The sequence below is a fragment of the Rhodococcus sp. 06-1474-1B genome (assembly GCF_002258885.1).
GTDB lineage: Bacteria > Actinomycetota > Actinomycetes > Mycobacteriales > Mycobacteriaceae > Rhodococcoides > Rhodococcoides fascians.
Window position 1 is genome coordinate 1 of sequence record NZ_NOYR01000032.1, and the last position, 115,343, is coordinate 115,343.

At 64.2% G+C, this 115,343-nt stretch carries 93 protein-coding genes, 4 tRNA genes, 1 rRNA gene and 1 riboswitch (1 of these 99 running past the window's edge); of the genes, 50 read left to right on the forward strand and 48 right to left on the reverse strand.

What is annotated here, in order from left to right; translation table 11 throughout:
* Positions 1-181: 181 nt before the first annotated feature.
* Positions 182-298 (forward strand): 5S ribosomal RNA (gene rrf / locus CH266_RS17930).
* A 519-nt stretch (positions 299-817) separates the two neighbouring features.
* Here the strand turns inward: rrf and CH266_RS17935 are convergent.
* Positions 818-2,407: an adenylate/guanylate cyclase domain-containing protein gene (locus CH266_RS17935; RefSeq protein ID WP_094716027.1), complete on the reverse strand. Its 1,590-nt coding sequence runs from the start codon at positions 2,405-2,407 to the stop codon at positions 818-820.
* A gap of 42 nt (positions 2,408-2,449) precedes the next feature.
* On the opposite strand from CH266_RS17935, the gene nucS reads away from it, so the two are divergent.
* Together nucS and CH266_RS25930 are read left to right on the forward strand one after the other, a co-directional pair.
* On the forward strand, positions 2,450-3,121 hold the full coding sequence (gene nucS, locus CH266_RS17940) for an endonuclease NucS (protein ID WP_027497682.1): 672 nt from the start codon (positions 2,450-2,452) through the stop codon (positions 3,119-3,121).
* 41 nt (positions 3,122-3,162) lie between these two features.
* Complete coding sequence (locus CH266_RS25930) at positions 3,163-3,480, forward strand: ATP/GTP-binding protein (RefSeq protein WP_080729199.1); 318 nt, start codon at positions 3,163-3,165, stop codon at positions 3,478-3,480.
* Positions 3,481-3,508: 28 nt separating this feature from the next.
* Here CH266_RS25930 and CH266_RS17950 read toward each other — a convergent pair whose 3' ends face one another.
* Positions 3,509-4,471 carry a hypothetical protein gene (locus CH266_RS17950; RefSeq protein ID WP_094715865.1) on the reverse strand — a complete coding sequence of 321 codons (963 nt, stop codon included), beginning with the start codon at positions 4,469-4,471 and terminating at the stop codon, positions 3,509-3,511.
* 59 nt (positions 4,472-4,530) lie between these two features.
* Positions 4,531-5,007: a methylmalonyl-CoA epimerase gene (mce, locus tag CH266_RS17955; RefSeq protein ID WP_094715866.1), complete on the reverse strand. Its 477-nt coding sequence runs from the start codon at positions 5,005-5,007 to the stop codon at positions 4,531-4,533.
* A gap of 112 nt (positions 5,008-5,119) precedes the next feature.
* Here mce and CH266_RS17960 point away from each other — a divergent pair, with 112 nt between their 5' ends.
* From CH266_RS17960 to CH266_RS17970, 3 genes are all read left to right on the forward strand, one after another.
* Positions 5,120-6,310: an acetyl-CoA C-acetyltransferase gene (locus CH266_RS17960; RefSeq protein ID WP_027497679.1), complete on the forward strand. Its 1,191-nt coding sequence runs from the start codon at positions 5,120-5,122 to the stop codon at positions 6,308-6,310.
* 74 nt (positions 6,311-6,384) lie between these two features.
* Entirely contained in the window at positions 6,385-6,747 is a 363-nt protein-coding gene (locus CH266_RS17965) for a DUF3817 domain-containing protein (RefSeq protein WP_094644379.1), read from the forward strand.
* 47 nt (positions 6,748-6,794) lie between these two features.
* Positions 6,795-7,742 carry a tetratricopeptide repeat protein gene (locus CH266_RS17970; protein WP_230074654.1) on the forward strand — a complete coding sequence of 316 codons (948 nt, stop codon included), beginning with the start codon at positions 6,795-6,797 and terminating at the stop codon, positions 7,740-7,742.
* Between the two features lie 5 nt (positions 7,743-7,747).
* Here CH266_RS17970 and CH266_RS17975 read toward each other — a convergent pair whose 3' ends face one another.
* The 3 genes from CH266_RS17975 to CH266_RS17985 are packed head-to-tail and all read right to left on the reverse strand — an operon-like array spanning position 7,748 to position 13,416.
* Positions 7,748-9,196: a metallopeptidase gene (locus CH266_RS17975; protein WP_032368394.1), complete on the reverse strand. Its 1,449-nt coding sequence runs from the start codon at positions 9,194-9,196 to the stop codon at positions 7,748-7,750.
* A complete protein-coding gene (gene glgB, locus CH266_RS17980) occupies positions 9,197-11,398 on the reverse strand; it encodes a 1,4-alpha-glucan branching protein GlgB (RefSeq protein ID WP_094716028.1) in 2,202 nt (733 codons plus the stop codon). It abuts the gene before it with no gap.
* A gap of 11 nt (positions 11,399-11,409) precedes the next feature.
* A complete protein-coding gene (locus tag CH266_RS17985) occupies positions 11,410-13,416 on the reverse strand; it encodes a maltotransferase domain-containing protein (protein ID WP_094715867.1) in 2,007 nt (668 codons plus the stop codon).
* 204 nt (positions 13,417-13,620) lie between these two features.
* Here CH266_RS17985 and glgP point away from each other — a divergent pair, with 204 nt between their 5' ends.
* Positions 13,621-16,158, forward strand: a complete 2,538-nt coding sequence (glgP, locus tag CH266_RS17990) for an alpha-glucan family phosphorylase (protein WP_094715868.1) — start codon at positions 13,621-13,623, stop codon at positions 16,156-16,158.
* Between the two features lie 6 nt (positions 16,159-16,164).
* On the opposite strand, the gene CH266_RS17995 is transcribed toward glgP, so the two are convergent.
* Both CH266_RS17995 and CH266_RS18000 read right to left on the reverse strand, forming a co-directional pair.
* The gene (locus CH266_RS17995) at positions 16,165-18,213 is read right to left on the reverse strand and encodes an ATP-dependent DNA helicase (protein ID WP_032370157.1); all 2,049 of its coding nucleotides are present in this window, start codon (positions 18,211-18,213) and stop codon (positions 16,165-16,167) included.
* Positions 18,214-18,263: 50 nt separating this feature from the next.
* On the reverse strand, positions 18,264-19,520 hold the full coding sequence (locus CH266_RS18000; RefSeq protein WP_255175973.1) for a nicotinate phosphoribosyltransferase: 1,257 nt from the start codon (positions 19,518-19,520) through the stop codon (positions 18,264-18,266).
* Between the two features lie 150 nt (positions 19,521-19,670).
* On the opposite strand from CH266_RS18000, the gene clpS reads away from it, so the two are divergent.
* The 8 genes from clpS (at position 19,671) to CH266_RS18040 (ending at position 25,518) form a co-directional block, all read left to right on the forward strand.
* Positions 19,671-20,030, forward strand: coding sequence for an ATP-dependent Clp protease adapter ClpS (gene clpS / locus CH266_RS18005; protein WP_228139244.1), 360 nt, complete (start codon positions 19,671-19,673; stop codon positions 20,028-20,030).
* Positions 20,031-20,074: 44 nt separating this feature from the next.
* Positions 20,075-20,644, forward strand: a complete 570-nt coding sequence (gene aosR / locus CH266_RS18010; RefSeq protein ID WP_027497669.1) for an oxidative stress transcriptional regulator AosR — start codon at positions 20,075-20,077, stop codon at positions 20,642-20,644.
* Between the two features lie 9 nt (positions 20,645-20,653).
* Positions 20,654-21,739: a P1 family peptidase gene (locus CH266_RS18015; protein ID WP_032399489.1), complete on the forward strand. Its 1,086-nt coding sequence runs from the start codon at positions 20,654-20,656 to the stop codon at positions 21,737-21,739.
* A 100-nt stretch (positions 21,740-21,839) separates the two neighbouring features.
* Positions 21,840-22,421 (forward strand): rhomboid family intramembrane serine protease, encoded by a 582-nt coding sequence (locus CH266_RS18020; RefSeq protein WP_371128990.1) that lies wholly within the window; start codon positions 21,840-21,842, stop codon positions 22,419-22,421.
* Between the two features lie 112 nt (positions 22,422-22,533).
* Positions 22,534-23,292, forward strand: a complete 759-nt coding sequence (locus CH266_RS18025) for a cyclic nucleotide-degrading phosphodiesterase (RefSeq protein WP_027497666.1) — start codon at positions 22,534-22,536, stop codon at positions 23,290-23,292.
* Between the two features lie 21 nt (positions 23,293-23,313).
* Positions 23,314-24,099, forward strand: a complete 786-nt coding sequence (gene rph / locus CH266_RS18030) for a ribonuclease PH (RefSeq protein WP_027497665.1) — start codon at positions 23,314-23,316, stop codon at positions 24,097-24,099.
* Positions 24,092-24,706, forward strand: a complete 615-nt coding sequence (gene rdgB / locus CH266_RS18035) for an RdgB/HAM1 family non-canonical purine NTP pyrophosphatase (protein ID WP_032368388.1) — start codon at positions 24,092-24,094, stop codon at positions 24,704-24,706. Before rph ends, rdgB begins: the two co-directional genes overlap by 8 nt.
* Positions 24,707-24,771: 65 nt before the next feature.
* Positions 24,772-25,518, forward strand: a complete 747-nt coding sequence (locus CH266_RS18040) for an esterase/lipase family protein (protein ID WP_255175951.1) — start codon at positions 24,772-24,774, stop codon at positions 25,516-25,518.
* 2 nt (positions 25,519-25,520) lie between these two features.
* On the opposite strand, the gene CH266_RS18045 is transcribed toward CH266_RS18040, so the two are convergent.
* From CH266_RS18045 to CH266_RS18060, 4 genes are all read right to left on the reverse strand, one after another.
* Positions 25,521-25,874: a DUF3817 domain-containing protein gene (locus tag CH266_RS18045; RefSeq protein ID WP_094715871.1), complete on the reverse strand. Its 354-nt coding sequence runs from the start codon at positions 25,872-25,874 to the stop codon at positions 25,521-25,523.
* Positions 25,871-26,272: a glucitol operon activator gene (locus tag CH266_RS18050; RefSeq protein WP_032374595.1), complete on the reverse strand. Its 402-nt coding sequence runs from the start codon at positions 26,270-26,272 to the stop codon at positions 25,871-25,873. The genes CH266_RS18045 and CH266_RS18050 overlap by 4 nt, the downstream gene beginning before the upstream one ends.
* An 89-nt stretch (positions 26,273-26,361) precedes the next feature.
* A complete protein-coding gene (locus CH266_RS18055; protein WP_094716029.1) occupies positions 26,362-27,021 on the reverse strand; it encodes a maleylpyruvate isomerase family mycothiol-dependent enzyme in 660 nt (219 codons plus the stop codon).
* A gap of 71 nt (positions 27,022-27,092) precedes the next feature.
* Positions 27,093-27,174: transfer RNA gene (locus CH266_RS18060), tRNA-Leu, on the reverse strand.
* A gap of 83 nt (positions 27,175-27,257) precedes the next feature.
* Between CH266_RS18060 and CH266_RS18065 the strand changes: the two genes are divergently transcribed.
* A complete protein-coding gene (locus CH266_RS18065; RefSeq protein WP_094715872.1) occupies positions 27,258-28,016 on the forward strand; it encodes a TetR/AcrR family transcriptional regulator in 759 nt (252 codons plus the stop codon).
* A gap of 13 nt (positions 28,017-28,029) precedes the next feature.
* Here the strand turns inward: CH266_RS18065 and CH266_RS18070 are convergent, their stop codons facing one another.
* Positions 28,030-28,713: a hypothetical protein gene (locus CH266_RS18070; RefSeq protein ID WP_052054845.1), complete on the reverse strand. Its 684-nt coding sequence runs from the start codon at positions 28,711-28,713 to the stop codon at positions 28,030-28,032.
* Positions 28,714-29,194: 481 nt separating this feature from the next.
* On the opposite strand from CH266_RS18070, the gene CH266_RS18075 reads away from it, so the two are divergent.
* Both CH266_RS18075 and acpS read left to right on the forward strand, forming a co-directional pair.
* The gene (locus CH266_RS18075) at positions 29,195-38,494 is read left to right on the forward strand and encodes a type I polyketide synthase (RefSeq protein ID WP_094715873.1); all 9,300 of its coding nucleotides are present in this window, start codon (positions 29,195-29,197) and stop codon (positions 38,492-38,494) included.
* On the forward strand, positions 38,494-38,886 hold the full coding sequence (acpS, locus tag CH266_RS18080) for a holo-ACP synthase AcpS (protein WP_008715184.1): 393 nt from the start codon (positions 38,494-38,496) through the stop codon (positions 38,884-38,886). The genes CH266_RS18075 and acpS overlap by 1 nt, the downstream gene beginning before the upstream one ends.
* A 77-nt stretch (positions 38,887-38,963) precedes the next feature.
* Here the strand turns inward: acpS and CH266_RS18085 are convergent, their stop codons facing one another.
* The gene (locus tag CH266_RS18085) at positions 38,964-39,602 is read right to left on the reverse strand and encodes a TetR/AcrR family transcriptional regulator (protein ID WP_080729227.1); all 639 of its coding nucleotides are present in this window, start codon (positions 39,600-39,602) and stop codon (positions 38,964-38,966) included.
* Positions 39,603-39,960: 358 nt separating this feature from the next.
* Between CH266_RS18085 and CH266_RS18090 the strand changes: the two genes are divergently transcribed.
* Positions 39,961-41,256: a hypothetical protein gene (locus CH266_RS18090; RefSeq protein WP_094715874.1), complete on the forward strand. Its 1,296-nt coding sequence runs from the start codon at positions 39,961-39,963 to the stop codon at positions 41,254-41,256.
* A 74-nt stretch (positions 41,257-41,330) separates the two neighbouring features.
* On the forward strand, positions 41,331-42,695 hold the full coding sequence (locus CH266_RS18095; RefSeq protein ID WP_094715875.1) for a dipeptidase: 1,365 nt from the start codon (positions 41,331-41,333) through the stop codon (positions 42,693-42,695).
* Here the strand turns inward: CH266_RS18095 and bcp are convergent.
* Complete coding sequence (gene bcp, locus CH266_RS18100; protein WP_032370166.1) at positions 42,684-43,157, reverse strand: thioredoxin-dependent thiol peroxidase; 474 nt, start codon at positions 43,155-43,157, stop codon at positions 42,684-42,686. The two genes, CH266_RS18095 and bcp, sit on opposite strands and share 12 nt — an antisense overlap.
* Positions 43,158-43,235: 78 nt before the next feature.
* Here bcp and CH266_RS18105 point away from each other — a divergent pair, with 78 nt between their 5' ends.
* Positions 43,236-43,457 carry a DUF3618 domain-containing protein gene (locus CH266_RS18105; protein WP_027497653.1) on the forward strand — a complete coding sequence of 74 codons (222 nt, stop codon included), beginning with the start codon at positions 43,236-43,238 and terminating at the stop codon, positions 43,455-43,457.
* Positions 43,458-43,549: 92 nt separating this feature from the next.
* Positions 43,550-43,623: transfer RNA gene (locus CH266_RS18110), tRNA-Lys, on the forward strand.
* 460 nt (positions 43,624-44,083) lie between these two features.
* Here CH266_RS18110 and CH266_RS18115 read toward each other — a convergent pair.
* Entirely contained in the window at positions 44,084-45,322 is a 1,239-nt protein-coding gene (locus CH266_RS18115) for a hypothetical protein (protein ID WP_141214553.1), read from the reverse strand.
* An 830-nt stretch (positions 45,323-46,152) separates the two neighbouring features.
* Between CH266_RS18115 and CH266_RS25220 the strand changes: the two genes are divergently transcribed.
* From CH266_RS25220 to CH266_RS18145, 4 genes are all read left to right on the forward strand, one after another.
* The gene (locus tag CH266_RS25220; protein ID WP_141214554.1) at positions 46,153-47,484 is read left to right on the forward strand and encodes a hypothetical protein; all 1,332 of its coding nucleotides are present in this window, start codon (positions 46,153-46,155) and stop codon (positions 47,482-47,484) included.
* Positions 47,485-48,331: 847 nt separating this feature from the next.
* Positions 48,332-49,291 carry an ABC-three component system protein gene (locus CH266_RS18135; protein ID WP_141214555.1) on the forward strand — a complete coding sequence of 320 codons (960 nt, stop codon included), beginning with the start codon at positions 48,332-48,334 and terminating at the stop codon, positions 49,289-49,291.
* 4 nt (positions 49,292-49,295) lie between these two features.
* Positions 49,296-49,529, forward strand: a complete 234-nt coding sequence (locus tag CH266_RS18140; RefSeq protein WP_094733782.1) for an ABC-three component system middle component 6 — start codon at positions 49,296-49,298, stop codon at positions 49,527-49,529.
* Positions 49,530-49,659: 130 nt separating this feature from the next.
* On the forward strand, positions 49,660-51,264 hold the full coding sequence (locus CH266_RS18145) for an ABC-three component system protein (RefSeq protein WP_217901009.1): 1,605 nt from the start codon (positions 49,660-49,662) through the stop codon (positions 51,262-51,264).
* A 190-nt stretch (positions 51,265-51,454) separates the two neighbouring features.
* Here the strand turns inward: CH266_RS18145 and CH266_RS18150 are convergent, their stop codons facing one another.
* The 3 genes from CH266_RS18150 to CH266_RS18160 are packed head-to-tail and all read right to left on the reverse strand — an operon-like array spanning position 51,455 to position 54,281.
* Positions 51,455-52,474: an ABC transporter substrate-binding protein gene (locus tag CH266_RS18150; protein WP_032370177.1), complete on the reverse strand. Its 1,020-nt coding sequence runs from the start codon at positions 52,472-52,474 to the stop codon at positions 51,455-51,457.
* The gene (locus tag CH266_RS18155) at positions 52,471-53,244 is read right to left on the reverse strand and encodes an ABC transporter ATP-binding protein (protein WP_094715883.1); all 774 of its coding nucleotides are present in this window, start codon (positions 53,242-53,244) and stop codon (positions 52,471-52,473) included. The genes CH266_RS18150 and CH266_RS18155 overlap by 4 nt, the downstream gene beginning before the upstream one ends.
* A complete protein-coding gene (locus CH266_RS18160) occupies positions 53,244-54,281 on the reverse strand; it encodes a FecCD family ABC transporter permease (protein ID WP_045841377.1) in 1,038 nt (345 codons plus the stop codon). The genes CH266_RS18155 and CH266_RS18160 overlap by 1 nt, the downstream gene beginning before the upstream one ends.
* Positions 54,282-54,407: 126 nt before the next feature.
* A riboswitch (cobalamin riboswitch) is annotated at positions 54,408-54,631 on the reverse strand.
* Positions 54,632-54,807: 176 nt separating this feature from the next.
* Between CH266_RS18160 and CH266_RS18165 the strand changes: the two genes are divergently transcribed.
* The gene (locus tag CH266_RS18165; protein WP_027497645.1) at positions 54,808-55,836 is read left to right on the forward strand and encodes an LLM class flavin-dependent oxidoreductase; all 1,029 of its coding nucleotides are present in this window, start codon (positions 54,808-54,810) and stop codon (positions 55,834-55,836) included.
* 17 nt (positions 55,837-55,853) lie between these two features.
* Here the strand turns inward: CH266_RS18165 and CH266_RS18170 are convergent, their stop codons facing one another.
* The gene (locus tag CH266_RS18170) at positions 55,854-56,561 is read right to left on the reverse strand and encodes an enoyl-CoA hydratase-related protein (RefSeq protein WP_032368246.1); all 708 of its coding nucleotides are present in this window, start codon (positions 56,559-56,561) and stop codon (positions 55,854-55,856) included.
* A gap of 116 nt (positions 56,562-56,677) precedes the next feature.
* Here CH266_RS18170 and CH266_RS18175 point away from each other — a divergent pair, with 116 nt between their 5' ends.
* A complete protein-coding gene (locus tag CH266_RS18175; RefSeq protein ID WP_027497643.1) occupies positions 56,678-56,947 on the forward strand; it encodes a DUF7218 family protein in 270 nt (89 codons plus the stop codon).
* A 2-nt stretch (positions 56,948-56,949) separates the two neighbouring features.
* Here CH266_RS18175 and CH266_RS18180 read toward each other — a convergent pair whose 3' ends face one another.
* Together CH266_RS18180 and CH266_RS18185 are read right to left on the reverse strand one after the other, a co-directional pair.
* Positions 56,950-57,438, reverse strand: coding sequence for an SRPBCC family protein (locus tag CH266_RS18180; RefSeq protein ID WP_094715884.1), 489 nt, complete (start codon positions 57,436-57,438; stop codon positions 56,950-56,952).
* A gap of 50 nt (positions 57,439-57,488) precedes the next feature.
* A complete protein-coding gene (locus CH266_RS18185) occupies positions 57,489-59,177 on the reverse strand; it encodes a nitroreductase family deazaflavin-dependent oxidoreductase (RefSeq protein ID WP_094715885.1) in 1,689 nt (562 codons plus the stop codon).
* Between the two features lie 113 nt (positions 59,178-59,290).
* Here CH266_RS18185 and CH266_RS18190 point away from each other — a divergent pair, with 113 nt between their 5' ends.
* A complete protein-coding gene (locus CH266_RS18190) occupies positions 59,291-59,887 on the forward strand; it encodes a TetR/AcrR family transcriptional regulator (RefSeq protein WP_255175952.1) in 597 nt (198 codons plus the stop codon).
* A gap of 78 nt (positions 59,888-59,965) precedes the next feature.
* Entirely contained in the window at positions 59,966-61,588 is a 1,623-nt protein-coding gene (locus CH266_RS18195) for an MFS transporter (protein ID WP_094715887.1), read from the forward strand.
* Here CH266_RS18195 and CH266_RS18200 read toward each other — a convergent pair.
* From CH266_RS18200 to CH266_RS18210, 3 genes are all read right to left on the reverse strand, one after another.
* Positions 61,581-62,477 carry a glucose 1-dehydrogenase gene (locus tag CH266_RS18200; protein ID WP_094715888.1) on the reverse strand — a complete coding sequence of 299 codons (897 nt, stop codon included), beginning with the start codon at positions 62,475-62,477 and terminating at the stop codon, positions 61,581-61,583. The genes CH266_RS18195 and CH266_RS18200 overlap by 8 nt on opposite strands.
* A 144-nt stretch (positions 62,478-62,621) precedes the next feature.
* A complete protein-coding gene (locus tag CH266_RS18205; RefSeq protein ID WP_094715889.1) occupies positions 62,622-62,975 on the reverse strand; it encodes an STAS domain-containing protein in 354 nt (117 codons plus the stop codon).
* A gap of 185 nt (positions 62,976-63,160) precedes the next feature.
* Positions 63,161-64,090: an aldo/keto reductase gene (locus CH266_RS18210; protein WP_032406783.1), complete on the reverse strand. Its 930-nt coding sequence runs from the start codon at positions 64,088-64,090 to the stop codon at positions 63,161-63,163.
* Between the two features lie 153 nt (positions 64,091-64,243).
* On the opposite strand from CH266_RS18210, the gene CH266_RS18215 reads away from it, so the two are divergent.
* The 6 genes from CH266_RS18215 to CH266_RS18240 are packed head-to-tail and all read left to right on the forward strand — an operon-like array spanning position 64,244 to position 71,501.
* Positions 64,244-65,260: a LacI family DNA-binding transcriptional regulator gene (locus CH266_RS18215; protein ID WP_032406782.1), complete on the forward strand. Its 1,017-nt coding sequence runs from the start codon at positions 64,244-64,246 to the stop codon at positions 65,258-65,260.
* Positions 65,257-66,264, forward strand: a complete 1,008-nt coding sequence (locus CH266_RS18220; protein ID WP_094715890.1) for a 2-hydroxyacid dehydrogenase — start codon at positions 65,257-65,259, stop codon at positions 66,262-66,264. Before CH266_RS18215 ends, CH266_RS18220 begins: the two co-directional genes overlap by 4 nt.
* Complete coding sequence (gene manD, locus CH266_RS18225; protein WP_094715891.1) at positions 66,261-67,478, forward strand: D-mannonate dehydratase ManD; 1,218 nt, start codon at positions 66,261-66,263, stop codon at positions 67,476-67,478. Before CH266_RS18220 ends, manD begins: the two co-directional genes overlap by 4 nt.
* A gap of 4 nt (positions 67,479-67,482) precedes the next feature.
* A complete protein-coding gene (locus CH266_RS18230) occupies positions 67,483-69,000 on the forward strand; it encodes a mannitol dehydrogenase family protein (RefSeq protein WP_032406780.1) in 1,518 nt (505 codons plus the stop codon).
* Between the two features lie 52 nt (positions 69,001-69,052).
* Positions 69,053-70,417, forward strand: coding sequence for an MFS transporter (locus CH266_RS18235; RefSeq protein ID WP_094715892.1), 1,365 nt, complete (start codon positions 69,053-69,055; stop codon positions 70,415-70,417).
* A gap of 31 nt (positions 70,418-70,448) precedes the next feature.
* Positions 70,449-71,501 (forward strand): zinc-binding dehydrogenase, encoded by a 1,053-nt coding sequence (locus CH266_RS18240; protein WP_032406778.1) that lies wholly within the window; start codon positions 70,449-70,451, stop codon positions 71,499-71,501.
* Positions 71,502-71,508: 7 nt separating this feature from the next.
* Here the strand turns inward: CH266_RS18240 and CH266_RS18245 are convergent, their stop codons facing one another.
* The 10 genes from CH266_RS18245 to CH266_RS18290 all read right to left on the reverse strand — a co-directional run bounded on the left by CH266_RS18245 (position 71,509) and on the right by CH266_RS18290 (position 83,415).
* Entirely contained in the window at positions 71,509-72,093 is a 585-nt protein-coding gene (locus tag CH266_RS18245; protein ID WP_032390917.1) for a hypothetical protein, read from the reverse strand.
* A 94-nt stretch (positions 72,094-72,187) separates the two neighbouring features.
* The gene (locus CH266_RS18250) at positions 72,188-73,273 is read right to left on the reverse strand and encodes a glycosyltransferase family 4 protein (protein WP_094715893.1); all 1,086 of its coding nucleotides are present in this window, start codon (positions 73,271-73,273) and stop codon (positions 72,188-72,190) included.
* A 39-nt stretch (positions 73,274-73,312) separates the two neighbouring features.
* On the reverse strand, positions 73,313-74,578 hold the full coding sequence (locus CH266_RS18255; RefSeq protein WP_052053186.1) for a hypothetical protein: 1,266 nt from the start codon (positions 74,576-74,578) through the stop codon (positions 73,313-73,315).
* Positions 74,565-75,674: a glycosyltransferase gene (locus tag CH266_RS18260; RefSeq protein ID WP_032406777.1), complete on the reverse strand. Its 1,110-nt coding sequence runs from the start codon at positions 75,672-75,674 to the stop codon at positions 74,565-74,567. The genes CH266_RS18255 and CH266_RS18260 overlap by 14 nt, the downstream gene beginning before the upstream one ends.
* Entirely contained in the window at positions 75,664-76,929 is a 1,266-nt protein-coding gene (locus tag CH266_RS18265; protein ID WP_230592963.1) for a hypothetical protein, read from the reverse strand. The genes CH266_RS18260 and CH266_RS18265 overlap by 11 nt, the downstream gene beginning before the upstream one ends.
* A 243-nt stretch (positions 76,930-77,172) precedes the next feature.
* Positions 77,173-78,699 carry a flippase gene (locus tag CH266_RS18270; RefSeq protein ID WP_032370192.1) on the reverse strand — a complete coding sequence of 509 codons (1,527 nt, stop codon included), beginning with the start codon at positions 78,697-78,699 and terminating at the stop codon, positions 77,173-77,175.
* Positions 78,699-79,751 (reverse strand): glycosyltransferase family 4 protein, encoded by a 1,053-nt coding sequence (locus CH266_RS18275; RefSeq protein WP_032370193.1) that lies wholly within the window; start codon positions 79,749-79,751, stop codon positions 78,699-78,701. Before CH266_RS18275 ends, CH266_RS18270 begins: the two co-directional genes overlap by 1 nt.
* Positions 79,661-81,034 (reverse strand): O-antigen ligase family protein, encoded by a 1,374-nt coding sequence (locus CH266_RS18280; RefSeq protein ID WP_032370194.1) that lies wholly within the window; start codon positions 81,032-81,034, stop codon positions 79,661-79,663. The genes CH266_RS18275 and CH266_RS18280 overlap by 91 nt, the downstream gene beginning before the upstream one ends.
* Positions 81,035-81,074: 40 nt before the next feature.
* Positions 81,075-82,553 (reverse strand): sugar transferase, encoded by a 1,479-nt coding sequence (locus CH266_RS18285; protein ID WP_230592964.1) that lies wholly within the window; start codon positions 82,551-82,553, stop codon positions 81,075-81,077.
* A 154-nt stretch (positions 82,554-82,707) separates the two neighbouring features.
* A complete protein-coding gene (locus tag CH266_RS18290; protein WP_032370195.1) occupies positions 82,708-83,415 on the reverse strand; it encodes a GAF domain-containing protein in 708 nt (235 codons plus the stop codon).
* Between the two features lie 149 nt (positions 83,416-83,564).
* Here CH266_RS18290 and CH266_RS18295 point away from each other — a divergent pair, with 149 nt between their 5' ends.
* Both CH266_RS18295 and CH266_RS18300 read left to right on the forward strand, forming a co-directional pair.
* Complete coding sequence (locus tag CH266_RS18295; RefSeq protein WP_032390920.1) at positions 83,565-84,674, forward strand: endo-1,4-beta-xylanase; 1,110 nt, start codon at positions 83,565-83,567, stop codon at positions 84,672-84,674.
* Positions 84,675-84,718: 44 nt separating this feature from the next.
* On the forward strand, positions 84,719-85,651 hold the full coding sequence (locus tag CH266_RS18300; protein WP_094715894.1) for an alpha/beta hydrolase: 933 nt from the start codon (positions 84,719-84,721) through the stop codon (positions 85,649-85,651).
* Here CH266_RS18300 and CH266_RS18305 read toward each other — a convergent pair.
* Positions 85,645-89,835, reverse strand: a complete 4,191-nt coding sequence (locus CH266_RS18305; protein ID WP_094715895.1) for a bifunctional nitrate reductase/sulfite reductase flavoprotein subunit alpha — start codon at positions 89,833-89,835, stop codon at positions 85,645-85,647. The genes CH266_RS18300 and CH266_RS18305 overlap by 7 nt on opposite strands.
* Before the next feature lie 223 nt (positions 89,836-90,058).
* Between CH266_RS18305 and CH266_RS18310 the strand changes: the two genes are divergently transcribed.
* The gene (locus CH266_RS18310; protein ID WP_032370364.1) at positions 90,059-91,252 is read left to right on the forward strand and encodes a L,D-transpeptidase; all 1,194 of its coding nucleotides are present in this window, start codon (positions 90,059-90,061) and stop codon (positions 91,250-91,252) included.
* A gap of 10 nt (positions 91,253-91,262) precedes the next feature.
* Here the strand turns inward: CH266_RS18310 and CH266_RS18315 are convergent, their stop codons facing one another.
* The 3 genes from CH266_RS18315 to orn all read right to left on the reverse strand — a co-directional run bounded on the left by CH266_RS18315 (position 91,263) and on the right by orn (position 93,099).
* Positions 91,263-92,003 (reverse strand): M23 family metallopeptidase, encoded by a 741-nt coding sequence (locus CH266_RS18315; RefSeq protein WP_205912818.1) that lies wholly within the window; start codon positions 92,001-92,003, stop codon positions 91,263-91,265.
* Positions 92,004-92,333: 330 nt separating this feature from the next.
* A tRNA-His gene (locus CH266_RS18320) sits at positions 92,334-92,409 on the reverse strand.
* 78 nt (positions 92,410-92,487) lie between these two features.
* Entirely contained in the window at positions 92,488-93,099 is a 612-nt protein-coding gene (orn, locus tag CH266_RS18325; protein WP_027497616.1) for an oligoribonuclease, read from the reverse strand.
* Between the two features lie 94 nt (positions 93,100-93,193).
* Here orn and CH266_RS18330 point away from each other — a divergent pair, with 94 nt between their 5' ends.
* Positions 93,194-94,921, forward strand: coding sequence for a helicase HerA-like domain-containing protein (locus CH266_RS18330; RefSeq protein WP_094715896.1), 1,728 nt, complete (start codon positions 93,194-93,196; stop codon positions 94,919-94,921).
* Between the two features lie 48 nt (positions 94,922-94,969).
* Here CH266_RS18330 and cmrA read toward each other — a convergent pair whose 3' ends face one another.
* From cmrA to CH266_RS18345, 3 genes are read right to left on the reverse strand one after another with little or no spacing between them, the layout of a single operon-like run.
* Complete coding sequence (cmrA, locus tag CH266_RS18335) at positions 94,970-95,773, reverse strand: mycolate reductase (protein ID WP_032374479.1); 804 nt, start codon at positions 95,771-95,773, stop codon at positions 94,970-94,972.
* A gap of 23 nt (positions 95,774-95,796) precedes the next feature.
* The gene (locus CH266_RS18340) at positions 95,797-97,842 is read right to left on the reverse strand and encodes an NADPH-dependent 2,4-dienoyl-CoA reductase (RefSeq protein ID WP_255175953.1); all 2,046 of its coding nucleotides are present in this window, start codon (positions 97,840-97,842) and stop codon (positions 95,797-95,799) included.
* The gene (locus CH266_RS18345) at positions 97,839-98,366 is read right to left on the reverse strand and encodes a PadR family transcriptional regulator (RefSeq protein ID WP_027497612.1); all 528 of its coding nucleotides are present in this window, start codon (positions 98,364-98,366) and stop codon (positions 97,839-97,841) included. Before CH266_RS18345 ends, CH266_RS18340 begins: the two co-directional genes overlap by 4 nt.
* Positions 98,367-98,449: 83 nt before the next feature.
* Here CH266_RS18345 and CH266_RS18350 point away from each other — a divergent pair, with 83 nt between their 5' ends.
* On the forward strand, positions 98,450-99,772 hold the full coding sequence (locus CH266_RS18350; RefSeq protein ID WP_094715898.1) for an MFS transporter: 1,323 nt from the start codon (positions 98,450-98,452) through the stop codon (positions 99,770-99,772).
* Here CH266_RS18350 and CH266_RS18355 read toward each other — a convergent pair.
* Positions 99,769-100,590 carry an alpha/beta fold hydrolase gene (locus tag CH266_RS18355; protein WP_094716030.1) on the reverse strand — a complete coding sequence of 274 codons (822 nt, stop codon included), beginning with the start codon at positions 100,588-100,590 and terminating at the stop codon, positions 99,769-99,771. The genes CH266_RS18350 and CH266_RS18355 overlap by 4 nt on opposite strands.
* A gap of 35 nt (positions 100,591-100,625) precedes the next feature.
* Complete coding sequence (locus tag CH266_RS18360; protein WP_027497609.1) at positions 100,626-101,252, reverse strand: TetR family transcriptional regulator; 627 nt, start codon at positions 101,250-101,252, stop codon at positions 100,626-100,628.
* A 195-nt stretch (positions 101,253-101,447) separates the two neighbouring features.
* On the opposite strand from CH266_RS18360, the gene CH266_RS18365 reads away from it, so the two are divergent.
* Genes CH266_RS18365 through CH266_RS18375 form a run of 3 tightly spaced genes read left to right on the forward strand, consistent with a single transcriptional unit; the run spans position 101,448 to position 104,050 of the window.
* Positions 101,448-102,560, forward strand: coding sequence for a ferredoxin reductase (locus CH266_RS18365; protein ID WP_032368224.1), 1,113 nt, complete (start codon positions 101,448-101,450; stop codon positions 102,558-102,560).
* A gap of 45 nt (positions 102,561-102,605) precedes the next feature.
* Positions 102,606-103,790, forward strand: coding sequence for a fatty acid desaturase family protein (locus tag CH266_RS18370; protein WP_032368223.1), 1,185 nt, complete (start codon positions 102,606-102,608; stop codon positions 103,788-103,790).
* A 23-nt stretch (positions 103,791-103,813) separates the two neighbouring features.
* Complete coding sequence (locus CH266_RS18375; RefSeq protein WP_027497606.1) at positions 103,814-104,050, forward strand: hypothetical protein; 237 nt, start codon at positions 103,814-103,816, stop codon at positions 104,048-104,050.
* Positions 104,051-104,118: 68 nt separating this feature from the next.
* Here CH266_RS18375 and CH266_RS18380 read toward each other — a convergent pair whose 3' ends face one another.
* From CH266_RS18380 to CH266_RS18390, 3 genes are all read right to left on the reverse strand, one after another.
* Positions 104,119-105,228 carry a methyltransferase gene (locus tag CH266_RS18380; protein ID WP_027497605.1) on the reverse strand — a complete coding sequence of 370 codons (1,110 nt, stop codon included), beginning with the start codon at positions 105,226-105,228 and terminating at the stop codon, positions 104,119-104,121.
* A complete protein-coding gene (locus CH266_RS18385) occupies positions 105,225-106,367 on the reverse strand; it encodes a N(5)-(carboxyethyl)ornithine synthase (RefSeq protein WP_094715899.1) in 1,143 nt (380 codons plus the stop codon). The genes CH266_RS18380 and CH266_RS18385 overlap by 4 nt, the downstream gene beginning before the upstream one ends.
* A gap of 70 nt (positions 106,368-106,437) precedes the next feature.
* A tRNA-Arg gene (locus CH266_RS18390) sits at positions 106,438-106,510 on the reverse strand.
* Positions 106,511-106,656: 146 nt separating this feature from the next.
* Here CH266_RS18390 and CH266_RS18395 point away from each other — a divergent pair.
* Both CH266_RS18395 and CH266_RS18400 read left to right on the forward strand, forming a co-directional pair.
* On the forward strand, positions 106,657-107,814 hold the full coding sequence (locus tag CH266_RS18395) for an XdhC family protein (protein ID WP_032368220.1): 1,158 nt from the start codon (positions 106,657-106,659) through the stop codon (positions 107,812-107,814).
* Positions 107,815-107,858: 44 nt separating this feature from the next.
* On the forward strand, positions 107,859-109,937 hold the full coding sequence (locus CH266_RS18400; RefSeq protein WP_027497602.1) for a cytochrome c oxidase assembly protein: 2,079 nt from the start codon (positions 107,859-107,861) through the stop codon (positions 109,935-109,937).
* A 7-nt stretch (positions 109,938-109,944) separates the two neighbouring features.
* Here the strand turns inward: CH266_RS18400 and CH266_RS18405 are convergent, their stop codons facing one another.
* The gene (locus tag CH266_RS18405; RefSeq protein ID WP_032382725.1) at positions 109,945-110,370 is read right to left on the reverse strand and encodes a MarR family winged helix-turn-helix transcriptional regulator; all 426 of its coding nucleotides are present in this window, start codon (positions 110,368-110,370) and stop codon (positions 109,945-109,947) included.
* 82 nt (positions 110,371-110,452) lie between these two features.
* On the opposite strand from CH266_RS18405, the gene CH266_RS18410 reads away from it, so the two are divergent.
* The 4 genes from CH266_RS18410 to ettA all read left to right on the forward strand — a co-directional run.
* Positions 110,453-112,249 carry an ABC transporter ATP-binding protein gene (locus CH266_RS18410; protein ID WP_094715900.1) on the forward strand — a complete coding sequence of 599 codons (1,797 nt, stop codon included), beginning with the start codon at positions 110,453-110,455 and terminating at the stop codon, positions 112,247-112,249.
* A gap of 30 nt (positions 112,250-112,279) precedes the next feature.
* Positions 112,280-112,939 carry an IMPACT family protein gene (locus CH266_RS18415; RefSeq protein WP_094715901.1) on the forward strand — a complete coding sequence of 220 codons (660 nt, stop codon included), beginning with the start codon at positions 112,280-112,282 and terminating at the stop codon, positions 112,937-112,939.
* 165 nt (positions 112,940-113,104) lie between these two features.
* Positions 113,105-113,593, forward strand: a complete 489-nt coding sequence (gene ssb / locus CH266_RS18420; RefSeq protein ID WP_027497598.1) for a single-stranded DNA-binding protein — start codon at positions 113,105-113,107, stop codon at positions 113,591-113,593.
* A gap of 125 nt (positions 113,594-113,718) precedes the next feature.
* Positions 113,719-115,343 carry the 5' portion of an energy-dependent translational throttle protein EttA gene (ettA, locus tag CH266_RS18425; protein ID WP_027497597.1) on the forward strand. Its footprint extends 55 nt past the window's final position, so only the first 1,625 of its 1,680 coding nucleotides appear in the window; its start codon is at positions 113,719-113,721; its stop codon lies off the right edge, out of view.

A 115,343-nucleotide genomic window follows, 5' to 3' on the forward strand; every position in this document is an offset into this window, starting at 1 on the left:
CAGCAATGTATGCAGGTGACTGGTACTAATAGGCCGAGGACTTACCACAAAGAAGCTACGCGTCCACTGTGCAATATCTGAAACAACACACGAGTTGTTCGATAACACAACCGAATACACGAATCCGCCACCCCACACGTGTGTGGGTGACAGGTTCGCTCGTGACACTGTTTCGCAGAGTTACGGCGGCCATAGCGGAGGGGAAACGCCCGGTCCCATTCCGAACCCGGAAGCTAAGCCCTCCAGCGCCGATGGTACTGCACTCGACAGGGTGTGGGAGAGTAGGACACCGCCGAACACAACTTGAACCAAACAACCCCCGACCATCACGGTCGGGGGTTGTTTGCATTCGAAACCAGCACCCACACAACAATATTCACCGCTCGCGCTGCTGAACGCGCAGGCATCGACACCTGCACCCCCAGCCCCATCATCGCCATACGGACCCCCTTCCCCTCGCCCCAGGGCCGCGAACGCGAGCGCACTCGCCACACGCGAGCAGAACAGCGACACCACACTGCGCGCACCCGACAAACGCGCGCGCATTCGCGGGCCGTCGAACAGAACCCAACCCCAACAAGTCGACTACTGCCATCGAAGCTTGGCGACCAAGCCTCAGTCGGCTCATTCGAAACCTGGATTCTGCAGACGCGCTCGCATTCGCGAGGCGCGCGCAGAATCGTCAGCCATGTCGTGAGCGTTCGACAAACGCGCGCGCATTCGCGAGGGGGACCGGGCACAGGACGGCCGAGTCGTCAGTGATGAAAACGGCAGGGGCACAGTGCACTACACGTACTGCGCCCAGTGATCGGGTGGATCAGGCGTGAACGGATTCCGCCTCGTCTGCGGAAACCTTCACGTCCTTGGGGTTCGCCAGAACTGTCTCTGCGGATCGTCCGCGAAGGGTTACTCGATCACCGAATTCCCAGCGGTCCGCTTCGTTTTCGGCAGCACCGTCTACCGCTGTCTTGGAAGCGAGTATCGCACCGGGAGCGCTCTTGGCCAGTTCCGATAGTCGCGCAGCCTCGTTGACCGGATCGCCGATGACGGTGTACTCGAATCTCGACTTTGCTCCTACATTGCCGGCAACGGCTCGGCCGGCTGCAACGCCGACGGCTGCGCTGCACTCGGGAACTTCGACCAGCAATCGGCGGGCAATGGCACGTGCGGCAGAGAGTGCCGATCCGCAGTGATCCGGAATGTCGTTCGGTGCTCCGAAGATGGCGAGCGCCGCGTCGCCCTCGAATTTGTTGATGAAGCCGCCGTGTTCGTCCACCTCGTCGACGACGACCGCGAAGAAGCGGTTGAGTAGATCCACCACCTCGGTGGGCGGTCGTGATGCGGCCAATTCGGTGGAGCCCACCAGATCGATGAAGAACACTGCAATATCGCGCTCCTGGCCCCCGAGTTCACTATCGGACTGCAGGGCCTTCTCGGCTACCTCGTGTCCGACGTGTCGTCCGAACAGGTCGCGGATCTTCTCTCGATCGCGCACACCGTCGGCCATCCGGTTGAAACCGCTCTGCAGTTCGCCGAGCTCGGTGCCGTCGTACACCGCGAGTCGGACATCCATGTTGCCCTTCTCGACTTCGGCCATGCCCGCCCGCACGTTGTTGATGGGGGAGGTGGTCGCGAAACCGCCCAGGACGGTCAGTGCGAATCCGAATACGATGGTGATGCCGCCGAGCGCGAGGATGGACACAGCGAGCTGGTTTGCACTGGTCTCGGGTCGAAGGAAGCGGAACACCGCGATCATCATCAGGCCGGAGACCGGAACGCCGGTTCCCAGCAACCACGACAGGATGGAACGCCCCATGACACCGGCGATCCGGATGCGCCGTGGGTCGCCCGCTTGCAGGGCACGAGCCGCGATGGGCCGCAGAGCGAACTCACTGAGCAGGTAGCTGAAGGCGCACACGACCGTGCCGCCCGCGGCGATGGTGAACGCCACCTTCGGGATTGCCTGCGGGTCGATGATGCCGTCGATCGTCGTGAGCAGAATCAGTCCACCGGTCCACAGCGCAACCTGCATGCGCGTCAGGCGCCAGGGCATGGCCAGCGTCGCGACCTGCTCGGATCGGGTGGGTTCGCGATCCTCGATGCCCCACCGCAGACTGCTCAGCGCACGTGTGGTGCCCCAGACGACACCGACCAGGAATGCGAGAAAGACGTACACCGGGACGACGATGAAGTTCACCCACCAGTAGCGGTCCATCTTCAGAACGTCCGGGCCTGGAACGACGACACTGATGAGGACACCGACGATCACCGCACCGATCAGATTGGACAGGACCAGGAACACCGTCAGCAACAGCTGGATTCGGATCCGGCGTCGGCGTGGCGATTCGGTGGTGTCTCCGAGGAGCCGGGAACCCAGCGGAGCGGCAGATCGTCTGAATTGGGGCATGGTGGTCACAGAGTAACGGCCGTGCTGCCTTATGGTGGTCGAGTGCGTTTAGTTATTGCTCGTTGCCAAGTGGACTACATCGGCCGCCTCACCGCACATCTCCCTTCCGCTCGACGCCTGCTGCTCGTCAAGTCCGACGGATCGGTCAGTGTGCACGCGGACGACAGGGCGTACAAGCCCCTCAACTGGATGTCTCCACCCTGTTGGATGGTCGAGACCACCGAGGACGAGACCATCAAATGGGTCGTCACCAACAAGGCGGGCGAAGAACTCCGCATCACGATCGACGACGTCGAACTCGATTCCAGTCATGAATTGGGTATCGATCCAGGGTTGGTCAAAGACGGTGTCGAGGCTCATCTGCAGGAGTTGCTCGCAGAACACGTCAACACCCTCGGTGAGGGGTACACCCTGGTGCGGCGTGAATACATGACGGCAATCGGACCGGTGGATCTGTTGTGCCGCAACGCAGATGGTGGCACTGTCGCCGTCGAGATCAAGCGTCGCGGTGAAATCGACGGTGTGGAGCAGTTGACTCGGTACCTCGAACTGCTCAATCGTGACCCGTTGCTGGCACCGGTCAGCGGTGTGTTCGCCGCCCAGGTCATCAAGCCGCAGGCGAAGACTCTGGCCACCGATCGCGGTATTCGTTGTCTGACACTCGACTACGACGTTCTCCGCGGCACCGACAGCACCGAGTTCCGGCTCTTCTGACGTCTGTCTGCCGAAGCGGCGCGATTCTCTACACTGGATGCGTGCCTCGTCGCAATCAGCCCCGCAAAGCGAGTCGGAGTGGTCCGAGCAGTCTCGGCCCGGCTACCGATTCCGTCCTGGGCGGCAATCGCGTCGAGGTGGGTCCTGACGGGGACACGTACACGACGCGGATGATTCCCGGTGCCAAGGCTGTCAAGACCTACCGTTGCCCGGGCTGCGATCACGAGGTGCGGCCAGGGGTCGCCCACATCGTGGCGTGGCCGTCGGACGACTTCGGGGGAGCCGACAACCGCAGACATTGGCACACCGGGTGTTGGAGAGGCAGAAACACGCGAGGCCTCACCCGTAGATGGTCCTAGCGGGGGAGGCCGAGCGTGTGCTGCGAAGTCAGGACGCCGAGTCGGCGGATTCCTTCTCTTCGTCGTTGTCCTTCTCGGCCTTCGCCGCAGCCTTCTCTTCTTCTTTCTTGAGGATGGCCGTCGGGTCGGGGTTGTCCAGCAACTCGCTTTCGCGGTTGACCGAGGCCAGCATGGCCGGTACCGAATCGAGCTGGCCCCGGATACCCAGTAGCTGAGCGAGGACGCGACTTCGCAGCACGCGCAGCTCCTCGGCCAATTCCTTCGAGTGCGCGATGCGCCGCTCGGCCTGATCGCTCGCGGACTGCAACCGACGTGCGGCCTCGGTCGTCGCCTCTTCGATACGGCGAGCAGCATCGGCCTTGCTCGACGCTTCCAGTTCTTCGAGCGCGGTGAGCACCTTGGTGCGGCGCTCGGCCATCGTGATCTCGAAGTCTTCCTGAACCTCGGCGCGCTTGGCCTCGGACTCGGCAGCCAGCTTGTCGCGCTCTGCCTGTGCGGCCTCGACGACGCGCGCAGCCTCGGTGCGTGCCTGAGCCATGGTCTGCTCGTGCTCGGTTTCGAGTGCCGTGCGGCGCTCCTCGAGTTCTGCGACCAACGACTCGTGACGGCTTCGCAGGCGAGTGCTCTCCTGCTGCGCAACCGAGATCATCTCCTCGGACTCCGCATGTGCCTTCGCGCGAACCTCGGAGGCCTCGTCCGACGCCAGTCGCAACATGCGGGAGATGCGATCGCTCATGCCTTCCGCGGTGGTCGGCGGCACCGAGAGACGGTCGATGTCCTTGCGCAGTTCGTCGATCTCGTCGCGAGCGTCGTCGAGTTGCTTGGCCAGATCACGCGCCTGTGCCGCGGCGGCATCACGGTCGGCCGTCGTCAGCCGTAATTCGGCGTCGAATCGCTCGAAGTAGTTGGTGACTTCGTCGCGATCGAACCCCTTCCGAACGATGGAAAAGGGGAGTTGCACCGTGGAAGTGCGTTCATGATCGATGGCCATGGCCGTCAATTTACCGGTGAGTCAAGTGCAGAGCCATACGGCGTAATCACCGAGTTCGGTCAGTGCGCGTTGTGGTTCGGTTCGACCAGTTCGATCAGTACTCCGCCTGCGTCCTTGGGGTGTACGAAGTTGATACGCGAATCGGCCGTACCGCGGCGGGGGGCGTCGTAGAGCAATCGAACGCCGCGGGCGCGCAACTCGGAGGAGATCTCCTCGATGTCGGTGACCCGATACGCCAACTGTTGGAGTCCGGGGCCGTTTCGGTCGATGAACTTCGCGATGGTCGAGGATTCGTCGATGGGCGCGAGCAACTGCAGTGCTGCCGACTTTTCGCCTGCCCCGGGGAACGAGAGCATCGCCTCGCGCACGCCCTGTTCCTCGTTGACTTCCTCGTGCACCGCAACCATCCCCAGGTGGTCGGTGTACCAGGCGATTGCGGCATCGAGATCGGGTACCGCGATGCCGACGTGGTCGATAGCCGTCACCAGGTCGGAGCGGAGTGGGGCGCCCGTGTAAGACTGCGTGCTGGAGGTCATGGACAAGACGTTAGCGTCAGCTGCGTCACGGTGTTCCGCCAGGCTGGTATCGGTAGGGAGCCTGGCGAGCGTTGATCTCCACAAGGCCGTCTTCACACTTTCGGAGGAAATCGTGACCACAACAGTCATCGTCGCCGGTGCTCGTACGCCCGTCGGGCGCTTCTCGGGTGCGCTCAAGGACTTCTCGGGTTCCGACCTCGGCGGAATTGCCATCAAGGGCGCACTCGAGAAGGCCGGCGTCGCTCCGGATCAGGTCGACTACGTCATCATGGGCCAGGTCCTCACTGCGGGTGCCGGGCAGATCCCGGCCCGACAGGCCGCCGTCGCTGCAGGTATCCCGATGACCGTTCCGGCCCTGACCATCAACAAGGTGTGTCTCTCCGGCGTCGACGCCATCGCGCTCGCTGACCAGCTCATTCGCGCGGGGGAGTTCGAGATCGTCGTCGCCGGCGGCCAGGAATCGATGACCCAGGCACCGCACATGCTGGAGAAGTCGCGGGCGGGATTCAAGTACGGCGATGTCACCATGCGCGACCACCTCGCATACGATGGTCTGTACGACATCTTCACCGACCAGGCCATGGGCGCGCTCACCGAGCAGCGCAATCAGAGCTCCGAAGCCATCAGCCGTGAGGAGCAGGACACCTTCGCGGCCGGATCACATCAGAAGGCTGCCGCGGCGTGGAAGAACGGGGTCTTCGACGACGAGGTAGTGCCCGTGTCGATTCCGCAGCGCAAGGGTGAGCCCATCCAGTTCACTGCCGACGAAGGAATCCGGGCCGACACCACGGTCGATTCCCTCGGCAAGCTTCGCCCCGCGTTCGACAAGGCGGGCACGGTCACTGCCGGATCCGCGTCGCAGATTTCCGACGGTGCCGCCGCCGTCGTCGTGATGAGCAAGGACAAGGCCGAGTCGCTCGGTTTGACCTGGCTCGCCGAGATCGGCGCGCACGGTGTGGTGGCCGGCCCCGACTCCACCCTGCAGTCGCAGCCCGCTCGCGCCATCGCCAAGGCCTGCGCGAAGGAAGGCATCGACCCGAAGGACCTCGACGTCGTCGAGATCAACGAGGCGTTTGCGGCGGTCGGAATCGCGTCGACGCGTGAGCTCGGCATCGATCCGGAGATCGTCAACGTCAACGGCGGTGCGATTTCGATCGGTCATCCCCTCGGAATGTCGGGCGCTCGCATCGCACTGCACCTGGCTCTGGAGCTGCAGCGGCGCGGTGGCGGAGTGGGTGCCGCAGCATTGTGCGGCGGCGGCGGACAGGGCGACGCGCTCATCGTTCGAGTCCCGAAAAGCTGAGTCGGTAGTGGCTCTGGTCCGATGAGACCAGAGCCACTACGTTCTGTCGTAGCAAACCGGGCACAATAGCGGGCATGACGAATTTCTTCGACCTGAGCAGCACGGCCAAACGCTTCCGTTTCATTGCCGTGCTCGAAGCGTTCACCTGGCTCGGACTACTGGTCGGCATGGCGTTCAAGTACCTGCCGGCCGACGGCAACGAAATCGGCGTGAAGATCTTCGGGCCCATCCACGGTGCGGTGTTCATCGTGTACCTTGCCGTTGCTGTCCTGACGGCGGTGAAACTGAAGTGGGACGTCAAGGCCACGCTGCTGGCGCTGGTCGCAGCATTCCCGCCCTTCGGAACCGTGGTCTTCGAGATCTGGGCCGTGCGTACCGGACGCCTTGCCGAGCTGAGCAGTGGCCGACCCGCAGCCGACGCGAAGGTTCCGTCCTGACCGCCCGCCAGTGGATGACGCATCGCGTTAGTGACAAACTGTAGGACGTGACTCGACCCGGTTCCCGTCCTCCTGTCCGCCCGTCGGCCGCCGTCCCCGCATCCATTGCCGGAGCCGTCGACCTGTCCGTTCTCAAGGACCGTCCGGCACCTGCTCCCGCTGCCGAAGCCAGCGGCGATGCGGGAGGGTTGGCTCCGATCGTCGACGTGACCACGGCCAATTTCGAAGCCGAGGTTCTGCAGCGATCGATGCAGGTACCGGTCATCGTCGACCTGGGATCGGCACGATCGCCGCAGTCCCAGGCGTTGACGCGTCAGCTCGGGCAACTTGCCGTCGAGGCCGGCGGCACGTGGATACATGCCCGCGTCGATGTCGACTCCAATCCGCAGATCGCGCAGGCATTCGGCGTACAGGCCATTCCCACGGTGGTTGCCGTCGCGGGTGGGCAACCGCTCGCCGATTTCCAGGGCACGCAATCCGACGAGCAGTTGCGTCAGTGGCTGCAGGCCGTCGAGCAGGCAACCGCCGGAAAGCTGTCCGGTCCACCCGGGTCGGCTCCCGCCGCCGAGCCGGAACCCGAGGTCGAGGATCCGCGCATCGTCGCTGCGGAAGAGGCGATCGACGAGGGTGACTTCGACAAGGCAGCGGCGGCGTATCAGGCAATCATCGACGCCGAGCCGAAGAACACCGACGCGGTCGCCGCGCTGCGTCAGGTCAAGTTCTTGGCTCGGGTGCAGAACGTTGCACCCGATGCCGTCGAGGTGGCCGACGCCGATCCCGCCAACGTGCAGGCCCGGATCGATGCGGCCGACGCGGAAATGGCCGGGCAGCAGCCGGAACAGGCTTTCGCACGGCTCATCGACGGAATCAAGATCAGTGCGGGCGACGACCGCACGGCCCTGCGTACCCGCCTACTGGAGCTGTTCGAGTTGTTCGACGCCGCCGATCCTCTGGTGGTCTCGGCACGTCGTAAACTCGCGTCCGCTCTGTACTGAATCCCTCAGCTGTAGCGCGAATCGCACAGGGGCTTGCCGCCGAGAACTCCCGAGCGGAACGCGTCGACTCGGGAGAATCCGGACGGCAGCGTCGTTCCGTTGACGTCGCTGGCGGCCAATCCGTCGCTGAGCAGGCCTGAGACGGCCTCGTCGAGATCGCCGGGAGAGAGCCGGATTTCGAGAGCGGCCTCGTTGGATTCGGCGCTCAACGCTGCGGTGATGACTCCGGACAGGCATGCGGATCGAAGTGCGGTCTGCGGGTCGTCGAGCGTCTGGCCCGCTTCCTTCTGTACTGCGAGGGTGTAGCGAGACGCGAACAGTACGTACGCGCTGTAGTCACCGGATACGTTGAGCGGCAGGATGTCTCCGCGCTGTGGTGTCTCCGGTTGTCCGCGCTGGGCCAGTTCTTCCACATCGACACCGATGATGTTGCTCGACGGGCAGTACGACACCGGAGTGGTGGCCTCGGCGTCCGTGCACCCGGTGTCCGATCCCGAGTAGTCGACGGTCGGCGGATCGGCGACGGGAAGCGCCGTCTCGAACGATCGCGTGAATGCGCCCAGGGAGTCCTCGGTGACCGGTAGCTCGCCGGAGTCGTCGGCGCTGTCGAACTTCTGCGGCAACGACGCTCGGCGTGAATCGATTTCGGCCTCGTCGATGCGCGTGCAGGCAGCTGCACCGTCGGTGAACCCGATCTGCACGGCAGTCACTCGTTCGAATGCGGACCCGTGTACCGATTCGGGATCGTTGGGGTCCACGTCGCGCACCGCGACGGTCGCAGCAAGAACACCGTTGAGCCCATCCGAGGTGTTGATGGTGAAGTGCGGCGAATCGCCTTCTGCGACATGGCGGATGAATGCGCCGGCGAAACAGTCGGCTTGCTGCTCGGCCACGATGGTCGGGGTGTCGTCGCCGACGAGTCCCGACTGATGCTGGATCGCGTGGCCGTATTCGTGCGCGATCACCATGACCACCGACATCGGCCCGAACGCGTCGACCAACGCCGGAAGCAGAATGGTGCGGTCCCACCCGATCGAGTCGTCGCGGGTGCAGTACGCGGCATTGGGGACGCCACCGGTTCTGTCTCCACAGAACCGGATGCCGGATCCCTCGTCCTCCGACGCATCCCACGAGGTCAATGTCGAGACCGGCGTGAACGAGCCCTTGAACAGGGCCGGATACTGCTCGGCCCAGAACTGCTGGATGTCGTCGATCGCGTTGGTTGCCAGGATGTCCGAGTCGGTGCCTTCGGCGTTCTCGACGGCGATGGTCGAATCCGGTACTCCCGGACGCGGTCCGCTCGGTCCGCTGGTGACCGGAAGGCCGGCGACCGTGAACGGATTCTCGTAGATCGACACTGCATTACCGCCGACGGTGGCGGCGCACGATGTCAACAGTAGTAACCCTGCAGTGGCGGCCGCAGCCAGAAGTCGTGGTCTGCGGCCGCCGGTCATCTACTGCTCCAATTTGATCCAGATCGCCCCGTTGGCGGGAAGTGCAACCTGGCCTGATGCCGGTCGACCGTGCCACGAGTGCGATGTTGCCGTCACTTCACCCAGGTTGCCCATTCCGGAGCCGCCGTACTCCGTTGCATCGGTGTTGAGGATCTCGATCCAACGGCCTGGTTCCGGTAGTCCCACACGATAGCTGCCGTGCTCGGAACCGGAGAAGTTGAAAATACACGCGACGACCGAACCGTCGGAGCCGTACCTCAGAAAGCTGAGCACGTTGTTCTCGGTGTCGTTGGCGTCGATCCACGAGTAGCCACTGGGCGAGGTGTCCAGCGTCCACAGTGCCGGATGCGACCGGTACGTCGAGTTCAGATCTGCGACAAGCGATTTCACACCTCGGTGCAACGGCTCCTCGTCGATCTGGTACCAGTCCAGGCCTCGCTCCTCGGACCATTCGCGAGTCTGACCGAACTCCTGGCCCATGAACAGCAACTGCTTGCCCGGATGTGCCCACATGTAGGCGAGCATTCCGCGCAGCCCTGCGGCCTTGGCGTAGTCGTCCCCGGGCATGCGGGTCCACAGCGTGCCCTTGCCGTGCACCACCTCGTCGTGGCTGATGGGCAGCAGGTAGTTCTCGCTCCACGCGTAGACGAGCGAGAACGTGATCTCGTGGTGGTGGTAGCTGCGGTGGATGGGATCGCGCCCGACGAAGCCGAGGGTGTCGTGCATCCACCCCATGTTCCACTTCATGTTGAACCCGAGCCCGCCGACGTTCGTCGGGCGAGTGACGCCCGGCCAGGCGGTCGACTCCTCGGCAACGGTGACGACTCCGCGGTGCTTCTTGTGCACCGTGGCGTTCATCTCCTGCAGGAAGGACACCGCTTCGAGGTTTTCTCGGCCACCGTAGATGTTGGGCGACCAACCACCCTCGGGACGCGAGTAGTCCAGGTACAGCATCGAGGCGACGGCGTCGACGCGCAGTCCGTCGATGTGGAATTCGTCGATCCAGTAGAGCGCGTTCGCGACCAGGAAGTTGCGGACCTCGCGTCGGCCGAAGTCGAAAACCAGTGTGCCCCAGTCGAGTTGCTCGCCTCGCTGCGGGTCTCCGTGCTCGTAGAGCGGCCCACCGTCGAAGCGGGCGAGGGCCCATTCGTCCTTGGGGAAGTGGGCGGGGACCCAGTCGACGATGACGCCGATGCCGGCGCTGTGCAGGTGGTCGACGAAGAACCGGAAGTCGTCCGGACTGCCGAACCTGGACGTCGGTGCGTAGTAGGACGTCACCTGGTAACCCCAGGATCCGCCGAAGGGGTGCTCGGCGACCGGGAGCAACTCCACGTGAGTGAAGCCGGTCTCGATGATGTACTCGGCCAGTTGCTCGGCCAGCTCCCGGTAACCCAGGCCCGGTCGCCACGACGCCAGATGGATCTCGTAGACGCTCATCGGAGCCTGCGTGGGTTCGATGCCGGCTCGGGTGTCGAGCCACTTCTCGTCGTTCCAGGTGTACGTCGACGCGGTCACGACCGACGCGGTGGACGGCGGAACCTCGGTGGCGAAGGCCATCGGGTCGGCCTTGTCCTTCACCGAACCGTCGGAGCCGTGGACGCGGAACTTGTACAGGGCACCGGGTTCGATGTTCGGGACGAACAGCTCCCAGACTCCGGTGGAGCCGAGGACGCGCATCGGCCAACTACGGCCGGTCCACCCGTCGAAGTCGCCCACCAGCGTGACGCCCTGGGCGGCAGGGGCCCACACCGCGAACGAGGTGCCGGTGACGGGACCGTCGGGAGTGGCGTACGACTGCTGGTGCGCTCCGAGGATGTCCCACAGACGCTCGTGGCGACCTTCGCCGAACAGGTGCAGGTCGAGTTCACCGAGGGTCGGTAGGAACCGATACCCGTCGGCGGATTCGGACACGTGCCCACCTGGCCAGGTGACCACGAGTCGGTAGTCGATCAGGTCCTCGACCGGGACCAGCGCAGAGAAGAGGCCGTGGGCGACGTGGGTCAATTCGTGGTCGACGCCCCCGACGCGCGCGACCACCTTCTCGGCGTCGGGCTTCAGCGCGCGAATCGCTGTTCCGCCTGGCACCGGGTGCGCGCCGAGCACGGAGTGCGGGTTGTAGTGCCGACCAGCGGCGAGAAGATCGAGATCGTTGTCGGACGGGGCTGCGACGGTGTCTTCGGGCGTCGTCGGATTCTTGGTCACGTGGAATCCACTCACTTTCGGTTGCCGCGGTAGGCCAGTTCGATTCGTGCCGGATAGGGAATGTGGGGGAGCGTGAATATGTGCGCCACCGAGGTCCAGGGCTCGAGTCGGACGAAGTTGGTGTGGCCCCAGTCGTAATGGACGCCGCTCACCTCGTCCTTGATCGTCAGGGTGTCCTGCCAGTCGTGACCGAGTGCGGGCATGTCCAGGTGGACGGTGCCCTCTTCGGCTCCGAACGGGTTGAGGTTGATGACCACCAACACCGAGTCGCCGGTCTGCGGATCGAACTTGGAGTATCCGATCAGCGCTTCGTTGTCGATCGTGTGGAAATGGATGTTGCGCAGTTGCTGCAGTGCCGGATGGGCGCGGCGAATGGAATTGAGGGTGGTGATCCACGGCTCCAGCGATTCACCGCGGGCGAGCGCACCCTCGAAGTCGCGTGGTCGCAACTGGTACTTCTCGGAGTCCAGATACTCTTCGCTGCCCTCGCGTACGGCCTGATGTTCGTACAGCTCGTACCCGGAGTACACGCCCCACGTCGGAGCCAGGGTCGCGGCCAGAGCTGCTCGCAGAGCGAACATTCCGGGTCCACCGTGTTGCAGGCTCTCGTGCAGGATGTCCGGGGTGTTGACGAACAGGTTCGGACGCGCGTCGTCGGCGCGTCGGGCATGCTCCTCGGCGAACTCGGTCAGCTCCCACTTCGCGGTACGCCACGTGAAGTACGTGTACGACTGCGTGAACCCACGCTGCGCGAGACCGTACATGCGCACCGGCCGGGTGAACGCCTCGGCCAGGAACAGCACGTCCGGATCGGTCTTCTTGACCTCGGCGATGAGCCATTCCCAGAAGTCCGGTGGCTTGGTGTGTGGATTGTCGACTCGGAAGATCTTGACGCCCAACGAGATCCAGTATCGGACCACGCGTAGCACTTCCTCGTAGATGCCACGACGGTCGTTGTCGAAATTGATCGGGTAGATGTCCTGGTACTTTTTCGGCGGATTCTCGGCGTACGCGATGGTGCCGTCCGGCAACACCGTGAACCACTCCGAATGTGTTGCGGCCCATGGATGATCCGGAGCGGCCTGCAGGGCAAGATCGAGCGCCACTTCGAGGCCGTGCTCTTGCGAGGCGTCGACGAACGCACGGAAGTCGTCCTCGGTTCCCAGCTCGGGATGGATCGCGTCGTGCCCGCCGTCCTTGGATCCGATTGCCCACGGCGAACCGACGTCCTCGGGGCCCGGAGTCAACGTATTGTTCGGGCCCTTGCGGTTGATCGTGCCGATCGGGTGGATCGGAGGCAGGTAGACGATGTCGAAGCCCATGCGCGCGATGCGCGGCAACTGCTCGATGGATGTCGCGAACGTGCCGTGCCGCGGTGATCCGTCCTCGTTCCACCCGCCCGTGGAGCGCGGGAAGAACTCGTACCAGGCACCGTTGAGGGCCAGGTTTCGGTCGACCCACACGTTCACTGCCCGCGATCTGGTCACCAGCTCGCGCAGCGGGTGCTGGAACAGCAGTTCGGTGACCGACGATGCGAACGCCGAAGACACGCGCGCCGGCAGCGGGCGGTCGGTGTCGCGCAGGCCGGCGGCGACGTCGGCGAGCAGCTGCCTGCTCTCCGCAGGAACGCCGGTGGCAGCGCGGAGGAACAGACGCGCCCCGATCTCGAGGTCGTTGGCGAGTTCGTGGGCGCTCTGGCCCACTCCGAGCTTCGCTTCGACGGCGTGACGCCAGGTGCTGATCGGGTCGCTCCACGCCTCGATACGGCAGATCCAGTAGCCGGGCCGGGATGGGACGAACACCGCGTCGAACGTGTCCGGCTCGTGGCCGGGCGTCATCGGGATGCGTTCGAGCTTGCCTCCCGGTCCACGCACCGACAGCGTCGCGGCCACTGCGTCGTGACCCTCGCGCCAGACGTCGGCGGAAACTGGAAACGTCTCGCCCACCACCGCTTTCGCGGGGTATTTCCCGGTCGTCGTATCTGGAAGGACATTGTCGATACCAAGTCGACCTGTCACTTCACACTCCATTCTTCGTTAGAGGTATGGCTGCGCGGGCGCAACCTCTGATCGAACCGATATTTGGTGTGCTTCTACTCGTCAACCGTAGTGCAGCAGCGCAGATGGCGCGTGCGCCGACGCATACTGCCCGCGACGGGCGCACGAGGAAATTTTCGCCGAGCGCCCCATCGACACAGGTATCCGTGGGTAGGGTTCGGCTCTGTGAAAGCCTTGCGTCGATTCACCGTCCGAGCCCACCTTCCCGCCCGTCTGAATGCCCTCGCCGAGCTGTCGACAAACCTCAGGTGGTCGTGGCATTCGGCCACGCAGGATCTTTTCGAGCACATCGATCCGCTGCTGTGGACCGAACTCGAACGCGATCCGGTGGCTGTGCTCGGTGCCGTCGCACCCGGACGGCTCGAAGAACTCGCCGAAGACGCATCGTTCCTGGCCGAACTGGACGCCGCCGAGGCGGATCTACACGACTACCTCGCCCGACCGCTCTGGTACCAGAACGAACTCGCCGAGGGGCGAGCTCTGCCGTCGGGCATCGGTTATTTCTCGATGGAGTTCGGGGTCACCGAGGTACTGCCGAACTACTCGGGTGGGCTCGGCATTCTGGCCGGTGACCACCTCAAGGCGGCGTCGGATCTCGGTCTACCGCTGATCGGCGTCGGACTGCTCTACCGCTCGGGGTACTTCCGGCAATCGCTGACGGCCGACGGCTGGCAGGCCGAGCGTTACCCGTCCCTGGACCCGCACGGTCTGCCGCTACGACTGCTCACCGACGACAACGACTCACCGGTGTTGATACACGTGTCGATGCCGGGGTCGCGCGTGCTGCGGGCCCGCGTGTGGATCGCTCAGGTGGGACGCGTTCCGCTGCTGCTGCTCGATTCCGACATCGCCGACAACGATCCCGAGCTCAGAGGAGTCACCGACCGCCTGTACGGAGGCGATCAGGACCACCGCATCAAGCAGGAGATCCTCGCCGGTATCGGCGGAGTACGCGCGATCAGGGCCTACACGCGCGCGCACGGTCTGCCCGATCCCGAGGTGTTCCACATGAACGAGGGCCACGCCGGCTTCCTCGGGGTCGAACGCATCCGTGAACTCGTCACCGGTAGCGGGTTGGACTTCGATTCGGCGTTGGCCGCCGTCCGGGCGGGCACGGTGTTCACCACCCACACCCCGGTGCCTGCCGGCATCGACAGGTTCCCCGCCGATCTGGTGCGGCACTACTTCGGCGGTAGCGACGGTGCACCGGACTCGGCCCTGTTGCCGGGATTGCCGATGAGCCGAATTCTGGCGCTGGGCGGCGAGAGTGATCCGTCGGTGTTCAACATGGCGCACATGGGCCTTCGCTTGGGGCAGCGCGCCAACGGAGTGTCGAAGCTGCACGGAATCGTCAGCCGCGAGATGTTCAACGGCCTGTGGCAAGGATTCGACGCGTCGGAGGTGCCGATCGGATCGGTGACCAACGGTGTCCATGCGCCGACGTGGGCGGCGCGGGAATGGGCCGAGGGGGAGGCCGAGACAGGTGGGCCGTTGTCCTCGGAGCAGGTGTGGTCCACGCGAAACGCGTTGCGTGCGCAGTTGGTGGACGAAGTGCGCCGAAGGGTGCGCCGTTCGGCTCTCGAGCGAGGGTCGACCGAGGCCGAAATCAGTTGGACTGCAAATGTATTCGATCCCGACGTGTTGACCGTCGGCTTTGCTCGACGAGTACCGACGTACAAGCGTCTGACGCTCATGCTGCGCGAACCCGAGCGATTGCGGGCGATGTTGCTCGATCCCGTCCGCCCGGTTCAGCTGGTGGTAGCCGGAAAATCGCATCCGGCCGACGACGGTGGGAAGGCGCTCATTCAGCAGATCGTCAAGTTCGCCGACGAGGCCGATGTACGACACCGCATCGTGTTCCTGCCCGACTACGACATGTCGATGGCGCGCTTTCTGTACTGGGGTTGCGATGTGTGGCTGAACAATCCGCTGCGGCCCCTCGAGGCCTGCGGTACGTCCGGAATGAAGTCGGCGCTCAACGGCGGCCTCAACCTGTCGATTCGCGACGGATGGTGGGACGAGATGTACGACGGCGAAAACGGGTGGGCGATCCCGACGGCCGACGGCATCACCGACGACAATCGTCGCGACGATCTCGAAGCCGCTGCCCTCTACGAGTTGCTCGAGCAGGCGGTGCTGCCCAAATTCTACGATCGCGGGGAGGACGGTGTGCCGGCTCGCTGGATCGAGATGGTGCGGCACACACTGGAACAGCTGGGACCGAAAGTGTTGGCATCGCGCATGGTTCAGGACTACACACTCGGCTACTACGCGCCCGCTGCGCACTCCGCACGCGCTGTGTCGGCCGATGGCTACCACGGCGCGAAGGATGTCGCGTCGTATCGCGGCCGCGTCGAGCAGGCGTGGCGCAACGTGAAAGTCACCCGAGTCGACAGCGAGGGGTTGCCGGACACCCCCGTCATCGGTGCCGAACTGTCGCTGCGCGCCATCGTCGACCTCGGCGGTATGGAACCGGGCGCCGTTGTGGTGCAGGCCGTGGTGGGACGGGTCGACGAGGGCGAGGACCTCAGCGACATTCGCACCACCGAGATGTCGCACGTGGGCAGTGAGGGTGGCGAGCACGTGTACGCGGGCGAGACGCGGCTACCGCACAGTGGAGCGGTGGGCTACACGGTGCGGGTGTTGCCGCGGCACCACGGGCTTGCCTCCGATTCCGAGCTCGGTCTGGTGTCGACGCCGTAGGGGCAGCTACTTTCCGGCCAGGCGGGTGAGGGCCTTGCGGACCACCTCCGGGTCGGAGGTCTCCCAGAACGGCGGCAAGGACGCGCGCAGATAGCCGCCGTACCGGGCGGTCGCCAGGCGCGAATCGAGCACGGCGACAACACCTTTGTCGTCGACGCTACGGAGCAGTCGACCGACGCCCTGCGCCAGTAACAGGGCAGCGTGGTTGGCGGCCACCGCGAGAAAGCCGTTGCCGCCACGTGATTCGACGGCCTGCTGCCGAGCCACCAGTAGCGGGTCGTCGGGCCGGGGGAACGGAATTCGATCCAGGATCACCAGGCTCAGCGACGGACCGGGCACATCGACGCCCTGCCACAGCGACAGCGTCCCGAACAGTGAGGTGGCCTCGTCGTCGGCGAACTTCTGCACCAGTGCGCCGGTGGAATCGTCACCCTGACACAGGATCGGGGTGTCGAGTCGTTCGCGCATCTCCTCTGCCGCGGCCTTGGCGGCGCGCATCGACGAGAACAGCCCGAGCGTCCGACCACCGGCTGCCTCGACGAGCGATTCGATCTCGTCGAGCGAGGACTTGGACAGGCCGTCGCGTCCGGGCGGAGACAGATGTTTGGCGATGTACATGATGCCGGCGCGAGCGTGGTCGAACGGCGAGCCCACGTCCAACGAATTCCAGCGAATGGATCCGTTGTCCGAGGGTGGTTCCACTCCCGACGCCATGGCGGTGTCACTGCGAGAGGGTTTCTCTGCGGGCAGGCCCCAATTGACGGCCAGGCCGTCGAAGGATCCGCCGACGGTGAGCGTCGCGGAGGTCAGCACCACGGTGGATTCGGCGAACAACCGTGCCCGCAGCAGCCCGCCCACCGAGAGCGGAGCAATGCGAACGGTGCGTTTGACGTTTCCTCGGAAATCGTCGACGGCGTGCCAGACGACGTCCTTGCGCTTGGCCGGGTCGGGCTCGTCGAAGGCAGTGAGCACTCGTACGGCGCTGTCGTGCACCTCGTCGACTGCCACGAGTGCTGCGCTGCGGGCCGCGGCCGCCTCGGGATCACTGCCCGCCATGCCCTGTTTGTTCGGGCCGATCGCGGTGCGCACGGCCCAGGCGGCGTCGCGGACGGACGCCAGGGCCGGTCCGACGCCGTCGGGAAGGGACTGCCATCGACCGGGCGGTAGTTCGTCCAGAATCGCGGCCCAGTTCTCGGCAGCTCCTTCGAGCTGATCGACGGTCTCTTCCTCGATGAGCTTGGCGCTACGGCGTGCGGCCGCGGTGACGGTGGCGGCCGAAAGCTCTTCAGTGGCAACGCCGGTCACTCGGTCGACCAATTCGTGGGCCTCGTCGACGACCACGACGTCGTGCTCGGGCAGGATCTGAATTCCGGTGATCGCGTCGATGGCGAGCAGCGCGTGGTTGGTCACGACCACGTCGACCTGTGCGGCCTCGGTGCGGGCGCGCTCGGCGAAGCAGTCCTCGCCGACGGGGCACCGCGATTTCCCGAGGCACTCGCGAGCGGTGACGCTGACCTGACGCCACGCCTGGTCGCTCACGCCGGGCACCACGTCGTCGCGATCGCCCGTTTCGGTCTCCGAGGACCACTTGGTCAGCCGGACCACCTCGCGGCCCATCCGCGAGACGGCGAACGGGTCGAACAACTCCGCGTCCGGTGCCTCCTGCGCGGCACCGGTGTGAATCTTGTTCATACACAAGTAATTGTTGCGGCCCTTGAGGATCGCGAACTTCGGACGCCGACCCACAGCTTCGGTGAGTGCGTCGGACAGACGTGGAAGGTCGCGGTCGACCAACTGTCGCTGCAGCGCGATCGTGGCCGTCGAGACGATGACTGTCTTTCCCGATTCGACCGCATGCCTGATGCTGGGCACGAGATACGCGAGGGACTTGCCGGTGCCCGTGCCCGCCTGCACCGCGAGATGCTCGCCGGTGTCGATCGAATGCGCCACGGCAGAGGCCATCGTCAGCTGATTGCTGCGTTCCTTGCCACCGAGCGAGTGCACCGCAACCTGCAGGAGAGCGGGAACGGTGGGCAACTCGGTCTTCGACGGCACCGAAGCAGACTACTGCCGATCGCCCACCGGGTTCGGCACCGACACCGCCCCTAGCCCAGGGCGAACCGGGTCGGTATCGCCGGTTCGCCCTGGGACAGGGCGAGCCCCTCCCACGGCAGGCTGACCAGGCGTCGCGCGAGGAGGTCCCGGCCCTCGGCGAGGGTCGGTAGATCGGCGACGCGCCGGCCGCCACGCATCAGCGGCGTGGTCAACGTCTCCACCGTCAGACCGTCCTCGACCGTCGGGGCGGCGTCGAACGGGTGCACTATTTCCTCGACTGCCGTACCGGTCCCACGCGCGGTCCGCAGCGCTGCCTTGGTACCACCGCGCGATTCCTTGTGACTGCTGCGCTTGGCGACGGGAATGCCGTCTACGGTGACCAGCTTGTAGACCATTCCTGCTGTCGGTGCGCCCGAACCGGTGACCAGCGACGTGCCGACGCCGTACGAATCGACGGGTTCGGCACGCAGCGCGGCGATCGCGTACTCGTCGAGGTCTCCGGAGACGACGATCCGCGTGTTCGGCGCACCGAGAGCGTTCAGTTGGGCGCGAACCTGACGGGCGAGGACACCGAGGTCGCCGGAGTCGATTCGGACACCGCCGAGCTCCGGACCGGCCACCTCGATGGCGTTGGCCACGCCCTGCTTGATGTCGTAGGTATCGACCAGCAGTGTCGTTCCCAGCCCGAGCGCTCGGACCTGGGCGGCAAAAGCGGCCTTCTCGTCGGGGCCGTCGGCGGTGGTGTGCAGCAGCGTGAACGAGTGGGCCGACGTGCCTGCTCCGGGGACGCCGTGGCGTCGGACTGCTTCGAGGTTGGACGTCGCGGTGAAGCCGGCCAAGTAGGCCGCGCGCGATGCCGCGACCGCCGCCTCTTCGTGGGTGCGCCGCGATCCCATTTCGATGATCGGCCTGGCCTCGGCGGAGGCGACCATGCGCGCTGCCGCAGAGGCGATTGCGCTGTCGTGATTGAGAATCGACAGCACCACGGTTTCCAGGACCACGCACTCGGCGAACGTGCCGCGGACCGTCAGGACGGGGGAGCCGGGAAAGTACAGCTCGCCCTCGCGGTAGCCGTCGATGTCACCGGTGAAGCGGTAGTTGCGCAGCCACTCGACGGTGTCGGCGTCGAGAAACTTCGACACGACACGCAGCTCGTCCGGGCCGAATCGGAAGCGATCGACGGCGTCGAGAATGCGCTCGGTGCCGGCCACGACGCCGTACCGGCGGCCGCCGGGAAGCCTGCGGGCGAAGACCTCGAAACTGCACGGTCTGTCTGCATAGCCGCTGGCCAGGGCCGCGGACAGCATCGTGTACTCGTACTGGTCGGTCAGCAGTGCAGTGCTGGCTCCGTCGCTGGAAAGCGTGTGATCGGTGGTCGCGTCATTGCTCACCTCGATCACACTACGAGCGCAGGGGCGAACGTGTGGGGTCGGCCCGACACGCCGTACCCTGTTGCCATGCCTTGGTTGACGGTGGATGGATCGCTTCTGCCCGTGGACGGCTTCTCGGCACTCGAAGTCGCGGCGGCGTCGCCGCAGGCGGTGCCGGCCGAAACCGAGGCCGTTGCTGCCGACGAAGCGCACGACACTCCGTGGGTCACCATCGTGTGGGACGACCCGGTCAACTTGATGCACTACGTGACCTACGTGTTCCAGAAGCTCTTCGGCTACAGCAAGGCCAAGGCCACCGAGTTGATGATGCAGGTGCACTCCGAGGGCAAGGCGGTCGTGTCGAGCGGCGAGCGCGATGCGATGGAGAACGACGTCAAAAGGCTGCACGCGGCGGGCCTGTGGGCCACCATGCAACAGGACAAGTAGTCAGCAGTTCGCCACCTCTACGTCAGAGAAGGACATCACCGACAGTGCGCACGTGGACGAGACGAAATTCGTTGTCCGGGGTCAAGATCAAGTCCGAGATCGACGCTCGTGAGGCGGCGGTGCTCAAGTCCCTGGTCGCATCCGTTCTCGGCCTGCTACGCGATCGTTCCGCCGCGGCACCCACCGACGAGCTCGCCGCGCTGACCGGGCTGCGTACCGGCCACAACAGCCCGCCGGACGATGCAGCGCTGGCCCGGTTGCTGCCGGACTTCCACCGCGCCGATCCCGAACACGACGATCAGGATCCGGCCGATCTGAACGGTGCCCTCCGCGGGTTGCACGAGCCCGAGATCATCGACGAGAAGTTGGCTGCCGGGGCAGTGATCCTCGCGACCCTGCCCGATTCCGGCGGAAAGATCGTGCTCACCCAGGAACAGGCCGACGCGTGGTTGACGGGTCTCAACGACGTGAGACTGGCGCTCGGGACCACACTGGGCATCAGTGCGGACACTCCTGACGTACTCGACGAGGGCGATCCTCGTGCTCCCCATCTGGACGTGTACCACTGGTTGACCTGGATGCAGGATTCCCTCGTCCAGGTCCTCGTTCCCTAGGGTGCCGACGTGACCGCAGCCTTCTCGAAACCCGGCCCCCGGGACTGCTTGACCGATGTGGCAGGTCTGTTGGTCGGCCATCATCACGAACTCGACGACGACGCCGCGATGGGGTCCGGTTCGGCCACCGGCTGCACTGTGGTGCGCGTTCTCGGTGGGGCGACGGCGGCCGTCGACGTGCGAGGCGGCGGACCGGGAACGCGCGAGACCGATCTGCTCGATCCGAGCCATTCCGTTCAGCAGGTCGACGCCATCCTGTTGACCGCGGGCAGTGCGTACGGGCTTGCGGCCGCCGACGGCGTCATGCGGTGGCTCGAAGAGCACGAACAAGGCATCCCGATGGGCAGTCCGGCTCACGTCGTGCCGATCGTGCCGGCTGCGGTGATCTTCGACCTTCCGGTCGGCGACTGGGCCGCGCGCCCCACCGCGGAGTTCGGCTACCGTGCTGCGGCCACGGCGGCGACCGAGTTCGCGACGGGATCGGTCGGGGCGGGAGTCGGTGCTCGCGCCGGCGTGCTCAAAGGTGGGGTGGGCACCGCGAGCACGGTGATCGAGGGCGGTCCGGCCGACGGAGTGACGGTCGCAGCTCTGATGGTCGTCAACCCTGTGGGCGCGGTGTTCGATCCGCGCACCGGGTTGTTGTGGGGCACCGGCACACTGGGGCCCGCGGACTTCGGCATGCGCAATCCCGACGTCGACGAGGTGCGGACCGCGGCGGCGCTCGAACCCAAGGCCACTGCTCTGAACACCACGATCGGCGTGGTTGCGACGGATGCGCCGCTGTCGTCGGCGTCGTGCAAGCGAATAGCCGTCGCGGGTCACGACGGACTCGCGCGGGCCATCAGACCTGCGCACTCGCCACTCGACGGCGACACCGTCTTCGCCGTGTCCACGGGCACCAGGGCCGTCACCGCCGAGTCCTCTGTGCCCGCAGCATTCTCCCCGGAACTACCGGTACTGGCCGCGGTCACCGAAGCGGCGGCGATCGTCGTCGAGCGAGCCATCGTCCGGGCCCTGCTCGACGCCACCTCGGTGGCCGGCATCCCCACCTATCGCCAGATCTTCCCCTCCGCATTCACGGCGTCGCGTCTCTGACCGGCAGGTAGCCGCTACCGGTACCGTGGAGAGACCGAGGTTGGAGGCGATCATGAGTGAGACCGGCAAGCTTCCCGGTGAGCGAGAGCGGCCCGCGTGGATGCAGGCAGCCGTCTTCGTCGGAGGATTCGTGGCGCTGCTGTGGATCATCGAGATCATCGACGTCGCGAGCGGATCACGGCTCGAGCAGAACGGTATCGAGCCTCGTTCCGCCGACGGGTTGTGGGGCATCCTGTTCGCGCCCGTACTGCACGACGACTGGCAGCACCTGATCGCGAACACGGTTCCCCTGATCGTGCTCGGATTTTTGGTGTTGCTCTCGGGCATCGCGCGTGGTCTGGCTGCCACCGGGATCGTCTGGGTGATCGGTGGCGTCGGTACCTGGCTCACGGCCGGCACCTACAGCAACACGATCGGCGCGTCGATTCTGATCTTCGGCTTCATCACGTACCTGCTCGTTCGTGGATTCTTCACCCGCCACCTCGGCCAGCTCGCGATCGGGGTCGTGGTGTTCGTGCTGTACGGCAGCGCGCTGTGGGGCGTGCTGCCGAGCGATCCGAACATCTCCTGGCAGGGCCATCTGTTCGGCGCAGTGGGTGGGGTCGTCGCAGCTCGGCTGCTGTCCGCCGACGCCCGGGCCGACAGAGCGCGCGCCAGAGCACTCGATCGTCCCACTCCGTAGGCGGTAGGTAACCGCGAGCACAGCTGTGTTCGGGCGTGAAATTCGCCGACTCGCGCGGTCAATACTGCCCGAACGTTTCGAGTGACGCGCTCGGCGTGGCAGCATGGCTTACATGCGAATTACCGTCCTGGGATGTTCGGGCAGTGTGTCCGGACCCGATTCACCCGCGTCGGGTTACCTCCTGGAAGAAGAGGAGACCGCGCCGGTCGTTCTCGACTTCGGGCCCGGCGTCCTCGGGGCGTTGCAGCGTTATGTCGATCCGGGTGACGTGAGCGTTCTGCTTTCGCATCTGCACGCCGATCACTGCCTCGACGTTCCAGGTCTGCTCGTGTGGCGTCGCTACCATCCGAACCCGCCGGAAGGGCGCGCGATCGTCTACGGACCGAAGGACACTGCGTTTCGGCTCGGAGTGGCGTCGGCCGAGTGCGGCGGTCAGATCGACGACATGTCCGACACCATCGATCTACGCCGCTGGGTGGACGGCCGGACCATCGAATTCGGACAGCTGTCGATTCTGACCCGGCAGGTGTTCCATCCGCCGGAGTCGTACGGCATGCGGGTCACCACCGGCGGCGGAAAAACATTCGCGTACAGCGGCGACACCGGTATGTGCCAGGCGGTGCAGGATCTGGCGCAGGGTGCAGATGTCTTTCTCTGCGAGGCGTCGTGGACCGACAGCCCCGATCGGCCCGAGGGCGTCCACCTGTCCGGTATCGAGGCCGGTCGCATCGCTCGGGAAGCCGGAGTGGGGGAGCTGCTGCTCACCCACATTCCGCCCTGGACGTCTCGCGAGGATGTCATAGCCGAGGCGAAGGCAGAGTTCAGCGGACCGGTGCATGCCGTCGAGCCAGGGGACGCCTTCACCGTATGACGACGCGCTAGGCTTCGAGTCGTGTCCAGACGAGAAGACGGCAGAGCGGACGACGAGCTCCGCACCATCAAGATCACCCGCGGATTCACCACTCACCCGGCAGGGTCGGTGCTGGTCGAATTCGGCAACACCAGGGTGATGTGCACGGCCAGCGTCGAGGAGGGCGTACCGCGCTGGCGGAAGGGATCCGGCCTGGGCTGGCTCACTGCCGAGTACGCAATGCTTCCCGCTGCCACCCACACGCGTAACGGACGCGAGTCCGTCAAGGGCAAGGTCGGCGGCCGCACTCAGGAGATCTCCCGATTGGTCGGACGCTCACTGCGCGCGTGCATCGATCTGGCAGCGATCGGCGAGAACACGATCGCCCTCGACTGCGACGTGTTGCAGGCCGACGGCGGCACCCGTACTGCTGCCGTGACCGGAGCGTTCGTGGCTCTCAGTGACGCTGTCACCTACCTACGAGCAGCCGGACGCCTGGCCGACCCGCAGCCGATCTCGTGCATGATCGCCGCGGTCAGTGTCGGCGTCGTCGACGGCCGGGTGCGTCTCGACCTTCCGTACGAAGAGGATTCGCGAGCCGAGGTCGACATGAACGTCGTTGCGACCGACACCGGAACTCTGGTGGAGATCCAGGGAACCGGCGAGGGCGCGACCTTCCCGCGCACGACCCTCGACAAGCTCCTCGACTCGGCGTTCGTCGGTATCGACAAGCTGTTCGAGGTGCAGAGGGAGGCGCTGGCGTTGCCGTACCCGGGGGATCTGCCCGAGCCTGCCACCGCAGAAACGAAGAAGAAGTTCGGTGCCTGACACCAAGCTGCTGGTAGCCAGTCGTAACGCGAAGAAGCTGCGCGAGCTGCGCCGGGTGCTCGATGCCGCCGGCCTCATGGGTATCGAGTTGGTCGGTCTCGACGAGGTGCCGCCGTTTCCCGAGGCACCCGAAACCGGAGCGACGTTCGAGGACAACGCGGCGGCCAAAGCGCGCGACGGTGCGGCGGCAACCGGGTTGCCTTGCGTCGCCGATGATTCCGGAATCGAAATCGACGCATTGAATGGAATGCCCGGTGTGCTCTCCGCGCGCTGGTCCGGAACTCACGGGCAGGACGAGGCCAACACGGCGCTCGTGCTGGCGCAGCTGAGCGATACCCCCGACGAACGACGCGGGGCGGCTTTCGTGTCGGCGTGTGCGTTGGTGGTCCCGGGCGGAGCCGAGACCGTCGTTCGCGGCGAGTGGCGCGGCGTTGTAGCGCGAGAGCCGTTGGGGGAGAACGGATTCGGATACGATCCGATCTTCGTGCCGGAGGGGGACGGCCGCAGTGCCGCGCAGTTGGCTCCGGACGAAAAGGACGCGGCCTCTCATCGCGGCCGCGCGCTGCGCAAGCTGGTTCCTGCTCTCGAAGCGTTGACAGGGCGATAGTCGTGGCGGCGCGGGCAGTGTTGACGAGAACCACGGTCGTGCTCGCTGCCGCTGCCCTGTGTTCGGTGAGAACCCCCGCTTCGGCAGCGCCGGTCGCGGGATCGTTCGCCGAGGCCTTGGTCTACTCGGTGGCCCATCCAGGTGCGACGCCGGCGGGCGCGAACGATTACTCGTGCGTTCCCAGCGCTCGACATCCCGAACCGGTCATCTTGGTACACGGGTTCCTGGAGAACTCCTACGCGAACTGGTCGTCGCTGTCACCGGCCCTGGTCGACGCCGGATACTGCGTGTTCGCGCTCGACTACGGCAACACCGGGCCGGTGCCCGGGTTGGGAGCGCTGGGAACGATTCCCGAGAGTGCCGCGGAATTGTCCACGTTCGTCGATTCCGTGCTCGCGGCGACGGGTGCGCAGAAGGTGTCGATCGTGGGCCACTCGAAGGGCGGCACGGTGCCGCGCTACTACGCCCGCTTTCTCGGCGGTGATCGCACCGTCTCGCGCATAGTGGCGCTGTCTCCGCCGAACTATCCGACCGCCGGTCCGCCGGTGCAGGACGACGTGCTGGAGCGGTTGAACGAGGGCAGCGACACGGTCGCGGGGATCGACTACACGACGATCGTGACTCGATACGACCAGGTTGTCGTTCCGTACACGGCGTCGCTCCTTACCGGAGCGGGAAATACGAACCTGGTGCTGCAGGACGTGTGCCCCGGCAATGTCGTCGAACACACAGGAATCTCGTACGATCCGCTGGCGCAGCGGCTGGTGGAGAACGCGCTGGATCCGGAGAACGCACAGCCGATCACCTGCTGACGTCAGACGCCGAAGTCGGCCTTGACCTGCTTGGTGCGTTTGTGTTCGACGTAGAACGACAGGAACGGAACAGTTCCGGCCAGCAGGGTGCCGATGGTCCGACCGGCCGGCCACCGCACCTTGATCGCGAGGTCCACCGTGAGCACGAGATAGACGATGTAGACCCAGCCGTGCACGACGGGGATCCACGTCGGCAGGTTTTCGATCTTCAGAATGTACTTGGCGACCATCTCCGCCACGAGGACGAGCAACCAGATACCGGTGACGTAGGCGAGCACGCGATAGCGCAGCAGCGCCGATGCAATCTTCCGAGTCTTGTTGGTGGACGCCTTGGTCTTGTCCGGTGCCGAACTCACGTGGTGCTCCTGTCGGTCCCGCGGGATTCGTTCAGCTCCGCGAGGTAGCTGTTGTACTCGAGAAGTTGCCTGGCCTCGGGGTCGTCCAGATCGCCGACGTCGGGGTCTGCCACGCGGCGCTGGGGGAGCAGATCGAGAGGGACCTCGGTCGGTCCGTCGGGCTGCCCGGCGTCGGGCTCGTCCTGGTCCTCGTCTTCGAGGCGGACGAACTTGCGGTAGGCGTAGACGACGAACGCCGCGAACAAGGGCCACTGGAACGCGTAGCCGAGGTTCTGGCCGTTACCGCCGACCGCCTCGAAGCGTTCCCACTGCCACCAGCCGAGACCGAGACACACCGCCGCGGACACGATCACCAGCGCAATGAGCGCGGGTCGACGCTTCGGGCGGGATGAGGTCACCACTCGACGGTACCGGAGCGACTACTACCGAAGGTAGTCACATCGGGTGGTCGGCCGGTGATTCTCACCATGGACGAGCCGGGTGTGACTCACGACCGACGACGGTTCGCCCGTGCTTCGGCAAGTTGCTCGGCACCCGGGCCGGTGATGTCGGCGAGAGCGCTGCTGCGCCCCGTCAGCACCAACGCCAGGGTGCCCGCCGATCCTTCGACGACGGGGCCCTCGCCCCGACTCCAGTCCAGATCGGTTGCGCGCCACTGCAGTCGAAGATCGGGTCCTTTGAACGGTGCCGCACCGCTTTCCGGCACCAGGAAGTCGAGCATCGTAACCATGCGGTGCTCGGGAACGTGGTGCTCGATTCCCAGCGGCCTGCACACATCGAGCCCGTGCACGATGACGTCGGACAACGGGGCCAGCGGACCGTGGCCCGGCGGGGTGAACTTCTTGTCTGCGTGAGCTGTCAGGAGCGCGGGTAATTCGTCGCCGTGCTTGCGCTTCATTCGCTGGGTCATCATCTGATTGGCCCGGTCGAAGTTCCCTCGAGTGCGCACCATGGCGAGTCCGAACTGCCAGAGCGGGACGATCAGGGGCACCACGAGATGGGCGGCGACGTCGCGGACCGTCCAGGCGTCGCACAGCGATGGGGTGTCCCACTGTTCGGGTGTCAGGGTGTCGAAAGTGCGTGCGAGAGAGCGTCGTTCGTCGGAAGTTTCGGCGAAGATCGCGTCGTCGTCGGGATTACTGGACATACGAGCCACCTTCACACGTCGGAACCTGTAGACCTGGGAGTCTCGAGAAAAGCCGGGTCGAACGACCGTTGTGCGCGAGGGGGGACTTGAACCCCCACGTCCTGAGACACTGGAACCTAAATCCAGCGCGTCTGCCAATTCCGCCACTCGCGCGTGCCGGTGAAGTCTACAACCGATGCTGCTGTGCGTGCGACGCGGTTCTTCGAGCCACGTCGATGTCCGATTAGGCTCGCCGGGTGGTGAAGAAGGAGAACTCGTTCGATCCGGCGCGCATCCTCGAACTGCTGTGGCGGGTCGACGCGAAACCGAGCCGAACCGGCCTGAGCGTCGACGCGATCGTCGACGCGGCAATCGAGATGGCCGATGCGAACGGGTTGGAGTCGGTGTCGATGCGCAATGTGGCCGAGCATCTCGGGGTCGGTGCGATGTCGCTGTACACCCACGTGCCGGGGCGCCAAGAGTTGACGGACCTGATGATCGATCGGTCCGTGGCAGATCTGTACGCACACGTCGACGAGCCGGCATCGGTTCCCGGTGGGTGGCGGCCCGCGTTGCGTTTTGTTGCCGAGCGCAATTGGGAACTCTATCAACGACATTCGTGGCTGCTCGACGCCGTCGGTGCGCGTCCGGTGCTCGGTCCACACACCAACGACAAGTACGAGGCAGAGCTGCGCACCCTCGTCGGTACCGGGCTCGGTGACGTCGAGATCGATTCGGTGTTGACACTGGTTCTCACTCACGTCTCGGGGACCGCGAGAGCCTCGGCCGCGGTCGATCGGGTGAAGAAGCAGTCGGGAATGTCCGACGCTCAGTGGTGGGCGGCTACCGCACCCGTCATCGAGCGGGTGATGACGCGCGAGCGTTTTCCGGTGTCGTCCCGCATCGGGACGGCCGCGGCGACGTCGTACGACGCCGCCAGCGACCCCGTGCATGCCTACCGTTTCGGTGTGGAGTGCATCCTCGATGGCGTCGAGGTGATGATCTCGCAGAGGTGATAATTCTGCAGAGTCAGCCCGCCGATCGGAGCGCAGCCTCGGAGTGGCGCTGCGGCGGTCTGCGCAGCTTGTGCTGGTAACGCCAGAGCGCGTGCTCGAGCGAGGCGAGATCGACGTGGAGTGCGTCCGCTACGGCGTCGAGAATCACGGGGGAGCGATCCTCGGCGGTGTCGGCGGCCAGGTCTCGATGGAGTGGTTCGAGAGCGTCGGCGACGAACGCGGTCAGATGTGCGGTCGCCTTGTCGGTGCGTACGCCCAGATGCATGAGCATGCAGTCCCAGGTGGTCTCGCCGAGGCCAGGGATCGCGCGGAACGCATCGAAATGTTCCTTCGTGTGCTGCTCGAAATCGGTCGAACGGCTCAACCCCGACGCGATCAGCGTCTGCGCTGCCACAGCGGCTGCCGCCGCCTTGGTTCGGCTGTTTCCTGGAACGAGCTGACGGTTGGACAGGATCTGCACGAGCTGATCCGGATCCGAAGTCAGTTCTGCAAGGGTTGTCAAGTCGTCGAGTTGGTTATCGCCGCGGTGTGACCGCCACCGTCCGATGACCGCTCGCACCCCACTGGTCGGTCCTCCGTAAGGAGCGCGCGCGGAGAAGATCGCGTCGAGTAGCGCCGCCTCGGATTCGCCGCGCCACCCCGGTGTCCAGTGCGGCGAATTCGATTGTGAGGCAAACGATTCGATGTGCAACAGCATTGCTTCGAGCTCGCCCGTCGTGCAAGTGTCCGTAACCGATGAATACATGAATTCCCCCCGGAGTTCGTGGACCGCCCTGTCGGATGCGGTTCGTAGGAGAAAGCTAGACGACCCCACCGACAGGTCACCGGACGCTCACGGAGTGCTCGAGATCACATCACAAAAAGATAACGAAAAATGCGAGGGTTCCCTCATGTTTCGCCGTCGCCGCCGAGTCTCCCGCCAGGGTCGATGCGGGTTACTCGCGAGTTGGGTAAACAAAAAGTAAAGCCGCTTGCGCGGACGTACTCGCTGGTAGCACTCGGACGTCCGAGCAAACCTGAGGATTTCCTCATGATTTTGTGTCAACCTGGAGCAGCGCGAAGGAGACCTGTCGACGAAGACAGGCTCACGCTTTGCCCTGTTGCCCACGACGCACCACGGCAGTCATCACAGCGAACGCCTCGACCCCCCGAGACGTCCACGAGAGGAATCTTCAGCCTTGACGATCAACGAGAGCACACCATCACACGGACGCGGCTCGCGAAGCACAGGCAACGCAGGCAAAGCCCCTAGAAGCAGTGGCGGCTCTCGGACTCTGGCAGATCGATTCGCCGCGGGCGAGCCGTACGCTCTGGCGTTCGGTGGTCAGGGTGCGCCCTGGCTGAGTTCGCTCGAAGAGCTCGCGCGCGATTCCGCACTCGAGCCCGAACTGACCGATCTCGTCAACGAGGCCGCAGCAGTGCTGGCGCCCGTGTCCGACGAGCTGCTGGTCGTCCGCTCGGTCGGCTTCGACCCGATCGGTTGGATGCTCGAGCAGGACCTCGCCGACGGCGACACCGCCGGCTCCTACGGGCCTTCCGAAGCGGCACTGACCTCGGCTGCGGTGTCTCTGCCGGGCGTCTTCCTCACTCAGGTCGCCGCGTTGCGTGCGCTGAAGCTGCAGGGCCTCGACCCCGCCCAGACCCCGCCGGTCAAGGTGGTCGGACACTCGCAGGGCCTCATCGCCGCCGAGTCCGTCGCCGCGGACGGCGCACAGGACGCCAACTTCCTGGCCATCGCGCAGTTGGTCGGTGCTGCTGCCGGACTCGTCGGACGTCGCCGCGGCATCATCGGTGCCGGTGACCGTGCGCCGATGGTCTCGGTCGGCAACGTCGAGCCCGAGCGTCTGCAGGCGATCGTCGACGAGCTGGAGATACCGGGAGCACCCGAACGCTCCGCTGCTCTGGCCATCCGCAACGGTCGTCGCCGCGTCGTGCTGTCCGGCCCGCCGGCTCAGTTGGCTCGCGTGCAGGAGAAGTGCGAGCAGATCGCGGCTCGGGAAGAACGTGAGCGCGATGCCAAGAAGCGCGGCGGCGCGGTGTTCGCACCCGTCTTCGAGCAGCTCCCGGTCGAGATCGGCTTCCATCACCCCGCATTGACCGACGCAGTGGAGCTCGTCGACGCCTGGGCGCAGCGGTGCGGTCTCGACGCCGCCCTGGCCCGCGAACTGGCGCAGAAGATCCTCGTCGATTCCGTGGACTGGGTCGACGCAATCGACGGTGTCGTCGAGGCCGGCGCGGACTGGATCCTCGACCTCGGACCCGGTGACCTCCTCACCCGCATGACCACCCCGGCGCTGCGTGGACAGGGCGTCGGCATCATCGCGGCATCCTCACGCGGCGGCCACCGCAATCTGCTCACTCCAGGAGCCGCACCCGAGGTGCAGCCGGCATGGTCGGCATTCGCACCCAAGCCCGTGACGCTCCCCGACGGCCGCGTCGTCGTCGAGACCTCCTTCACCAAGATGACCGGACGTTCGCCGATCCTGCTCGCCGGCATGACGCCGACGACGGTCGACGCGAAGATTGTCGCGGCCGCAGCCAACGCAGGCCACTGGGCCGAGCTCGCCGGTGGCGGCCAGGTCACCGAAGACATCTTCACCGACCGCGTCGCCGAGCTCTCCACGTTGCTCGAGCCCGGCCGCGCCATCCAGTTCAACTCGCTCTTCCTCGACCCGTACCTGTGGAAGCTGCAGCTCGGCGGTCGCCGCATCGTGCAGCGTGCCCGTGCAGCGGGTGCGGCCATCGACGGCGTCGTCGTCACAGCAGGCATCCCCGAACTGGACGAGGCAGTGGCTCTCATCGAAGAGCTCTCCGAGGCCGGCATCAGCTACGTCTCGTTCAAGCCGGGAACCGTCGCGCAGATTCGCGCGGTGATCCGCATCGCCAACGAGGTTCCGTCCTACCAGGTCAACGTCCATATCGAGGGTGGCCGCGCAGGCGGACACCACTCGTGGGAAGACCTCGACGACCTGCTGCTGACCACCTATGCCGAGCTCCGCTCGCGCCCCAACCTGGTGATCTGCGTCGGCGGCGGTATCGGAACACCCGAGCGGGCCGCGGACTACCTCACCGGAACCTGGTCTGCCGTGCACGGATACCCGAAGATGCCTCTCGACGGCATCCTCGTCGGTACCGCTGCGATGGCCACTCTGGAAGCCACGACGGCTCCCGAGGTCAAGCAGCTTCTCGTCGACACGCCGGGAACTCCCGACTGGGTCGGTGCCGGAACCGCCAACGGCGGAATGGCGTCGGGCCGCAGCCAGCTCGGTGCCGACATTCACGAGATCGACAATGCGGCATCACGTTGCGGTCGGCTGCTCGACGAGGTCGCCGGTAACGCCGACGCCGTGGCCGAGCGCCGCGACGAGATCATCGCCGCACTCGACGGCACCGCCAAGCCGTTCTTCGGCGACGTCGCCGAGATGACCTACCAGCAGTGGCTGAGCCGCTACCTGGATCTGGCCATCGGAACGGACTCACGCAGCGAATTCGACTGTGGCGGCGAGTTCACCGATGCGGTGACCGAGGCCCGTGAATCGGTGTGGCTCGACGTCACCTGGCGCACTCGTTTCCTCGAAATGCTGCAGCGCGCCGAGGCACGCTTGCACCCGGTCGATCGTGGCCCCATCCCCACCCTGTTCGCCGACGCCGAGGTACTCGAGCGTCCGCGCGCAGCACTGAAGTCACTGCTCGCTCAGTTCCCCGACGCCGGTGACGTGGTGCTGCACCCTGCCGACATCACCTTCTTCACCTCGCTGTGCCGCATGCCCGGCAAGCCCGTCAACTTCGTTCCCGTCGTCGATGGTGACGTGCGCCGCTGGTGGCGCAGTGACTCGCTGTGGCAGGCACACGACGCTCGCTACTCGGCCGATCAGGTCTGCATCATCCCCGGAACCGTTGCCGTCGCAGGTATCACTCGCGTCGACGAGCCGGTGGGCGAACTGCTGAACCGCTTCGAGAAGGCCACCGCGGACCAGCTTCTCGCCGAGGGTGTCGAGCCGGCGGCCATCGCCAGCCGACGCCACGCCGAGATCGCACCGGGACTGCTGGGCATCGTGCTGGCAGCTCCCGACGTCACCTGGGCCTCGCGCATGACGCAGAACCCCGTTGCACGCCTGGGAGATCCGGCCGACTGGACCGTCGACTCCGATACGGTCGCCTCGCATCCGCAGACCGGCTCCACGTTGACCGAGCTCGACACCGAGCACGTCGAACTGCTGGTCCCGCTCGCCCCGGGCAAGGAAGTACGCATCCGTCTGACGGTGCCTGCCTCCACGATCGACGGCGGCGCTCCCGTCGTCACCGCAGAGGATGCACAGCAGGCCATGTCCGCTCTGCTCGGAGTTGCGGCAGGACAGGACCTTCCGACGGTCAAGAACGGTGTCGCGCGGCTGAACATCGCCTGGATCCCCGATCTGATCGCCGACCACGCCGGCGTCACCGGATCCGGACTGCCCGACACACTGACCGTCAGCGGAAAAGCTGTTCCCGACGTTCTCGTCGGTGCCTGCTGGCCCGCCGTCTTCGCCGTCCTCGGAGCGACGCGCAACGCCGAAGGCATCGACGTCATCGAAGGCATGCTCGACCTGGTGCACCTCGATCACAGCGTCAACCTCGTCGGTGAATTGCCGACCGACACTTCGATTCTCGTGGTCAAGGCCGCTGCAGGAGAGGTGCTCGACACCGATCTCGGTCGCGTCGTCGAGGTCACCGTCGAGATCGGTGCCATGCTCGGTGAGGGTCTCGACGCCCCGGCCGTCGCAACCCTGGTGGAGCGCTTCGCCATTCGTGGACGCACCGGCAAGGGCGAGTTGGTGGATCCGGCTCGCGCCGGCGGTTCGCTGAGCGCCGATGCCAAGGACACCCCGCGTCGTCGCCGTCGCCAGGCCACCATCGTGGCCCCGCGCAACATGGCCGCGTTCGCCCAGGTCTCGGGCGATCACAACCCGATTCACACCTCGGATGCCGCGGCGTTGCTCGCCGGCCTCGGTAGCCCGATCGTGCACGGCATGTGGCTCTCGGCTGCGGCGCAGCAGACCGTCACCGCAGTCGACCATGAGGACACCAAGACTCCTCCGCGTCGTCTCACTGCCTGGACTGCTCGTTTCCTCGGAATGGTCCGTCCCGGAGCGGATATCGACGTTCGCGTCGACCGCACCGGATTCGATCAGGGTGCCGAACTGGTCGAGGTGTCCTGCCGAGTCGGCGGCGAACTGGTCATGGTCGCCACCGCACGCACCGCCGCGCCGAAGACCGTCTACGCGTTCCCCGGCCAGGGCATCCAGCGCCCGGGTATGGGACTGGACGCACGCGCTCGCTCCAAGGCCGCGCGTGAGATCTGGGAGCGAGCCGACAAGCACACCCGCAGCGCGCTCGGCTTCTCCATTCTCGCTGTCGTGCGCGACAATCCGACGTCGCTCAAGGCCCGCGGGGTCACGCACAAGCATCCCGACGGTGTGCTGCACCTGACGCAGTTCACCCAGGTTGCGATGGCCGTTCTCGGTGTCGCACAGGTTGCCGAACTGCGCGAATCCGGAGCGTTCGTGGAGAATTCGATTCTCGCCGGCCACTCGGTGGGTGAGTACAACGCTCTGGCCGCCGTTGCCGGTGTGCTCCCGCTCGAGGCCGTTCTCGAGGTCGTCTTCCAGCGTGGCTCGGCCATGCACGCACTCGTTCCCCGTGACGAGAACGGCCGCAGTGACTACCGTATGGCCGCCATCCGCCCGTCCCAGATCGGCCTGGCCGACGAGGACGTGCAGGGCTTCGTCGCCGGTGTCGCAGAAGAGTCCGGTGAGTTCCTCGAGATCGTCAACCTCAACTTGCGTGGCTCGCAGTACGCCATCGCAGGCACCGTTGCCGGCCTCGGTGAGCTCGAGAAGAAGATCGCCATTCGCCGGGCAGAGTTCGGCGGCAAGGCCGCCTACATCATGGTTCCGGGCATCGACGTGCCGTTCCACTCGACGGTTCTGCGCGGTGGAGTCGACGATTTCCGTAGCCGCCTCGAGACCCTGCTGCCCGAGCAGCTCGATCCCGCGATCCTGGTCGGTCGCTACATTCCGAACCTGGTGCCCAAGCCGTTCTCGCTCGACCGGGCCTTCGTTCAGGAGATCGCCGACCTCGTACCGTCCGAGCCGCTGAACACCGTTCTCGCAGAGTTCGATTCGTGGGCCGCACGGCCGAGCGATCTGTGCCGCGTGATTCTGACCGAATTGCTCGCATGGCAGTTCGCCAGCCCGGTCCGGTGGATCGAGACTCAGGATCTGCTCTTCGCAGACGAGTCCGACGGCGGTATGGGCGTCGAGCGTTTCGTCGAGATCGGGCTCGGTGCAACACCGACCGTGGCCAACCTCGCGTCGCAGACTCTCAAGCTGCCCGGCCGCTTCGGCCACCCGGTCGAGGTGCTCAACCTGGAGCGCGAAGCCGCGATCGTCTACGGCACCGATACCGACCCGGCTCCGGCCGACGAGGACGAGGCAACACCCGCTCCCGAAACCGCTGCTCCTGCAGCCGCGGCTGCTCCGGCTGCCGCACCCGCACCGGCAGCTGCACCGTCGGGCGGACCTCGCCCCGACGACATCGCGTTCGTCGCCGCCGACGCGACGAAGATCCTCATCGGACTGTGGACCAAACTGCAGCTCGATCAGATCGGGCCCGCCGACACCATCGAGGCCCTGTGCGACGGCGTGTCCTCACGTCGTAACCAGCTGCTCGTCGACCTCGGCTCCGAGCTCTCGCTCGGTGCCATCGACGGCGCAGCCGACGCCGACATGGGCGCGCTCTCGGGCACGGTGAACAAGCTGGCTCGTACCTACAAGCCGTTCGGCCCGGTGCTCAGCGACTCGATCAACGACCATCTCCGCAAGGTCTTCGGCCCCTCGGGACGACGCCCGGCCTCCATCGCCGACCGCGTCAAGAAGACCTGGGAACTGGGCGACGGCTGGGCGCACCACGTCACCGCCGAGGTCGCTCTCGGTACCCGTGACGGTGCCTCGGTCCGCGGCGGTGCACTCGGTGGCCTGGCCGACGGCGCTCTCGCCGACGGCACTGCTGTCGACAACGTCATCGACGCCGCGGTTGCTTCGGTTGCCGCTCGTCGCGGAATAGCAGTGTCCATGCCTCAGGCAGGTGGCGGGGCCGGCGGAACCGTCGACGCTGCTGCTCTGGGCGAGTTCACCGAGCACATCACCGGTCGCGACGGCGTTCTCGCCTCTGCAGCCCGGTTGGTGCTCGAACAGCTCGGCCTGGCGGACGCACCCAACGCGCTGCTGGCCGAGAACCCCGATGCTGCTCTGGTGGAGCTGGTTTCGGCCGAGCTCGGCTCCGACTGGCCTCGCCTCGTCGCTCCCGCGTTCGACGCCAAGCGCGCAGTGCTGATCGACGACCGGTGGGCCACCGCCCGTGAGGATCTGGCTCGGTTGTGGCTCGGTACCGCAGGTGATGTCGCCGTAGAGTCCTTCGCCGGTGCAGGCAATGCCGTTGCAGCTCAAGCACAGTGGTGGAAGGCCAAGGCCGACTACGAGAACAAGGCCGTGCTCGCCGAGACCTTCGGACGCATCGCAGACATCGCGGTCGCATCCGAGGACAAGGGGCAGTGGGCCGACGACGTCGCAGTCGTCACCGGTGGCAGCAAGGGATCCATCGCCGCGGCCGTGACCGCTCAGTTGTTGGCCGGGGGAGCGACGGTCTTCGTCACCACCTCCAGGCTCGACGACGAGCGCCTGGGCTTCTACCGCTCGCTCTACCGCGACAACGCTCGCAACGGAGCGTCGCTGTGGGTGGTTCCGGCCAACATCGCGTCGTACACCGACGTCGATGCCCTCATCGAGTGGATCGGCAGTGACTACATCGACACTGCCGGTGGTGCAAAGACGTTGGTCAAGGCAGCTGCCACTCCGACGATGCTGTTCCCGTTCGCCGCACCCCGGGTCATGGGCGAGATGTCCGACGCCGGAGCTCGCGCCGAGATGGAAATGCGCGTGCTGCTCTGGTCGGTCGAGCGTCTGATCACCGGACTGTCGAAGGTCGGCTACGACAACGACATCGACACTCATCTGCACGTGGTGCTACCCGGATCGCCGAACCGTGGAATGTTCGGTGGCGACGGTGCCTACGGTGAGTCGAAGGCCGCACTCGATGCAGTCGTCGCGAAGTGGGGCTCGGAGAAGAACTGGGCCGAGCGGGTGTCCATCGCGCACGCTCACATCGGGTGGGTTCGCGGAACCGGCCTGATGGGCGGCAACGATCCCATCGTCGAGGCGGTCGAAGCCGAAGGTGTCCGTACCTGGTCGACCGAGGAGATGGCGACCGAGCTGCTGCGGCTGTGCACCTTCGACGCACGTCGTCGGGCCGCGCAGGAGCCCATCGTCGCCGATCTGACGGGTGGCCTGGCCAACACCAAGCTCAACCTCGTCGAGCTTGCTCGGGACGCGGCCGCTGCTGCGGCCGACAAGACCGAAGAGGTCGTGGACAGTTCGGTCATCGCCGCGCTGCCTGCACCTCCGCGGCTCGCCCCGACCACTGCTCCGGCGTGGCCCGCCCTCGATGTCGATCCGAAGGACCTGATCGTCATCGTCGGTGCAGGTGAGCTCGGACCTTATGGTTCGGCGCGCACTCGCTTCGAGATGGAGGTCGACGAGCAGCTCTCTGCCGCAGGCGTTCTCGAACTCGCGTGGAACACCGGCCTGATCGCCTGGGAGAACGATCCCAAGCCGGGCTGGTACGACATCGAGTCCGGTGACCTCGTTCCCGAGGAGGACATCGCCGACAAGTACCACGACATCGTGGTCGAGAAGTGCGGTATCCGCACGTACGGCGACGACGGCGCAATGGTCGGTAACACCGCTCCGCTGATGACCTCGATCTTCCTCGACAACGACCTCACGTTCGTCGTCGGAACCGAGATCGACGCACGGTCGTTCGCGGCTGCGGATCCCGAGCACACGCTGATCACACCGGTTCCCGATTCGAGCGACTGGCAGGTCACTCGCAAGGCGGGCACCGAGATTCGCGTTCCGCGCAAGATGAAGCTCACCCGTACCGTGGGTGGTCAGATTCCGACCGGATTCGATCCCACCAAGTGGGGCATCTCGCCCGACATGGCGAGTTCGGTGGATCGTGTTGCCCTGTGGAACATCGTCACCACGGTCGACGCCTTCATCTCCTCGGGCTTCAACCCGTCGGAACTGATGCGCTGGGTGCACCCGACGTTGGTCGCCAACACTCAGGGCACCGGCATGGGCGGCATGGAGTCCATGCGCTCGCTGTACATCGATACCCTGCTCGGCGATGCTCGTGCGAACGACATCCTGCAGGAGGCTCTGCCGAACGTCGTTGCTGCACACGTGGTTCAGTCGTACATCGGTAGCTACGGCGCGATGGTTCACCCCGTCGCCGCCTGCGCAACCGCGGCCGTCTCGGTCGAGGAGGGCGTCGACAAGATCAAGCTGGGCAAGGCGCAGCTCGTGGTCGCCGGCGGATTCGACGACCTGAGCACCGAAGGCATCATCGGCTTCGGCGACATGTCGGCCACCGCGGACTCGGCAGCGATGTCCGCCAAGGGAATCAGCGATCGACGCTTCTCCCGGGCAAACGACCGCAGGCGCGGAGGATTCGTCGAATCGCACGGCGGCGGAACGATTCTGCTCGCTCGCGGCGATCTGGCACTCGAGATGGGCCTGCCCGTCCTCGGAGTGGTGGCCTACGCACAGTCGTACGGCGACGGAGTGCATACCTCCATCCCGGCTCCGGGACTCGGCGCACTCAGCGCCGGTCGCGGCGGCAGGGATTCGGCACTTGCGCTCTCGCTCAACGCACTCGGCGTCAGCGCAGACGACGTGGCCGTGATCTCCAAGCACGACACCTCGACTGCAGCCAACGACCCCAACGAGGCCGAGCTGCACACCCGCCTGGCCAAGGCCATCGGTCGTTCGGACGGCGCTCCGCTGTTCGTCGTATCGCAGAAGTCCCTCACCGGGCACTCGAAGGGCGGAGCGGCTGCCTGGCAGCTCATCGGCCTGTGTCAGGTGCTGGCCAACGGCGTCATCCCGCCGAACCGCAGCCTCGACTGCGTCGACGACAAGATGACCGGTTTCGAGCACTTGGTGTGGGCTCGTGAGCCGCTGCGCTTCGGTGACTCGGTTCCGCTGAAGGCGGGTCTGCTCACCTCGCTCGGCTTCGGGCACGTGTCCGGACTCATCGCGCTGGTGCACCCGCAGGCGTTCCTCGAGGCCGTTCCGGCCGAGCGGCGTGCGGAGTACATCGCGAAGGCGAACGAACGTCGTATCGCCGGTCAGCGCAGGCTGATCTCCGCGATGGTGGGTGGCGACTCCCTCTACGAGCGGCCCGACGATCGACGACTGGGACATGACGGGACGCCGGCCAAGGCGACACGCGAACTGGAGGCCAACGTGTTGCTCAACGAGTCCGCTCGCCTCGGCGAGGACGACGTCTACTCCTCCGGTCTGCCGGGTGCCATCTGATGGCAATCTTGGGAGTGGGTTTCGACCTGGTGACGGTGTCCGACTTCGCCGAGCAGATGGAGAAGGTCGGCACGACGATGATTCGCGACAGCTTCACCGCGGGTGAACGTCGGCACGCGGCGACCAAGAGCTCCGACCCGACGCGGCACTACGCAGCACGGTGGGCCGCCAAGGAAGCAGTTCTGAAAGCCTGGGCGACATCACGTTTCGCACGGCCGCCGCAGATCGGCGACAATCCGTACCCGTTGATCGAGGTCGTCAACGATGCGTGGGGCCGACCGTCCATCAAGCTGCACGGCATGGCGCAGGAGTTTCTGCCGACGGTCAAGATTCACCTGTCGCTGACGCACGACGGCGATATCGCCGCCGCGGTGGCGATCCTGGAGGAGTAACTCCGCGCTGAACGACGACGAAGGCCCGTCCGATCCACGAGATCGGGCGGGCCTTTCGTATGGGTGAAGCGGCTGGGTCAGGCGTCGTCGGTGTTGACCGACCCACCCGAGCGCCTGCTTTCCTTCTCTGCGACGAGCAGATACGCCATCATGATTCGCTTGAGTTCGGCCACGGCATCTTCGTGGCTCTGGCCGTCCTGCACCGAGAAGTTCAGCATCGAGTAGACGATGTGCACCAACACCTGGGCCATCAGATTGCGACGATGCCGCGGTGTGCGCGGCGTCAACGGTCCGAGCATGCGTGAGACCTGATCGGCGAACTCGCGCTCGTGAATGACCCCGGTGGCGCGGGTGGACGGTGTGGACTGCATCGCGAGCCATACCTCGCGGCGCGACGGGTCCGTCATCCACATACCGGCCATGTGGTCGACGAAATTGTTCAGGAATCGCACCCAGTCCAGGGACGGGACCTCGCCGTCGAACTCCGCCAATTCCTGTTGGACTCCCACGAGGTCCTGACGATTGAGTTCGCAGACGATGACGTACTTGTTGGCGAAGAACTGGTACAGCGTGCCGATCGGCAGCTCTGCCCGTGACGCGACTTCTTCACAGGTGAACGACTCGAAGCCCACGTCGCTGAGCAGTTCACGCGACGCCTGGAGCAACGCGTCGAATTTGCGTTGGCTGCGTTCCTGCGTGGGACGGCGCCTCGGCATCAGCTCCTGAGTCTGCGCCGTCGACTCGAGCGCGGCGTCGAGACGGCGCGAGGACTGGGCACGAGCAGAGGATTCCACCCGGTCAGGCTATCCGTCGCGGGTGGACGGTATCCACTTCTGTCGTGCGGGTCGCATCGCCCACTCCGGATTCGGTCGTTCTTGTGGGGGAGCGCTGTGTGTGTCGACAGCTGTCGGGCCGTCGTGCTGTGACAATCCCCAAGTTCAATATGGGCCATCCAAACGGGCAACCGGTATGGTTATAGGTATTGAATCAATTTCCGTGCAGGGTGGCCGTCGTTCGTGTCCGTGGGACGACGTTCATGGTCGGGAGCCTCACCCCGAGCACAGGGAGACTGCAGTGGCAACAATCGGTACAGCGATCGAATCCGGCTCGATGCAGACGGTCCTGCTCGAGCCGACCTCGGGGGAGGTGCTCGCGCACTCCACCACCTCGCTCGACCCCGACATGACCGCCGTTCTACCGCGCGCGATCTCGGATATGCGTGCCGAGGCAGCAACGCTGAACGTGTCGGTCGACGCCGTCGCCGTCGTGCATCGGTCCGAGTCCGAGCGCGCCGAACTCGCCACGGCAGTGACCGACGAGTCGACGGTGTTCGTCTCGGCATCCCAGTCGTTCCTGTGCTGGTTGGCCCGTACGAAGGATCTCGCCGACGCGAGCACGGTGCTGCTGTACTACATGGGCGAACACGGCGTATCCATCTCTCTCGCCGACGCAGCCGATGCCACACTCACGCCCGCCAAGAATGCTGCCCTGGACTCGATGTCCCCCGAACGAATCGGCAGCACGATTCCACTGGCCTGGGAAGTGGTCGACGAATCCGGCAAGAAACCACGGGCCGTGGCGCTGTTCGGAGACAGATCGAGCAACCGGGACTTGATCGACATTCTCTCCCTCGGGCTCGGTGTGCCCGTCGTGCGGGTGGGTGCCGCTGATCGGGTCGCCGCCTGCGGGGCGGCCTGGCTCGCGTCGGTTTCGGTCGAGGATCAGGCCGCTCTCGTGGAAACGGAGAGGGCCGACGACGCGGAAGAAGCCGTAGTGCCGGAGACGGTCCCTTCGGTGGTGCTCACGTCCCCGGTGGCAGCAACGGGCAGGTCGAGTTCAGCGACCGGCGGCCGCAAACTGATCTTCGCTGCGGTGCTGCTCGCCGGGGTGGCCTCGGCCGGTGTCGCCGTTGCAGCCACGCTGCCGAGTAATGGGGATGCGACCGCCGAACAGAGCGTCGACCGACGCGACAGCGGTGCCGATTTGGCCGGCGCAACGCGATACGTCGATCCGACGACAGTTGCGCCGATTGCGCCTGGGCTTCCGGCCGACGCCCTGCCGAAGACGCTCCCGCCCACGGCGGATTCAGCCCTTGAGCCGACGACCACACCGCCGACTGGGACGACGCAGCAGTGGACTCCACAGCAAGGGACTCCACAGCAAGGGACTCCGCCGTCCTGGGTGCCGCCGGGCGCTGCGCCTGCAGGTACCCCGAAGCCCGCTGCGGCGACTGTGGATCCGCCGCAATTGACTGTGCCCACCGTCGTTCCCGAGCCGGGTAAATCCCAGGAGCAACTCGAGCAGGAAGCCTGGGATCGGCACTGGCAGCACACAGGTGAGTGGATCGCGCAGGAATTGGCCGGAGGCTGACGTGTCGCTTCGGTAGGTGCGAGCAAATGACAGACTGGCGAGAGCCCGTCTGTCATTTCTCGTCTGGAGGAACCATGCCGACCGATGTACGCCCCGCCGACATTCGATCCGCGATCGCGGAGTCGATGCCTCGCGCGAAGTCGGAGCTGGCAGAACTGGTCCGGTTCCGATCTGTGCACGATCCTCGGCAGTTCCCGGTGGAGGAATGCGTCGGTGCAGCGCAATGGGTGCAGCGGGCGTTCGTTGACGCCGGAATTCCCGACGTGCAGTTGATCGAGACCAACGACGGCTCACTGGCTGTCGTCGGTTCTCGGCCGGCACCGGCGGGGGCGCCGACTGTTCTGTTGTATTCGCACTACGACGTCCAGCCTCCCGGCGACCGAAGCTACTGGGACAGTGAGCCTTTCGAGCTGACCGAGCGTGACGGTCGGTGGTACGGCCGAGGCGCGGCCGACTGCAAGGGCAACATCTTGATGCATCTGCTGGCGCTGCGCGCGGTGGGGGAGTCGCTCGACGTCGGCGTGCGCATCGTCTGCGAGGGTTCTGAAGAGATGGGCACGGGCGGGCTCGAAGCACTCGTCGACGAGCGGCCCGAGTTGTTCGCTGCCGAGGTCGTGGTGATCGGGGACACCGGCAACACTGCGGTGGGTCTGCCGACGGTCACCACTACCCTGCGTGGGATAGCCAACGTCGTCGTACATGTGGAAACGCTTGCCGGAGAAGTGCATTCGGGAATGTACGGGGGGCCGGCACCCGATGCGCTCGGCGCGCTGATCCAGGTGCTGGCCACACTGCGTAACGAGCACGGTGACACCACCGTCGACGGTCTCGACGGTGCGCAGACCTGGGATGGGGTGCCGTACGACGCTGAGCAGTTCAGATCCGACGCCGGGGTGCTCGACGGAGTCGCTCTTGCGGGTTCGGGCACCGTGGCCGACGCGGTATGGGCGCGCCCGGCTCTGACCGTTCTCGGAATCGACTGCCCGCCCGTCGTGGGCTCGGCCGCCGCAATCTCCCCTCGTGCCTCGGCACGGCTCAATTTGCGAGTTCCGCCAGGCATGGATCCGCAGCAGGCGCAGGACGCGTTGGTGGCGCATCTGGAGGCACGTACGCCGTGGAATGCGCGTGTCACCGTCGAGCGTGAGGCGATCGGTTCGCCGTTCCGGGCCAGAACGGACGGCCCGGGGTACGCGGCGTTGTCAGGTGCCTTGGAAGAGGCATTCGGACGTCCCATGGGGACGGCTGGGCAGGGCGGGTCCATTCCATTGTGCAACGCGTTGGCGGAGGCATTGCCGGACGCCGAGATCGTGCTGATGGGCGTCGAAGAGCCCCGATGCCGGATCCACGCCCCGAACGAGAGCGTGGACCCGACGGAAATCGAGCAGATGGCAGTCGCCGAGGCGCTGTTCCTGCAGCGGCTGGCCGGTTCAGACGGCTAGGTCGCGGCGCAGTTTGGCGACGTGGCCGGTGGCACGAACGTTGTATTGAGCCACCTCGATCTTGCCTTCCTCGTCCACCAGGAACGTCGAGCGAATGACGCCCTCGTAGACCTTCCCGTAGTTCTTTTTCTCCCCGAACGCGCCCCACGCCTGCAGGGTCGTTTTCTCCTCGTCGGAGAGCAGTGGGAACGTCAGCTCTTCCTTGTCGCGGAACTTGGCGAGCTTGGCCGGCTTGTCGGGGGAGATGCCGATGACCTCGAGGCCTTCGCCGTTGAGCTCGGCGAGGCTGTCGCGGAAGTCGCAGGCCTGCTTGGTGCAGCCAGGGGTGCTCGCGGCGGGGTAGAAGTACACGATCACCTTCTTGCCGGCGTAATCGGCGAGAGAGACGTCGTTGCCGTCGGCATCGGGCAGGGTGAACGCCGGAGCGGTGTCGCCCGGCTCGAGCTTGCTGTATTCAGTCACCGCACGAGAGTATCGAAATACCGTCGTGCTCTAGGCTCGAGTACGACCAAGACTATTTGCAGACAAGTTGGAGGACACGTGGCCAAGGACACCGACCGAATCGAGCGCGAGATCGAGGCCGCTCGCAATCAGCTGGCCAGCACGCTGGACGAGCTGAGCGTCCGTGCCAGCCCCAAGAACATCGTCGCCAACACCAAGCAGACGGTGGTGGCCAAGCTCAACGAGCCGGCCGTGAAGTTCACTCTGCTCGGAGTCGGCGCAGTGGTAGCAGTTCTCGTGGTTCGCAGGATCTTCAACTGACGCAACAGGTGCCTTGACCAGCCGATTTCACATCTGGCCGCATCTGCTGTTAATGTTTCTCCCGCACCGCAGAGAACACGCGGTGCGGATCGGCGCCATTAGCTCAGTTGGTTAGAGCAGCTGACTCTTAATCAGCGGGTCCGGGGTTCGAATCCCTGATGGCGCACAACGAGTGCCCCTGAACAGCGTATTTGCTGGTCAGGGGCACTTTTTGTTGTTCGGGTATGTCTGGGGATCCGCATGCTTCGCAAAAATGGACAACTCTCTGACCTGCGGGTCCCTAAGCGGCGTAGGGCATTTCGGAGATTCGACTCCCAATCGCAGATACTGGGAGTCAGGTTCGGGCTGCCACGCCGCTGACCTGCGAGTTGTGTGCCGGATTCGCCCCGCCCGGTAGCCGATGGACGCCTGTGGACGCTCCAGTCAGCACTTACTCATCTTTTTGAGCCCTCGCAATCGAACGCGGCCGGTTCCCGTGTGTCGCCGCCTGCGCCGCGAAGCAGCTTTCGACATACTGACGTCAATTCGGACGAGGTCGGTTCAGTCAAGGTCCTCAGACCTATCCCAGCTCGGATCACCCGGACCGCGTGCACGCTACGGCCCTCGCCGAGATGGTCGACATCGTGCTACTGGTCTGATGTCGTCCACGAATGCCAATGGTCGAACCACCAGCTGTGAAGACTAGAGAGACGCGTGTGATCGGCCGGATCAGCGAGGAGAAATCCGAGGGCAGCAACCAACAATGACACGAACGCGATCCATCGGGCGACTCGACTTGCCTGAAGTCCCTGTAAGGCGGCGGTTATGCTGGCGGCTGCGGAGAGGATTGCTCTAGTATCTTGCTCTGCTACAACAAGACTCCTGATCATCGACTTCTGTGTTTTTGCAGTTTCGGTGCCGAAGTCGCGTTGAAGAATCGGCACAACATTGGCGGTCCGATCCTGCTCTTCGACCCATGGTGCGGGACCTCGCGCGAACTGGGGTTCGTGTTCGTATCGCACCTTGCGCAGTGAACGGTTGAAGTGTTTTACGTCTGAACTTGTGCTGCTGGTGTCCAGGCTCAGAGTAACGAGGTTTGACCGTAAGGCGCGGAGCGATCGGCTAGAAGCACGGTTGTTTTGAATACGAGCAGTGTCGCGCACCGTTGCGAAACGTTCCTGCAAGAGCTCCAGAAAGTGTCCATTCGCGATCTGCACGAACGAGTTACGTGCATGCGAGTCGATGATGTGCACGATGTGGGATTCATCCCTACCTCCCTCGCTTCTGATGCGTGGGTGTTGGTCGTAGAAGTGCTCTCGCTTGCCCCAAAGTGACCATGTCGCTTTGGAAACCAGGTCCCTGTTCATCAAATAGTCGACAGGTTCGAGCGCGAGCCCCGGAAGTTCCTCGGCAGCGATGTAGTCAAAGCCGTCGTTTCTGATGCCCAGCGCTCTGAGATGACTGTCAGTCACGCGGTCGGTGGGTGCGGCCGGCCCGTATCCAGAGAAAAGAAGACACGCGATGAGTGGTTGAGGATTGCCTCCTGCCGCGAACGCACCAGGAGCGTGTGCCGCGAGCCATTGTCTGGCGACTTCGTGTTGGCGCTCACGAACGGTTTGTACGCGACGGTAGGCCACCCAAGCGGGTGCCTGCGCCTCTGCCAATTGTCCGGGACGACGATGGATCTCAGGCAAGTATTGTCGGTGCCAGGCATCGTTCAGGTTCCGCGATGGCGTGTCCGCAAAGGTGAAGCACGCTACCATCGCGGTGATACCCTTGGCTACCTGGAGGCCGGTGATTTTGACGTGATCGAATTCCCGCGGTAAGTCTGTGCGAGCCGCGCAGAGGAACCGCCGCGTCGTTCGAGTATTCGCCAGTTCGCACACGTTCCACCACCGGTAGGCCGACGTCGCCCGGGACTCCGAAATTACTGAAGTCGTCGAAGGGGTGACGCCCAACTTGACGGTCTCAGAATCCCACCGATTCTTGGTGATGGCGTGGTGAAGGGCGTGAGCTTCGCTCGGGGGGGAACAGTTCTATCACCCACAGCGCCGGTAGCGAGACGTCCTGATCGGCACCGACTGCGTATTCGTCGAACTCGCTGCGCCAACGACCATGCTGCATTTTTATCTACGTCAGCTGGATGTCGATGCGGTGGGCTATCTTCGCCAGTGGTCGTGAGACGAGACGAAGTCGACTGTCCCAAACATGCCTTCGGACACGATCGATCCACAGACTGATTGTGGTGAGAATTTTCCATGTCAGGTCGTGCTGCCAGCCTTCGTGGGAAGGCGAGCTCTCGGCGTGTGGTAGCGGGCGGGTCGGCTCTGTCACGTGTCTCCGTTCGTGCCCGTAGGCGTTGGTAGCATCTGGGCGCGGGTGCGACCCCAGGACGAGCAGAGCGTCGCGCTGAACGAAGCTACCAGCGCTGGGAACCGGTGAGAGGACGACCTGTTCAAGGCAGTACGAGTAGTGTGTTGCCGTTGCATTCGGACTCCATTGGGCTTGCCAGCTGACGAACATGCGCGCCATGGTTTTCCGCCAGATCCCTCGTGGTTTCGCTGTCGGCGTCGGCTGGGAGGTCGTCGAACTCCCGATCCGTGGGTCGGAAGGCCCAGACGGTGACGAGCACTGCCGTTGCGAGCAACGGTGTACTGCTTGTGATCCGGAAGCATCGATAGGGGACGGCCCAATTGTGGGGATAGACTGACGCGCTGTGAGCTACGACATTTGGCAGTCCTTAGGCTTCGACGCAAACCCCTACAACCAGGGTCAGCTTCCTGCAAACCAGACGGGTTCCACACTGCTCGCCGGTAGAAAGCATCAAATTCTGAAGATCCAACGACTTATTGGTTCAGGTGGATCGCAAGCACTTATTGAAGGTCCAGTCGGTGCTGGAAAAACCAGTTTGATCAACGTCGCCATTTTCCGAATGTATGAAGAGTCTCTTGCATCCGCCCAGTCATCGATCTGGTTACCGGCTGTCAACTCCTTTCAGCTCGATAAAGACGTGGCCGGGTTCGAGGCTGATTTCTTCAGAACGTTACTGCAGACTTTGATACGGCACGCCAGTGACATTGATCGTGCGCGCGTTGCCACAATAAAGCTCGATGAGTATAACCGGTGGCTAAATAGTCCGATATTTAAGACTGGAAATTTTGGTTTGGGTGCGGGAATTTTCAACGGCCAGGCGGGTTTCGGACGGCAGCCTAATGCAGCAAATGCTTTTGAGGGGAGCGGACTACCTCAGTTCGTACGTCAGCAATTATCGAACATATTTCAGAATGGGGACCGCGGCGGAATTGTATGCGTTCTTGACAACCTCGAAATTGTTAAAACGTCAGAGGATGCCCGTGACGGATTGGATGCCCTACGTGATAGAATTTTCAATATTCCTGAAGTTCGATGGGTTCTCTGCGGTGCGCGAGGGGTGCTTTCGAAGGCGCGGACTCCACGTTTAAGTGGGATCTTCATGGCACCAGAGATCGTGCCTCGCTTAACGGACGAAGAAGTGACCGCAGCGATCGAGCGCCGTCTCGAATTTTTTGGCTCGGGAGATGCAAAAGTGCCTCTAAGTCCGCAGAATTTCGAGTTTATCTACACAGTTTTGAATCGAAATCTGCGAGATGCTATGAGTTGGGCGCAAAGCTTTTCGCATTGGTTGCTTGCAGAGTTTCCAGAATTGAACTTTCCGACGGATGCGCAGGATATGAGGATCTTGCTCGAACGCTGGTTAAGCAGTCGGGCACAAGATGTCTTTCAGCAGATTACCGGAGTTCGAGATCGTAGTTGGAGCTACTTTACGGATATTTGTGAGAACGGCGGCGTGAGCAATTCTGAGGAACACCGCAAGTATAGATTTGGTGGTCGAGCGAGCCAAGCTCGCGCGATGGAAGAACTTGTGGGCGCAAATGTCGCAGTACGCGAGTATGACCCGGATAATGCGGCCAGAGAGCTGCATACAATAACTGCAACAGGTTACCTTTTGGACTTCTACCGTTCCTCGCTAAACATCCCCGCCGGTCGGATTTTAGATATCTCACGCTGAATGCTTGCCAAGGAGCATAAAAATGTAGCTAGAGCTGTAGAAATCGTTGGGGCTCGAACACTGGATCGTGCGGTCGGTAGACGTCGCAGAGGTCTACCTGCATATCTCAGACGCGGTGTCTTGACTGTGGGTAGCGCGCCAAATCGGGAGACCGTGGTGGGGACTGACGGTCCCGCCTCCACAGATTGTGAAAGGGCAAGCCGCTCAGACGTGGCGCTGACTGCAGCTGTCGAGCGAGCGCGATTGGATGTCGGTGGCGTCGGTCATTGTCCGAACAATGATGCTGAATGTTCAGCACCTAGGCGTATGGATGCAGGCGGGTGTTCTGGACGACGAATCCGAGAATCGCCTGGTCGTATGGGTCGAGATCGATGGTGACAAGCTACGGCTTCGGGTGACACAACATCCTTCGGCACAGACCTCGGTTGCGCGTCACCGATTCTTGAGGGCGTTCGCAGGAAACGGAACAACCAGCTCGCACCGAAGCCTCGTGGGATCGAGCGCGGGCGGACCCGTCGCCGCGGCGTCGCCCACCGAAGCTCGCATGTGCAAAGCATCAGAGCTACACCGCGCGGGCAGCTCCTAGGGTGCCTGCATTCCGGTTTCCCCGGCTTCAAGGGTTAGGCACGCGCTGTGCGTGCATTCGGTGCCCGCACAGGTGACACGGAACTTCCGCTCGACGCCGGACTGGAGACGGGCGCCGGAAGAATTGCGAGCGAACGGTCCTGACAAGTCCACAGCGCTGTGCATTCCAGCGCCCTGCTGCACTTGCAGAGCTAGACAGCGAGCAAGATAGCCTTGGACGACGCGGCCAACGGGGTCGATGCTGGCGACAATGGAGGTGACGATGCTGCTGACGGCCAACTGGCGCGACTGGTATCACTTCCGTCACCAGCAAGAATGTTTCAAGTCGGGCGTGGCCTTTGAAGACTACGTCTCCAAAGTACTGGCTCGCTTCCACGATGACTTCGTGAACCCGGCACCATCTGGAACGCTCGGCGATGGTGGCTGCGATGGTTTAGCCGAGTCCGGCACAATCTTCTACGCCTGTTACGGCCAACGCCCAGGCCGCAATGCGGAGCGTGAGCTGGCAGCGAAGATCAATTCAGACTTCTTCAGAGGTCTTTCTCAGTGGGGTAACTTCCATACTTGGAAGTTCGTGACGAATGCCCCCTTCGGTCCGGAGTCGGCAAAGGCGCTAACGGCACTCCAGCAATCTCATGGCCCAACCAGCCCGCGACCGTTGACAATTCGCCTCGTCATCCCGGAGGGCCTGTGGCTGGAAGTAGTTGGCAGTTTAGACATCGCCGTTCTCAACGAGCTCTTCCCGGGCGCTCCGGGAGCTGAAAATGTGGAACTCGCAGACCTACTGCCGCTGCTCGACGCGCTCGATACCTCCGGCTCAGTGATCGAGAGCGGCGGGAACGTCCTCCCGGTCCCAGCAACCAAGATGGACTTCAACGAGCTTCCGGCGGCGAGTCGCCTTGAGTTCAACGCAGGCAGGCGCTTAGCTCCTCGAATTGATCGCTGGTACGAGAAGTCCTCCGATCCCGGTCTTTACGACGTTCACGGAGAACGATTTCGGTCGTTGTATCGGGATGCCCGAGGAATTACAGAGGTCCCTGCGGAAGTCCTAGAACGGCTGTACGTGTCGGTAGCTGGTGCTAACTTCCGCATGGATGGGAAGCGAGCGAATGCAGCCTTTGCGGTCGTTTCGTACTTCTTTGACTCTTGTCATATTTTCGAGACACCACCGAGTGAGGAAACTGACTCGACGGAGGGGGTACCCGATGCTCTTACCCACTAAGGGCGTGTCATCCGACCGCGCTCTGATGACGATCGGGTACGAGATCCTTGATGAGCTTCGCGATCCCTTGTCGGTATCGGCGCTCTGGGAGAGGTTTAGTGTCCGCAAACGCTCATCTGTTCGAGGACAACAGATTACGTTCGATTGGTTCACGCTTGCGTTGGCGGCGCTCTATGCGATGAAGCTTGTCGATACCTCCGACGACAACGGCTTCATCAGGCGAGCGCATGTTTCTTAGCGCGCTCAATTCGTCCGATCCGAGATTCAGAACTCTGCGGTTCCATGAGGGGCTGAACATACTCGTCGCCGACCGCACTGAAACGTCGGAGCAAGGGGACAGTCGCAACAGTATCGGGAAGACGAGCTTCGTGAAGGTCTTGCGCTACGTCCTCGGCGGTGATCTTTCGTCCGAGTTCAAGGCACCGGAACTATCCAAACACACCTTCACAGCGACGCTCTCCTTGCCATCCCTCGATGGCGACGGAGTAGACGAAATTACGGTTACGCGTGCTGTTTCACCAACGACAAGAGTCCAAGCAACCGGTTGGTCTGTAAATGAGGATTCCATAGACCTGCACGTAGATGAGTGGCGAGAGTTGCTCTCGCGGTGGGTCTTTCACATTCCAGAAGATGCAAATCGCCCGACGGCCGGTCAGCTCTGGGGCCAGCTCATCCGGACATACTTCGGTAACCCGATCAAGGGCCATCAATCCGAGGCCGATTGGGAGTCCGGGGTAAAGATCGGTTTCTTGCTGGGGCTGTCGCCGGAGATTTTAGGTAAGGCCGGCGACCTCGATCGCCTTACAAAGCAAAGCAAAGCCATTCGAGCCGCGGTGCGGGAAGGTGCGATCGCGCATCTCTCACTCGACGAGTCAGCACTCCGTGCGCAGCTCGCAACAGCCCGCAGGCAGCGGGATCGTACGCAGAACAATTTACGTTCGTTCAAGGTTGATGAGCAATACGCAGAACATCAGCATGGGGCCGATAGGTTGAGCGCTTCGATACAGCGACTTAACGATGAGGCCTTAGCCCTTGAGCGTCGTGCGCGGGAACTTGACGATGCACTTCAGGATGAGGTGGCGTCTTCCCAAGGCGATGATCTGGCGGCAAGGCTTTCCCGTGTCTACGCTGAGATAGGGCTGGTGCTTCCCGACACTGTGAGTCGGCGCTACGAGGAGGTCAGGGCTTTTCATGAGTCCGTTTTACGAAATCGTCGATTGTTCCTTGAGCAGGAGCTTAGCGCCATTCGTGGACGACTTGACGCTGTCGATGCGGAAAGGCGAGCTCTCGACGGGCAGAGATCCCAGGTCATGCAGTTGCTCAACCAGACCGTCGCGCTTGATACGTTCCTAAGCATCCAGCGTGACCTTGCGAAGCAAGAATCCGATGTCGCGGATCTCGAACGGCGACTTGAAGCTGCGAACTCGATCAGCACGATCAGCGACACGATCAAGTTGCGGACTGCGGAGCTCGTTGCGTCGGTTCGCACCGAGTTGAACGAACGAGACGACAAGCTCGACGAATCTATCTCTTTGTTTAGTGAACTTGGCGCAGAAATCTACACGGACCGCGAAGCATCACTTCTCGTATCGCCGACGGCTAAGGGGCTACTGAGCGTGGAACCCCGCATATCTGGAGACGCGAGCACGGGCGTCCGAAGTGTCGAAACATTCATGCTTGACATCGTCTGCGAGATAGCCGCAATAGGGGCAGGCCGGGCTCCACGGATACTCGTACACGATAGCCATCTCTTCGACGCAATCGACGGACGGCAAGTTGCGTCGTGTCTGAACATCGGGGCTCGACTCGCAGCGGAACACGGCTTCCAGTACATCGTGACGCTCAACTCTGATTTCATTACGAGCGTGGAAGCTCAGAGCGACGGTGCCTTCGACGCTGACCCATACATATTGAGCACGCGCCTCACAGACGAGACTGAGGCCGGCGGGCTGTTTGGGTTCCGGTTCGCCTAGGCATCCGCCGACCAGGGCAATCTCGACGGCCTCCCTGAGTAGCCAGTCGGTGGCGGTGCCGCTGCACTGACCAATAGTCGTAGGCCGCCTCGAAACTGCGATCTGCGAATCGTGCTTGCGCCTGCACTGGATTCGAGCCTCGGTAGCCGCAACTTGCCGAGGTATCGCTGCCGCCGGTTTCTGTGGGCGGTCAGCGGCCCTTGGATCGGAGGAAGTCCGCCACCGTGGTGACGGCGGCGGGGTTGCGTGGTCCTTCGACGAGCGCTGCGTAGGGGAGGGCAATGATGTTGTTCTCACGTACGGCGGTGGTGCCGGACATCAGTGGCTGTGCACGGAGTTGCGCGATCTTGGCGTCCACCGAATTCGACGGTCCGGCACCGTAATCGACGATGACGATGAACTCGGGGTTCCGTTGGGCTGCGGCTTCCCAGGACGCGGTGGTCCAGGAATCGTCGAGGTCGTCGAAGATGTTGCTGCCACCGGCTTCTCGGATGATCTGCGACGGAGCTGCGGTGCGGCCGGAGGTGAAGGGCTCGGGATCGGCGCTGTCGAACAGGAACACCCGCGCCGGGTCTCGGCCGTCCGGAGCCCCGGCGTTCGCGGCACCGATCTGGTTCTCGTAGTCGGTGACGAGTCGGTCGGCCCGGTCACGAACTCCGAAGAGGTCGCCGAGGTTTCGTAGGTCGGTGTAGAGCGCGTCGAGGGGTTCCATGACTCCGCGTGCAGTACTGCCGGGTTGCCGGCATGCTTCGGTGAGTTGGTAGGGAACTGCGCCTATGCTGCGGATCCAATCGGGAGTCACGCCGGTCGACTCCTTGTAGCCGTAATTCCAGCCGGCGAAGACGAAGTCCGGGTTCGCCGACTGAATCACCTCACGGGTGAAGGCGTCGGCCAGTTCCGGTGCCGCGTCGAAGTCGCTCTTCCACGGCGAGGAGTCGATGTCTCGCTCCTTGCCCGGGTAGCTGGTGTATCCGACGAGGCGGTCGGCGAGGCCGAGGGCGAACATCATCTCGGTGATGCCGGTGTCGTTGGTCAGTACCCGCTGTGGGGTACCGGTCACGGTCAGCGGCTCGCCGCAGTTGGTGACCGTCACCTGATCGCCACCCTGCTCGGTGGCTGTGTCGACCTGGGCTCCGCACGAACTGACCAGTGCTGCAACAGCGGTCGCGGCAATGGCGATCGTGCGAGGCCGGCGAAAGAGGTGGGTCATCGAGTGTCCTTGTCGTCGAAGAGAACCTGGGGAACTCCGAGGCGTGGGTGGGTGACGATGTGTCCGCCGATCCCGAACCAGGTCGAGAGCACCTTCTCGGTCACGACTTCATCGGGTGAACCCGCACAGACGATGCGGCCGGCGTGAAGTACGACCAAGCGGTCGCAGAATTGGGCGGCGATATTCAGATCGTGAAGCGCGGCGATCACCGTGATCTGCAGGCTCGCAGCGGCGCTCAGCACTGCGTATTGGTGTCGTATATCGAGGTGATTGGTGGGTTCGTCGAGCACGAGCACGTTCGGTTGCTGGGCGAAAGCCCGTGCGATCAGAACACGTTGGCGTTCGCCTCCGGACAATGACAGGAACGATCGGTCCAACAAATGTTCCACGTCGGCGACGGTCGAGGCACGAGCGCACGCGTCGTCGTCGTGGGTGCGGTTGCGTCCGAACGTGGAGTTGTGTGGAAGACGTCCGGTGGCGACGACCTCGCGTGCGGTGAAGTCGAAGTGCATCGAGGAGTCCTGGGTGAGTGCTGCAACCTGACGTGCGTTCTCTCGCATGGTGATTGCGGTGATGTCGCGGCCACCTACCTCGATACGTCCGGTCGAGGGCTCGCTCGCTCGATACAGACACCGCAGCAGTGTCGACTTGCCGCTCCCGTTCGCGCCGACAATGCCGACGATGCTGCCGGCGTCCAGGCTCATGGTGATGTCGTCGATGATGCGGGTGCCGCCGATATCGACTGCGACGTCGGCGTAGTCGACGCGCATCAACGGTCGCCGATCATCGCGCCGCGGCGACGCATCAGCAGCACGAACGCCGGAACTCCGACTGCCGCGGTGATCGCCCCCAGGGGGAGCTCTTGCGGCGGTAGAACCGTTCGGGACACCAGATCTGCGGTGACGAGGAAAGCCGCACCCAGGACCGGGGTGATGACGACAAGCCTGCTGTGGTCGGCCCCGACCAGTAACCGTGCTACGTGAGGGACGACCAGACCGACGAATCCCACTGCGCCACAGATCGACACGTAGCACCCTGTCATCGCTGCGGATGTCACGAAGAGAGACAGACGTAGACGTGCCGCGTTCAAGCCCAGTGCCGCGCTGACTTCGTCTCCCATCGACAGCGCGTTGAGTCTGCGGGCCGTCAGAGCGGTCGCGGCTACTCCGGCCACGGTGACGGCGGCGGCCAGCGGGACGCTGGCCCAGGTGGCACCGGCGAGGCTGCCGAGCAACCAGAACATCACACTGCGAGCGCCGTCGCCCTGAGGTGCCAGGAAGATCAGCACGGTGGTCATTGCAGAGAATCCGTAACCCAACGCGGTACCCGTCAGGACCAGGCGCAGTGGCACCAGCCCTACCGGGGAGCGTGCCATCAGATACACGAGGGCGGTTGCGGCGAGTGCGCCGAGGAATGCTGCACTCGAGAGTGCGTAGATGCCCAGGGCACCGAATGTGCCGAACAGGACCACCGACGTCGCGCCTACCGATGCACCCGAGGAAATTCCGAGAACGTAGGGATCTGCGAGTGCGTTGCGCACCATCGCCTGCACCACCAGTCCGACCACAGCCAGACCTGCTCCGATGACCGTCGCCAGCAACACTCGAGGCAGCCGAGAATCGATGACGATGCGGTAGTCGGGGACATCGCCGACGGCGATCGTGCCGCCGGACAGCTGGGCCCACAGGTAGCCCATGGCGTCGGTTGCCGGGATGTGCGCGGCCCCGAACATCAGTGCCGAGAGTGCTGACACCGCCCAGATCGCGGCGGCGAGCACAGTGAGGGGCAGGACCGATCTGGACTGCATGCGCAACTTTCTCCGCTGATCCCTGACCTGGCGACCTGCGAAAAGCGCGGTATCCGAGGCGAATCCGCGCAGCGCGAACGACGACCTCGTCGACCGTGTCCCTCGGGATCGACAGGCGACCACGCCGGCGGCGCAGCCGCGGTGGCAGGTCTTCGGACTCGCGGACACGCCATCCGACGACGTTCTCGGACGACTCCTATTGGCGGTCGCTTCCCGGGACGAATCCCAGTGCTCGATGACCGCGGTCGTTTCCACTCACCGCTGCGGGGCAGTTCCGGGTTCTCACCGGATTCCCTCTTACGATCCGATGACCAGCACGGCCATCGAAAACCAACGCCCACGCACGATAACAGCTCAGGCGTGACGCGTTGTGTCGGTCGGCTTCGGTGCAAGTCAGCGGATGTACTTCGCGGCGGATGAGGCGAAGCGTTGGGGAGAGTAGTAGTTTTCTGCCCACCGTCCACTGGAATAATTGAACCTTCATCGACGCTGATGGGTTCGTCCATCCCGAATCGAGAGGTACCCAATGCACCTGGGCGTAGACAGCTTCGTCTCTTCCGTGACCGATCCGACCGACGGCCGCGTCATCGCGCCTGAGGAGAGGATGGGGCACCTACTCGAGGAGATCGCCCTCGCGGATCAGGTCGGTCTTTACTCGTTCGGCATCGGTGAGCACCATCGCAGCGAGTACTACGACTCCGCTCCGTCGATCATTCTGGCCGCAGCAGCCGCGCGCACCGAGAACATCCGGCTCGGCAGCGCGGTCAAGGTACTCAGTGCCGACGATCCGGTGCGAGTGTTCCAGGAGTTCGCCACTCTCGACCTCATCTCGAAGGGCCGGATCGATTTGGTGGTCGGCCGAGGCTCGTTCACCGAGTCTTTCCCACTGTTCGGACTCGACTTGGCCGATTACGACTCCTTGTTCGCCGAGAAGCTGGATCTCCTGCTGCAGATTCGCGACAACGAGGAGATCACGTGGTCCGGCCGGCACCGGCCGGCGCTGAACCGTCAGGGGATCTATCCTCGTCCGCTGCAGGATCCGCTACCCATCTGGGTCGGTGTCGGCGGAACCCCCGAATCGTTCGCTCGTGCAGGGCTTCTGGGCCTACCCCTGATGATCGCCATCATCGGTGGAGAACCGCGCCAGTTCGCGCCGCTCGTTGACCTGTATCGACGCGCGGGCGCGCAAGCGGGTCACCCGCCGGAGAAGCTGAAAGTCGGATTGCACGTGTTCGGATTCGTCGCCGACACCACCGAGGCGGCAGCCGACACCATCTACCCGGGCTGGAACGAGATGTTCACCAAGATCTCTCGCGAGCGCGGCTTCGCTCGACCGAGCCGACAGCAGTTCGACGCCACGTCGGGACCCAACGGTGCGTTCTTCATGGGAGACCCGAAAACCGTCGCCGACAAGATCGTTCGGGTAAGCGAGCAACTCGGCGGTGTGGATCGACTGTCGCTGCAGATGACCAATCCGCGTCTCGCCCACGGTGATCTGTTGCGCGGCATCGAGCTACTCGGTACCGAGGTCGCTCCGCTGGTAGCCGACGCGTAAGCGGCAGCGAGCGAAAATCAGTTTGCGGCCCATTCCATTTCGTCCACACCGGCGACCGGGGTCGACAGCGAACGTATCTCGCTCGCGTACATCGTGCGCTTGATTTCGCCGAGCACAGGGCCGCGGGTTCCGATCAAATCCGTTGCCCGAGAGAGTGCGTCGTCACGCAGCCGATCCTCGGTGGACACTGCGTCCACCAAGCCGAGGGCGGCTGCGTCCACTCCGCCGTAGCGTCGGCCTGTGGTCAGTGCTTCGTGGAACGTGTGCGGGGCGAGCTTGGCTCGGACCATGTCGACTGTTCCCGGGCTGTAGGTGGCACCGATGTTGACGCCAGGAAAGCACAGGAAGCCGCGATCGGAGCGCATGACGCGGTAGTCGTGTGCCATGACGAAAAATGCGGCACCCCCGTAGGTGTGCCCCTGCATAGCCGCCACCGTCTGCATCGGGAGGGTCAAGAACCGCACCAGCAGTTCCTGCACCGTTCCGATGAACCGGTTGATCTGGTCCAGGTTCTCGGCACCCCAGGACAAGTCGACTCCGGTGGAGAAGTACTTGCCGGTGGCCGTCGTGACCAGTGCAGTCGGGCCACTACTGGCTTCTACCTCGTCGAGCAGAGCGTTGACCTCGGCCACCCAATCCGGCCCCATCCGGTTCTCGGTGTCCTCGACGTCGCGAGTGCCGAGATTCAATACGAACACGTCCGCGACACGATCCAGGTATGGCATGTCCCGAAGGTACCCAGCTTTCGTTGTTCTACCCCACAGCGACAGAAGGCACGTGTGTTTGCCGGCGGGAGCACCGGGTAGTTGTATCAGTACAAACGATCGAACGGAGGACCAGCATGCCCACCAACGATGACCAGCCCCAGCTCAAGGACCAGGATCTGTACGAGAAGCTCCGTGACGAAGGAAACTCGAAGGAGAAGTCGGCGCGCATCTCGAATGCCGCGGCCAACGAGGGCAGGAAGAACGTAGGCAAGAAGGGCGGCGAGTCCGGATCGTACGAGGACTGGACCGTCGACGAACTGACCGATCGAGCGAAGGAGATCGGCCTGGAGGGCTACTCCAAGCTGAACAAGAAAGAGCTGATCGAGGCGTTACGCAATCACTGACGTCATTCCGGCCGCAGAGACGAGTAGTACTCCTGCTGTGCGGGGTAGTAGTCGTCGAAGCTCGGCAGCGGTGCGGCGTCCCTGGATGCGATCAGCATGTCCAGGTAGTACTCCCAGCCCGGACCTATGTCGCCGATGCCGTCCGTGCTGTCGAGGCCGTGGGTCAGCACGACGAGTGTGTCGCGGCCCTTCTCGGTGAGCCTGACCTCGAGCGGCCAGCCGCCCTCGTCCGACATACGGACGGCCAGTCGTTGGGGCGGCTCGCAGGCGCCGATCGCCATGTCGGCGACGGGTTCGCCGTCCTCGAAGATCATGGTGACGCGGATGCTGTCGTCCGTCACCCGTTCCCAGGGCCCGAACCACAACGCGGTCCGAGAGGATTCGGTGAGGCTGGCCCACACATCCTCTCGTGACGCGGCGACGGTTCGGCTCAGCTCGAGGGCGTAGCCGGTTTCGGTCTCGCGCAGCGTGCCCGTGGGTATCGGTGCCATCGGGCCATTATGCGTCGTGCGACGATCCACCGTCGAGCACAATCGTCCTGTCAATCGGTGAAATCGATCCGCACAGATATCGGGTCGGTCTGGAGGGCGCGAAAACCTGCGCCGATGAGCCGCCCGAACAGTGGGTTCGCGGAAAAGGAACGCGCTCGCGCACTGACGTCGTCGTCGGGCACGAAAGTAGCTGTGCCCGCTCGCCAGCGATCGCCGACGCGAATCCTGATACGCGGCTCGTCGCCGATGTTGGCTCCCCAACCGGACCTGGTTCCGTGCTGAGAGATCACCCACGCTCCTGCCGGGTCGAACGATGCAGAGACCGGTACCTGTCGGCGCAGACCGGACCGACGGCCCACGGTCTCGATGTCGGTGACCAGCGATGTTCTGACTCCGACAGACGCCAGCCCGTTCACGAGCGGGTTGGCGACGTGCTTTCCGATCCACCGCTCCCGGCGGAACTTCGCAGCTGCGGCGGACGCCGTCGTGGTGCCCCCGGCGCGCCGACTACGAAACGCGTCCCAGCCGTTGCGCTGCACCATTGCTATCGCTGTTCGCCAGGCGGGGCGTCCCGAATCGGGTTGCTTTCCATCGCCGATGCGCTGCAGTTGGTCGGTGTGCCACTGCAAGTCCAGAGCGCCGTTGATCTGTTTGAAAGCACCAGCTTTCGACGGAACTCGCAACGCGACGAGCGGAGTCTCGACCCGATCCAGTGAGCCGTCGACCAGTGAACGGGCTACTGCCGGGGCGAGAGCAGTCGGGCGACCGAGACCGACGACGTCGCACTCTCCCGATCGTACGGCCGCACTCATCACCGAGCGGGTGCGGAAGCCACCGGTCACTGCAAGTGGAACGCTCCCGGCTGCGTCGCGCACCGTGTGGGCGTATTCCAAGAAGTAGGCTTCGCGATCGCGAGTGCTGGAGGTGCCCATCATCGCGGGTGATTCGTAACTGCCGCCACTGATTTCGATCAGATCGATCGCTTCCTCGACGAGATGCTCGACGGTGATGCGAGATTCCTCTTCGCTGAATCCGCCGCGCTGGAAGTCTGCAGAGTTCAGTTTGATTCCCACTGCAAAGCCGGGGGACACGGCCGCTCTGATGGCGCGCACGACGTGAAGAACGAATCGCATCCTGCCGTCGAGGTCTCCGCCCCACGCGTCCTCGCGTCGGTTCGACAGGGGTGAGAGAAACTGAGACACCAGGTATCCGTGGGCACCGTGGAGTTGCACTCCATCGAAGCCGGCCGCCTCCGCTACCGACGCGGCCAGGGCGAACCTGTCGATGATGTCTCGAATCTCGTTCTCGCTCAACGCACGCGGTGTCGGTAGCCCGGGTACGCCGGACGCGATGGCAGACGGGGCGACGGGCGTGGCACGGGTGACGATCGGATTGGCCTGCCTGCCAGGGTGATTGAGTTGTACCCAGATGGGGACGCCACCGTCGGAGGTCGATTTCGCCCAGCGCGCCAGCGCATCGTGGTCGCGGTCGTCTTCGATGACGACGTTGCCGGGTTCGCCCAGGTGAGATCGGTCGACCATCACGTTGCCGGTCACTACCAGTCCGTAGCCACCCGCGCCCCAACGGCGGTACAGCGTTTCGAGCCGGGTGTCGGGTGCGTGCTCGGCAGTCCCCAAGCCCTCGCTCAAGGCCGCTTTCATCACGCGGTTCGGAAGGGTCTGCCCGCAGGGGAGTGGGAGCGGGGTGCTCAGTTCGACGACGTCGGTCTCGGTGGGCATGGCGTGACTCCGGTTCAGCGATAGCGTGACGGGATATGATTGCCGTCATAGTCACACGCGACTGTAGATGTAACTCGGTGTCACGTCAATGATCGTGTTCGGAAAGGTGATGGATGGCGAATCGAAGCAGTGCTCGTGAGGACATGCTGCGCAGTGCCGCGCAGTTGTTTCGGCAGCGCGGAGTCGAAGCGACTTCGTTGGCCGACGTCATCGAGCACGCAGGTGCGCCGAGAGGCTCGATCTATCACCACTTTCCACGGGGCAAGCCTCAACTGGTCGAGGAGGCCACGCGAACGGCCGGCGCGGTGATGGGGGCCATGATCTCCGAGGGGTTGGCCCAGGCCGGGCCGGCGGCGACGGTGCGCGCGATCATCGAGGGCTTTCGCAGTGAACTGTCGAGCACCGATTTCGTGTCCGGTTGCCCCATTGCTCCTGCCGCACTCGAGGGGGCGAATGCCCCCGGTGCCGTCACCGCGGCTGGTGAGTCGTTCTCGTCGTGGGAAGACACGATCGCCGCATCGCTCTGGCAGCACGGGTTGACGAGAGAGCGGGCGCAGGCGCTCGCGACGTTCTCCATATCGGCGATCGAGGGTGCGCTGATCGTGGCGAAAGCGCAGCGATCGACCACCGCGCTGGATCGGACCGAGGGAGAGTTGTTGGCTCTGCTCGACGCGGTCCTGGACGCAGCGGGTGGGCAGAGTTCCCGATAGCACCTATTGCTATAACGCAGAGTTACAGTTACTTTCCCTTCAGGAACTATGTCGACCGTCATAGCCGGAGGGGATCTCATGCCGTCACTCACCACTTCTCGACACCGCGTAGAGGGTACGAAGCTTCGCGGCCGATATCTGGCTCTACTCGTGATCTGCGCTGCGGAGCTGCTCGTCGTATTGGACAACACCGTCGTCAACGTCGCCCTGCCGTCGATGGGGCTACAGCTACGCGCCGACATCAGCGGCTTGCAGTGGGTGGTCGACGCCTACACGCTGACGTTCGCGGGATTGCTGCTTGCTTTCGGCCACCTCGGAGACCGATACGGGCGCAAGAAGGTGATGATCATCGGCCTGGCGGGCATTGCGCTGATGTCGGTGGGCGGCGCGGTCGCCGCCGACCTCGGGCAGGTCGTCGCCGCCCGCGCCGCGATGGGAGTCTGTGCGGCGGCGGTCTTTCCGGCCACGTTGGCTCTCATCATCAATATCTTCACCGACGCCAAAGAGCGAGCGCTGGCCATCGCAGCGTGGACGGCGATGGCAGGTTTCGCCATCGCCATCGGTCCGACAGCGGGCGGCTTTCTGCTCGAGCACTTCTCGTGGCATTCGGTGTTCTGGATCAATGTTCCGGTTGCCCTGCTCGTTCTGTTGGCCGCACTGGCCTGCGTTCCGGAGTCGAGAGCCGAACATGTGGGCAAGTACGACCCTGTCGGAATCGTGCTGTCGTTGACGGGCATCACGGTCGTGGTGTGGGCGATCATCGAAGCGCCGCACAACGGTTGGTTGTCACCGGCGAGCATCGGAGGCTACATCGCCGGATGCGTCGCGCTTGCTGCGTTCGTGTGGTGGGAGTTGCGAACACCGTCTCCGGTATTGGACCTGAATCTGTTCCGAATCAGACGATTCTCGCTGCCCGCCTTGGCCATTGCTGTGGGGTACTTCAGTATGTTCGGCTTCCTGTTCATGATCACCCAGTATTTTCAGGGTGTCATGGAACTGACGCCGTTGCAGTTCGGCGTTCATTCACTGCCGTTCGCAGTATCCATCGCGGTCGGAGCACCAATGGCCACACTGATCGCGCAGCGAATAGGAACGACAGCCGTCATCGTCTTCGGACTCGTCGTGATGAGCATCGGCATGTTCATTGCGGGCCAGGTCGAGGTCGAAACGCCGTACCTGGGACCGGTCGTCGTCTCGATGATCTTGATGGGCCTCGGGTTGGCGATCGTGCAAGGCCCGGCCACCGAATCCATCATGTCGTCGGTGACGCTCGACGAAGCAGGTGCGGGCTCGGCGGTGAACGACACCACCCGTGAGGTGGGTGGAACACTCGGCGTCGCGGTGCTGGGCTCGATCGTCGCGTCGATCTACACCACGAAAGTGGGCCCCCGAATCGACGCCATTCCCGATGCAATCATGGAGCCCTACCAGAAGGCCTTTGCCCGTGAGACCGTCGTCAGCGTCATCGAAATCGTCAAAGCGCCGACCAACCCGATCTTCGCGACGCAGAAGGCGGAGCTCGTGTATGCGATGAAAGCCGCGTCTCTGGAGGGATTTCAGCTCGCGTCGTTCGTCACCGTCGGGGCCGCCATGGCATGCGCGATCGCTGTGGCGCTCTTCCTGCCATGGCGGCGACCCGAAGGAGACGGGGTGCTGTTGGCGTGGCGGGCGTCGAAGTCCGAAGACCCCGAGATCAGTTGAACGGGGTGCCCCCGGTGACCGCAATGGTCTCGCCTGTGATGTAGCTGGACTCGTTCGAGGCCAAGAAAACGTAGGCCGGAGCCAATTCCGCGGGCTGGCCCGGGCGGCCCAACGGAACCGTCTCGCCGAACTCGCCGTACTTCTCGGCAGGCATGGTCGCAGGAATCAGGGGAGTCCAAATAGGTCCGGGCGCAACGGCATTGACTCGAATGCCCTGGCCGGCGAGGTCGCCGGCCAGGCCCTTGGTGAAAGCGACGATGCCTGCCTTGGTGGTGGCGTAGTCCAGCAACTCCGGCGACGGATTCGATGCCTGAATCGAGGTGGTGTTGATGATGGTGGAGCCCGCACTCATGACGGCGGCGGCGTGCTTCGAAATCCAGAACAAGGCGTACAAGTTGGTCTTGAGCACACGGTCGAACTGGTCGGTGGTGATATCGGCGATGCCGCCTATCTGGGCCATCTGGAACGCGGCGTTGTTGACGACGATGTCGAGGCCTCCGAGCACCTCCACGGCAGTGTCGACCAACTTGGTGCACTGCGTTTCGTCGGTGAGGTCGCAGGCGATCGCTCGCCCCGACCGCCCAGCGGCTTCGATCAGGTCGACGGTCGCTTGGGCATCGGGGCCCTCGGATTCGAGATGAGCAATGACGACATCGGCACCTTCTCGCGCGAATGCCAGCGCCACCGCTCGTCCGATCCCGGAATCACCACCGGTGATCAACGCTTTTCGGCCGTGCAACCGATCCGAACCCCGGTACGACTTCTCGCCGTGATCCGGTGCGGTGACCATGTCGCGAGTCAATCCCGGATGCTCGAGCTCGGGCTGGTCGTCCCGATCGGGCATGGAGAAAGCAGTGGTGGGGTCGCTCTTGGTGAACTGGTCGGACATTGTCGATCCTTGCCTCGTGTGAAGAGGACCCATTGCGGCAAAACCAAAGCCGCCCCAGTTCTCGAGACGATTCACGGTCGTTACCGACTGGAGTCGCTGTCCACACGAGGTTTGCCGGTTGTACCGGCACGCAAACCTTGCGAATCAGCGCGCGGAGGGATCTTCCCCGATGAAGCTCGCACCCACCGCATCGAGCACCCGGCGCGCCGGCCGGGTAGGAGCGAAGACCTCGACGCGTCCGTCGGAACGTTCGACAGCATCGACGATCACGCTCGCGGCACCCGAGTACATGAAGTCCACCGCCGACAAGTCCAGCAGCACAACTGCATTGCCCAGTAGGGCACCGTCGAGGGCGTTCACCAAATCTGCTCGTGCACTCATGTCCAGCTCGCCGACGGCGCGAACAACGGTCAGATCGGGGGAGTAGGACTCGATACCGATCGAGTGGCGTCGAGCGGGGGCGGTGGAGCGAACATCGGTGAAATCGGAAACAGTCACGGTGCGAACCTCTCAGTTCGGGTGGCCTATCGAACCGGCGTGCTCGGTGTGGAACCCGAGGGCTGCAGGTTCCGGTGCACGCTGTCCCGTAATCCTGACAGCGCAACATCACCGAACCGAGCCTGCAACATCACGGATTCGTCGCTACTTGGTAACGGCAAGGTAACGCAGTTCGATGCCCGGCATCAGGGCAGTGTGTGACCCGCTGCGCGGAACAGGCCGTACCATTCCGCCCTGGTCAGGCGGATGTCCGACCCCGTAGCGGCCTCTACTATCCGATCCGGCGTGGTGGTCCCCAGGACCACCTGAATGTCGGCCGGGTGGCGTGTTATCCACGCGACCGCTATCGCGGACGGTGTCGTGTCGTATCGGCCGGCAATGTCGTCGAGCGCATCGTTGAGGGCAGGGTAATTCTCGCGATCTCCGACGAACACACCCGACGAGGTCCCGCTCTGCAGTGGCGACCACGCTTGCACGGTGATGCCGCGTGCCCTCGCGTAGTCGAGCAACCCGTTGTCACGATCCACCGACTGGTCCAGCGCGCCGATGTTGGCGGTCAGGCCCGCAGCGATCAGCGGTGAATGGACGACGCTCAACTGCACTTGGTCGAACAGAAGTGGTTGTGTGACTGCTGTTTCGAGCAATTCGATCTGACCGGGAGTGTGATTGGAAACGCCGAAACCGAGCACTTTGCCCGACGTGTGCAGTGTGTCGAATGCCGCCGCGACCTCGTCGGGCTCGACCAGGCTGTCCGGTCGATGCAGCAGCAGGGTGTCGAGATGATCGACGCCGAGTGCCGAGAGCGAACCCTCGACGGCCGACACGATGTGGTCTTCCGAGAAGTCGAAATAGCCGTCGCGAATGCCGACCTTGCTCTGAATGCTGACGCGCTCACGCTGCGACGGAGTGAGTGTCACCGCTTGTCCGAAGCGCTCCTCGCACCCGTGGGGTCTGCCGCCGTAGATGTCGGCGTGATCGAAGACGGTCACACCCACGTCCAGGGCGGTGTCGACCAACCTGCGAATCCTGTCGTCGTCCAGGTCGAGGATGCGCATGAACCCGAGGACGATGCTCGACACGGTTGTGCCGGTCTGGGGGTGCGTAAAGGTGCGCAAGGTGAGTCTCCCTCTGTGCGGACGTGGTCGCAGTCGAGTGTGTCAAACCGCGGACCCGGTACGCCCGGGCCTCTGTTGCGCAAACCGTTGACAATATTGCGCAACTTCTGTCATCGTTGTGCTCGGCATCACAAAGAACTCAGGAGGTGAACCGTGGCACCCACGCTCACGCAGGTCGCACAACGAGCAGGTGTGTCGCTGTCGACGGCATCGCGCGCCTTCAGCAACCCGGATCGAATCGGGGCGGACACGTTGGCTCGGATCATCGCCGTCGCCGACCAGATCGGCTATGTCGCGGCTTCGGGGCGCTCCTCCGACACCCGCGTCTCGGCGACGACGGTCGCAGTCGTGGTACCCGACATCGGCCACACCGTCTTCGCCAGCTTCGTCAAGTCCGCGCAAGCACAGGGCTGGCATCGCAGACAGACCATCGTCCTCACCGACACCGACGGAAGCGCAGACCGTGAGCGTGAAGTGATCGGTGACCTGCAGGGCCGAGTCGACGCTCTGATCGTCTGTGCTCCACGACTACCGGCCGAGGACATCGTGCAGCTGGCGGGCGACACACCGCTGGTGCTGGTCAACCGATCCTCCAGCGAATGCGATTGTGTCGTGGCCGATTCCGAGGACGGTATCCGGCAGGCCGTCGATTACCTGGCAGCTCTCGGTCACACACATCTCGCGTACGTCCAGGGATCACCGCAATCGTGGTCCAACGAGCGACGCGTCGACGCCGTCGAACAGTTCTGTGCAGCACGAGGAATAGTGCTCGATGTACTGGGGTGGCAGCAGGAAACCTTGGCCGGCGGCCATGCTGCGGCTGCCAGCGTCGTCGCCACGGGTGCGACCGCCGTCATGACCCACAACGACCCCATGGCCATCGGCGTCATGAACGGGGTCCGGTCGATGGGCCTGGCAGTACCGGAAGACCTCAGCGTCATCGGCATCGACGATTCGCCCCTGGCCGAACTCGCGCATCCCGCTCTGACGAGTATCAACGTTCCGATGGGCCGTGCAGGTCTGGTGTCCTCCGATCTGGTGTTCCAGCGGGCAGCCGAACCGGAGTCGTCGGCCAGAACCATCCACCTCCCTACCCAACTCGTGGTCCGCGGCTCATCGGGCCCCGCTCGGATTCGCACTCTCGCACCAGGAAAGGACGACTCGAAATGAAGGTCGTCATCGCAGATTCCAACCTCCTACCGCATCGTGGCCGCTTCGAGAGCCGAGTCGCCTCCGATATCGAGCTGTCGTGGCACGAGAAGTTCGACGTCGATGCACTCGTCGCGGACATCGCCGATGCGACCGTGTATGTCGGCGGAAAGTTCCCGGCCGTTCTGGCGGAGGCGGCACCCGATCTGCAGCTGGTGCACGTTGCGGGGGCAGGCACGGACGGCGTTTCCTTCGACGACCTGAGCGCTCGGACATTGGTGGCCAACACTTTTCACCACGAACGCTCGATCGCCGAATACGTCGTAGCCACCGCCGTCGTGCTCCGGCGCGGGTTTCTCGGCCAGGACCGCCTCATGCGGGAGAATCGGTGGGCGTCACCGGTGTACGACCGCACGCTTCGGCAGTCGACTTCGCTGGGTTCGACAACGGTGGGATTCGTGGGCTTCGGTCATATCGGTGCGCAGTCGTGGCAGTTGCTGCGGGCCTTCGGTTGCCGGGGCATCGCGGTCACAGGAAGCGGATCGGTGAACGCAGCCGAGAACGGATTGGCCTGGGCCGCATCGACCGATCGTCTGTCCGACCTGATGACCGAAGCAGACGTCGTCGTGGTGTCCGCACCACTGAACGAGCGCACCACCGGCATGATCGGCGACACCGAACTCGCAGCTCTCGGACCGGACGGCGTGCTGATCAACGTGGGGCGTGGCCCCCTGGTGCAGCAGGATGCACTGTTCGACGCGCTGTCCGCCGGATCGCTCGGGAGCGCCGCCATCGACGTCTGGTACGACTACCCGTCGGCCGACGGCATCGGTGCCCCCTCGCGTCATCCGTTCCACACGCTGCACAACGTCCTGATGACACCTCATTCTTCCGGCATCACACGCGAAACCTTCGAGGGCCGGGTCGACGACATCACCGCCAACATCGGTCGACTCGCCGCGCGCGAACCGTTGACCGATGTCGTTGCCGGAGAGAACTTCACGGAGAAAGCAGAGCGCTCGTGACCGACAAGATCGTCGCCGCGGACGTCATCGTCTGCAGCCCCACGCGTAATTACGTCACACTCAAAGTGACCACCGCAGACGGCGTCGTCGGCTACGGCGACGCGACCTTGAACGGCAGGGAACTCGCGGTGGCGTCGTACCTGCAAGATCATGTCGCGCCGCTTCTCATCGGCCGAGATCCCGCACGCATCGAGGACACCTGGCAATACCTCTACCGCGGTGTCTACTGGCGCCGTGGGCCGGTGACGATGGCCGCGATCGGTGCCGTCGACCTCGCCTTGTGGGACATCAAGGGCAAATCCCTCGGGCAACCCGTCTACCAGCTGCTCGGTGGAGCCGTCCGCGACCGCATTCTCTCGTACACCCACGCCACCGGCTGGGACACGTCGGAATTGATCGATTCCGTCGATCGACGTCGAGCACAGGGTTTTCGCGCCGTGCGGGCCCAATCGGGTGTTCCCGGCCTGGAGTCCGTGTACGGAGTGCACCGAGGCGCGCAGGGATACGAACCCGCAGGGCGTGGTGCCGTTCCCGTCGAGGAGGTCTGGGATACCGATGCCTATCTCAATCACGTTCCCGGGGTGCTCGCAGAGGTGCGCGAACACGTGGGATCCGAGCTCAAGTTGCTGCACGACGCGCACCACCGACTGACACCGCAACAGGCAGCGCGACTGGGCAAGTCGCTCGAGGACGTCGATCTGTTCTGGCTCGAGGACGTCACCACCGCCGAGGATCAAAGCGCCCTGCGGCTGGTGCGTCACCACACCACGACCCCGCTCGCGATCGGTGAAGTGTTCAACACCATCTGGGACTGCCAGCAATTGATCTCCGAGAAGCTGATCGATTTCATTCGTGTGGCCATCGCCCATGCCGGCGGTATCAGTCATGTCCGAAAGATCTTCTCGCTGGCCGAGGTACACCAGGTTCGTTGCGGACCGCACGGGCCCTCCGACGTCTCGCCGATCACGCTCGCCGCGAGCGTGCACCTCGGAATGGCCACTCCGAACTTCGGCATTCAGGAATTCATGGGTTACGACCCACTGGTGGACGAGGTGTTCCCACACGCATGGTCGTTCGCCGACGGCTACCTGACCCCCGGTGACGCCCCCGGCCTCGGCGTCGACATGGACGAGTCGTTGTCGGCGCGGTACCCGTACGAGCCCGCGTATCTCCCGGTCGCTCGCCGCCTCGACGGCTCGATGACGGACTGGTGACGAGATGAGCGAATCCAGACTGACTCGTTCGGCACTCGCTCGCTCGGGCGTCGTCCCGGCACGACCGGACGGCACCGGGATCGTCCATCTGGGGCTGGGCAACTTCCATCGCGCGCATCAGGCCGTGTACACCGCTGCGGCACTGGCGCAGGACGGCGGTTCGTGGGGGATTCTGGGCGTAGCGAACAGATCTCGCACGATTGTCGACGCCATGCTCGCTCAGGAACTGCTCTACGGCGTCGTCGAGATCTCGCCGTCGGGATCGAAGGTGAGCGTCCCCGGAGCACACACGGGAGCCATGGTCGCCGCCGACGACCCCGCCGCCGTCGTACGGGCCATTGCGGACGAGGACGTCCGAATCGTGACGATCACCGTCACCGAGTTGGGCTACACGCTGTCGTCCCGGACGGGCTCTCTCGACCTCGAATCGACTGCAGTGCAACAGGACTTGCAGCGGCCGGAAACGCCGACGACCACAGTGGGGCAGCTCGCGAGGGCTCTGGCGATGCGGGCACGAACGCACGGGGCTCCCATCACCGTGGCCAGCTGTGACAACCTGCTGGGGAACGGTGATCGCACCGCTGCACTCGTGCGTCAGTTCTTGGACCGTTGCGGTGCGGACGATGTGCTCGAGTGGCTGGCCGCGGCAGTGACGTTCCCCAACTCCATGGTCGATCGCATCGTTCCGTCCAGCAGTGCGTTGTACGACGCCGAGTCCACCGCCGAGCTGGGCGCTGTGGACACCATTGCGGTGCCGGCGGAGCCGTTCACGATGTGGGTGATGGAGGACGAGTTCGCCGCAGGACGTCCCCGCTGGGAAGCCGGTGGTGCCGTGTTCACCGAGGATGTCGAACCGTACGAACTGATGAAGGTTCGACTGCTCAACGGAACCCACTCTCTCATTGCCTATCTCGGCGCACTCGACGGTCGCGCGACAATTCCGGACTCGATCGGTCGCCCGTTCGTGGAGGCTGCAGCTCGAGCGGTGTTGGTCGACGAATACCTCCCGACCGTGCCCGTTCCGGGCGGGGTGGATATCGACGACTACATCGCCCAGCTGTTCGTGCGGTGGTCCAACTCCGCTCTGGGGCACAAGACCGCGCAGGTCGGTTCGGACGGCTCGGCGAAGCTCGCGCAGAGGATCCCGGACCCAGCGCTCCACCACCTACGAAAAGGTGTTGTACCGCAACAGCTTTCCTTGACCATCGCCGCCTATCTCTGCTGCGTGTGCCCGCCCGACGGTTTCGACCCGGGCCCGCATGCGCATGCGATGGCCGACCCTGCACGTGCGCGTTTGGCAGGACTTGCCGCTTCGGCAGCGTCCAGTGAGGATTTCGTCCGCTCGGTTCTCGAACGCGGCGACATACTCCCCATCGAGTTGGCGCAGTTTCCTGAATTCATCACACGCACAGCGGAATTCATGGATACTGTTGTTCGTCACGGTCCGATGGCCGCAGCCGTCGAAGCGGCGAGTTCTTCGCTCCGCCCCGTCGTCACGGCATCTCCGACCGCACTCGACTGACCCATTCTCCTTCCTTCGTTCGGCCGAAGCCGAAACTCACCCGAGGACAACCATGGACACGACCACAGAACCGTCAGATTCTCCCAGAATCGCTCCGGCCCAACATGATCCTTCCGCCGTACGACGCGCAGCGTGGGCCGGCCTCATCGGAACCACACTCGAACAGTACGACTTCGTCATCTACGGCACAGCGTCCGCGCTGATCTTCAACAAGTTGTTCTTTCCCAACATCTCCCCGGCGGCCGGCATCATTGCCAGCTTCAGCGCGTACGCCGTCGGCTTCCTCGCCCGGCCACTGGGTGGACTGTTCTTCTCACGCTACGGTGACCGGCTCGGGCGCAAGTGGGTTCTGGTCGCCACGCTGATGCTGATGGGCGGCGCTACCATGGCGATCGGTCTGCTGCCGACGTTCGGGCAGGTGGGACTACTGGCCCCGGTCTTGCTGGTCCTGTGTCGATTCTTTCAGGGCTTCGGCGCTGGTGCCGAACAATCAGGTGGCGCAACGCTTCTGACGGAAACGGCCGCGATCGGAAAGCGTGGCAGATTGGCCGCTCTTGTGATGACCGGCGCGGCGCTCGGCACCGCTCTCGGAGCCATCGCCTGGATCCTCGCCCAGTTGCTCCCCGACGATCAGCTCATGTCCTGGGGCTGGCGGATGGTGTTTCTGAGCAGCATCCTGGTCACGGTGGCCGCGTTCATCATCAGGCGCAAGCTCAACGAGTCACCGGTGTTCCAGGAGCTGAAGGCGGCCCAGGAGCGACCCAAGGCACCGGTGAAGGAAGTGTTCACCAACGGCAAGCGACCGCTGTTCATCGTCATGTTCATGACCGTCGGCATCAGCGCTCAGTCCTACACGTACCAGGTGTTCATGGCCTCCTATATGAAGAACGACATCGGCGTCGATCCCACGTTCATACCCAAGGTTCTGCTCATCGGCGCAATCTGCGGCGGCATCGCGGCCTGGGGCTTCGGATGGCTATCGGACAAGGTGGGCCGTAAGCCCGTGTACATCGGTATCGTCAGCCTGCTCGTCGTTCTTCCGGTTCCCACGTTCATGGCTCTCAGCACCGGTTCGCACGTACTGATCACCCTGGTGATGATCATCGGATTCATCCTGGCGTGCCAGGGGGCCGTCGGTGTCACGATGAGTTACTTCCCGGAGATCTTCGGGGCTCGATACCGGTACGCCGGAGTCACTCTCGGCCGCGAGTTCGCGTCCGTCTTCGGCGGCGGAATCGCTCCTCTGCTGTGCGCGGCACTGATCACCGCGTTCTCCGGATCCTGGGTGCCGGTCGCGGTCTACATGATGATCATGGCCGTCTCGGTGCTCGTCGCCGCATCCTTCGCACCGGAAACTCGGGATCGCGATCTGACCGATCCGGCCAACGCAACCGATCCGGTGCTCGACCGGGTCTGACCTGCCCACCTCGAACGGAACGGACTACACGATGACCACCGAACCGAACCCTGTGCCCGACAGAACGGTCGCCCTGATCGCGTACGGCACCGATGACATCCGCGTCGAAACAGTGGCGGTGGCCGACCCCTCGCCGGACGAGGCCATCGTCGCAATTGCTTACGGCGGAATCTGCGGCTCCGACTTGCATTACTGGAAGCACGGGGCGGCAGGACAATCGGTACTGAAAGCGCCGATGCGATTGGGACACGAGGCTTCGGGCACCGTGGTTCGGCGCGCAGGAGACGGCAGTGGCCCCGGTGAAGGCACCCCGGTCACCGTCCATCCGGCGACTCCCGCCGCCACCGGCGCGAAGTATCCGGCCGATCGTCCGAACCTGTCTCCCGGATGCCGCTACATGGGAAGCGCCGCGCAGGTACCGCACGACGACGGTTTGTTCATCGGTCATGTCGCCGTCCCGACACGAATGCTCAGAGCGTTGCCGGACGGTCTGGATCTGAGAATTGCCGCGTTGGCCGAGCCGGCGAGTGTCGCGTGGCATGCCGTCGAGCGTGCCGGGGCGGTGTCCGACAAGACGGTTCTCGTCGTCGGGACCGGTCCGATCGGTGCCCTCATCGTGGCGGTCGCTCGCCGAGCCGGTGCAGCTCGAATCGTCGCGGTCGACCTCGAGGACTATGCGCTCGATGTGACGCGTCGACTCGGAGCACATCGAACAGTCGACGCCCGAGACGGGGCGGCAGTCGCGGCGGTCGAGGCCGATGTGACGTTCGAGTGCTCGGGCAACCACCGCGGTCTGGCGTCTGCAATCGACGGCACGGCTCGCGGGGGTCGTGTCGTCATGGTGGGGTTGCCTGCGGCCGGGCCTCAGCCGGTGCCGCTGTCATTGGCGATCACCCGGGAGATCGACCTGATCGGCTCGTTCCGGTTCAACACCGAGATGGACGACGTGATCCAAGCCCTGGCCGACGGTTCACTCGATGTGGCACCCGTCATCACCGCGGAGTATCCGGTGGCAGACGCCCTCGACGCGTTCGCGCTCGCCGCCGATGCATCCCGATCGAGCAAAGTCCTGTTGACGTTCTGACGGGCTACTACTCGAATTCGGTTCGTATCGACTGTGTCGTGAGCTGCAGCATCAGCACGAAGCCGGTCAGCGTCACGACGATCGGGGCCCACAGCACCACCGCCACGAATGTGTCCACATCGCGTTCCAGCACTATGTACACCGCGACGATCGATGTTCCCAACAGGCACAGGGCGATGTGCGCAGCGAGGCGCCATTTGTCGAAGAAGAACCCGGCCAACATTCCCATCGGGATGAGGAAGGTGCATTTGCCGAGGGTGACTTCCGGCGCGAAATTCGCGGTGATGGTGGCTCCGAAGATCGACAGATCGGCTATGACGACGAAGGCGAAGGCTTGCCCGAGCGTCGGCCACGGTCCGAACCACCAGAACGCGCCCATGATGTATGCGGCGATCATGCACGTCCATTGCACGATCGAGGGGATGGGGGTGGTCGCGCCGTACCCGAACGCCAGCTCGAGGGTGACCACGACGGCCATGGCCAGGGCGGCGGCGGACACGATCCGCTTGACGAGCGTCGTGACAGCGAGCGACGTCATCACGCCCATGCCCCATTGGTAATGCTCGTTGGACCTCGTCAGTGCGCGAGTCACAGTGCCCCCTCGTTCCAATCGGGAGTCGATTGAAACACAGTCGCACCGCTCGACGTTCGGCTTTCACCGTGTTCTGGCCGACGGTGCGGCACGATCAGCTGGTCAATTGGTGTAACAGCTCCGGCAGTGTCTCGCTGATGTCGTGCCGGCTGGCCACCCGATAGCGGGCGGCCTCACCGAGCAGCCGCCGTCGATCGGCGTCGTCGACCACCGCCGAGACGGCGGCAGCGAGAGCATCGGAGTTGCCGGGCTCGACCAGAATTCCAGCACCGTCGGCGAGGAATTCGTGCGTGCCACCGTGATCGGTTCCGATCACCGGCAATCCGTGCGACATCGCTTCCAAGACCGACAACGGACCTGCCTCGGGAGAAGTACTGGCCGACACAACGACATCCCACCTGCGAAGAGCGGACTCGGCATCGGTGTGTCCGAGGAACTCGACACGTCCGGCAAGATCCGGTTCCGCGGCGCGCGCGCGGAGTTCGTCGACGTATTCGCGATCACCGGGGAAGCTTCCCCCGGCCAATTCGACTCGGACGTCAGGGAGCATGGCGACGGCGTCGAGCAGCACGCGGTGCCCCTTCCATGGCGTCAACAACGCCAGCATCCCGACGACCGGCGGAGAGTGCAGCGCACCGCCGAACCGCGGAACCGGCCACGGCACGCCGTTGTGTGACACCACCACGGGGAGGCCGGCCTTTCGGAGCGGTTCTGCGGTGGCCTCGGACACCGGTACCGCAACGCGAACGGCCGGCCGGGCGAACCGGACCACCACACGCTGCTTGAGAGAGGTCATCGTGTCGTGGACGAGCCACGACGCCCCGCGAGCGGGCCGCGCAAACCGCGCCACCGGAAGCGCGAACAGCGAGTTGACGACCGTGGCGGTGCCCGGTGCGCGGGCGATCGTGCGCACGGCGCGCGCCGCCCCCACCCATCGTGCGACCATCCTGATCGCCGCGATACCGCGCGCGGCACCACGTTGCCCACCCAGTCCGAGCTCGTCGATGCGGACGTGTCGCGTCGTGTCGGGCAGGCGATCTGCCAATGGGCCTGCAGGGCAGGCGATCACGGTGGCATGGCCGCGACGCGTGGCCTCGTCGATCAAATCCAGCAGCACCTTCTCGGCACCGGACACCTGGCCGGTGTGCGCGAGGAAGAGAACTGTCGATTCGTCGGTCATGTATCGGCCCGTCTGTGCGGCAAAGGTGGTTCTGGCGGATCAGTACGCATCGCGGAGCAGTGCCACTGGGTCTTCACACATTCTGCGTAGCGCTGCATCCATGACGGCCACATCGACCATCTTGCTGCAGAACGAGGCCGTATAGGTTCGCCCACCGGCGATTTCGGCGATGAGCATCGTGCAGCCGTCCGGACCGTCCGGTTCGAGCGACGCGGCCATCTGCGGGGGCCTGCCGTCGTCGGCCCAGTCGAGGTGGTCGAACACCCGCACTTTCCCGAGGTCGCTCACGGCCAGCCGCAAGGTCTCGGGTACCTCGACGACCGAATTCTTGTCCTGCGACGGTGCAGACGGCCGAATGCGTGACGCCACATCGCGAAGATGTGACATGCCCAGTACCGCGATGGGCCAGCCGGATTCGATCACCTCACGCATCGATGCGGTGATTCGGACGGGTGTCGTGTCGGCAGGAAGATGCAGTGGGATGCCGACGGCAAAGTTCCCGTGCGCGCCCTGCTGGGCCGGATCGAGATAGCGGCGGCTGTTGAACAACACCATGATGTGCTCGTCGATGTCGACGGATTCCGCTCGTAGCGCCGCGCTCCACAGGGCAATCGAGATCGACGCAGCGGTCGCTCCGGGCAGGTTCTCCGCAGTCCAGTTCTTCAGCTCGTCCACGTCGGCTTTGCTCATGTACCCGGCCCGGCTGACCTTTCCGGCTTCCCAGTTCTCGATCCGACGACGGGGACCGGACCCGCCGTCCGCTGCGCGCCGGTGTCGAGCACGCAGGGACCAGAAGTCCGCCAGCGTCTTCGGATGCCGAGAGTAGTGCCGCCACAGAGCTTTCCAGGTCGTGCTCGGTGGCAAGCCTGCGGCGAGGCCGGGAACCAGTGAGCCGTCGGCATCGTCGCAGAATGCCGCCAACATCAGGACGCCGATCTGGCCGTCCCCGATTCCGTGCGAATAGTCGATGGCGAGGTGATCGTCGAACACGACCACCTCGAGTGGACCGCGAGCACCTTGTCGCGACCGAATGTCGGTGAGCATCTGCCCCAGGTCTTCGGTGCCGCCACTGCTCGTGGTGACATTGTCGCCGGCGATGTTGCTGCGGTAGCGCCACCGTCGAGCATCGGAGCGTGGTTCCAGCGCGATGTGCGGCTCGGCGTCGACGTGTTCGGCGGCGGTGAGCGTTCGACGCGTCCGCTCGATGTCGAGACCGCGGACGGGCCCGACCGCGGTGACTATCCGGGTGTCGGCAAAGACGCGATCCAGTGCAGTCGAGCGATAACTACGCTCAGCGGACGGCATCGACGACCTCCTGCATTCGACTGCGGAAGTTGGCCCGTGAGAAGCCTTCCGCCCATCTACGAATGGCGGCGCGATCATAGTCGGCCGGGTCGAACGAGCGCATGGCCTCGGCGAACCCGGCGATGACGGCCTCGTCGGAGCCCGGCTGTACATGCAAGCCGGTCTCACCGGGAATCACCGAGTCCACGGCACCACCGTCTCCCAGTGCGATGACCGGTGTTCCGGTGGCCATGGACTCGACCGGGACTATGCCGAAATCCTCCACTCCGGGCATCAGCAGGGCGCGCGTCGTGCGGTGCAGTTCGAGAAGCTTCTCGTGCGAAACCCGTCCCAGGAAGATCGTTTTGGGTCCGGCCAGTTCCCGGCAGGCGTTCATTGCACGGCCGTCTCCCGCCACGACGAGGGGAACGTCGGCCTCGGCGGCCGCGCGCACCGCGATGTCAGGACGCTTGTAGGGGACCAGGCGGCCGGCAAGCAGGAAGAAGTCCTCACGCTCGATCGACGGATCCGGCGTGAAACCCTCGGTGTCGACCGGAGGGTGAACCACCACGGCGTCGTCTCGGCCCCACCAGTCATCGATGCGCCGAGCGACCGCTGTCGAATTGGCCACCACGGTCGTCAGTTTCGGTGCGGCGGCGATCTCGCATCGACGGGCAACGGCCGACAGTGCCGTCAGTATCGCAGCTCCGGCTCTGCCGCCGCCTTCACCTGCGCGAAGTTCGGGATCCCAGGCCCATCGTGCGGGACTGTGCACGTAGGCGATCACGGGGGAGTCGGTGGCGAACACGGCCTGAGTCGCGAAGGCATGATGGCTCACCACGACGGCGTCGTAACCGCGCAATGGCATCCGACGAAAGGCCAACGGCATCATCGGAAGAACGGGTGCGTACGACCGTTGGCCCAATGCGTTGTACACCCGATTGAGGGCGGACGTGTGCGGCGCGCGGCTGATTCCGGACGGAACCCCGGACGGGCGGGAGATCGGTGCGAACACTTCCGCAGCGGGCCAGTGCAAGGCCAGCTGTTCGATGACGTGCTCGGATCCTGCGATCTCCGTGAATCTTTCGTGTACGACGGCAATTCTGTCAGCTGGCATGGCGTTGGCCTTCCGGCGCGATCGTCTGCGCGGTCTGTTCTGCTCGTCGGGTCGAGTTCTTGTTCTGCAATACCAGGTGTACGGGAATGTCGAAGTCGTCGAGCCGTCGCAGCGCCGCAGTTGCTGCCTTCTTGTCCCGTCCACGCTTCGACACCAGCACGACGACGGTCTCGACGTCACCGACGTCGGTGTACTGCCACCACTGCTCCGACAGGCCGAATTCGGCGGTGGCTCGATGGTGGCCGGTGGTCGGTCCGTCGCCGTGCGTCGACTCGAAGACTGCACCGTCGCCGACCAGGACGAGAATCACGCTGTCGCCCTTCGGGGCTGCGTGTCGCGCACTTCTCGATGCCGGTCGGTCGCCACGCTCGAGGGCAGCGATCCGGGAAGCCACGACGGGCGGTACCGTGTCGCCGGTTGCCGGGTCGAAGTGTGCACCGTATTTTCGGGACACCCGACGAGCCCAGGAGCGAGAGGGCTTGCGGCCGAGCCTTCCTCGAAGCAACACGATCAGTTCGGCCGCGACGATGAGTGCAGCCAGAGCTGCGACAAGTGCCTCCGAGACCGGTTTCGGTGAGACCGGAGTTGTGCTCTGCTCTGGTTTCGACAACACGACCAGTCGATCTCCGCTGGCAGCTGCTTCGAGTTCGCTCTGCTGGGTGCGTAGTTGGGCCAGTTCGGACAGTGCCGCAGGCCGACTCGGATCGTCGGCAGGCAGGGCGTCCACCCGAGCCTGTTGCGCGTCGACGGTGGACTGTCCCTCGGCCGTTCGTTCCTGCGAGTCGCGGATCGCGTTGGCGGAGGACGTACTTGCCATCGTCGACACCATCGCCTCGGCCAGTTCCGCGGCGAGTTCGGGAGATCGGGTCGTCACGGTCACTGTCAGCAGCGCGGGTGAGGTGCCAGGAGACAGTTCGACGCTCGAGGCCAGTTGCGACGCGTCCATATCGGCGTCGACCTGTTCCAGGACCTGATCGAGAACGCCGCGATCGGTGGCCAATTCGATGAACGGTGCGCGCATCTGCTCGATGAACGCGTCACCGGGAACGAGCGTTTGGGCAGGTTCGATCTCCGCGACGATCGACGCGGCGTACTGCTTGTCGGTGAGTTCGCTCCTGAGGTAGAACATGCCTGCACCGACCAACACGGCAATGATCACGGCGGGCAGCAATGCCCGGCCGAGTTCGCGCATGTGTCCTGCGAGGTCGATCGGTGGGGGCACGTCGCCCCGGTGTACGGCATCGTGGACGGACATCAACCGCGTACCCTTCCGTCGTCGATGCGAGCGGATGGACCGCTTCGGTGGTTCGTGGAGCCGACAGGCTCGATGATAGCTGGGTGTGGATACAGTCCGCGTAGCCGTGCCGACTGCGAATGGATCTGCATCTCAACGACATTGGAATAGCAGGGGCGGTGGTCGGAAAAGATCGTGAAACCGAACTTCGGCTCCGAAGGCTGCCGCCGGAATCGGGTGATTCGTCTGTTGTGTGTCCGCTTCTCACTGCACGTGCGCACGGTGTCGTCCTTTCTCGGCTGATCCCGGCATCGGTGACTCGACGACTCCGATGGCAACGAACGCGGCGAGCGAGGTCGCGACCAGTAATGCCGCCCCGACGGATACGAGCAGCCACAGGCCGGGGTAGTGCTGTACCAGGAGCCAGCCGCCGACGGTGGCGGCCGCGGTGATCACGACGACGACCGAAAGGGACTGCACCGGAAGTAGTCTGGGGATGGGCATGCTTCGCGCTATCACGATCCACAGCAGGACGAGGGTGGTTCCGATCGTCGCGACCGTGGAGATGGCAGCTCCGTCGTACGACATCCGTGGGATCAGCACGAGGTTCAACCCGATGTTCAGGGCCAGGCCGACCAACGCAACCACGGGGTAGTGACGCTGCATCCCGGCCGAGGCCAGCAGAAAGATGCCCAGCATCACCAACGACATCAGTGCCGCGCCGATGACGAGCAGCCGGGCCGCGTGTGCTCCGTCCACGAATCTGTCGCCATACAAAAGGCCGATCAACGGCTCGGCCGACGGTACGAATGCTGCCACGGCCATTGCACCGAAGACTGCGAACAGCAGTGCGGCCGAACGGGTGCGCGCTCGAAATGCAGTGGTGTCGTGAGGCCACGACGCCACGAGCAGGGTGCTGATCGGTGCCACTGCCGCCAATACGAAGGTGTCGATCATGTCGGAAAATTTGTAGCCGATCGAGTACAGACCGACGGCCTCGAACGTGTCGAGGAGGCTGAGCATCAGCATGTCGATCTTGAGCATGGCAATGGTGAGGGCGAAGCCGATGGCGAGGGGCACGGCCTCCCTCAGGTACGGACCCCAGCGGCGCACCTCGATGTGCCTCGACGGTCGCAACCCCATGGAACGGTTGCCTATGCCGAACCCCTTGGTGATCAGTTTGAACACTTCGTTGACCACAGCCGGCAGCACGAAGATCAGCAGGGTGGGAGCGAGCACGGCCGCCAACACGGTCAAGGCCAACTGGATTGCCTGACCGGCACTTTCGGCCACCGCCACCAGGATCAGCCGGTGACGACTCTGGAAGAGGACGCTCAAGGCGTGGCCCGGTGTGGCGAACACGACCACCAGTCCACCCAGCACCGTCGCGAGGACCACCTCGCTCGGATACTGCAGCAGGAGAACGTATGCCACGGCGAGTACGTAACCCACGAGTCCGAGGGCAGTACGCAGGGCCAGAAACGACGACGCGGTTCGACCGATTTCCTCGGGATCGTCGTCCATCAATTTCGCCAGCACGACGCGTCCGACTCCCAGGTCGGTGACGACGGACATCAGGCCCAGCAGTGCGAAGACGAAGCTGAACTGGCCCCACTCGTCCGCGCCGAGGGACCTCGCGACGACGACACTGCCGACCCAGCCCAGCGCCGCGATGATCACTCTGCTGATCAGAACGGCGATTGTCGCCTTGGCTGCGGCCTTCGGATCCGCTGCGATCGCGCGGTAGTCCGGGGGCTGCTCGGTGCCGTCGAGCGCGAGCTCGTCCGACATCAGACCACGCCCGCGGCTCGATACGCGTCGGCAGTGAGCTCAGCCGTTCGACGCCAACTGATCTCGCGAGAGGCGTCGGCTGCCGCGCCGACGAGGGCTGCGCGTGCATCCGCGTCGAAAGCGATGGGTTTCATCGCGTGCACCCAGTCGTCCACGTTCTCCGATGCGACGAGCACGGCACCGTCGCCGACGACGTCGGGGAGGGCACCGACTGCACTGGCGACGACCGCGCCGCCCGAGGCCATGGCCTCGACGGGTGGGAGCCCGTAGCCCTCGTAGCGAGAGGCGTACGCGGTGACGGTCGCAGCTGCATAGAGGGCAGGCAGGTCCTCGACATCGACGTACCCGAGCCCGCGGGAATTGCGGGGAGCGTGGGGACCGGTCGAGCCGGCTCCGGCCAGCAAACACGGGATACCCAGACTCTCCGCTGCGTCGGCCACCAGCTGAACGTTCTTGCGAGGCTCCACCGTTCCGACCTGCATGACGAAACGGTCCGGTAGGTCGTACTTGGACCGAACAGCGTCCACTCGGCTGTCGGTGGGGACTTCTGCCCACGCTGCGGGGGCCAGGCCGACGACGGTGGCGTCGCGGCCGCTGACGGCCTTGATCCGGTCGGCGGTGAATTGCGAGACAGCGATGAGCAGATCGGCACGGCGCAGAGCTCGCCGCACCAGTCTCTGTTCACCGAGCGCGCGAAATCTACTGGAGGCCGACGGCATGTCGATGACCGAAAGATCGTGCACCGTGGCGACTGTGAAGGCCTTGGTGACAAACGGAAGGTCGACGTCCAGGCCGTGTACGACATCGCACCGGCCGACGGGGAGTGCGCCGAGCACCGCCCGAGCCGCACCGCTGGTGACAGGCCGTTCCATCGCCCGAACCGAGGGTGGCAGCTCGCCGACGGCGTCGCGCTGCACCACCGCGGTGAGATCGGCGTCGGGCAGACGATGCGGTAGCTCGTTCAGGAGCTCGCGAATGTAGGTCTGTACTCCACTTCCGCCGGGCCTGAGGGCGAGCGCCCCGAAGACGATTCGTGTTGCGCTGCTGCGCATCCCACCACTCCTAACAAGAGCCAGAAATAGACATCGATCGGAAAGATCTCGAAATACGTGGAGACCAGACTGGCGAACATGGCAGCGACGATCGATGCGCCGACGCCGAGAGCGAGCGACCCGTCGTCGCCCCGTAGTGCCCGGGACAGGCGTGTGCACCACAGCAACGACGTCACCAACAGTGCCACCACCGCCCAGAGGCCGATCGGCCCCAGTTCGAGCAGGGCCTTCACGTAGTAATTGTCGGGTTGGTAATTGGTCGAGAGTCCAGATTGAGTGAACGCTCGGCCCTCGGCGGTGGAAATGCGGTCTGCGGCAGACCCACTCGATCCCAGACCCGTGCCGAAGGGATGAATCAGGATGCTGGCGATGATATTGGCCCAACCGTCACCGCGTTGACCCAGACTGCTGGACGAGAAGAAGACCGACGTGATCTTGGGTACGAAGGGGACCGTGACGGCGACGGCCAGTGCTGCCAGAGCAAACGGCGCGGCAAGGTATCGAAAACGCACGGCGATCAAGTAGATGACCCCGACCGCGAGTCCGAGAATCGCTCCACGCACGATCGAACTGGACATCGCGACCACCATCATCGGAGACGCGCACAGAAACAACAGGTTTCGCCGACGGCGCGGATCGGCCAAAGCGACCGCACCACCGACGAGCAGCGCCAACATCACGTACAGCCCGAATGGGAACGGCAGGTTGAACGTGCTGAACGTGCGCAGTAGCCCGCCCGATGTTCGGACCTGCGTGCCGTATTCGTAACCCAGCGATACCAGTGCGGCGGGCCCGGCCACCAGTTGAGCGATGCCAACGACAGACGTGAACACACCCATGCCCATCAGAACCGAGACGAGGTGGTCACGGTCCCTGGCGTCGAACGGCGCGAGCCACATGACCACAACCAGCAGAACGTAGAAGAAGGTGACCTTGATACCGAACAGACCGACTATTCCGAACGTGGCGAATGCAGACAGGCTGCCGAACACGACGAACACCGCAGCGGCCGGCCACCACGGCACGAACACCCGAGCAGGCGAGCCGGGAACTTGTCGTGGTCGGCGTAGCCACGCACACAGAACGGTGAAGACGACAAGGCCTTCCTTCCAGCCCGACACGACCCCGGGAAGGGGAACGAGAACCAGAAGTCCGTGCAGTGGAACCAATCCCGCCAACAGCAACACTCCACGTTGTGGGCGGCGGTAGATCGCCGATGCCACCGCGCAGCCGAGCGCGAGGACCAGCGCTGCGCCGAAAGCAAGCGCAACGTACGTGGTCACGGGGTCACCCGAACGTGGCGGTGTTCGGCGTAGACCACGATCAGTCCTCGGCGCGTTTCAGAACGGCGAGCAAGGTGAGAAACAGGATCTTGACATCGAGCCAGATGGACCAGTTCTCGATGTAGTAGTTGTCCCACTCCGCGCGGTCGGCAATGGACGTCTGGCCCCGAAGGCCGTGCACCTGAGCCCATCCCGTCACACCGGCCTTGACCCGGTGCCGTTCACCGTACCGACGGATCTGCATCTCGAACAGGTCCACGTACTCGGGCCGCTCCGGCCGGGGGCCGACCAAGCTCATGTCGCCACGAAGGACATTGAGCAGCTGTGGCAGCTCGTCCAACGAGGTCTGTCGCATGATTTTGCCGATACGCGTTCTCCGGTCGACACCCTCGACGCCACCTGGTGCGTCCCCGGCCTTCCGCTCGAACGCCGCGTCGGATGCCCGTGGAGGCCGCATGGACCGAAACTTCAGGCAGTCGAACGGCAGCCCATCGCGGCCGATTCGTTCCTGCGCGAAAAAGATCGGGCCGGGGGAGCTCAGGCGCACGAGCAGCATCAGCGTCAGGAAGACGGGGGAGAGCAGCAGGAGTCCGATTGCCGTCAGAACTCGATCGAGTACACCCTTCAGGGCGAACTGCCAACCCTTGGGGTTCACGTGCGGCAGCACCATCAGCGGCAGGCCGCCGATGTGCTCGACACGAGTGTTGACGCCGACGGCGTCGTACAGCCTGGGTACCACCCACACTCGCATTCCGAGCCGGTGCGCAGTCCTGATCGCACCGACCAACACTTGGTCTTCGGTCGGAGCGAATGCCACTATCAGCTCCTCCGCACCGGTCCTGCGCGCAACTGCCTCCAAATCGCTGGGCAGTCCCAGGTGCGGCAGATCGGGCAGCTCGCCTCCCGATGAGACGTCGGCGACGGGGATTTCTCCTACGTAACCGACCGGAACAAGACCGTACTCAGGAAATTGTCTTGTGCGAGAGACGAGTTGATGCGCGATCGGGTCGTTGCCGAGCACGATGGTCGGTGCTGCCGATCCGAATTTGGTGCGAATCACGCGCTGGACGACGATGCGTACGAGCCGGACGATCGCAATCGTGAATGCGCTGAGCAGCCACAGTCGCAACACGACCGCGCTGGGCCGGTACTCGGTGTCGGCCAGGAACATCACGACCATCAACGCGAGCGCAGCGAATGCAACAGCCGTTTCGGCAGGCCCGATCTCGTCGAGAAAGTTGCGACGAAGGCTGCGCCTGTACATCGACTTGCCCGCCATGATTCCGATGAGCAGCGGGAGGAAGAGCCATGGCAGCCAGCCGGTGTCGACGAGACTGCCCGAATACCACAGCAGCGCTCCGGTAACTGCGACCGCGGCACCGAACACGTCGACCGCAACATTGACGGCGGTGTTCAGCGGATCGACCCGTAGTCGGTCCGCGAGTGTGCGACGGGCTACGACGACGTCGGGCTCGGCAGCCCGCGGGCGAGCGTGGGGTGATTCCAGTGTTTCGGGCACGGCTTCTTCCGGTGGTTAGTTTCGAATGAGGTCGGTCCTGAATATCCCAATTAATGTATACCGCCACGAAAGTGGACACCCGGTCGACTTCACGAAAAAAACTCGAAGTCGGTTGTAGGTCGAAAATGCTAATACTTGTCGGGGAAAGCGCCCCTTATTCGAAAACTCGCTCGCGAATAATCCAGGCCAAGTCCTGCAGTATCTGAACGTGGCCGGTGGTCCACTGCCGCGGCTGTCGATCCCACACGCACAGGGTTCCGACGGAATGGCCGTCATCGTCGGTGAGCGGAACTCCGAGGTAGGAAACAAACAGGTTGCTCTGGACCGACGGATGATCCTTGAGGGCGTCGTTGAGTCTCGCGTCTTCCACCACCAGCGGCTGGCCTAGATCGATCGCATAACGGCAGATGGACGCTTCGAGAGGAACCTCTTGCGCGCCACCGAGTTCCGACGGCAGTCCGAGTGCACTCTTGAAGTACTGACGCTTGTCGTCGAGAAGCGAGAATGCGGCAGACGGAGCGCTCAATGCATCGGCGACCATCGCGACGATCCGGTCGTAGCCGGAGTCGGATCCGGTGTCCATCAACCCTGTCCGAGTCACTGCTGCCAGCCTCTCGGGGTCGTCGATCGGCGTACCGAATGCCCGCGTCACCTCGGCCGGTTCGACGCCCTTCTCCGAAGCGGCCTGCAAAGCCCGCAGCAACGCACCCACGTCGGAATCCTGATCGTCGGACAGTTCGCGAACGAGGCGATCGACGACAGCTCGTCGAATGAATTCATCGGTCCCGAGGCCGGATTTCTCCGCCTGCCGGGCGAGTAACTCGTTGAGACGCTCGTCGAAACCGGGAAATCCTGTTGTCATTGGGCATATGGTAGTACAGGCAATGTCTTCCTACCGATGACTGCGGGGTCGAATTCTGCTCGATCGCGAATCGCTGCCGTAATTGCCACAAAGCGTATGACAATCCGTTTCGGCGAAGATCGCCTACCGGTGTTGCTATCATCCCGCGGATGAAAGCAAATGCTCCTCTGCGGGTGATGGCCGTTCTTGCGGCTCTGGTGTTGCCGTTCGCTGCGACGCCGGCAGTGGGTGCAGCTCCCGTCGTGCGGGCTCAGGCCGGTCCGGTGAACTGTGGCGGGCAGTCCGACGCCATCCGGATCGGAGTCTCGCCGGGCGCGTCGATAGGTAGCCTCTCCCCAGCAGATCTGGATCGCGAACTGACGCTTGCCAAAGCCGCGGGAGCCTTCGCGGTTCGTCTCGACATCGATTGGTCCGCAATCGAATCGACACGGGGCGCTTTCGATTGGAGTCGAACGGACCGAGTGATCGATGCCGTCGTGGCCCACGGGATGTGCCCGCACGGGATCATCGCCTACACCCCCAGATGGGCGCGAGTAGCTGCCGCGGTCAACGATTCTCACTCCCGTCCTGCAAACCCGTCCACTTACGCGGCTTTCGCCAAGACGGTGGTTCAGCGGTACCAGAACCGCATCAAGATCTGGGAAGTATGGAACGAGCCGAACATCGTGACGTTCTTCAAGCCCGTTCCCGACGTCACGGCGTACTCGGCGCTGCTTCGAGCGGCCTACACGGCGATCAAACAGGTGCAGCCCGGTTCGACCGTGCTCGTCGGTGGGATGGCACCGTCCGAGGACACGAACGGCAACATCGCGGGCACGTCGTTCCTGTCGAAGATGTACGCGCAAGGATCCAACAAGTACTTCGACGCCTTCAACGTGCATCCCTACACGTGGCCGTACCTACCCAACGACCCCAGCACAGCGTCATGGAACACCGCCATGAAGATGTGGTCGATGCGAGACACCATGGTTGCCGGCGGTGACAGTGGCAAACAGATCTGGATCACCGAATTCGGCGCACCGACCGGGACCAACCCCAACAGCGTCAGCGAGCAGGTGCAATCGGACAGCATCGGGATCGTTCTCGACGCCGTCCTCGGCAACGATTGGCTCGGACCGGCTTACGTCTACAGTCTCCGAGACGCCGGGTCCGACACGGCCGACACCGAACAGAACTTCGGCTTGGTTCGCAGAGACTGGACCCCCAAGAACGCCTACGGTCGCGTCGATGCCTACGCCGCGGAACATTCGGCACCGTAGAACGATCGATTCCGCTGCCGGTGTTCGTGGGCTATGGTTCGCCCATGAATTCGCAGCCGGGGGGCGCGGTCCCTGATCGTAAGGACATCACGTTCGACTCGAACGGCGTCGACTGTGCGGCGTGGCTGTACCTGCCCGACAGCACCGAGCCGGCCCCGGTGATCGTCGTGGCGCACGGTCTCGGCGGAACCCGGGGAATGCGACTCGACGCCTACGCAGAACGATTTCGCGCCGAGGGCTACGCGTGCCTGGTGTTCGACTATCGGTACTTCGGAGACAGTGGCGGGCGACCGCGACAATTGCTCGATATCGAGTCCCAGTTGCAGGACTGGGCGGCAGCGATCGCGTGCGCCCGGGGTCGGCAGGACGTGGACGGTTCGCGAATCGTGTTGTGGGGCTCGTCGTTCGGCGGTGGCCACGTCATCGTCGCGGCAGCACGGGATCAGCGTGTCGCCGCGGTGGTCGCGCAGTGTCCGTTCACCGACGGCATTGCCTCCGGGCTCGCTTCGAACACATGGACCTCGGTCAAACTGTCCGTGCGGGCTGTGTGCGATCTGCTGGGATCGGTGATCGGGCGGCCGCCGGTGATGGTGGCGACCGCCGGACGACCGGGGACTACCGCATTGATGACGTCACCCGACAGTTACGACGGGTACCTCGCGCTCGCTCCGGACTCCGACGAGTCGTTCCACAATCGGGTTGCCGCCCGCTTCGCGCTGCAGATCGTGCGCCATCGGCCCGGACGTCGAGCGAAGGACGCCCGCTGCCCGATACTCTTCGTCGTCTGCAACACGGATTCTGTGGCACCGGCGAAGGCCACCCTGCGATACGCCCGGACAGCCCCGCTCGGCGAGATCGAAACCTACGACGCAGGCCATTTCGACATCTATCTCGGTGCTGACTTCGAGCAGGTGGTCGCAGACCAAATCGCCTTCCTCCTGCGCACTGTCCCGCCGCTGGTGGCTGCGGATCAGTAGACGTCGCGCACGTACCGCTTCTCCGCAGCGAGAGCCTTGACGTACGCCTCGGCGCTGCTCGGGGCCAGTTTCCCGTGCTGTGCGACCACGCCTTTCAGGGCCGCATCCACGTCTTTGGCCATTCTCGACGCGTCGCCACAGACATAGAAGTGGGCACCTCGGTGAATCCAGTTCCACAGCTCGCTGCCGTGTTCACGCATGCGATCCTGCACGTAGACCTTGTCCTTCTGATCCCGGGAAAAGGCGACGTCGAGACGGTCGAGCGACCCGTCGCTCAGCATCGCGGTGAGTTCGTCGCGGTAGTAGAAGTCGGTGTCCGCGTGCTGTTCGCCGAAGAAGAGCCAGTTCGGGCCGGTGTGCCCGAGCGCGCGCCGCTCGTGCAGGAACGCCCGGAACGGTGCAATGCCGGTGCCGGGACCGACCATGATCATCGGCGTGGCGGGATCCTCGGGCGGTTTGAAATGGGTCGATTTCTGTACGAATATCCCGATGTCATGGTTGGCGGCATGGTCGGCCAGATACGTCGAGCACACCCCGCGTCGAGCGACACCGTGCACGTTGTATCGCACAGCCGAGACGGTCACCTGCACCTCCTCTGGATTCTCCTTCGGGCTCGACGAGATGGAATACAGACGCGGCTGCAACGGCTTGAGAACGCCGAGCCAATCGTCCACCGACGCGCGAACCGGATGTGCGGCAAGTACATCGATCGATTGCCGTCCCCACATCCAGTCGGCGAGCGTGTGTCTGTTGTCCGGATGCAACATGGCCTCGAGGTCGTCGTCCGCGGTACGCCGGTGTACGAACTTCAACAGATCCGGTGTGGCACGGGCGATCTCGAGGTGCCGACCCAACGCCGTACGGAGCGGCATTTCACCGTGCTCGGCCAGTTCGACGACGGCGTCACCGTCGAGTCCGGTGGCACTGAGCCACTCCTGCACGTACTGGTCACTGTTGCGAGGCCAGACCCCGAGTGCGTCACCCACCTCGTATTCGAGGGTGCCCGCAGGAAGGTGGAATCCGAGTTGACGGACGTCCTTGAGCGATCCGCGTGCGGTGAGCGCTCGATTCCGAACGAGAGTGGTCACGAAGGGCGACTTCTTGCTGTACCGCGGTCCTACGTCAGCGGCCGCAGGCCGACGTGCGGGTGCCCCAGGCTCGGCCGGCGCGTTGGCGGGGTCGGACGTTGGCGAGTCACCTGCCAGCAGCGCGCTCACCGAGTCGAGCCACTCGGCGGCCTCGTTCTCGTAGTCGGGCTCGAGGTCGACCCTGCCGAGTAGTCGCCGCGCACCGAGTTGCTCGAGGCGTTCGTCGATCTTGCGGCCGTGCCCGCAGAAGTCTGCGTAACTCGAGTCGCCGAACGCCAGCACGGCGTAACGGATTCCGTCCAGTGCGGGTACCGAATCGGTTGTCAGGCTCTCCCAGAAGGTTGCGCCGTTGTCGGGTGCTTCGCCGTCCCCGGTGGTACTGCTGACGATCAACACGTCGGCCTCGGCCGGTAGTCGGTCTGCGGTGAACGAGTCCATGGAGTGTTCGGTGACGGCAGACCCAGCAGCTCGCAGATGAGAAACACTGGACTGGGCGAACTCCTCGGCAGTTCCCGTCTGCGAGGCCCACAGCAGGAGCAGTGGTCTGCCCGCTGCCGACGAGGTGTCCCCGGCGGTTGCTTCGGTGCCCGGCGAGGGAGTGCGCGAGAACAGGCCTGCGAGAACACCGTCGAGCCACGCGTGCGTCTCGGGAGTCAGCGGGGTCCGTTCGGGCAACGTGGGGATTCCCGGCGCGGAGCGACCTGCGTCGGTCCGAAGTCCCTCCAGCAGGCCGGCCATGTAACTTTGCTCGATGACGGTGAAAGGTTTTGCGGGTCGGCTCGGGCGGCCGACCAACACGGCGAGAGCGTCGACCGGATCGTGCACGTCCTCGGACGTATCGGGCGAATCCGATTGAGCAGCAGATACTTTCGTCAGCGACACGGCGCAGGCCTTGAATTCGGGTTGCTGCGAGTAGGGATCGACGGCGTCATTGGTCACCGCGTTGATCGCCAGGGATTCGCCGAACTCGTCGCTCCAGTGGAACGGCGCGAAGCAGCCTCCGGGTAACACTCGGTCGGTAACGACAACGGGCAGTGCTGCACGGCCTCGACGCGACGACAGTTCGACGGTATCGCCGTCGGACAGATCGAGCCGGCCCGCATCGGTCGGGTGTATTTCCACGAACGGGCCGGGGTTCAGTTTGTTCAGCTTCGCGACTTTGCCGGTCTTGGTCATGGTGTGCCACTGATGGGGGAGTCGCCCTGTGTTGAGCAGGAACGGATAGTCGTCGTCCGGCATTTCGGCCGGTGCCATGGCGGGTCGGGCGAGAAACTGCGCTCGACCGCTCGCGGTGGGGAACGACAGGGCAGGAATCGAGCCGTCCTCCGACACCCGCAGGGTTTGGCTCACTCCGTCGTTGAGGTACCGGATGGGGTGTCTGGTGGTAGTCGACCCGGGCGGGCACGGCCACTGAATCGAACCATCGCGGAGCCCGTCGTAGGTGACGCCGCGAATGTCGTAACCGGTGGCGGGGTTCGAGAACTGCTTGATCTCCTCGAAGATCTCTTCGGCGCTGGAGTACGTGAACGACTCGGAATAGCCGAGAGCGCAGGCCATGTCGGCGATGATCTTCCAGTCGGGGAGTGCTCCGCCGGGTGCTTCGACAGCCGGCTGGAACAGCGTGAGGTTCCGCTCGGAGTTGACCATGACACCATGGGCCTCGGTCCACAGCGCGGCGGGCAGCATGACATCGGCGTATCGGTTGGTCTCGGTGTCGGCGAAGGCGTCTTGGGTGATCACCAGTTCGGCACGTTCGAGACCGTCGATCACGGTTGTTCGATTGGCGACGGACGCAACAGGATTGGTGCAGATGATCCAGCAAGCTTTGATGTCGCCCGCAGCCAACTTCGAGAACATCTCGATGGTTCCACCACCGACGTCGGTGCGCAGTGTTCCGGGCGGGATTTTCCAGGCCTGCTCGACGAAGGCGCGGTCGGTGTCGTTGGTGACCGCCCGTTGGCCCGGCAGTCCGGGGCCCATGTATCCCATTTCCCGGCCACCCATCGCGTTCGGCTGACCGGTCAACGAGAAGGGGCCGCTTCCGGTCCGGCAGATAGCACCCGTTGCCAGGTGGAGATTGCACAGTGCGTTGGTGTTCCAGGTGCCGTGGGTGGACTGATTGAGTCCCATCGTCCAACAGCTCATCCAGTTCTCTGCAGTCCCGATCATCTCCGCTGCGGCACGCAGATCTTCCTCGGCGAGACCGGTTGCAGCGCAGACCTTCTCAGGGGTGTAGTCGCGAAGAAACTCCGGCATCGCGTCCCAGCCGTCGGTGAACTGGGCGATGAAGTCAGGGTCTGTGTTTCCGCTGTCGACGATCAGAGCCAGCAGGCCGTTGAGCAGCGCCAGATCGGATCCCGGTTCGAGCATGAGGTGCAGGTGCGCCTTGTCGGCGGTGGCGGTGCGCCGCGGATCGACCACGATCAGTTTCGCACCGGCCTTGACCCGGTCCATCATTCGCAGAAACAGGATGGGGTGGCAGTCGGCCATGTTGGAGCCGATTACGAGGAACACGTCGGCGTTGTCGAAGTCTTCGTACGACCCCGGCGGACCGTCGGCTCCGAGTGACTGCTTGTAGCCGGTCCCCGCGCTGGCCATGCACAATCGTGAGTTGGATTCGATCTGATTGGTACCGATGAACCCTTTGGCCAGTTTGTTCGACAGGTACTGAGCCTCGATCGACATCTGCCCCGATACGTACAGCGCAACGGAATCGGGTCCGTGTTCGTCGAGGATCGTGCGGAGCCTGCGGGCAGTATCGGTGATGGCCACCGAGGTGTCCGTACTCTCCGGCCGGTCACCGCGCCGGTGGCGAATCCGAGCCTTGTCGAGGCGGCCCGGCGCGGCAAGCATGTCTGCGGTGGTGCTTCCCTTGGTGCACAGTCGGCCGAAGTTCGCCGGGTGGGTCTTGTCGCCGACCGACTTGGTGACCGTGGGCCCGGTCGGCAGCGTCGACCGGGAGCTCGACTGGGACTTCGCCGCCGACGGCCCACCGACCTCGAGCACCATGCCGCATCCCACGCCGCAGTATGCGCAGAGCGTCTTCACCGTGGTGACCATGGCTTCCACAGTGCCCGGTGCAGTGTGCGCGGCCATTACACATCGGTTAGCCGGATATGACGTTGTCCTCACCGGGCGTCGAACGAGGCGGTGATGTGCGTTCGCGGCACCGCTCTGTGTGGCAGGGAGGTAACACCAACTTTCTGCAGTGCGATTGGTACTCGAACGTTATTCGTCGAACGGGCTGTCGAGTGGAATGTGTGGATTCTGCGCTGGCAGAATCGTCCGGGTCGGGCTCGAAGTGGGAAGTGGTGTGTTCATGAGGGTGTCTCGAGGATTCGTTCTCGCCGCGGTGGGAGTTGTCGCTTCGGTGGCGGTGCTGTCCGGGTGCAGCTCGCAGACGGACATCTCCGAACCCTCCGTTCCGATCGATTCCAACCCGATGACCGAATTGATGAAACCGAAGCTGACCGCGAGCGTGCTCGACGGAGCAGTCGGATTCTCACCGGCGGACCCGGTGACCGTCTCGGTTGCCGACGGCAAGTTGTCCTCGGTCACCATGCTCAACCCCGACGGCGAGCCGGTATCGGGAGCCATTGCTCCGGACGGGCTGTCGTGGACCAACACCGAACCCCTCGGCTACAACCGCGAGTATCGAGTGCAGGCCGATGCGTACGGACTCGGAGGATCGTCGAGCACGGTGTCGAGCTTCACCACCAGCCAGCCGGGCAATTTCACCAAGCCCTACGTTCTGCCGAACCCGGGCGACGTGGTGGGTATCGGGCAGCCTGTCGCGGTCCAGTTCGACGAGGCGATCACCGACAAGCTTGCTGCCCAGAATGCGATCACGGTCACCACGACGCCGGCCGTGGAAGGTGCGTTCTACTGGGTGAACAACAAAGAGGTTCGCTGGCGACCGCAGAACTACTGGGCACCGGGCACCAAGGTCGACGTGGCCGTCAACGTGTACGGGCGTGATCTCGGTGACGACATCTACGGCCAGGAGAATGCGACGACGTCGTTCACGATCGGCGACGCGGTCATTGCCACTGCGGACGACAACACCAAGCAGGTGACGTTCAACGTCAACGGCCAGGATGTCATCACGATGCCGACGTCGATGGGCAAGGACTCCACCCCGACGGACAACGGCGTCTACATCATCGGTGATCGATTCGAGCATCTCGTCATGGATTCGTCGACCTACGGTGTGCCGGTCAATTCGTCCACCGGGTACCGGACTCCGGTCGACTGGGCGACGCGAATGTCCTACAGCGGCATCTTCTTTCATTCCGCACCGTGGTCGGTGGGGCAGCAGGGCTACTCCAACGCCTCGCACGGGTGTCTGAACCTCAGTCCGACCAACGCCAAGTGGGTCTACGACAACACCAAACGCGGTGACATCGTCGTGGTGAAGAACACGGTCGGTGGAACGTTGTCGGGCACCGATGGCCTCGGCGACTGGAACATTCCGTGGGACGAGTGGAAAGCGGGCAACGCCACCACTGTCTGATCGGTGTCGATCAGCTTCGATCGCGGGTCTGGTAGAGCGACGGGTCGATCCCGAGTGTCTTCAGGTACGCGACCGGTTCGATGCTCGAGCCGTTGTTGCGGACCTCGAAGTGCAGATGCGGTCCCGTCGAATTTCCGGTGCTGCCGACCGCACCGAGGACATCTCCCGGTGCCACCTCGTCACCGACCGACACGGCGAGGCTGGACTGATGGCCGTAGTAGGTCTCGGTGTTTCCGCTCTTCACCCGAACGAGCTTGCCGTAGCCGTCGCCCGCGTCTCCGGCCTGAACGACGGTTCCGCCGGTGACCGCGTGGATCGGGGTTCCGCTGTCGGCAGCCAGGTCCACGCCCTGGTGGTACTGAGCACCGTTCCCGGTCGGATTGTTGCGTCCGCCGTAACCCGAAGTGATGCGGTATTTGCCAGCGTCGATCGGGAGCACGGCACCGCCGAGCCCCACCGTGGGCGGTGCACTCGGAAGTTCGATCTCGGGTACATCCGCGGGAGTTGCGGTATCCGGCACCGACAGCACGTCGCCGTCGAGAACGATCGCCGCGACCTGATTGATGAGCACACCGGTGGCGTCGAGCACCGCGGCGAGTATTGCGGCCCGCTGCTGCGCATCGGGCTGGGGGATCGGGATCTGAGGTAATTCGATCGTGGGTTGAGCGGTGGCCACCGCTGGGCTGAGCAAGCCGGTTGTGCCGATGCACAGTGCTGCCGACAAGATCGAACCCGCTATGACTCTGTGCATTCTGCGACCCACGAAAAAGCCTCCTCGTCTCTGCCCGCCGTGCACCCGTCGGATGGGTGCGAGCTGGGCGTCGAGCATGTTCGGTGACGCTTCGGGGCACGCTGAACTCACGTAGCAGAAAACACATGAATCACGTTGGTACTTTTCTTCCCCAAAAGTGCCATTGGTAACCGTACGTCACAGAAACCCCATAAGAAACTCGAAAAGTGAATTACAACAACGTAATTCGAGGTCAGGGTGGGTACGCACCGTCCGCTCGAACACCCTGGCGAACGGTGGAGTGAATGCACAAAAAAGGCCGGTCTCGCGAGGAGACCGGCCTTCTTCGTATGGGGTGAGCGACGGGACTCGAACCCGCGACATCCAGGATCACAACCTGGTGCTCTACCAGCTGAACTACGCCCACCATTGCACGCGTCCGCAGAACCTTTTCGGGCTCTGCATCAGCAGCGTCGACAATACTAGCGGGTTGAATCCGAGGTTGCTAATCCGCCCCCGATTGCGTGTCGAGTTCGGCAACAACTGCTGCGATGTCGCTGGTAGAGGGCCCCGGCGGAGCCACGAAGGCCGTCCGGCGGTAGTACTGCAACTCTTTGATCGACTCCTTGATGTCCGCGAGGGCGCGGTGCGCAAGGCCCTTGGCCGGCTGCCCGTAGTAGATCCGTGGGTACCACCTTCGGGAAAGTTCCTTGATCGAGCTGACGTCGATCATTCGGTAGTGGAGGTAGGTGTCGAGCGCGGTCATGTCGCGAGAGATGAATCCACGATCGGTCCCGATCGAGTTTCCCGCGAGCGGAACCGTTCCGGCCACCGGGACGTGCTCCTTGATGTACGCGAGCACGCGCTGCTCGGCTTCCTCCAGGCTCACCGTCGACGCGCGCACCTCGTCGGTCAAGCCCGACTTGGCATGCATGTCGGTGACGACGGCCGGCATGTTCGCCAACGCATCGTCGTCGGCGTGGATGACGATGTCGACACCCTCCCCGAGGATGTTGAGCTCACTGTCGGTCACCAACGCCGCGATTTCGATCAGCTTGTCCTTGCTCAGGTCCAAGCCGGTCATTTCACAGTCGATCCACACGAGTTTGTCCTGCACTCGCTCCACAGTAGTGCGCGCACCACAGCCACTAGGGTTTGCGGTGGCGATCGACCCCGTTCACTTCAGCGCACGTTCACGAAAGGATGCGGACATGACAGGCGACCCGACGCAGCCGGCACCCACGCTCAGCCCTGCCGAGAAGGCGAAGGCGGCCAAAGCGGCGGCCGTGGAAGCCGCACGGGTGGCTGCCGAAGCTTTGGCTGCGGCCGACGCCGCCGAGGCCGAGGCGCGTGCCGCAGAGCAAGGGTCGGCACCGGCGGTGCAGGGTAAAGCAAGCGAGATCGCCGCCGGATACACATCGGCAGGTGCGGCATTGGAACTGGGAACCGTCGTTCTGGACGGTGTCACCGACCCCGCTGCCCGCATTCGTATTCCGTTGGCGACGTTGAACAGGCACGGTCTCGTTGCCGGGGCCACCGGAACCGGCAAGACCAAGACGCTTCAGGGGATAGCCGAACAGCTCTCTGCCGCAGGGGTTCCCGTCATCATGGCCGACGTCAAAGGAGATCTCTCGGGCTTGTCCGCGCCGGGCGAAGACAACGACAAGATCCGCAGCCGCGCTGCGGACACCGGCCTGACGGACTGGGCTCCCGCCGGACACCCGGTGGAATTTCTCTCGCTCGGCACCGAGGGGATCGGGGTGCCGGTGCGGGCCACGATCACCGCGTTCGGACCGATTTTGCTCAGCAAAGTGTTGGGGCTCAACAACACTCAAGAGTCGACCCTGGGGCTGATCTTCCACTGGGCCGATTCCCAGGGACTTGCCTTGCTCGATCTCAAGGACCTGCGGTCGGTAATCATGCATCTGACGAGTGACGAAGGCAAGGCCGACCTGAAAGGCATCGGCGGTGTGTCGTCGGCGACCGCCGGAGTCATCCTGCGTGCCTTGGCCAATCTCGAGGCCGACGGCGGCGACACCTTCTTCGGCGAACCGGAACTCGAGACCGAGGACCTGCTCCGCGTCGGACCCGACGGACGAGGCGTCATCACCCTGTTCGAGCTCGGCGCTCAGGCGTCACGTCCGGTGATGTTCTCCACCTTCCTGATGTGGGTGCTCGCCGACCTGTTCCAGACGTTGCCCGAGGTGGGCGATGTCGACAAACCCAAGCTCGTGTTCATCTTCGACGAGGCGCATCTGCTCTTCGCCGACGCGTCGAAAGCCTTTCTGCAGCAGGTGGAACAGACCGTCAAGCTCATTCGCTCGAAGGGCGTCGGCGTCTTCTTCTGCACGCAGCTGCCCACCGACGTCCCCAACGACGTTCTCTCCCAACTGGGTGCGCGAATCCAGCATGCTCTGCGCGCCTTCACTCCCGACGACCAGAAAGCACTGAACAAGACGGTGCGCACCTACCCCAAGACCGACGCGTACGACCTCGAGAAGGCACTGACGTCGTTGGGAACCGGCGAGGCGATCGTGACGGTGCTCTCTGAGAAGGGGGCTCCGACGCCCGTGGCGTGGACGAAGATTCGTCCGCCCCGGTCCCTGATGGACACCATCGGCAACGACGCCATCGCGGCCGCCGCGTCGTCGAGCACCCTGTCCGCCAAGTACCGCGAGACGATCGATCGCGAGTCGGCCTACGAGCGGATGAACGCTCGCGTGACCGACGTGCCCGCTCCGGCAGAGAAGTTCGATATCCCACCGCTGCCCGCCGATCTGCCGGATCTACCCCCGAGCGAGCCGGACGGGCCGTCGGCCGCGGAGCGCATCATGGGCAACCCAGCGGTCAAGAGCTTCCTTCGATCGGCTGCCTCGGCCGCCGGGCGGGAAATCTCGCGCAGCATCTTCGGAACCGGACGACGGCGTCGGCGGCGCTGAGCCTGCTCAGTCGGGAGAGGAGCCCGCAGAACGACCAGGATTCGGGTACTAGTTGCCCAGCTTCTTGTAGAAGCTGCCGATGATCGGCGCCGAAATGCTGCGCGGGCTGTACTGCCCGGCTACCGACATGCCCTTGCTCAGCAGACCCGGCACAACGCGCATCTTGTTCTTCGCAAGGCCGTCCAGTGACAGCTTCGCGGTGTAGGCGCTGTCGATCCACAGGAAGTCCGGGACCATCTTGTCGACGATCGACGCATCGGCCGGGTCGGGTGTCTCGGTGCGGACCGGGCCTGGAGCGAGCAGGGTGACGTTGACGCCGGTGCCCGCGAGCTCACCGCGCAGTGACTCCGAGAACGTGTTGACGAAGGCCTTCGTCGCGGCGTAGGTCGCGTTGTTGGGGATGGCCATGTTGCCCGCCGCAGAACCGGTGATGAGGATGCCGCCTGCTCCGCGACCGATCATGCCGGGCATGACCGCCAACGTGAGGTCGTGTACGGCAACGGCATTGAGCTCCACCTGATCACGCTCGTACGCGGGATCGAGCCCGGCCACCGGTCCGAACGTCGCGATGCCTGCGTTGTTGCACAGGATCGAGATCTCACGCTCGGAGAGCTCGGTGACCAGCTCCTGGCGCTGCTCGCGGTTGGACAGATCCGACGCCCGCACCTCGACGGTGACGCCGTGATCGGCGGTGAGCTTCGCGGCCAGCGCCTCGAGCAGTTCGCCGCGTCGGGCCACGACGATCAGCGAGTGACCACGGGTGGCGAGTTCGGTGGCCAGGGCTTCACCGATACCGGAGGAGGCTCCGGTGACGACGGCGCGGGCATCGGGGCTGGGCTTGGGCAGGCTCACGGTGAGACAGGCTAGCGGACAGATCAGATCGTGGCCGCGAGCCGGGTGCCCTGCTCTATCGCCCGTTTGGCGTCCAACTCTGCCGCCACGTCCGCACCGCCGATGATGTGCGTGGTGGTACCCGCTGCCTTCAGCTCGTCGACCAGATCCCGAACCGACTCCTGGCCCGCGCAGATCACGATGGTGTCGACCTCGAGCAAGCGTGGGCGTTCGTGCTTCTCGCCGAACGAGATGTGCAGGCCCGCATCGTCGATCTTCTCGTAGTTCACCCCCGAAAGCTGATGCACGCCTTTCGCTTTCAACGCTGCGCGGTGGACCCACCCGGTGGTCTTCGCGAGACCGGCCCCGATACGTCCCGGCTTGCGTTGCAGGAGGTAGACCTCCCGAGGAGATGCGGCAGGCACCGGGGTGGTCAACGCGCCCGGCGCGGCCTCGGGCTCCGTGACTCCCCACTCCTGCTTCCATTCCTTCAGGTCCAGCGTGGGGGAGGCGTCGGTGGTGAGGAACTCGGAGATGTCGATGCCGATGCCGCCGGCACCGATGACCGCGACCCGGTCGCCGACGGCCCTACCGTCGCGCACCAGTTCCGCGTACGAGAGCACGGACGGGTGATCGATACCTGAGATCTGCGGCATCCGGGGAGTGACACCGGTGGCCAGGACCACCTCGTCGAATTCGCCCGCGGTGAGTTCTGCGGCGGTGACCCGAGTATCGAGGTGTACCGCAACATCCGCGTCGCGCAGAGCGGTGGAGAAGTAGCGAATGGTCTCGGCGAACTCTTCCTTGCCGGGAATCAGACGGGCGATACCGAATTGGCCGCCGATCTCGCTCCTGGCCTCGAACAGGCTGACGGCGTGTCCGCGTTGCGCAAGGGTGAGCGCCGCAGACAGTCCGGCGGGCCCGGCCCCGACGACCGCCACCTTCTTGGTCTTCTTCGTCGGCAACAACTGCAGGTCGATCTCGCGACCGGCGCGAGGGTTGACCAGGCACGAGACCTTCTTGTGTACGAAGGCGTGATCGAGGCAGGCCTGATTGCAGGCGATGCAGGTGTTGATGCGATCCGCGGAATCGGAAGCAGCCTTCTCGACCCAGAACGGATCGGCGAGCATCGGCCTGGCCATGGCGATCAGCTGCGCGTCGCCGCGGGCGAGGATGTTCTCGGCGATCTCGGGCATGTTGATGCGGTTGGACGCGGCGACGGGGATGCTCACGTATTTTTCGAGCTTGCCGGTGATGTCGGCGAACGCCGCCCTGGGGACGGAGGTGACGATGGTCGGCACCCGCGATTCGTGCCAGCCGATGTCGGTGTTGATGATGTTCGCGCCTGCGGCCTCGACGTCCTCGGCGAGGGCGACGATGTCGTTCCAGCTCTGGCCCTCCTCGACGAGGTCGGCCATCGACAGCCGGAACACGATGAGAAAGTCCGGGCCAACCGCAGCCCGCGTCTGTTTCACGATCTCGACTGCCATTCGGCGACGGTTCTCCGCAGAACCACCCCATTCGTCGCGTCGCTTGTTGGTGCGCTCGGAGAGGAACTGGTTGATGAAGTAGCCTTCGCCGCCCATGATTTCGACGCCGTCGTAGCCGGCGCTCTGTGCGAGTCGGGCGCACCGCACGAAGTTTCTGATCTGCCAGCGAACGCCCCTCGAGGTCAATCGCCTGGGCCGAAAAGGATTGATGGGAGCCTTGATCGACGATGCCGACACACTCAGCGGCTGGTAGGAATAGCGTCCGGCATGGAGGATCTGGAGCGCGATCTTGCCGCCTTCGCGGTGCACGGCAGTGGTGATCCTGCGGTGCCGACGGGCCTCGATGCGGTTGGTCAGCTTGGCCCCGAACGGCAACAGCCACCCGGTGCGATTGGGGGCGTAACCCCCGGTGATGATGAGTGCGACTCCGCCGCGGGCACGCTCGGCGAAGTAGGCCGCCAGGCGGCCGGTGTCGCGGGCGCGATCTTCGAGGCCGGTGTGAATCGATCCCATGATCACGCGGTTCTTCAGCGTGGTTGCGCCGACGTCCAACGGCGACAACAGAATCGGGTACGGACCAGTGGTCTGCTCGGTCTTCACAGTTTCTCCAATACCTCGGTGCACCATTCGGTGAATCCTTCTTCGACACGAATCCCGCCGCGGAGCACCAGGTATTGATGCAGCGCGGTACCGGTCAGGGCAGCGGGGGCCGGAAAGTCCTGCTTCTCGATCAGTCGATACACGTCGAGACGGGTGGCATGTACGTCGCGGTGGCGGGCGACTTCGACTTTCAACGCTTCGATGTCACCGTTGGCCGCTCCGCGAATCTTCACGGCGAGTTCTTCGCGAAGCTGCGAAGGATCGGTCGGTGCGGCGATCCACCGATCGAGCTCGGCTCGGCCCGCAGCGCTGACCGAATAGACCTTCTTGTCGGGTCGGCCGTCCTGCGCGACTGCCTCACCGGTGATCCAGCCCGCTCCATCCATCCGCGTCAGAGTGCGGTAGATCTGCTGGTGAGTTGCACTCCAGAAGAAGCCGATGGACTTGTCGAACCGTCGGGCGAGCTCGTACCCCGAGCCGCTCAGCTCGGTGAGGGAGACCAGAATCGCGTGTTCCAAAGCCACACCCGAGAGTATGTATGCAACGTGGTGACTATGCAACTAGGTGCACCCAAACATGGGCCCGTCGCGGGCTAGTGTTGGCAACCATGGGAACCCAGCCGGAGGCCGCTGTCGTCGGAGTCGCCACAACGCGTAAGCAGGTCACCGCCTGGGGGTTCTGGGACTGGGGATCGGCCGCGTTCAATGCCGTCATTCTCACGTTCGTGTTCTCGGTGTATCTCACCGATGCCGTCGGTGACGACCTACCCGGATCCATCTCGGCGACCACGTGGTTCAGCTGGTCCATCGCGCTGTCGAGCGTCGTCATCGCACTGCTGGCACCGGTGTGCGGGCAGTACTTCGACGCCCGCGGCAAGAGAAAATGGCTGCTGGGGCTGTTGACCGCATTGACGGTCGTGGCCATGGCCGGCTTGTTCTTCGTACAGGACGACTACCACTATCTGTGGCTGGGGCTGCTGCTGCTCGGTCTCGGATCCATTATGTTCGAGCTGGCCAGTATTCCGTACAACTCGATGCTGCGGCAGGTCTCCACCCCGGCCAATATCGGACGCGTGTCCGGATTCGGTTGGGCGATGGGCTATTTCGGTGGAATCGTCCTACTGCTTCTGTGCTACCTCGGTTTCATCGTCGGGGACGGCGACACTCGGGGCCTGCTGGGGCTGAGCACCGACGGAGGGCTCAACATCAGGCTCGTCGCCGTGCTGGCGGCCGTCTGGTTCGCGGTCTCGGCCATCCCGGTGATGTTCGCAGTTCCCGAAGTACCCAGGGCCATCGCCGATCCCGAGGCGGCACAGGCCGGCTTCGCGGAGTCCTATCGCGTTCTCTTTCGTGATGTGCGCGAGTTGTGGAGCGCAGATCGGCGCGCCGTCTACTACCTGATCGCCAGCGCACTGTTCCGAGACGGACTGGCGGGCGTGTTCACTTTCGGAGCCGTTCTCGCCGTCAGCGTCTACGGCATCGGCGCGGCGGACGTACTGCTGTTCGGCGTCGCCGCCAATGTCATCGCAGGCCTCGGTGCCATCGTCGCCGGGCGGTTCGACGACAGAATCGGACCCAAGAAGGTCATCGTCTTCTCGCTCACGTCCATGATCGGTGCCGGAACCATTCTGCTGTTCGTGTCGGGACCGACGATGTTCTGGATCTTCGGGCTGATCCTGTGCCTGTTCGTGGGGCCCGCGCAATCGTCTGCGCGTACCTTCCTGGCCCGACTGGCACCGCCCGGGCGCGAGGGTCAGTTCTTCGGACTGTTCGCGACGACGGGTCGGGCCGCGTCGTTTCTCGCGCCCTCGCTGTTCGGGCTGTTCGTGTGGATGTTCGACGCCGACCGCGCAGGTATCGCCGGGCTGATCATCGTCCTCGCCGCCGGGCTGCTGGCATTGCTGCAAGTTCGCGCCCCGGAACAGGTTTAGACCGACCCGATACGATCCAAGATCTCGGCTGCGAGTCTGTCGGGGGCTTCCTCGGGGATCCAGTGGGAGATGCCGTCGAGTTCGACGAATCGGTACGGTGCATCGACGAACTCGCCACAGCGCTCCGCGCCGGCTCGACCGATGGCGGTGTCGCCGTTGCTCCACACGTAGGTGGTCGGCACCGTCACCGCAGGTAGGTTCGCGAACTCCCGCGTCATCGCGGCATACCAACTCGACGCAGCGGTCAGTGCTCCCGGCACCGTCAGATGCCGTACGTATTCGTCGTCCAGGCTCTCGGCCCCGAACATCGCGCGGAGCCGTTGCGCGTCGTTCTCGGTCAGTACTCGCTCGGCCTTCTCGGGTTCGCGAAGCAAACCGAAGTACTGCGACCGCTGTTGCTGGTCCGGGTCCTCGCGAATGGCCCAGTTGAACGCCGCGGAATGCGGAACGGATGCGGCAGTGAGGCTTCGGACTCGGTCGGGATACTCGGCAGCGACATGCCAGGCGACCACAGCACCCCAGTCGTGGCCCACCAGGTGCGCCGAGTTCAGGTCGAAGGCGTCGAGCAGGCCGAGGACGTCCTCGGTGAGACGCTCGATGCGGTAGTGCTCGACGCCGATCGGGCGGGCACCGGGGGAGTAGCCCCGCTGGTTGGGGGCCAGGACGCGGCAGCCCGCGGCCGTCAATTCGGGGGTCACCCGCGACCACGACGCGTTGGTCTGTGGAAAGCCGTGCAGCGCAACGACGGGTACGCCGTCGACGGGACCTGCCTGTGCCAGCTCGAACGTGTACTCGCCGATGTGTACCTCGGTGGTCATGATGCTCCTTCGCGGCTCGCGCTCGTGCCCGACGGTCAGGCCCGTCGCGGTTCCCATTTGCTCATCCCCAGCATGATCATCCGGATCTGCTTCTCGGTGCGTTCGATGAGGTCTTTCTCGTTCTGACTACCCGGCCGGTCGATCTCCAACAGACCGACCACCGCCGTCAGCATCGTCGAGACCAGGAGGTCGGCCGTCATCTCGAGATCGGAGACGTCCCATCGTTCGAGACCGGGCATGCGAGAGAGGTCGATGGTCAGCTCGCTGACGAACAGCCGGAGCTCGGTGGCGAACGCGCGACGTACCTCGGTGACTCCGCCGTAGCGCTCGCGACTGAGGAAGCGGAACTGATCCTCGTGGCTGCGGACCTGACGAACCAGGATGCCGAAGGATTCGGTGGCCGTCTTGGTACTCGGGTTGCGTCTGGCGTCGCGCAGCATCTGGCGCAGCATGCGCATGCTGTCCTCGACCAACGCGACCCCGAGGTCTTCCATGGACGCGAAGTGTCGATAGAACGCGGTGGGGACGATGCCGGCGGACCGCGCGACCTCACGCAGGCTCACGCTCGCGAACGACCGTTCGCGAAGCAGATCGAGTGTGCCGTCGATCAAGGCCTGCCGCGTGCGCTCCTTGCGCTCCGCGCGGGTACCCGGTTCTGTCACGGCGTCCAGTTTATGGGCGGGCACTCTGTGATCTCCCCTCCGGTTGCTTCCGCGGTCCCCGTGAACTTCACATGAGGTCTGTAATGGCGGTCACATAAACGTTGACAGGTACCGGTGTCGCTCTGTCACACTCATGTTAGTGCACAATCGTTCACTGAATGGGTCGTAGGGTTCGATCCGGTTAGGGAGGATGGAATGACGCTTCAAGAACGTCCGACGCGACCCACGGGTTCGCGCAAGTTCTCGCTTCTTTCCCTGTTCGAGGCCATGGCCACGCCCCACGCGCTCGATCGGTACCTGGAGCTGGTCGACCCCATGACGACCGTTCGTGATCTGCGCGGTGAAGTGACCGAGATACACCGGTCCACCGAAGATTCGCTCACGCTCACCATCCGCCCCACCCGACAGTGGAAGGGCTTTCAGGCCGGCCAGTTCGTTCAGGTCGGGGTGGTCATCGACGGCGTACGTCAGACTCGCTGCTACTCGCCGGCCTGTTCGCAGTACCGCAAGGACGGCCGAATCGAGCTGACGATCAAGGCGCACCCCGAGGGGCTGGTCTCGCAGTATCTGCACAAGAACGCGCACGTCGGCCTCGTCGTCAGCCTGTCGCAGGCGGACGGCACGTTCAAGCTTCCCCAGCCACGCCCGGCGCGCACGCTGCTGATCAGCGGCGGCAGCGGCATCACGCCCGTGCTGTCCATGCTCAGGTCGCTGCTGGACGAGGGGTACAGCAGCGACCTGACCTTCCTGCACTACGCGTACACCGAGAACGACGTCGCGTACAAGCAGGAGCTCGAGAAGATCGCCGCCGAGCACGACAATGTGAACCTCGTCTTCGCATACACCGAGCAGACGACCGGCGGGGACCTGCACGGGTTCTTCGGCAAAGAGCATCTCGACGCCGTGGCGCCGTGGTTCGCAGACGCGGACACCTTCCTGTGCGGTCCACCCGGGCTGATGAAGGGCGTGACGTCGTTCTTCGACGACGCAGGGCTCGGCGACCGACTGCACCTCGAGGAATTCACACCGTCCTTCGCCACCGTGAGCGACGACGTCACGGGAACCACCACGTTCTCCGGAAGTGACGTCGCCGCCGAGAACGACGGTGCAACGTTGCTCGAACAAGCCGAGGGAGCCGGTCTGTCGCCGGCCAACGGGTGCCGAATGGGCATCTGCTTCACCTGCACCTCGGTGAAGAAGTCCGGCTGCACCAAGAACATCAAGACCGGTGAGACCGACACCGAATCCGACAAGAAGATCCAGCTCTGTGTGTCCGTTGCCGTCGGCGACGTCGACATCGACATCTAGTCCCGGAGCTCCCGCCCACCACCCGATCGAATTGGAGATCAGCAGATGCTCGGAACGATTCTCTCGATCCTGCCCACCGCCGTCATTCCCTTCCGACGCAACGAAACGCTGCCCGACGAGCCGACCGTACTGACGTACGAACAGGTCGAAGAGCTCGGCCGCGAACTCGACGACCTGCGGGCCCGCACCGTCGCCAAACTGGGCGACGAGGACCGCGAATACATCTACAAGATCATCAAGGCGCAGCGCGGGCTCGAGATCACCGGACGCGCACTGATGTACCTGCCTTTCGTCCCGCCGGCATGGCTCGCCGGTGTCGGCGCACTCGGCGTCGCGAAGATCCTCGACAACATGGAGATCGGCCACAACGTCATGCACGGCCAGTACGACTGGATGCGTGAGCCGGGCCTGAACTCCGAGGTGTTCGAGTGGGACACCGTCTGCCCGGCAGACCAGTGGAAGCACTCGCACAACTACATGCACCACACGTTCACCAACATCGTCGGCATGGACCGCGACATCGGGTACGGAATCCTGCGCATGGATCAGGACCAGAAGTGGAACCCGTACTACCTGGGCAACCCCGTCTACGCATTCCTGCTCATGACGTTCTTCGAGTGGGGCGTCATGCTGCACGACCTCGAGACCGAGAACATCGTCGCCGGCAAGAGGAAGTGGCACGACGTCAAGCCGTTGCTGCAGGGAATGTGGCGCAAGGCGGGCAAGCAGGCTCTCAAGGATTACGTCATCTTTCCCGCTCTGACCGGGCCGTTCTTCGCCTCGACCGTGGTCGGCAACGTTGCTGCGAACCTGATCCGCAACGTGTGGACGTACTCGATAATCTTCTGCGGCCACTTCCCGACGGGGGTGCAGACCTTCAGTCAGGAAGAGACCGCCGACGAGAGCCGGGGCGAATGGTACGTCCGTCAGATGCTCGGATCGGCCAACATCGAGGGTTCGCCGCTGTTCCACATCATGTCCGGCAACCTCTCGCACCAGATCGAGCACCACCTCTTCCCGGATCTTCCCGCGCACCGCTACCCGCAGATCGCACCCGAGGTCAAGGCTCTGTGCCAGAAGTACGACCTGCCGTACAACACCGGCGGCTTCTTCCACCAGATCGGCACCGTGTGGGGCAAGATCTTCAAGCTCGCTCTGCCCAACTCGCTCACCGGATCGGCTGCCCCGGCCAGTGTTATCGTCGAGCGTAAGAAGACCGACGCAGCGTGACGACTTCGAAGGGGGCGGTCCTGGTGGTGGGAAGGTTCGAGCGCAACAAGGACACCGTGCAGGATTTCACCGAGTCTGCGGCGACACACGTCGGCAGAATCGTGGTGATCATCGCCGGAGCGGTCCGTGACGTCACTCGCGAGATCGGTGATCTGATCACCGATGGAATCGAAATGCGTGAGGCCGCGAAGAAGGCCGAGCGTGATGCGCCGCTGGGCACCGTGATCAACGGGGAGTTCGAGACCCGCGACCGGCACTGACTCACCGCACGATCGACGAAGCCGCCCGAGCATTGCTCGGGCGGCTTTCTCGTGTCGGGCGTGGATGGCTAGCGGCGGCGCAGTCTCCACAGTGACGTGGTCTCGCGCGACCGAGCTTCGTGCAGAACATCGGAGGCGTCGGTCGCTCGAGAATGCGATGGCACGGTGTCCATCCGGTCGACGACGGTCAGGCCGGCCTTGTCGATCGACGCGAGAAGGTCTGTGCGCGTGACCAATCCGAGCAACTCGGCGAGGTCGGACAACACCAACCAGGCCTCGCCGTCGGGCGTCAGATGCCCGCCGAGGCGGCTGAGGAACGATTTGAGCATGCGAGAACCGGGATCGTAGACGGCATGCTCGATCCCCGACGTCGGCTTGGTGGGGATCCACGGCGGGTTGCAGACGATCAATCCCGCGCGGCCGCTCGGGAAGATGTCGGTCTGCACCACCTCGACCCGATCGCTGTACCCGAGTGCGTCGAGATTGGCGCGGGCGCACGCGACCGATCGGGGGTCCTTGTCGGTCGCCACCACCGCAGGTACGCCCCGGCGCGCGAGTACCGCAGCCAGCACACCCGAGCCCGTCCCGATGTCGAAAGCCCGGTCCGTGGCAGGTAGCGGTGCGTCGGCGACGAGCTGGATGTACTCACCGCGGACAGGCGAGAACACTCCGTAGTGGGGATGAACGGACGCGTCCAGCGCCGGCACGAACACTCCCTTGCGGCGCCACTCGTGTGCGCCGATGATCCCGAGCAGTTCCCGGAGTGACAGCACGCAGGCCGAGGCATCGGGACCCAGTGCTTCCGCTACGGCCGATCGCACCTCCGGCGCTCGGCCGAGATCGAGCCGTAGATCCGAATCGAGTTGCACCAGTAGCATTCCCAATACCCGTGCGCGCCGCGCCTGGTACTGACGATGCAGGTGGAACCGCTCGGCGGGCGACGCGTTCTCGGGCTGTGTGGCCGGTGGTACCCGCCGCGTCATGGCCGACAGGAGCTGGCGAGCGTTGTTGTAATCGCCACGCCACAGCAGAGACTCGCCGATCGTCGCCAGCTTGTAGGCCACGTCCGCCGTCGTCGCGTCGTCGACGATCCGCACCACCCGTGGTGGCGGCGCACCGTTCTCCGACTGCCATCGCGCGGACCGTTCGATGCCGTCCTCGACCCACGTGACGCTCATGCTGCAGTGTGCGGGTACTCCGCACTGCGATGTTGGAAGGCAAGGATATTGGGGTTGACGATGACACCCTCCCTGATTTCGATGGAACGCTCGATGGTGACGTCCTCGCTCCACGCTGCGGGCCCGTCGAGAACCACGCGAAGGTAAGGCAGCAACGATTCGCTGATCTCCCACGTCGCCGAATTCCACAGATAGGACGGGCTGTGGTCGACGGCGTAGTAGTGCACGTTGTCACCGACGGTGAACATCGGGTCGGCGAACGACGTGGGCCGAGCCCATTCGAATCCCATTCCCTCGTCACACGAGACGTCCACGACCAGGGTGCCCGGAGTCAATGTGGGCAGGTCCTCGTTCGTCAGGAACGTCAGTGGTGAGTTCGTATCCTGCAGTACGCAATTGACGATCACATCGTGGTCGGACAGAAACTGCGAGAGTGGGATTCGACCGTCGGGAGTCAGAGCTCGGCTCTGGCGGGGATCGGCGTCGTCGAGATCGAAATTGACGATGTTGGCCGAGTGGATCGGCGAACCCACCGCCGTGACCCCACGCTGAGTGAGGACATCGACGTCGTGAATCCCGTGTGCACTGAGCGCGGTGACCGCGCCGCGAGCCGTGGCTCCGAAACCGATGACAGCGGCCCGCAACCTGCGGCCGTAGTCCCCGGTGGAACCGATCAGCTGCAATGCGTGCAGCACCGAGCAGTACCCGGCCAATTCGTTGTTCTTGTGGAACACATGAAGATTGAACCAGCCGTCCTGCGTCCAGTGGTTCATGGCCTCGAAGGCGATCAGCGTGAGTTTGCGATCGACAGCGATCTGGGTGAGCCTTTCGTCCTGCACACAGTGCGGCCAACCCCAGAGCGTCTGGCCGGGTCGAAGAGACTCGAGATCTTCGGCCTGAGGCTTCGGCAGCAGAATCACGTCGCATAGAGCAATGAGCTCGGCGCGGGTGCCGATACCCGCGACCTGCGTGGCCAGGTGCTCGTCGGAGATTCCGAACGGTTCGCCGTAGCCGGATTCGAGGAACATTCGGCCTCGAATGTCGGCGTCGATGCGATCGAAATGAAGAGGATGAATCGGTAGTCGACGCTCATCGGGCTTGCGCGAACGTGAGAGGACTCCGAGAGTGAGCTGATGCACGTGTAACCCTTCGTTACGCGAAGTCAACCACAGTAACGCGAGTCGGCCAGCGTTCGCGCTGGTCAGAGGGTGCCCCCGGCAGGATTCGAACCTGCGACCAAGGGATTAGAAGGCCCTTGCTCTATCCCCTGAGCTACGGAGGCTGGCACGCGCGGACAGGCCCGCTCGAGCACGGTTGACGAGTGTACCTTTCCGCCTACGGCGATCACACCGGCATGGGTTGAGGGAGCAGTGCAGGGGGAAGCCTGTGATGTCGTAGACGTTCCGGCCGGCACCCGAAGGAGGTTCGATGCACGACATTCTGGACGAGCTGCTGCACGCCTGGCAGACCGGCGACGCGGCCGCGGTGGCAACGGTCGTGCAGACATTCGACTCCGCGCCGCGTCCTGTGGGTGCGTCGATGATGGTCGGCCAGGACGGTGCGGTCGCCGGTTCGGTGTCCGGCGGCTGCGTCGAGGGTGCCGTGTACGAGTCGGCGCAGGACGTGATGCAGTCCGGTACCCCGATACTCACTCGATACGGGGTGTCGGACGACGACGCATTCGCAGTCGGGCTCACGTGTGGGGGAACGCTGGATGTGTTCGTGCAGGCGGTGTCGAAGCACACCTTTCCCGAGTTCGGTGACGTCGTGGCGAACGTGCGCCGCAACGTCCCGGTTGCAGTGGCCACCGTGATCGCTCATGCCGACGCAACACGGGTCGGTCGGAGAGCAGTTCTGACGGAGTCGGGTATTCGCGGTTCCCTCGGCAGCTCGCGGGCGGACGCCGCCATTGCCGACGACGCGAAAGGGCTACTTGCAGCGGGACGTTCGACTGTTCTGACGTATGGAACCGACGGCCAGCGCCGCGGTCGGGGAATGCAGGTGTTCGTGTCCAGTCATGCGCCGTCGCCGAGAATGCTCGTGTTCGGTGCCATCGACTTCGCTGCGGCGGTTGCGCAGCAGGGTGCCTTTCTGGGCTACCGCGTCACCGTCTGCGACGCCCGATCCGTGTTTGCGACCCCGCAGCGCTTTCCCGCTGCCGAGCAGGTGGTGGTCGCGTGGCCGCACGACTACCTGAACCAACAGTGGGCGGCGGGGGAGTTGGACGAGAGGACCGTGGTCTGTGTGTTGACTCACGACCCGAAGTTCGATGTGCCACTGCTCGAAGTGGCGTTGCGGATTCCGGCCCTGGCGTTCGTCGGAGCGATGGGCTCGCGGCGAACCCATGACGACCGCATCGCCCGGTTACGGGCGGCAGGAGTGACCGAGACCGAACTCGCGCGATTGTCGAGCCCGATCGGACTCGACCTGGGTGCACGCACGCCGCAGGAGACCGCGGTGTCCATTGCGGCGGAGATCATCGCCCAGAGATGGGGCGGGAGCGGCACGCCTCTCCGGCAGCAGCACGGACGCATCCACCACGACTCGCTGGACGCCGAGGACGGGGCAAAGTACGACGCTGTGTAGGACTCTCGTTTCGAGTACTGCCGAACACCTCTTACTCTGGTGGTATGGCCACACCGGATCTCGACAAGACCGACCCGTCGCACGCCGGGGACTCCACCGGCGATGTGCGGTCGGACGAGGGTGCGGGCAGTGCAGATCCCCGCTCGACAACGACGTCGGTGTTCGTCACTGCCGGCGTCATCGCCGGTGTCGTCGCTGCCCTGATCGTCATGCTGTCCGCGTCGGACGCGTTGGTCCTGCTCGGTATCCCTGATCCCGGCCCGGCCACCACCTACGGACTGCCCGCCCTGCGTGCGATCGGTGAGATCGCAGCGGTCATCGCGGTCGGCTCGTTCCTGCTGGCGGCGTTCCTGGTTCCGCCGCAGAAGAACGGCGTGCTCGACGTGGACGGCTACCGGGCGGTTCGCACCGGCTCGGTCGCATCCATCGTCTGGGCCGTATGTGCGCTTCTCCTCGTGCCGTTGACGCTGTCCGACACCTCCGGCCAGCCGTTCGCCGAGGCCGTGAAGCCGGCGAATCTGTGGATCGCGCTGGATCAGGTGGAGATCGCCAGTGCGTGGCGTTGGACGGCCATCATGGCCGTCGTCGTCGCCATTGCATCGCGGACGGTACTGCGGTGGTCCTGGACGCCTGCGCTGCTCGGATTCTCGCTGGCCACTCTGCTGCCCATTGCGCTCAGTGGTCACTCCTCGGCGGGCGGATCGCACGACATCGCGACCAACTCGCTGATCCTGCACCTCGGTGCCGCGTCGTTGTGGGCGGGCGGGCTGTTCGCACTGCTTGCACATGTCCGCAGACGCGGCGCGCACACCGACGTCGCTGCTCGGCGGTTCTCCACGATCGCCGGCGTCTGCTTCGTCGTCATGGGCATCAGCGGAGTCATCAACGCCCTGGTTCGGGTGTCCCTCGCCGACCTGTTCACCACGACGTACGGCCTGCTGATCGTGGGCAAGATTCTCGCGTTGATCGTGCTCGGCGGATTCGGCTGGATGCAGCGGCGCCGCGCTCTGCCCGCACTGATCGCCGATCCCACCGCCCGTGGACCGCTGCTCCGGTTCGCCGGGGCCGAGGTGCTCGTTCTCGCCGCGACCGTCGGTCTGGCCGTCGGCCTCGGGCGAACACCACCGCCCGCCGAGATCGACCCCAACCTGACGCCGACCGAGGCCGCGCTCGGATACGACCTCAGCGGACCGCCGACGTTCGCCCGTATGGCTTTCGACTGGCGCTTCGACCTGATCTTCGGCACCGCCGCGATCGTCCTGGCCGTCGTGTATCTGATCGGGGTCCGTCGGCTGCGACTGCGCGGCGACGCGTGGCCCGTCGGTCGCACCGTCGCCTGGGTCCTGGGCTGCCTCACACTGCTGATCAGTACGTCTTCGGGCATCGGACGGTATTCCACGGCAGTGTTCAGCGTGCACATGACCGGACACATGATGCTGTCGATGCTCGCGCCGGTTCTGCTCGCGCTCGGTGGTGCACTGACGTTGGCGTTGCGTGTCCTGCCCGCGGCAGGCAAGGACGGCGTCCCGGGGATGCGCGAGTGGTTGCTGATGGGCCTGCACAGTCGACTGTCGCAGTTCGTCACCCACCCGCTCGTCGCGGCGCTGATCTTCGTGGGCGGCTTCTACGTGCTCTATCTCGGCGGAATCTTCGGGGCCGTACTGGACAGTCACGGAGCTCATCTGTTGATGAACCTGCACTTCGTGCTCAGCGGATACCTGTTCTACTGGACGGTCATCGGCGTCGATCCGTCTCCGCGCAAGATTGCTCCGGTCACCAAACTCGCCGTGGTGTTCGGCTCACTGCCGTTCCACGCGTTCTTCGGTGTGGCGCTGATGAGCATGAACACCGTCATGGGTGCCTGGTTCTACCGCACGCTCGGCCTCGACTGGAACTCCGACCTACTGGGGGACCAGAAGCTCGGTGGCGGCATCGCGTGGGCAACCGGCGAGGTGCCTCTGGTGCTGGTCATGCTCGCACTGCTGATCCAGTGGTCCCGCAGCGACGATCGCGACGCCAGGCGCGGTGACAGAGCCGCTGAGCGTGACCACGACGCCGACCTGGCCGCGCACAACGCGATGTTCGCCGAGCTGGCCCGTCGCGATCGCGACGGCAGGCAGTAGCTTCTCGTCAGTCGCTGCCGGCGATCTTGTGCAGAAGCCGGTCGAGTTCGGTGCGTTCGGCCGGCTCGAGGCCGTCGAACAGGTCCGCGGACACCTGACGTCGTGCCTCGTCGACGCGGTCGAGCAGGGCGCGGCCGGCGTCGGTCAGCTCGACCAGGACAGCGCGTCGATCACTCGGGTCCGGCGCTCGCGTCACCAGTTCTGCCGCTTCGAGCGAGTCGACGATGTCGGTAGCTGATCGCGCGACGATGCGGAGGTGCTCGGCCAGATCACGCAATCGGACCGATTCTCGTTCGCGCGCCAAGACGTGCATGGCCCTGCTCTGCGACGGGTTGAGTCCGAACGGTTCCAGCGCAGTCATGTGGCTTCGCCGAATTCTTCGGGCAACGGCCATGAACGAATCGCTCAGGTTGGGCGAGTGTCCGGTGTCCATACGACGGATCATAGCGAGGCTTGCCCACAACCTCATAGTGAGGTAACCTCTGCATATTACTTCAGCTACCACGGAGGTCTACTTGGAAAGCCGTCCCGAACGCGTACCACTCGCTTCCGATCCAGCGCCCGTCCGACGAGTCCTGGCTCTGTTCACGCCCTACCGGCGCAAGATCGCTGTCGTCAGCGCGATCATCGTGGCCAGCGCCATCATTGCGCTCGCCTCTCCTCTGCTTCTTCGCGAACTCCTCGATCATGCAATTCCCGACCGCGACGTCACGCTCGTCAGCCTCATCGCGGTCGGCATGATCGCTGTTGCAGTCGCCACCAGCACTCTCGGCGTGGTGCAGACCTGGATGTCCAACGGCGTCGGTCAGCAGCTCATGCACGATCTGCGCGTGCAGGTCTATTCGCACCTGCAGAGACAGTCCCTCGGATTCTTCGCGCGAACGCGCACCGGTGAGGTGCAATCGCGTATCGCGAACGACATCGGCGGCATGCAATCCGTCGTCACCAACACCGCGACGTCCATCGCGCAGAACGCCACGACGGTCGCTGCGACCGTGGTCGCGCTCTTCCTGCTCGATTGGAAGCTCGCCACGTTCTCGCTGATCATCCTGCCGATCTTCGTGCGAGTCGCTCGACGTATCGGCGACGAGCGTCGCAAGATCTCGACAAAGCGGCAGAAATTGCTCAGCGATCTATCCGTCCAGATCGAGGAATCACTGTCCGTCAGTGGAATTCTTCTGGGCAAGACCACCGGTTCCGCCCAGGCGTTGACCGACAAATTCGCCGACCGATCGCACGAGGTGGCCGGTGTCGAACTGGCCGCGATGATGGCGGGCAAGTGGCGGATGGCGACAATTCAGATCAGCTTCGCCGTGATGCCCGCTCTGGTGTACTGGTTCGCCGGCATCACCATCGGTCAGGGGAGTGCGTTGACGATCGGCACCCTGGTCGCGTTCACCGCATTGCAGACCCAATTGTTCCGGCCCACCATGCAATTGCTCAACACCGGCGTCGAAGTACAGGCATCCTTGGCGTTGTTCGGCAGAGTCTTCGAGTATCTCGATCTGCCCATCGATGTCGCCGAACCCGAGCACCCGATCACACTCTCGCGAGAGAGCGTGCGCGGCGATGTCGCTTTCCGCGGCGTCGACTTCACCTATGCCGCCGCGACTGTCCCGACGTTGTGCAACATCGATCTCGACGTACCGGCCGGGAGCACGCTCGCGCTCGTCGGCGCAACCGGATCGGGCAAGACCACGCTGGGATACCTCGTTGCCCGCCTGCATGATCCGACAGCCGGCTCGGTGACCATCGACGGTGTCGACTTGCGGCACCTGGCGTCGGAGAACATTGCCGACCTGGTGGGCGTCGTCTCTCAGGAGACCTATCTGTTCCACGCCACCATCAGGGAGAACCTGCGGTTCGCCAAACCCGACGCCACCGACGACGAGATCGTGGCTGCCGCTCGGACGGCCCAGATCCACGACTTCATCGACGGTCTCGACGACGGTTACGACACGATGGTCGGCGAGCGCGGCTACCGATTCTCCGGCGGTGAGAAGCAGCGCATCGCAATCGCCCGAACTGTCCTGCGCAACCCGCCGATTCTGGTGCTCGACGAGGCGACGAGCGCCCTGGACAATCGCACCGAACGCGCAGTGCAGACAGCGCTCGACGGTTTGATGCACGGCCGTACCACCATTCTGATCGCCCATCGCCTGTCCACAGTGCGTGCAGCAGACGCCATCGCGGTACTCGATCACGGCATCGTGCGCGAGGTCGGAAGCCACGAGGCTCTGCTCGCCGAAGACGGTATGTACGCCCAATTGGTCCGTGCCGCAGACGATGTCGTGGACAGCGTTGCTGCATGATCAGGGTCGCTGCATGAGCAGGGCTGTTGCGTGAGCGAGCTTCGAACGATCGCCGGCCGGGTTGTGTGCGAGACCGAGGTCAAGAGATCGCGGTTCGTCACCGTGGTGGACAGGGCGAGCACCGAGGCCGACGCTCGCGCGGTCATCGCAGTGGCGCGGAAAGCGGATCCGACTGCCGGACATCACTGTTCGGCATTCATCGTCGAATCCTCGGCTGCAGGCATCGTTGCCGTCGACGAAGACCGGACCCACCGCATCGAGCGATCCAACGACGACGGCGAACCCAGCGGCACGGCAGGAACGCCGATGCTCGAGGTGTTGCGCGGTCATGGGCTGACCAACGTGGTCGCGGTGGTCGGCAGATATTTCGGCGGCACCAAGCTCGGTACCGGCGGATTGGCCCGCGCGTACGGCGGTGCGGTCACCGAGGCACTTGCCCAGGCTCGGTTTCTCACCCGAGAGCGACGCGACGTGCTGACCCTCGAACTCGACCACGCCGAGGTGGGACGGGTCGAATCGGAGTTACGCGGACACGGGGCCTTGGTGCTCGATACCGCCTACGACACTCGAGCCGTGCTCACCGTCGCCGTCGCAGACGCCGATTCGACTGCAGCGCTGTTGGCGTCGCTCACCGCCGGACGGGTGGTGCCGGCTCTCGGTGGGCACGTTTACGTAGAAACAACCGAGTAGCACACCGGTCCGACACGAGTGGCGTCATGACCAGCCGATCCTGGACGTTCATCCACAGGCTCAGCGGTTGTCCACATTTCGCGAACACGTCCGTTACGGGCGGCTCCGGCGTAGCAGTGTCGATCTCGATCGCAATCACGCGACATTCATCGAGAGGAAGACACCATGTACGAAGCTCAGTGCGCTGTTGTGGGCACCGTCATCACCAATCCCGTCAAGCGCTCCACGCCCACCGGCGACGAGGTCCTCAGCTTCCGGATGGCGAGCAATGCCCGACGGCAGGACCGCAACACCGGTGAATGGACCGACGGCGGCACCCTCTATCTCACGGTCACGTGCTGGCGTCGACTCGTGCGCGGCGTCGGCGCATCGTTGATGAAGGGCGATCCGATCATCGCCTACGGACAGCTGCGCACCAACGAATACACCAATCGCGACGGCGTCGAACGATCCGACCTCGAGATGCGGGCCAGCGCCGTCGGGCCGGACCTTGCGCGCTGCAACGTGGCAATCCAGCGGACCAGGACGGTCGCGCCCGAAGTACCTGCAGACGAGGCACTCACCGACGACGATCGGGGTGCCGCCGAACCACCGGAGGACGAGCCGGATCACGATCGAATCGGTGACGACGTCCGCGAGGCGGTACCCGCCTGACGGCCCGCCGACATCCGTCGTCCCCGGTGGATGTAACCCGCGCACGACCGCGGACGACGGATGTGGGCTCGGCGCGGACTCGGTCGATGGTGTTCCGACGCGGCCGCACCGATAAGCTGGGCGGCATGGCTGAATTCATTTACACCATGAAGAAGGTGCGCAAGGCGCACGGCGACAAAGTCATCCTCGACGACGTGACGATGAGCTTCTACCCGGGAGCGAAGATCGGCGTCGTCGGCCCGAACGGCGCCGGTAAGTCGAGCATCCTCAAGATCATGGCGGGAATCGATCAGCCCGGAAACGGTGAGGCGTTCCTCGCTCCCGGTGCCTCGGTCGGCATTCTCATGCAGGAGCCGATTCTCGACGACACCAAGACCGTTCGCGAGAACGTCGAGGACGGCCTCGGCGAGACGATGGTCCAGCTCAAGCGCTACAACGAGATCGCCGAGCTGATGGCAACCGATTACTCCGACGAGCTCATGGAAGAGATGGGCGAGTTGCAGGAAAAGCTCGACCACGCCGACGCCTGGGAGATCGACTCGCAGCTCGAACAGGCGATGGACGCGCTGCGCTGCCCGCCGCCCGAGTCCCCGGTCACCAACCTCTCCGGTGGTGAGAAGCGTCGCGTCGCCCTGTGCAAGCTGCTGCTCAGCAAGCCCGACCTGTTGCTGCTCGACGAGCCGACCAACCACCTCGACGCCGAGAGTGTGCTGTGGCTCGAGCAGCACTTGGCCGCCTACGCCGGTGCCATTCTCGCCGTGACTCACGACCGGTACTTCCTCGACCACGTCGCGCAGTGGATCGCCGAGGTCGACCGCGGACATCTGTACCCGTACGAGGGCAACTACTCGACGTACCTGGAGAAGAAGGCCGAGCGCCTCGAGGTCTCGGGAAAGAAGGACCAGAAGCTGCAGAAGCGGCTCAAGGACGAACTCGCCTGGGTTCGCTCCGGTGCCAAGGCTCGCCAGGCCAAGAGCAAGTCTCGTCTGGCTCGCTATGACGAGATGGTGGCCGAGGCCGAGAAGACCAGGAAGCTCGACTTCGACGAGATCCAGATCCCCAACCCGCCGCGCCTCGGCGACGTCGTGGTCGAGGTCAAGAGCCTGGACAAGGGCTTCGACGGCCGCGTGTTGATCAAGGATCTGTCGTTCACGTTGCCGCGCAACGGAATCGTCGGCGTCATCGGACCCAACGGTGTCGGCAAGACGACACTGTTCAAGACCATCGTCGGGCTCGAGGAGCCGGACGGCGGCGAGGTGAAGATCGGGCAGACCGTCAAGCTCAGCTACGTCGACCAGAACCGCTCGGGCATCGACTCGAAGAAGACGGTCTGGGAAACGGTCTCCGACGGCCTGGACTTCATCACCGTGGGCAACTCGGAATTCCCGTCGCGCGCGTACATCAGCTCGTTCGGATTCAAGGGCCACGATCAGCAGAAGCCCGCCGGAGTTCTCTCCGGCGGTGAGCGCAACCGTCTGAACCTGGCGATGACGCTCAAACAGGGTGGCAACCTGATCCTGCTCGACGAGCCGACCAACGACCTCGACGTCGAGACACTCGGATCGCTCGAGAACGCGCTCGAGGAATTCCCCGGTTGCGCCGTGGTCATCTCGCACGACCGGTGGTTCCTGGACCGCACCTGCACCCACATCCTGGCGTGGGAAGGCGGCTTCGGAGACAACGAGGCTGCCTGGTACTGGTACGAGGGCAACTTCGAGGGCTACGAGGCCAACAAGGTCGAGCGGCTCGG

Coding starts and splice junctions, on each gene's coding strand:
- CH266_RS17935 (WP_094716027.1), bottom strand. CDS start 2,407: ATGCCCCAATTCAGACGATCTGCCGCTCCGCTGGGTTCCCGGCTCCTC.
- CH266_RS17950 (WP_094715865.1), bottom strand. CDS start 4,471: ATGGCCATCGATCATGAACGCACTTCCACGGTGCAACTCCCCTTTTCC.
- mce (WP_094715866.1), bottom strand. CDS start 5,007: ATGACCTCCAGCACGCAGTCTTACACGGGCGCCCCACTCCGCTCCGAC.
- CH266_RS17965 (WP_094644379.1), top strand. CDS start 6,385: ATGACGAATTTCTTCGACCTGAGCAGCACGGCCAAACGCTTCCGTTTC.
- CH266_RS17975 (WP_032368394.1), bottom strand. CDS start 9,196: ATGACCGGCGGCCGCAGACCACGACTTCTGGCTGCGGCCGCCACTGCA.
- CH266_RS18000 (WP_255175973.1), bottom strand. CDS start 19,520: ATGCTGTCCGCGGCCCTGGCCAGCGGCTATGCAGACAGACCGTGCAGT.
- clpS (WP_228139244.1), top strand. CDS start 19,671: ATGCCTTGGTTGACGGTGGATGGATCGCTTCTGCCCGTGGACGGCTTC.
- CH266_RS18020 (WP_371128990.1), top strand. CDS start 21,840: ATGCAGGCAGCCGTCTTCGTCGGAGGATTCGTGGCGCTGCTGTGGATC.
- CH266_RS18025 (WP_027497666.1), top strand. CDS start 22,534: ATGCGAATTACCGTCCTGGGATGTTCGGGCAGTGTGTCCGGACCCGAT.
- CH266_RS18055 (WP_094716029.1), bottom strand. CDS start 27,021: ATGTCCAGTAATCCCGACGACGACGCGATCTTCGCCGAAACTTCCGAC.
- CH266_RS18070 (WP_052054845.1), bottom strand. CDS start 28,713: ATGCTGTTGCACATCGAATCGTTTGCCTCACAATCGAATTCGCCGCAC.
- acpS (WP_008715184.1), top strand. CDS start 38,494: ATGGCAATCTTGGGAGTGGGTTTCGACCTGGTGACGGTGTCCGACTTC.
- CH266_RS18085 (WP_080729227.1), bottom strand. CDS start 39,602: ATGCCGAGGCGCCGTCCCACGCAGGAACGCAGCCAACGCAAATTCGAC.
- CH266_RS18095 (WP_094715875.1), top strand. CDS start 41,331: ATGCCGACCGATGTACGCCCCGCCGACATTCGATCCGCGATCGCGGAG.
- CH266_RS18135 (WP_141214555.1), top strand. CDS start 48,332: ATGCTGCTGACGGCCAACTGGCGCGACTGGTATCACTTCCGTCACCAG.
- CH266_RS18150 (WP_032370177.1), bottom strand. CDS start 52,474: ATGACCCACCTCTTTCGCCGGCCTCGCACGATCGCCATTGCCGCGACC.
- CH266_RS18155 (WP_094715883.1), bottom strand. CDS start 53,244: ATGCGCGTCGACTACGCCGACGTCGCAGTCGATATCGGCGGCACCCGC.
- CH266_RS18160 (WP_045841377.1), bottom strand. CDS start 54,281: ATGCAGTCCAGATCGGTCCTGCCCCTCACTGTGCTCGCCGCCGCGATC.
- CH266_RS18165 (WP_027497645.1), top strand. CDS start 54,808: ATGCACCTGGGCGTAGACAGCTTCGTCTCTTCCGTGACCGATCCGACC.
- CH266_RS18170 (WP_032368246.1), bottom strand. CDS start 56,561: ATGCCATACCTGGATCGTGTCGCGGACGTGTTCGTATTGAATCTCGGC.
- CH266_RS18175 (WP_027497643.1), top strand. CDS start 56,678: ATGCCCACCAACGATGACCAGCCCCAGCTCAAGGACCAGGATCTGTAC.
- CH266_RS18180 (WP_094715884.1), bottom strand. CDS start 57,438: ATGGCACCGATACCCACGGGCACGCTGCGCGAGACCGAAACCGGCTAC.
- CH266_RS18185 (WP_094715885.1), bottom strand. CDS start 59,177: ATGCCCACCGAGACCGACGTCGTCGAACTGAGCACCCCGCTCCCACTC.
- CH266_RS18190 (WP_255175952.1), top strand. CDS start 59,291: ATGGCGAATCGAAGCAGTGCTCGTGAGGACATGCTGCGCAGTGCCGCG.
- CH266_RS18195 (WP_094715887.1), top strand. CDS start 59,966: ATGCCGTCACTCACCACTTCTCGACACCGCGTAGAGGGTACGAAGCTT.
- CH266_RS18200 (WP_094715888.1), bottom strand. CDS start 62,477: ATGTCCGACCAGTTCACCAAGAGCGACCCCACCACTGCTTTCTCCATG.
- CH266_RS18220 (WP_094715890.1), top strand. CDS start 65,257: ATGAAGGTCGTCATCGCAGATTCCAACCTCCTACCGCATCGTGGCCGC.
- CH266_RS18230 (WP_032406780.1), top strand. CDS start 67,483: ATGAGCGAATCCAGACTGACTCGTTCGGCACTCGCTCGCTCGGGCGTC.
- CH266_RS18235 (WP_094715892.1), top strand. CDS start 69,053: ATGGACACGACCACAGAACCGTCAGATTCTCCCAGAATCGCTCCGGCC.
- CH266_RS18240 (WP_032406778.1), top strand. CDS start 70,449: ATGACCACCGAACCGAACCCTGTGCCCGACAGAACGGTCGCCCTGATC.
- CH266_RS18250 (WP_094715893.1), bottom strand. CDS start 73,273: ATGACCGACGAATCGACAGTTCTCTTCCTCGCGCACACCGGCCAGGTG.
- CH266_RS18255 (WP_052053186.1), bottom strand. CDS start 74,578: ATGCCGTCCGCTGAGCGTAGTTATCGCTCGACTGCACTGGATCGCGTC.
- CH266_RS18260 (WP_032406777.1), bottom strand. CDS start 75,674: ATGCCAGCTGACAGAATTGCCGTCGTACACGAAAGATTCACGGAGATC.
- CH266_RS18265 (WP_230592963.1), bottom strand. CDS start 76,929: ATGTCCGTCCACGATGCCGTACACCGGGGCGACGTGCCCCCACCGATC.
- CH266_RS18270 (WP_032370192.1), bottom strand. CDS start 78,699: ATGTCGGACGAGCTCGCGCTCGACGGCACCGAGCAGCCCCCGGACTAC.
- CH266_RS18275 (WP_032370193.1), bottom strand. CDS start 79,751: ATGCGCAGCAGCGCAACACGAATCGTCTTCGGGGCGCTCGCCCTCAGG.
- CH266_RS18290 (WP_032370195.1), bottom strand. CDS start 83,415: ATGACAACAGGATTTCCCGGTTTCGACGAGCGTCTCAACGAGTTACTC.
- CH266_RS18295 (WP_032390920.1), top strand. CDS start 83,565: ATGAAAGCAAATGCTCCTCTGCGGGTGATGGCCGTTCTTGCGGCTCTG.
- CH266_RS18300 (WP_094715894.1), top strand. CDS start 84,719: ATGAATTCGCAGCCGGGGGGCGCGGTCCCTGATCGTAAGGACATCACG.
- CH266_RS18305 (WP_094715895.1), bottom strand. CDS start 89,835: ATGGCCGCGCACACTGCACCGGGCACTGTGGAAGCCATGGTCACCACG.
- CH266_RS18310 (WP_032370364.1), top strand. CDS start 90,059: ATGAGGGTGTCTCGAGGATTCGTTCTCGCCGCGGTGGGAGTTGTCGCT.
- CH266_RS18315 (WP_205912818.1), bottom strand. CDS start 92,003: ATGCACAGAGTCATAGCGGGTTCGATCTTGTCGGCAGCACTGTGCATC.
- CH266_RS18330 (WP_094715896.1), top strand. CDS start 93,194: ATGACAGGCGACCCGACGCAGCCGGCACCCACGCTCAGCCCTGCCGAG.
- CH266_RS18350 (WP_094715898.1), top strand. CDS start 98,450: ATGGGAACCCAGCCGGAGGCCGCTGTCGTCGGAGTCGCCACAACGCGT.
- CH266_RS18355 (WP_094716030.1), bottom strand. CDS start 100,590: ATGACCACCGAGGTACACATCGGCGAGTACACGTTCGAGCTGGCACAG.
- CH266_RS18365 (WP_032368224.1), top strand. CDS start 101,448: ATGACGCTTCAAGAACGTCCGACGCGACCCACGGGTTCGCGCAAGTTC.
- CH266_RS18370 (WP_032368223.1), top strand. CDS start 102,606: ATGCTCGGAACGATTCTCTCGATCCTGCCCACCGCCGTCATTCCCTTC.
- CH266_RS18380 (WP_027497605.1), bottom strand. CDS start 105,228: ATGAGCGTCACGTGGGTCGAGGACGGCATCGAACGGTCCGCGCGATGG.
- CH266_RS18395 (WP_032368220.1), top strand. CDS start 106,657: ATGCACGACATTCTGGACGAGCTGCTGCACGCCTGGCAGACCGGCGAC.
- CH266_RS18400 (WP_027497602.1), top strand. CDS start 107,859: ATGGCCACACCGGATCTCGACAAGACCGACCCGTCGCACGCCGGGGAC.
- CH266_RS18405 (WP_032382725.1), bottom strand. CDS start 110,370: ATGGACACCGGACACTCGCCCAACCTGAGCGATTCGTTCATGGCCGTT.
- ssb (WP_027497598.1), top strand. CDS start 113,105: ATGTACGAAGCTCAGTGCGCTGTTGTGGGCACCGTCATCACCAATCCC.